Genomic DNA, 108,168 nt, shown 5'->3' with positions numbered 1-108,168 from the left:
CACTGGACCTGATGAACGCGGCCCCCTGACCGCCCGGAAGCCGGAACTCGCGTGATCGGAACCGGATCTCGCGTGATCGAGGCCGGAACTGGCGAGTTCCGGCCTCGATCACGCGAGTCACGGGCTCGATCACGCGAGTCCCGGATTCCGTCACGGGTCAGAGGGTCTTCTCCAGCCGGCCGGCCAGCAGCTTGATGAACCGCGCCGGGTCGGCCAGCTCGCCGCCCTCGGCGAGCAGCGCCATGCCGTAGAGCAGCTCGGCGGTCTCGGCCAGCCCGGCGTCGTCCGGGCGCGCCGTGTGCGCCTCGCGCAGGCCCGTCACCAGGCCGTGGTCCGGGTTCAGCTCCAGGATCCGCTTGATCGGCGGCAGCTCCTGCCCCATCGCGCGGTACATCTTCTCGAGCGTCGGCGTGAGGTCGTGGGTGTCCCCGACGATGCACGCCGGCGACGTCGTGAGCCGCGACGAGAGCCGGACCTCCTTGACGTCCTCGCCCAGCGCCGTGCCCATCCACGACAGCAGGCCTTCGAAGTCCTTCTTCTGCTGCTCGCGGGCGACCTCGGTGGACTTCTTGTCCTCCTCCGACTCCAGGTCGACCTGGCCCTTGGCGATCGACTGGAACTGCTTGCCGTCGAAGCCGCCGACGCCGTCGACCCACATCTCGTCGATCGGGTCGGTCAGCACCAGCACCTCGAAGCCCTTGGCGCGGAAGGCCTCCATGTGCGGCGAGTTCTCGATGGCCGAGCGCGACTCGCCGGTCATGAAGTAGATGTGCTCCTGGCCTTCCTTCATCCGCGAGACGTAGTCACGCAGCGAAGTCGGCTTCTCCGCGTCGTTCGTCGACGCGAACGACGAGATCTCGAGGATGGCCTCGCGGTTCTCGAAGTCGTCGAGCAGGCCCTCCTTGACCGCGCGCCCGAACTCGCGCCAGAACGTGGCGTACTTTTCGGCGTCGGCGGTCATCATCGTCTTGACCGTCGAGAGGACCTTCTTCACCAGGCGGCGGCGGATCAGCTGGATCTGCCGGTCCTGCTGCAGGATCTCCCGCGACACGTTGAGCGAGAGGTCCTGCGCGTCGACGACGCCCTTGACGAACCGCAGGTACTCCGGCACCAGCGATTCGCAGTCGTCCATGATGAAGACGCGCTTCACGTACAGCTGCACGCCGCGCTTGCGCTCCCGCAGGAACAGGTCCATCGGCGCGTGCGAGGGCAGGAACAGCAGCGCCTGGTACTCGAACGTGCCTTCGGCCTGGAGCCGGATCGTTTCCAGCGGGTCCTGCCAGTCGTGGCTGACGTGCTTGTAGAACTCGTGGTACTCGTCTTCGGAGACCTCGCTCGACGAACGCGCCCACAGCGCCTTCATCGAGTTGACGGTCTCGGGGGCCGCGTCCTCGCCCTCGCCGGCCATCCGGATCGGCCAGGTGATGAAGTCGGAGTACTTCTTCACGATCTCCCGGATCTTCGCCGGCGACGTGTAGTCGTACAGGTGGTCCTCGGCGTCCTCGGGCTTGAGGTGCAGCGTCACCGCGGTGCCCTGCGGCGCGTCCTCGACCTCCTGGATCGTGTACGTGCCCTCGCCGTCCGACTCCCAGCGGACGCCCTCGGCGCTGCCGGCCTTGCGGGTCACGAGGGTGACCTTGTCCGCGACCATGAAGCTCGCGTAGAAGCCGACGCCGAACTGGCCGATGAGGTCCTGCGACGCCGCCGCGTCCTTCGCCTCCTTCAGCTTAGTCAGGAAGTCGGCGGTGCCGGACTTGGCGATCGTGCCGATGAGCGCGACGACCTCCTCGCGCGTCATGCCGATGCCGTTGTCCCGCACCGTGAGGGTCCGCTCGGCCGGATCCGATTCGAGCGTGATGTGCAGGTCCGTCGTGTCCGCTTCGAGGTCTTTGTCGCGGTAGGCCTCCAGGCGCAGCTTGTCCAGCGCGTCGGAGGCGTTCGACACGAGCTCGCGCAGGAACGTGTCCTTGTTCGAGTAGATCGAATGGATCATCAGCTGGAGCAGCTGACGCGCTTCCGACTGGAACTCGAGCGTCTCGATCGGGGTGGTCACTTCCGGTCCTTTCCGGGGCGGGTGCCGAGGTGGGCCGATCCTACCGAGCACGTCCGACATTCCCGGTGGTCACCCGGTCGCGCACTTTATGAACGCAATGTAGGTGGGCCCGGGCCGCCGGGGTGATGCTGGCCACGCCCCGCTGCCGATCAAGGAGGATCGAGTGCCCGGACGACTGCCCAGATGGGCCGCCGCGTTCGCCGCGGCCAGTGCCCTGACCACCGCCTTCGCCGCGCCCGCCGCCGCGTCGACCGTCGTGGACCACCCCGTCCGCACCACCGGCTGCGGGCACGCCGCCCCGGTGCCCGCCGGGGTGACGACCACGCAGCACGTCGTCTCCGGCGGGCTCGACCGCGAGTACACCGTGCACCTGCCCGCGCACTACAACCCGCGGCGGGCGTACCCGCTGCTGCTGTCGTTCCACGGGCACAAGCGCACGTCCCAGTACCAGGAGGAGCTGTCCGGCTTCTCGGCGCTCGACGCGATCTCGGTCTACCCGCAGGGCCTGATCGGGACCGACGGCGAGTCGGCCTGGACCGGCGCGCCCTATTCGGCCGCGGCCGACGACGTCCTGTTCACCAGCGACCTGCTGAACTCGCTGCAGCGCACGCTGTGCGTCGACAACGACCGGATCTTCGCCGCCGGCAAGTCCAACGGCGGCGGGTTCGTCGGGCTGCTGGCGTGCCGCCTGCCCGGCCGGATCGCGGCGTTCGCCCCGGTGTCGGGCGCGTTCTACCCGCAAGGCGGCGCGTGCAACCCGAGCCGGCCGGCGCCGATCCTCGACTTCCACGGCACCGCCGACACGACCATCCCCTACACCGGCAACCCGGCCAAGGGCCTGCCGTCGATCCCGGACTGGCTGGCCGGCTGGTCCACAAGGGACGGTTGTTTCCCGAAGCCCGTGCAGTGGACGCCGGTCAAGGGCGTCGTCGCGCAGAAGTGGCTCGGCTGCGACCGGCACAGCACGCTCGAGCACTACCGCGTCGAGGGCGCGGGCCACGTCTGGCCGAGCACGAAGCCGAACAACGACTCGGCCACGCCGACGGTCATCGACGCGACCCCGGTCATCTGGCGGTTCTTCCGGGCGCATCCCCTGCGCTGAAACACGATTGACGCAGCTCACGCCGCTCGGCGACGATGCTCGCACCAGGTGAGAAGCCGCCCGTCGGACCCTCCGACGGGCGGCTTTCGCGTATCCACGAAAGGAGCCCACCGTGAAGGTGCTCGTCCTCAACGCCGGCTACGAGCCGCTGCAGACGGTTTCGGTGCCGCACGCCATCCGCATGCTCGTGCGGCACGTCGCCGAGATCCACGAGGCCGAAGACGGTCTCGCCTACGGGCTGTTCCCGCGCCCGAAGATCGTCCGGTTGCTGCGGTACGTCGTCATGAAGTGGCGATATACGCAGCCGCCGCGCTGGTCCCGGCGCGGGGTGCTGACCCGCGACGGCCACCGCTGCGCGTACTGCGGCGCCCGCGCGACGACGATCGACCACGTGACGCCCCTGAGCCGCGGCGGCGCACGCACCGACTGGCTCAACACCGTCGCCGCGTGCGGCGGCGCGTCCCGCAGCTGCAACGCGCGCAAGGCCGACAAGACCCCGGCCGAGGCCGGGATGAAGCTGCGCTTCGCGCCGTACGTGCCGCGCTGGGAGCAGCTGAACTCGCTGAGCGCGTGACGACCGGCGGGCCGTGGCGGTGCCCACGGCCCGCCTCGCCGTTAGGCTCGAACCGTTCGCCGCTCGCATCCGTGTGTTCCGGGGAAGGCCGGGAGGTCGTCGTGACCGACGCAGGAGAGCTGATCGCCGGGCGCTACCGGTTGGCCGACCGGATCGGCCAGGGGGCGATGGGCGTCGTCTGGCGTGCGCGCGACGAGCGGCTCGACCGGGTCGTCGCGGTCAAGCAGCTGGGGTACGACCCGGCGATCGGGCAGGCCGCCGGTGAGCAGGCGGCCCAGCGTGCCCTGCGGGAGGCCCGGCTGACGGCGCGGCTGCGGCACCCGCACGCGATCACGGTGCACGACGTCGTCGAGCACGGCGGCGAGCCGTACCTGGTCATGGAGTACCTGCCCTCGCGCAGCCTGGCGGACGTGCTCCTCGACCGCGAGACGCTGCCCGCCGACCAGGTCACCCGCATCGGCCTGCAGGTCGCTTCGGCGCTGGCGACGGCGCACGCCGAAGGCATCGTGCACCGCGACGTCACGCCCGGCAACGTGCTGCTCGGCGAGTCCGGCGTCGCCAAGATCGCCGACTTCGGCATCTCCCGGGCCACCGGCGAAGGCACGGTGACGGGCGGCGGCTTCATCGCGGGCACGCCGGCCTACCTGTCCCCGGAGGTGGCGGGCGGCGGCGACGCGGGCTTCCCGGCCGACGTGTTTTCCCTCGGCGCGACGCTCTACCGCGCGCTGGAGGGCACCCCGCCGTTCGGGAACGACGACAACGCGATCGCGTTGCTGCTGCGGGTCGCCCGCGAGGAGCCGATCCCGCCGAAGCACCGCGGGCCGCTGACCGAGGTGCTCGGCCGGATGCTGCAGCGCGATCCCGGGCAACGCCCGGCGATGACCGAGGTCCAGGAGCTGTTCGAGGCGGTGTCGGACGGCCGTCCGCTGCCGCCGCCCCGGCCACGCGCACACACGGGAACTCGCCTGCTGCGGGTCGGCCGCCCGCGACGCCGGCTGGTCCTGGCCGGCACGGGCGGTGCGCTGCTGCTGGCGCTGGGCGTGGCGATCGGGACGGTGCTGGTGCCCTCGGGAAGCACTCCGGTGGCGGCGCCGATCTCCGCTGTCCCGTCTCCGTCTCCCCCGACCTCGACCACGCCGGCGGACTTGGGCTGCGCGGCTCGCTACGACGTGACGAACTCCTGGCCGGGCGGCTACCAGGTCCAGGTGACGGTCCGCAACGACCGCGCGGAAGACCTGTCGGGCTGGCGGGTGCACTGGTCCCTGCCGGCGGGCCACCGGATCACGGGCCTGTGGAACGGGAACCTCGCGGTGGCGGGCAACGCGGTGACGGTGGACAACGCGGCGTGGAACGCGAACCTGAACGCGGGCGCGTCGACGACGTTCGGCTTCATCGGCCTGACCGGCGACGGCGACGCCAGTGGACGGCCGCAGCTAACCTGCCGGACGGTCTAGCAGCGCCGCCGCGCGCTCCAGCCCGTCGAGCACCGCCCGGACGTCCGGCCGCCGCGCCACGCCGGGGCGGGTCACCGCGAACACCCGGCGGGTCACCGGTTCTTCGAGCCGGTGCAAGTACACCCCCGGAGGCCCCGTCGGCAACGCCATCGCGGGCACCAGCGCCACCCCGGCACCCGCCGCCGCCAAGGCCACCAGCACCGCGAAATCCGGCGACTCCGCCACCACCGACGGCACGAACCCCGCCGCGCCGCACGCGCGCTGGATCATTTCGTAGCACGACAGCTCCGCCGTCGGCACCAGCCACGGACGCTCCGCGAAGTCGGCCAGCCGCGCCGGTGACCGCTCGCGGACCGCCGAAGCCAGCAGCACCGGTTCCTCGAGCAGCAGCCGTTCTTCGCAACGTGGCGGCATGTCTCGGGGCAGCAGCGAATAACTGTGCACCACCGCGACGTCGACGTCCTGACGGCGCAACGACTCCAGCGCGGCACCAGGCTCCTCGACGGCCAGCCGCAGAGACACCGGCCCGGCCCACACCCGCGGCATCAACTGCCGGGCCGCCGACGCGAACGCGGCCACCCGGACCGTCCCCGAGCCGTTCTCGGCCACCTCCGCCAGGGCCGACTCCGCCGCGGCCAGGTCGTCGAGGATGACCTCCGCGTGTGAGACCAGCAGGCGGCCCGCCGGCGTGAACACCAGCACCCGCCCCCGCTTCTCCAGCAGCGGCACCCCGGCCTCCCGTTCGAGCGCGGCGAGGTGCTGCGAGACGGCCGGCCCGGTGAGATGCAGTGCCGCCGCCGTCGCGGCCACCGTGCCGTGCTGGGCGAGGCTGTGCAGGATGCGCAGCCGGCGGAGCTCCAACATGAAGTCGGGCTTTCTCATCGACGAAGAAACCGTAACTGGTACTTAACGAGTATAACTCCGACGATGGACCGGTGAACCTCGCTCTCACCGTCGTCCTCTGGGCGGCCGCGTTCCCCGCCATCAAGGTCGGCCTCGACGGCTACGGCGTCGCCGGGCTGTCGTTCGCCCGGCTCGCCGTCGCCTCCGCCGTCCTGCTGCTCGCCGCGCCGCTCCTCGGCGTCCGGCTGCCGAACCGCCGGGACCTGCCCCTGATCGCGGTGTGCGGGCTCGCCGGGATGAGCGCCTACCAGCTGCTGCTCAACTGGGGCGAGGTCCACGTGCCCGCCGGCACCGCGAGCCTGCTCGTCTCGGTCGCCCCGGTGTTCAGCGTCCTGCTCGCCACCGCCTTCCTCGGCGAGCGCCTCACAACCACCCGCATCCTCGGCAGCGCCGTGGCGCTCGGCGGCAGCACGCTCATCGCGGCCGGCAGCGGCCTGGCGTACTCGGACGCGGCGTGGGTCGTCCTCGCCGCCGCGGCCGTCCAGGGCGTCTACCACTTCGGCAGCAAGCCCCTGCTCAAGCGCTACACCGGCCTCGAGGTCGCCTGCTACGCCATGTGGGCCGGGACGTTCTTCCTGCTGCCGCTCGCCCCGCAAGCCTTGCCCGGCCTCGAAAACACGCAGGCGACGATCGCCGTGGTCTTCCTCGGCGTGTTCCCCTCGGCCGCCGGGTTCGTCGCCTGGGGCTACGCGGTCGCGCGGCACTCGATCGCCGTCGCGACCGGTGCCCTCTACCTCGTGCCCGCGATCGCGCTCGGCATCGCTTACGTCTGGCTGGGCGAGGTCCCCACCTGGGTGGACGCCGCCGGCGGTGCGCTGAGCATCGCCGGCGTCGTCCTCCTCTCGCTCAGGCGTGGAGCCGGTCGAACGGCAGGCGCAGCACCTGGCCCGCCGGCACCGGCGCGTTCCCCGTCCGGATCGCGTCGAGCTCCGGCGTCGTGAGCGCCCGGCGGTAGAACCGGACCTCGTCGAACGAGCCGTTCCAGCGGAACTGGTTGTCCAGCCGCTGCCCCAGCTGCAGCTGGAACGACACGGTCTGGCTGACCGACCCGGCCGCCGCCGCGCCGGAGGCGACCTGGACGCCGTCCACCCACAGCAGGAGCTTGCCGCCCGTGCGTTCCAGCGCCACGTGGTGCCAGGCCTGGTCGTCATACGCCTGCGTGGACGTGATCGACGCGCTCCCGGCCGCCGTCGTCATCATCGCGATCAGCCGGTGGTTGGCCGGCTCGCCGCGCAACCACAGCTGCGGCGCGGTCGTGCCCATGCCGCCCAGCCAGAACAGGACCTGATTGCCCTTAGTGGCGCCGTACCGGAACCAGCCGGTCCAGGTGAGGTCGCCGTCGCCCGGGGGCTGGGCCGGGTCGTACGGCACGCGCACGTAGTCGTCGGCGCCGTCCAAGGTCAACGCACCGCCGAAGCGGCCGGCCGCGAGGGAGGCACCGCCGAGCACCCGGGCGTCCGCGTGCCGGGAAGCGTCCGGTGTGGACGGTCCGGCGGAGTTGTGCCACCCCAGGTACGACTCGTCGAAGCGGGCGAAGCGGATCTCGTCGCGGGCGTCGACCGCGCCGCCTTCGTACATCAGCCCGATCTTCGAGCCGCTGATCCGCACCAGGTCCGAGTAGCCCGACCAGTCCGTGGTGAGCTGCGTGCCCTGCTCGGCGTTCTCCCACGTGCGCCCGTTGTCGTAGGACGAGCGGATCATCATCCAGCGCCGCCGGTCGGTGTCGGACGGCGAGGAGAACAGCAGGCGGTTGCCCACGCGCAGGCTCGAGCCCTGCACCATCGGCGTCACCAGGTCGGGGATGGTGGTGAAGGACCTGGTGAACGTCTCGCCGCCGTCGCGGCTGAGGGCGTAGTCGCGGTTGCCGATGTCGGTGCCGCCCTGCTCGCGGCCGCCCGCGTAGATCGAGCCGTCGGGCAGCTCGACGACCGTGACCTCGGACGGCTTCTGCGTGTACGTCCCGCCGACGGGGTGCGGATAGCTGTTCACCGCGCCGACGTGCCAGCTGCGCCCGCCGTCGTCGCTGTAGACCAGCCCGGCGTGGTTCTCGATCGAATGCGTGCCGTCGCTGGTTTCCGCGTTGACGCCGAACACCAGCCGGCCCGCGTGCCGGCCGCGCGTCAGCTGGATCCCGTGCACCGGCCCGGACGCGTACCAGGAATCCCAGTTCGGCAGCTTCGCCTGCGAGCTGATGTCGACCGGGGCCGACCAGGTCAGGCCGTCGTCGTCGCTGTACTGCGAATGCGGCGAGCGCGGGCACGGGACGTCGCACGCCTTGTCGTCGGTGCGGCCCTTGTTGTACGTCGTGATCAGCACGATCCGGCCGGTGCGGCTGTCCACTATGGGCACCGGGTTGCCGTGGGTGTCCCCGCCGCCGCGGTTGACCACCTGCAGCGGCGACCACGTCTTGCCGCCGTCGGTGGAGCGCTTGAGCACGAGGTCGATGTCACCGGTGTCGCCGCAGTTGTCGATGCGGCCCTCGGCGAAGGCCAGCAGCGTGCCGTGGGTGGACTTGACGACCGCCGGGATCCGGAAGCAGCTGTAGCCCGGATCTTGCGCGGCTTTGAACAGGACCTGCTGGTCGAGCTGCGGCGCGGCCTGCGCCGGGCTCACGGCGAGCAGCGTGCCCGCCACCAGGGCCACCAGCGCGGCCCAGCTCCCCAGTGTTCGCATTCTCATCCCTTCAGGACGGCGACACCTCGCGGTTCGAGCCGCACCGCACCGACGGCCCGCGACGGGTCGGTCAGCAGGTCCGGCATCGGCTGCGGCAGGTCGACGGTGACCGGCTCGGTGCCGTGGTTGAGCAACAGGAGGTAAGCGCTTTCTTCGCCGTGCCGGACGATCGCCTGCACACCCGGCGGGGCCTCGAGCACCGGCCTCACCCCGGCTTCCGCGCACACACGGCCGAGCAGCGGAGCCAGCTCCGGCCGTGTCCCGACGTACCAGGCGACACCGTCGCCGAACGCATGACGCGTGATCGCCGGCCGCCCGGCCAGCTCACCCGAGGCGAACGTCGCGATCGTCGAGGCGCCTTCGGTTTCGATCCACTCGGCCCAGCTGGTCCCGGTATCCGTCGAGCCATCGGCGAAATCGAGCGGAACGGAACCGTCGAGTGGCCAGAACTCGTCCACCCGCAAGCCGAGGATCTCCCGCAGAGGCGCGGGATGCCCGCCGAGGTACGCGCGGTCGCAGCCGTCGACGATGCCGCTGAAGTACGACACGACCAGGTGCCCGCCACCGGCGACGTAGGCACGCAAGTTGTCCGCCGAAGCCTGCTCCAGGAGATACAGGTTGGGCACGACCACCAGCTTGTACCGCGAGAGATCCCTCGAAGGATGCACGACATCGCAGGTGATGTTGGCGTCGAACAACGGCCCGTAGTGCGCGAGGTGCGTCTCGAGCTGGTCGAGCTGAGCCGGGTGCGAGTCCAGCTCCAGTCCCCACCAGCTCGGCCAGTCGTGCAGCAGCGCGACGTCGGCCCGCACGGTTGTCCCGGCCAGCTCGGGCACCCGCGCCAGCTCCTGGCCCAGCGCGGAAGTCTCCCGGAACGTCCGGGTGTCGCGGCCGCCGTGCGGGACCATCGCGGAGTGGAACTTCTCCGCGCCGCCGCTGGTCTGCCGCCACTGGAAGAACAAGACGGCGTCGGCGCCCTGGGCGATCGCCTGCCAGCTGCCGAGGCGCATCGCGCCCGGGGGTTTGGGGCTGTTGCGCGGCCGCCAGTTCACCGCGCTCGGCGCCTGCTCCAGCAGCAGCCACGGCTGGTCCTTCGTGGACCGGACGAGGTCGTAGGCGAACGCGGCTTCGACGTGGGCCCGCGGGTCGAACGGGTCCGGGTAGGAGTCGAGGCTGACGACGTCCTCGTGCGGCGTCCAGGTGTGCCAGTCGAGGGCTTTCTGCACCAGCCCGACGAAGTTCGTGGTCACCGGGATGTCCGGCGTGACGCGGCGCAGCACCCGCTGCTCGGTCAGGTAGCAGCCGAGCGCGGCGTCGGAGGAGAACCGGTGGAAGTCCAGCTGCTGCGCGGGGTTCGGGAACGTCGGCGCCACGCGCGGCGGCAGGATCTCCTCCCACGACGAGTAGTGCTGGGACCAGAACGTCGTGGTCCACGCGGTGTTCAACGCTTCCAGCGTGCCGTAGCGCTCGCGTAGCCACCGGCGGAAGTCGTCGGCCGAGACGTCGCAGTAGCAGGCGCGGATGTGGCAGCCGAACTCGTTGCCGATGTGCCACATCGCCAGGGCCGGGTGCCCCGCGTACCGCGTGGCGAGCTCCGTGACCAGCCGTTCGGCGTGGGCCCGGTAGACCGGGCTCGACGGGCAGAACTGCTGGCGCGCCCCGGGTGAGAGCCGGACGCCGTCGGCGCGCACCGGCAGGATCTCCGGGTGCGCGTGGGACAGCCAGGCCGGCGGTGACGCGGTCATCGTCGCCAGGCACACCTGGACACCGGCCCCCGCGAGGCCGTTCATGACGTCGTCGAACCACCCGAAGTCGTACTCCCCCGGCCGCGGTTCGACGGCCGCCCACGAGTAGATCCCGGCCGTCACCATCGTGACGCCCGCTTCGGCCATCAGCTTCAGGTCCTCGCGGCGGACCTCTTCGGACCAGTGCTCGGGGTTGTAGTCGGCGCCGTAGCGGATCATCAGAGCAGGCCCGCTTCGGCGAGCTTTTCCTTGATCCGCAGCAGCTCCTCGTCGTCCAGCGGCAGCTGCGGGGGCGCCATGACAGCGTTGTCGATGAACCCGCGCATCTTCATCGCGGCCTTGAAGGCGCCGAGCCCGGCCGAGCCGCGGCCCATCCGGCTCGGCGGCGCGACGGCCGTGATCGAGAACAGCTTCATCAGGCGTTCCTGCTCCCGGCGGGCCGCGGCCAGGTTGCCGGACTTGAAGTGGTCGTGGATGAGCACGTACCCGACCGGGTCGACGTTGCCGAGGCCCGGCACCGCGCCGTCGGCGCCCATCGCCAGCGCGGCGTCGACCACCAGCTCCGAGCCGGTGAACACGGCGAAGTCGTCGAGGCCGCGGTCGCGCTTGCCCAGCAGCACCGCGCGGAAGGACGCCTCGTCGCCGCTGGAGTCCTTCAGTGCGGCGAGGACGCCGTCGGCGGCCAGGTCGAGGACCATGCCGCCGTCGAGCTTCGTGTGCACCGCGACCGGGATGTCGTAGGCCACGATCGGCAGCGACGTGCGGTCACGCAACAGCCGGAAGTGCCGGTCGATCTCGGCCACGTGCGTCCGCGTGTAGTACGGCGCGGTGACGACGACGGCGTCGGCCCCGGCGGCTTCGGCGGCCTTGATGTGCTCGGCGACCCGCAGAGTCGTCATGTCGATACAGCCGACGAGCACCGGGACGCGCCCGGCGACCTGGTCGACGGTCGTTTCGACGACCACGCGCCGCTGCGCGTCGGGCAGGAACGCGACCTCGCTGGAGGAGCCGAGGACGAAGACGCCGTGCACGCCGGCGTCGAGCTGGACTTCGACGTGCCGCCGCAGCGAGTCGGTGTCCACGCTGAAGTCGTCGTTGAACGGCGTGCACAGCGGGGGGACGATTCCGGCGAACTTCGGCATCAGGCGCTCACTTCGGTGGGGATCTCGGGGTGGATGCAGCGGTAGGTGTGCCCGCCCTCGGCCGCGGCGAGGGGCGGCAGCTCGGCCGCGCACTCGTCGGTGGCCTTCGGACAGCGGGTGCGGAACGGGCAGCCGCTCGGCGGGTTGGTCGCCGAGGGCACCGGGCCGGTGAGCACGATCGGCTCGACCGGGTGCAGCAGGCTCGGTGTCGCGGAGAACAGCGCCCGCGTGTAGGGGTGGCGGGCCCGCGCCCCCACCGGAGCCTCTTCGACGATCCGGCCCAGGTACATCGTGATGATCCGGTCGCTCATCTTCGACACGGTCTGGATGTCGTGGGAGACGAACACCATCGCCAGTTCCAGCTGTTCGCGCAGGTCGAGCAGCAGGTTGAGGATCTGGGCGCGGACCGAGACGTCCAGGGCGGACGTCGGTTCGTCGGCGACCAGCAGCGCGGGCCGCAGGGCCAGTGCCCGCGCGATGGCGACGCGCTGGCGCTGACCGCCGGAGAGCTGGCCCGGCACCGCGTCGGCGACGCTGGTCGGCAGCCCGACCAGCGACATCAGCTCGCGGACGCGGTCGTCGCGCTCGGCCGGCGTCCCGACGTGGTGGACGTCCAGGGGGTCGCGGATGATCTTGGCGACGGCGAGCCGCCGGTTCAGCGCGGTCGACGGGTCCTGGAAGACCATGCCGACCTCGCGTCCCGACGCCAAGGGTTCGCCGCGGAACCGCACGGACCCGGCGGTCGGGCGCTGCAGCCCGACGATCACCTTGGCCAGGGTGGACTTCCCGCAGCCGGACTCGCCGACGACGCCGATCGTCTCGCCCGGGTTCACGACCAGGTGGGCGTCGGTCAGGGCGTACACCTGCTGGTGCCCGAACAGGCCGCGGCCGCGGATCTTGTGGACGACGTGGACGCCGTCGACCTCGAGGAGGTTCACGCCGTCGCCTCCTTCTCACGCGCGATGTCGACCGCCGGGAAGTGGCAGGCGACCAGGTGGTCGACCGGTTCGCCGAAGCGGACCGGGGTTTCGTCGTGGCACTTGGCGCGTGCGGCGGGGCAGCGGTCGGCGAACCGGCAGCCCGCCGGGAACTCGGCCGGTGCCGGGACGACGCCCTTGATCTGCGTCAGGCGGGCTTCGTTCTCTTCCAGCGACAGCACCGCACTGAGGAGCCCGCGGGTGTAGTGGTGCCGCGGCGAGCCGACGACCTCGGCGGTGGTGCCCAGCTCCGCGACCTGGCCGCCGTACATCACGACGACGCGGTCGGCGATCTCGGACACCAGCGCGAGGTCGTGCGAGACGAGGATGAGCGCGAAACCCAGCTCCTCCTGCAGCCGCAGCAACAGCGCCATGATCTGGGCCTGCACGGTGACGTCGAGGGCGGTTGTCGGCTCGTCGGCGACGATCAGCTTCGGGTCCCGCGAGAGCGCCATCGCGATCAGCACGCGCTGGCGCTGCCCGCCGGACAGCTCGTGCGGGTAGGACCGCAGCATGCGTTCCGGGTCGAGGTTGACCAGCTCGAGCAGCTCCGCCGGGGTGCGGGTGCCGCCGCGGCGGGTGAACTGCTTGAGCTGGGCGTTGATGGTCATCGCCGGGTTGAGCGAGCTGAGCGCGTCCTGGTAGATCATCGCGATGTCGTGGCCGAGGTGCCGCCGCCGCTCACTCGCGCGCAACGCGAGCAGGTCGCGCTGGGCGAACCGGATCTGGCCGGACACCTGGGCGCCCGCCGGCTCCAGACCGAGGATGGCCAACGCGGTGAGCGTCTTGCCGCAGCCGGATTCGCCGATCAGGCCGAGCACTTCACCGGCGCGGACGCTGAACGAGACGCCGTCGACGACGTCGACGCCCTCGTGGCGGCCGGGGAAGGCGATCCTCAGCCGGTCGACCTCCAGGACCGTCTCGCGGTGGTCGAGGGACCGGGCGGTGCGGGCCAGCCGCTCCCCCGCCTCCCGCAGGCCGGCGATCGGCAGGACCGGCGCGGTGTCGGCGTCGTCGCGGGCTTCGACGGCCTTCGCGACTTCGGCCGCCTTGACCGCGCGGGCCGAGGGCGCCGCCCAGGCATCGGAGATGCGCTCCGACAGGATGTTCAGCGCCAGCACGGTGATCAGGATGAGCAGGCCGGGGAACAACGTCGCCCACCAGCCGCCGGTGAGCACCATGTCCTTGCCGTCGGAGAGCACCGAGCCCCACGACGGGTCCGGGGGCTGGATGCCGGCGCCGATGAACGACAGCGACGCCTCGAAGACGATCGCGTCGGCCACCGTCACCGTGCAGTAGACCAGGATCGGGGCGGCGCAGTTGATCGCGACGTGGCGGGTCAGCACGAAGAACCGCCGTGCGCCGATGACCCGTTCCGCGGCGACGTAGTCCTCGCCGTACTGCGCGAGCACGTTCGCCCGGATCACCCGGGCCACCGGCGGCATGTTCAGGAACCCGATGGCGAGGATCAGCACCAGGATCCCGTGCCCGAACACCGCCACCAGCACCGCGGCCAGCGCGATACCGGGGAAGGCCATGATGACGTCGAGCACGCGCATGATCACCGCGTCCACCCGGCGGTGCGAGGTCGCGGCGAACGACCCGATCACCGCCCCCGACACGAGCGCGAGCGCCACCGCCCCCAGGCCGATGGCCAGCGACCAGCGCGTGCCGGCGACGAGCCGGGAGAAGATGTCGCGTCCGGAGGTGTCGGTGCCGAACCAGTGCTCGCCGCTCGGGCCGCCGGTGTCGGTGCTCAGCGCGTCCGGGTTGTGCGTGGCCACGAGCGTGCCGACGATGGCGACCAGCACCAGCACGCCGAGGATCGCGAGAGCGGGCCACGACCCGCGCAGGCGCCTCACGCGTGGCTCCGCAGGCGCGGGTTGGCGATCAGGTACAGGACGTCGACGATCAGGTTGACCAGGACGAACCCGATCGCGATGGTGATCACGAAGCCCTGCACCTTGGCCGTGTCGCCGTCCTTGACGGCCTGGATCATGTTCTGCCCCATCCCCGGCAGCGCGAACATCGTCTCGATGACGACGGCGCCGCCCAGCAGGTAGCCGACCCGCAGGCCGAGCACGGTCAGCGGGGTGACGAGCGCGTTGCGCAGCACGTTGCGCCCGACCACGACCACCGGCGGCAGGCCGCCGCCGCGCGCGGTGCGGACGTAGTCCTTGTCCAGCTCTTCGACCATCGACGTCCGGATCACCCGGGTCAGCTGCGCGGCCACCGGCAGCGCCAGGGCGACCGCGGGCAGCGTCAGCGAGTTCAGCCAGCCGCCGAAGGAGTCGGCCGGGCTGACGTACCCGCTGGTCGGGAACAGGCCCTGGCCGACGGCCAGCCACTGCACCAGCAGCAGCGCGACCCAGAACGCCGGCGCGGCGACCCCGGCCAGGGTGACGATCCGGATCGCCTTGTCCGGCCAGCGGTCGCGGAACAGCGCCGACGTCACGCCGAGGACCAGGGACGTCACCAGCGCGATGACCAGCCCGAGCAGGGTCAGCTGCACGGTCAGCGGCAACGCGGTGGCGATGGTCTCGCCGACCGGCTGCTTGGTGATCACGCTGGTGCCCCAGTCACCCTGGACCAGGTGCCAGACGAAGTGGACGTACTGCAGCGGCAACGGGTCCAGCAGCCCGTTCTCGAGCCGGAACTGCTGCAGCTGCTCGGCGGTGGCGTTCGCGCCGTCGAACGCGGCGAGCGCCGGGTCGGTCGGCGCGAACCGCATCACGATGAACACGAACAGGATCACGCCGAGCAGCAGCGGGATCAGGGCGAGGATGCGGCTCAGCAGCATCCGCACGACGACGGCCACGGGTTCTCCTCTTAGACCGGCTTCGCCTGGTTCAGGTAGATGCCCGGGTAACCCTGGGCACGCACGCCGGAAATCGCCTTCGGGTCCCACGCCGTGCCGAGCTGGGTGAACACGACCGGGTAGATCACGGCCTGCTCGGAGATCCGGTCGAGCAGCTGCTTGTTCAACGCGGTCCGCTTGCCCTCGTCGGTTTCGGCCGCGGCCTGGTCCTGCAGCGCGAGCAGCGCCTGCGCGTCCGGGCCGGTGAAGCGGGCGTACTTGCTCGTGAGGAGCGACTTCGCGTCGTAGTAGTAGCGGATGAGCAGGTCGGGGTCGTTGCCGAACTGCATGGGGTTGTTGGTCGTGGCGACGACCTGGAAGTCGGTGCCCGCGTCCAGCTTGGAAAACAGCGCCTTGGTGTCCTGGGAGTCCAAAGTGGTCTGGACGCCGATCGCGTCCCAGCCCTCCTTGATCACCTTGACGCAGTCGGCGACCAGCGAGGTGTTCGTCGTGGACAGCGTGACTTTGAGGCCGCTGACGCCGGCCTGCTGCAGCAGCTGTTTCGCCTTTTCGGGGTTGTAGGCGAAGTCCTGCGACGCGGGCTGCGACGACGGGAGCTTCGGGTTGATGAACGACGTCCCGGGCGAGCCGGCGCCCTTCAGGCCGATCTCGATCATCTTGTTCTTGTCGATGGCGTAGTGCAGTGCCTGGCGCACGAGGTTCTTGTCGAACGGCGCGTGCGCGGTGTTGAAGAGCAGGAAGAGGTTGTTGCCGCCGTCGGCGAACTCGACCGTGCGGCCGGCCTTGCGCAGCTGCTCGGCGTTGGCCGCCGGGATGTTCTCGGCGATCTGCGCGTCGGGCTTGGCGCCGGAGATGGCGGCGACGCGCGGGGCGGAGTCCACGATGGACTTCCACAGCATCTTGTCGTAGGCGGCCGGGCGCGGGCCGTTGTAGTCCGCGAACTTCTCGAAGCCGGTGTGGCTCAGCGGCGCCTGCTCGACGACCTTGTACGGGCCGGACCCGACGACCTTGCCCGCCGCGGCGTCGGCCCACTTGCCCTCGTAGACGTGCTTCGGGAGGATCTTGCAGCACTGGATCCGCTGCAGCGCGTACGGGAAGGGGAACTTGAGCACGAACTCGACCGAACGCTCGCCGGTCTTGCGGACTTCCTTCAGCCAGGTGGAGAAGAAGCTGTGGATGAGGACGTTTTCCTTCTCGTCCAGCGCCCGCGCGTAGGTGAAGACGACGTCGTCGGCGACCACCGGCTGACCGTCGTGCCACTTCGCGCCGTCGCGGAGGTCGAACTTCAGGCTGGTGCCGCTCGCGTCGGGTAGCGCTTTCGCCAGGCCCGGGAACGGCGCGCGGGTGACCGGGTCACCCTCCACGAGGGACTCGTAGCAGTGCAGGATCGCGGCCATCGAGAACGCGGACGCGGTCTGCAGCGGGTCCCACGACTGGTTGTTGCCGTAGCCGATCACGGCGGTCAGCGAGCCCGCCGAGCTGCCGGTCTTGTTGGTGGACGACGGCCCGCCGCACGCGGCGAGCACGGTCGGGAACGCCATGGCCGCCCCGGCGAAGGTGGTGTAGCGCAGCAACTGGCGGCGGCTGAGCGACGGGCTCTGGGACATCGGTGTCTCCGGCTGGCTCCGAACGGTAGGACATGGGACGTCCTATGACCGGCGTGAGCCTAGGATGGCTTCGCGTGCTGGTCAACCCTTCTGGACGTATGACGTAGGATGTCCTCTCACGACGCATCCGGGGAGGACAGCAGTGGCCCGTCCGCAGCGCAGCGAAGAGATCACCAAGCGCATCATCGACCTGATCGTCGAGCGGGAGCTCCCGCCGGGCGCGCCCATGCCCACCGAGCTGAGCCTGATGGACGACATCGGCGTCAGCCGCAACTCCATCCGCGAAGCCATCAAGGCGCTGCAGGCGCTGGGCATCGTCGAGATCCGCCACGGCTACGGCACGTTCGTCGGCTCGGCCGGCTCGGAGTCGCTGCAGACGTGGCTGCTCTTCCGCACCCGCGCCCGCGGCGCGACCGACGTCGGCCGGCTGCGCGACCTCCTGGAGGTGCGGGAGATGCTCGAGACCGAGCTGACCCGGCGCGTCGCCACCGACCACCGGCCCGGCCTCATCGAAGACCTGCAGGCGTGCGTCGCGCGGATGAAGCGCAAGGGGCCCGACGCGGCGGAGGCCGACCGCGAGTTCCACGACCTCATCTGCGCCGAGGCCGGGTTCGACCTCGCGCGCGAGCTCACCGGCCTGTTCTGGGACGTCTACCGGATCGCCGAGAGCGAGCTCGGCGGGCCGGCCGGCTCACCGACGGCCACCGCGAAGCGGCACCAGGCCATCGTCGACGCACTCCTGACGCGGGACGCCGACGCCGCCGCGGAAGCCGTGCATCGGCACTTCGACGAGGTCCGCAAGCGCGCGAAAGCCGGGCCGTACGGCGGTTTCGGTGTCGCGCGCCCGGTTCCGGTCGCGCACTCCTGACTGTCCGTTGTTGAGCCGATCAGGGTAATTACCCAAAGATCGCGCGCCGGGCTCAACGACTCCGGCGCCTGGCCCGTCGGTAGTGGTGATCAACCACCACACGGAGGTGCCAGTGCGAAGAAGACTTTCGGTGTTCGCGGTGCTGCTCGCGGGAGCCGCGGTGCTGACTCCCCCGGCCGCGGCCGCCGCGGCCGCGCCAGAGGGCGTCACGCTGCCCACGGGCGAACGGATCGCCGTCCGGACCACGGCCGACGGCCGGTTCCTCTACGACGTCCGGCCGGCCGCGGAGAAGGGCATGGCGCGGGCGCTGGTGCACCTGCGCCTCGGCGACCGCGACTACGAGGTACCCGCCACCGCGCTCCCCTACCTGGGGCGCGGGCTGGACCTGGGCCTGTTCGACGTCAAGGCGCTCCTGGCCGGCGCGGCCGCCCCGGTCGACCCGGCGAGGTTCGGCGCCGCCCTGGCGAAGCAGTTCAAGGAAGACAACGCGAAGGGCCGCTTCGGGGGTCAGGGGCTCTTCGCCGGGGGGAAGACTTTCGCGCTCTCGGGGACACCGGCGCGGCGGGCCGCGCAGCCCCGCTCGGTGATGCGCACCGTGTCGGTCGACGCCACCGACATCGCCGGCCGGCCGGCCGACACCGGCGTCGCGTTCCTGTACAACACCGACGACGGGAACCTGCTGGACCCCAACGAAAGCCTGAACTACTTCGCCGGCGGCACGGCGAAGTTCAGCGCGCCGGACGGGAACTACAGCGCGCTCGGCCTGTTCTGGACGGCCGACGCCGACGGCAACCCGACCGAGGTGCGCTTCAGCGCGCAGCCCGAGTTCGCGGTCAAGGCGGACAAGACCGTCCGCGTCGACGCGTCCCGCGCGTCGAGCAAGCTGACCTGGGTGACCCCGCGGCCGGCGCTGCTCGACGACACCGGGTTCCTGTTCCGCCGCGCGGCGAAGACCGGCCCGGCGCTGCTCGTCGACTTCGACGCCGGGCCCGGCGTGCCGATCGCGGTGTCGCCGACGGCCGTCCCGGTGCGGACGGGCGCGCTGCAGACCTACCCGTACAGCCGGCTCGTGTCCCCGCCGGGGCCGGGCACGCCGTACGAGTACGTGCTGCAGAAGGCGAGCACCGGCACGATCCCCCGCCAGCGGTACGTGATCACGGCGAACGACGTCGCCGCGGTGGACTCGACGTACTTCAGCGAGTACGCGTCGCTGGGGTTGCGGCAGCGCAGCGGGATGTTCTCCTTCGAGGACAGCGGCGGTCGCGTGTCGCACCCGATCCAGCTGCCGCGCCGGCAGGTGGAGTACGTCTCGGCCGCGCCGGACCTGCGGTGGTTCGGCGGGTTCTCGAAGTACCTCCCGTCCTCGCAGTTCCCCGGCTGGGCCGGCGGGCAGTACGAGGCCTTCCACGTCTACCGCGGCGGGTCGGCGGTCACCGAGGACTGGAACAAGTTCCCGCTCCACCCGGTCGGCGGCGTGGCGCTGCTGCCGCTCGACGACGGCACCGCGCCCATGCAGCCGGCCGCCACGCGGGCCGGTGACCTGCTGCGGGTGTCGATCACGCCGTTCAGCGACAACGAGCCGGGGCACACCGGCTTCGGTCTCTACGGTGAGGCCCGCGACACCATCACCGGGCACTACACGCTGACCCAGGACGGCACCACGATCGCCGAAGAGAGCCCGGCCGGGGTCACGGAGCTCACGCTGGAGCAGGCGGTGGCACCCGGGCCGTCGACGCTGGGGCTGACCGTCGATGCCGGGCGCACCGGGCCGATGTACCACCAGAGCACCGCGACCCACACCGAGTGGACGTGGCCGTCGCAGCACGTCGAGGGCAGCACGCTCCCGGCGGCGCTGGTGTGCGTGCGCCAGCGCGAAGGGGTAGACCGGTCCTGCGGGGCCGAGCCGATGCTGACTCTCGGGTACGCCGTCGGCGGGCTGCGTCCGGACGGGTCCACGGTGGCCGGGCCGCAGGGCTTCGACCTCACGGTCGGGCACCTGCAGCAGAGCGCGGCCTCGCCCGTCACCGGCGCGACGGCCCAGTACTCGCTCGACGGCACGACCTGGCACGACGCGACGGTGACCCCGCGCGGCGACGGCGTCTTCCACGCGGAGTTCACCGCGGTGCCCGAATCGTTCCGCGGTGGGGACGTCTCGCTGCGCGTCACGGCTGCCGACGCCGCGGGGGCGACCGTCTCCGAGACGATCACCGCCGCCTACCACGTCTACCCGTCCTGAGGGGAAGGTCCACTGTGCACAGATCGATCATCGGCGTGCTGAGCGCCGTCCTCGTCGTCGCGCTGGCGCCTGCCGCGTCCGCGGACCCCGGTCCCCGCGCGGCGTGTCCCGAGCGGGCCGGCGTGGCGCACTGCCTCACCACGTACACCCCGGTGCGCGCGTTGGCCGACGGCCCGGACGGCTGGGGTGCCGACGACCTGGCGTCGGCGTACCGGCTGCCCGCCGACGCGGGTCCCGGCACCGTCGTCGGCATCTCGATCGCCTACGACGCCCCGAACCTGGAAGCCGACCTCGCGGCGTACCGGACGCAGTACGGCCTGCCGCCGTGCACCACCGCGAACGGCTGTTTCACGAAGGTGAACCAGCAGGGTCTCGCCGGTCCGCTGCCCGCCGCGAGCTTCGGCTGGGCGATGGAGTCCACTTTGGACGTCTCGATGGTGTCGGCGGCGTGTCCGTCGTGCTCGATCGTGGTGGTCGAGGGCAACACACCCGGATTCGCCGACCTGGCGGAGACGGAGGACACGGCGGTCCGGCTGGGCGCCAAGGTGGTGTCGAACAGCTACGGCGCCCGGGAAGGCGGCGCGCCGCTGGCGTACGCGAGCCACTACCAGCACGCGGGCGTGACAGTGGTGGCTTCGTCGGGCGACGCGGGCTTCACGGCGGCGAACTACCCGGCGGTGCTGGCGTCCACGATCGCGGTGGGCGGGACGACACTGGCCCGGGACCCGGCGTCGGCCCGGGGCTGGACGGAGTCGGCGTGGCAGTACGGCGGCAGCGGCTGCTCGGCCTACATCGCGAAGCCGGCCTGGCAGCACGACACCCACTGCGGCAAGCGCACGGTGGCCGACATCGCGTCGGCGGCCGAGAACATCGCGATCCACTACGCGGACGCGGGCGGCTGGCTCCCGGCGAACGGCACGAGCGCGTCGGCGCCATTCGTCGCGGGGCTGGTCGGCCGGTCGGGCCACGCCGGCACGACGCAGCCGGCGGGTTTGTACGCGAGTGCGTTCACCGATGTCACGACGGGCACCAACGACGCGGCGGGAGCGGGCAAGAAGTGCGGGGGTGACTACTTGTGTGTTGCCGGGGCCGGCTATGACGCCCCGACCGGGGTGGGCACGCCTCTCGGCCTGACCGGCTTCTGAGGGTCCTGTGGTGGATGGCTCAGTCCCGTCGCCGGGCGACAGGACTGAGTCATCCACCACGTTCCGGCGCTCAGCCTGGCCGGCACAGGCCTCGCTCGTAGGCCAGCAGCCCGGCGTCGGTCCGGTGCGTGCACTCCAGCTTGCGGACCACCTGCGCCACCAAGGTCCGGACCACCGGCTCCGCCAGCTCCAGCCGCGCCGCGATTTCCGCGTTGGTCAACGCCTGGCCGACGAGCACCAGCACCTCGCGCTCCCGGGTCGAGAGCCGGTCGACCCGGGCCAGCCGCTCGTCGCGGGGGCCGGAGAGCACCGTCGCCGCCGAGACCAGGCGGCGGGAGGCGTCCGGGGAGAGGACCACGTGCCCGTCGGCGGCCAGGCGGACCACCTTGATCAGCTCGTTGCGGCGGGCCGAGCGCAGCACGAACCCCGCCGCCCCGTCACGCAGGGCGCGGAGGATCCCGGCCTCCGAATCGAACGTCGCCAGCACGAGCACCGCCGGCCGGCGGAAGACCGGGCCCAGCGGGGCCAGGCGCGGGTCCAGCAGCACGACGTCCGGCAGCCGGCGGCGGAGGGTGGTGCGGGCCGCCGCGGCGTCGCCGGCCGAGCCGACCACCTCGATGCCGTCCGCCTCACCGAGCAGGTCCGCCAGGCGCGTCCGGACAGCCGGGTCGCGTTCGGCCACCAGAACGCGGACCGGCAGGGCGAGCTCCACGTCAGTCCTTGGGCCGCAGGCGGATCAACGGCAGGTCGGTGCGGGAGGCGCCCACCAGGTCACGCCCGCCGGGGCCCTTGAGCCGCAGCTCGCGGAACCGGACGGACGACAGCTGCGCCGCTTCGATCGGGTAGACGTCGCCGTAGCGCTTGATCTTGTCGACCAGCTCCTTGCCCAGCAGCTCGACCAGGCCGGCGTGCCGGGTCGCCCCGCCGCCCAGCGGCACGTCCAGCTGCTTGCGCACCTCGGGGAACCGCTGGTCCAGCTCGACGGCGAGCTGGTGGATCGTCACGTAGGCCGGGCCGAACTCCGGCGCGTCGGGCCCGGGCGGGATTTCCTTGAGCACCTTGACGAGCTTGTCGTCCATCCCGAGCCTGTCCCACAGGGTCACGTTTTCCTCCCGTCGCGGCCGCTCACGTCTACCAGAGGACGGGCACGCGGTCCACTCCCCCGGTGACACGGTTCGTCCGGACCTCCAGTTCATCGACGCCGACGGCCAGCCGCAGCCCCGGGAACCGCCGGAACAGCGAGCCGAACACGACGCGCAGCTCGGTGCGGGCGAGGCTCGCGCCGATGCAGAACCAGCCGCCGAAGGCGAACGACAAGTGTGAGTTCGGCTTGCGGTCGGGGTCGAACTCCCCGGCGTGCGGGAACACGGCGGAGTCCCGGTTCGCGGCGGCCAGCGACAGCACGACGGCGTCCCCGCGAGCGACGCTCACCCCGCCCAGCTCGACGTCGTCGTGGGCGTACCGCAGGATCCCGAGCCCACCCGGCGCGGACAGCCGCAGGATCTCCTCGACGACACCGTGGGTCCGCCCCTCGGGGTCGGCCACCAGCGCGTCGCGCCGGGCGAGGTCGGTGAGCAGGTAGAGGACGCCGAGGTCGATCCGGTTGGAGGTGGTCTCGTGCCCGGCGAACAGCAGGCCGGCGGCCAGGCGCGCGAGGTCGTCGTCGGTGAAGGCCGGGTCGTCGGCCTGCGCCCGCACCAGGTCCGACACGACGTCCTGGCCGGGCGCCCGCCGCTTGGCCGCGGCGAGCCGGCCCATGTACGCGGCGAACTCGTCGAGCGCGGCGTCGGCGCCGCTGCCGATGTCCATCCGGCCCATCCGCTCGGACAGCACGCGGAAGGTGTCGCGGTCTTCGTAGGGCACGCCCAGTAGCTCGCAGATGACGAGCACGGGCAGCGGGAACGAGAGCAGCTCGTGCAGGTCGACGGGCTCTCCGGCGCGCCGCGCGTGTTCCATCTCGGCGTAGCAGCCGTCGGCCAGCTCCTGGACGTGCCCGGCGAGCCGCCGGATCCGGTTGGCGGAGAAGGCGGGCACGAGCATCTTCCGCATCCGGGCGTGCTCGAGGTGCTCGGTTTCGTGGTCCCCCTGCGGCCGGCTCAGCACGGCGGCGTCCGAGAGCGTCGAGGCTTCCTCGGGCGCGGGGTGCGAGCGCCCGAACCGCGGATCGGTGAAGACGGCGCGGACTTCGTCGAACCCGGTGACGAGCCAAGCCGGATCCCCGGCCGGGGTGGTCACCGGAACGACCGGCCCTTGCCGGCGCAGCACGTCGAACAGCGGAGCGATCTCGAGGACGTTCGGCCGCTCGAACGGCAGGCGCGGAGTGTCCGTGATCATCGGGTCTCCTCCCGGACGCGACCGGTCGGCACGACACGGCGGGCCGGTCACCGGCCGCTCCCCCCGGTCCCCCTGCGCTCAACGGTACTCAGAAACCCGGGCGGCGGCGGGGAACGGGAAGTTCCCCGCCCTTTCGGGCCACAACACCAACCCGATCCACCGCGGCGACACCCGAACTGTCCGGCATCCGTGGTTCCCGGCCCCATGCGCCCCAATGTGGCCTTGGTTGCGTCTGACGCACCCAATGTGGCCTTCGGTGCGTCTGACGCACCGAAGGCCACATTGGGGCGCTTGAGAGCCGGCCACGAACGAACCGGAACTGTCGGTCCCCTCCGCTAAGCTGGATTTCGGGGGGCCGAGGGCCGCGCTACAGCATCTTCCATGCCTGGGTCAGCGTGTCGCGGAGGATCTGCTCCATCTCGTCGAACTCGCGCTGGTCGCAGATCAACGGCGGTGACAGCTGCACCACCGGCTCGGCGCGGTCGTCGGCCCGGCAGTACAGCCCCGCCTCGAACAGCGCGTCCGACAGGAAGCCCCGCAGCACCCGCTCCGATTCGGCTGCGCTGAAGGTCTCCTTGGTCACCTTGTCCTTCACCAGCTCGATCCCGTAGAAGAACCCGGCCCCGCGGACGTCCCCGACGATCGGGAGGTCCGTCAGCTTGTCCAAAGTGGACCGGAACGCGTCCTCTCGGGACAGCACGTGGTCGTAGAGGCCTTCACGCTCCATCAGGTCCAGGTTCGCCAGCGCGACCGCGCACGAAACCGGGTGCCCGCCGTAGGTCGACCCGTGCATGAACGTCGTGGCGCCACGCGTGAACGGCTCCATCAGCCGCTCCGAAGCCAGCACCGCGCCCAGTGGCGCGTACCCGGACGTCAGCCCCTTCGCCGTCGTGATGATGTCCGGCTGGTAGCCGTACCGCTTGGCCGCGAAGTCGTGGCCGACCCGGCCGAACGCGCAGATCACCTCGTCCGACACCAGCAGTACGTCGTGACGGTCGCAAATCTCCCGCACCCGAGCGAAGTACCCCGGCGGCGGCACGAAGCAGCCGCCCGTGTTCTGCACCGGCTCGAGGAACACCGCCGCGACCGTGTCCGCGCCCTCGAACTCGATGGCCTGCTCGATCTGGTCGGCGGCCCAGCGCCCGTAGGCCTCGTAGTCGTCGGCGTGCTCGGGCGCGCGGTAGAAGTTCGTGTTCGGGACGCGCAGCGTGCTCGGCACCAGCGGCTCGAAGTCCGCCTTCGCGCCGGGAATGCCGGTGATCGACAGCGCGCCCTGCGACGTGCCGTGGTAGGCCAGCGCGCGGCTGATCACCTTGTGCTTCGTCGGTTTCCCGACGAGCTTGAAGTACTGCTTGGCCAGTTTCCACGCCGTTTCGACGGACTCGCCGCCGCTGACGGTGAAGAACACCCGGTTCAGGTCGCCCGGCGACGCGGCCGCGAGCCGCGACGCCAGCTCGATCGCCGTCGGGTGCGCGTGCCCCCACAGCGGGAAGTACGCGAGCTGCTTCGTCTGCCGCGCCGCGGCCTCGGCGAGCTCCTCGCGGCCGTGACCGACCTGGACCGCGAACAGGCCGGCGAGCCCGTCCAGGTAGCGCTTTCCGCGGGCGTCCCAGATGTAGGGGCCTTCGCCGCGGACGATCACCGGCACGTCGGTCTCGTCGTAGGCGGAGTGGCGGGTGAAGTGCATCCAGAGGTTGCTGCGAGCGGACTGCGCGAGGCCGGCGGCGGTGTTGGTCATGCCTCGGTTATCGCACGCCTCGACCACACAAGGCAAGCGATTCAGTCGTACAGCCGAACTTGGACGACTAATCCATGGTCAACCTAGCGGCGACAGCTTCGGATTTAGTCGTCACCCTCAGCGAGTCCCCCACTGGTAGGTCTGCTTCCGCAGCTTGAGGTAGACCATCGCCTCGGCGTGCCGGACGCCGGGCAGTGCGCGGATCCGCGTCGAGATCAGCTCCAGCAGCGCCTCGTCGTCCGCGCAGACCGCCTCGCACAGCAGGTCGTAGCGCCCGGCGCAGAGGATCACGTACGCGATTTCGTCCATTTCGGCCAGTGCGTCGCCGACCGGCTCGAGCGGCCCCTCGACGGTGATCGCGATCATCGCCTGCCGGAACAGCCCGACCTGCAACGGATCCGAGACGGCGACGATCTGGATGACGCCGGAGTCCGACAGCCGCTGGACCCGCTGCCGGACCGCGGCCTCCGACAGGCCGACCGCCTTGCCGATCGTCGCGTACGCGCGCCGGCCGTCCTCCTGCAGCTGCGCGATGATCTGCCGCGAGATGTCGTCGAGCACCGGCGGCGCGGGCCGGCTGGGGGTGTCCTGGCTGCTCACTCCCGGATCATCCCGGACGCGGGCGACACAGGGCAAACCCGGCGCAGACGTCACGGAATGTCACTAAATACGAAGACGCTGGCCAACACAAACGACGGATTTAGTCGTCTTCAGCGCGTTGACAACACCGAATCGGTGCTGTTCCATCCGTCGCACCTTGCCCCCGGCCGGAGGGAACGCCCGTGTCCCGCACTCCCGCCCCGCCCGTCACCCCTGCCGCCGCTCCGGCGACGACACGCACCCTCACGCGCTCCATCGGCGTCGGCGGCGGCACGCTGCTCACGCTCAGCTGCGTGACGCCGGCGTCGTCGCTGTTCGTCCTCGTGCCCCCGCTGTTCGCCGACCTCGGCACCGGCACCGCGCTCGCCATCGCGCTCGCGGTGCTGCTCTGCGTCGGGATCGCCTTCTGCTACTCCGAACTCGGCACGCTCGTGCCCAGCGCCGGCGGCGAGTACGCCATGGTGACGACGGTGGCGAACCGGTTCGCCGGCTGGCTGACGTTCATGCTGTCGTTCATCGTCATCCTCGTCGTGCCGCCGATCATCGCGATCGGCGTCGCCGACTACCTGGCCGCCGTCGTCGACATCAGCCCATCGGTCGCCGGGGCGCTGGTGATGCTGGCCTCCACCGTGATGGGCCTGCTCAACCTGCGGTCCAACGCCTGGATCACCGGGATCTTCCTGGTCATCGAGATCGTCGCGATCTTCGTCGTGTCACTGCTCGGCTTCACGCACACGACGCAGAGCCCGGCCGTGCTGCTGAAGCCGAGCCTCGGCACGAGCTCGATCGGGCTGATCGCCGTCGTGGCCGGGCTCGCCGTCGCGTTGTTCGTGGTGCAGGGCTTCAGCACGGCCGTCTACCTCGCCGAGGAAATGCGCGAACCCCGCAAAACCGTGGCCAGGACGGTGTTCTGGACGCTCGGGATCAGCGCGCTGGTCATCCTGGTGCCGGTCGTCGCGATCACCCTCGCGGTGCCGGACGCCGCCGCGCTCGCCGGCGTCGACCTCACCGCGCTGGTCACCGGCTGGAGCAGCTCCGCGCTCGGCGCCGCGATCAGCTTGTGCATCGCCGCGGCGATCGTGAACGCGGTGATCGTCATGGTCATCCAGAACTCGCGGGTGCTCTACGCCTCCGCCCGCGACCAGGCGTGGCCGGCGCCGGTGAACCGCGCGATGAGCGTGGTCAGCGCCCGGTTCGGCGCGCCGTGGGTGGCGACGCTGGTGGTCGGGCTGTCCGAAGCCGTTCTCTGCTTCGTGCCGGTGGACACGCTCAGCGGCGTCACCGGGGTCGCCGTCGTCGCGCTGTACCTCAGCGTCGCGGCCGCGGCGCTGCGGGCGCGCCGGGCCGCGCACCGGAAACCGCACGTGTGGCGGATGCCGGCGTGGCCGGTCGTGCCGGTGCTCGCCGTCGCGGCGCTGGCCTACGTCCTGGTCGAGCAGAGCGCGCTCGACCTCGGCATCACGGCCGGGGTGCTGGTGGTGTCGGCGCTGTACTGGTGGGGTTACCTGCGGCGCCGCCCCGAACGGTGGGTCGTCACTGTCCCGCAGGACTAGGCGGTGTCCTGCAAGTCAAGCTCGCGGTCTTCGCGCCCAGGCGGCCCCTGGCGGCACGGGCGGATCACCCGAGTACGGCCCAGTACGAGGGTGCTCCGCCCGCACCGCCAGGAACCACCTGGATCACGAAGCCCATCGAGCAGACTCACAGGACACCGCCTAGCGCCGTCCCCGGAGCTGACGGATGCCGACGACGATCACCGCGAGCAGGCCGGCGACCGCGACCAGGACCCAGATCCAGGTGGGAATGCCCACCGCGTCGACGCCGGCGGGCGCCGGGGTGCTGGGGGCGGTGGTCTGCGCCACCGCGGACGTCTCCGGCGCGGCCGCGGCCACCGCGGCCGTGAGGGTGAAGTGGACGGTGCCGGCGACGTTGTCACCGTCCTTCGCGACCACCTTCCAGGACACCGTGTAGTCCTGCGCCGGGCCGGCCGGGGTCACCGGCACGGTCACGACCGTGCCGTCCACCGTCGCGGGGCCGGCCTTCCAGGTGCTGCCGTCGCGGCCGGTGACCTCGACCGGCTCCGGCGGCAGCTTCACGGGCTCGCCGAAGGTCAGCCGGATCTGCGTCGGGGCCGTCGCGACGGACGCCCCTTCGGCGGGTGAGCTGGACTCGAGCTCGGTGTGGGCCGAGGCGGGCCCGGCGAGCACGAGGAGCCCGGTGAGGGCGGCGAGCACGGCTCCGGAAGCGCGGCGGAGGATCATTCGGACATCCTGCCCTATCCGCCCGTGCAGTCTTCGTGTCCACCCGTGCAGCCGGGTGGGTCTCCCTTCTCATCGCGGCGCGCATTGGCCAGGATGGACGCCTGGGTGGCGAGGGAAGGACCTCAATGGCGACAGTGCGCGACGAAGCCGACGCACGGCGGCAGCTGCGGGTGGAGCACCGGCGCGAGCAGCAGGAACAGCACGGACCGAAGGAGAACACCTCGGAAGTCGGGCGACCGGGCGGCACCGGCGCGGCGGCGCTCGTCGCCGACGGCTCCGACGTGATCGCGCTGGACTACGCCGAAATCGACGCCGCCAAGAAGGCGCTCGACGAGCGCCAGCAGGAGCTGGCGGGTTACCTCGAAAGCGCCGGCGACCTCGGCACGCCGCTGGCCGACGGCAAGGGACCGGTTTCGCACTGGATGCGCCGCTCGTTCGGCCTGCGCGGGGGCGCGGAGGCCGGCGGTGTGCAGTCGGCGCTGCGGTCGTACCTCGCCGAACTGGCTTCGCTGCGCCAGGCGCTCGACACCGTCGCCGCGTCGCACCGCAGCAACGACGAGGAGGCCGCGGCGGCCCTGCGGGCGGGTGAGCCGGATGCCTGAGTTCCATTCGACGCACCACCGGCCGACCGCGCGGGAGCGGGCCAAGGCCAAGCGCGTCCGCCGGGAGAAGGCGGCCAACAGCCGCGAGGCCGCGTTCGGCCGGATCCACTGGGACAGCTACGACCACCGCGAGCTGTGGGACATGATCCACTCGGCCGAGACGCGGAAGCTCGGCGCGCAGGCGCACCAGTGGGGTGAGCTGGCCCAGGGCGTCGACACCGCCACCGGGGACGTGCACGCGCTGGTGCAGAAGCTGCTGCTGTCGTGGCGCGGGCCGTCGGCGGCGCAGGCGGCGGATTCGGTGCAGCGGCTGACCGGCTGGGCGAGCACCGCGGGCGAGAACGCGTGGCACATCGGCGACGGCCTGCACACCTACACCTCGGCGATCGACGAGGCCCAGAAGCGGATGCCGGAGCCGGTGCACTACTGGGCCGAGCGGTGGTTCCAGGAGGGGTACGCCGTCAAGCGGCTCGACGGCCCCGAAGGCACGTACATGCTGGACGAGCTGCTCGACGACAAGCTGCCGACCAAGAAGCAGGCGGACCAGGCGAAGGCGGCAGCGGTCCGCGTGATGGAGCAGTACGAGAGCGCGAGCCACGACGTCCGGCACCGGCTGCCCCCGGCGTTCGACGCGGCGCCGCAGGTCAGCGCGCCGAACTCCGACGTCGTCGTGCCGCGGGAGCCACGTCCGCCGGTCACGCCGGTGGTTCCGCACGACCCGGAGCCGCCGGTCGGGAACGAGCCGGGCCAGGGGCCGGACGACTCGACGTCGACCGCCTCCGCGCTGCTTCCCACGTTCACCGGGGCCGGCCTGCCGGGCGGGCTCGACGGGGTGATCGGCGCGGGCACTTCGTCCGGGCCGGGCGGCGGCTTCGGGGGCGTCGCGGGAGTTCCGGGCGCCGCGGCGTCGGGGTCGGGGACGCTCGGCGAAGGTGGCCGGGCCGGCACCGGCCGGTTCGGGACGAGCGCGGCGGGCTTCGGGCCGGGCGCGTCCGCGGGCCGCGGTTCGGGCGCCGGGTACGGGATGTACCCGCCCGGCCAGGGCGCGCGCCGCGAAGAGGACACCGAGCACCGCGACAAGTACGCGAACGGCTACGACCTGCTCGACGACCTGCCGCCCGCCTACCCGCCGGTGTTCGGCGAATGAGCGGGTTCCACGCCGACCCGGCCGCGCTCGACGCGCTCGCGTTGCGGCTGGAGGACGCGGCCGCGGAGTACGCCGCCGTCGACCTCGCGCCTGCGGGGGACCTCGGCCCGCCGTCGGTGTCGAGTGCGCTCACCGCGCTGACGGCCGAGTGGTCCGGCAGGATACGGGCGGTGGAAACGGACTTCACGGCGGCCGCGACGAGCGTCCGGGCGGCCGCGAAGGTCTACCGGGGCGCGGACACCGCCGCGGCCGAGGACCTGGGCCGCGCCGATGGCTGAGTTCCGCGGCCTCGGCTTCGACCCGGTGCCGGGCCACCCCGGCGCCGTCGCCGAAACCGCACGCCAGTACGCCGACGCGGCCACCCGGCTCGGCGAAACCCCGGCCCCTGGCGAGATCCCGGAGTGGGCGGGCCGGTCCGCCCAGGCCCTCGCCGGCCGCGCGGCCCGGGCCGCCGCGGGGCTCGCCGATCTGCCCGACACCCTTCGCACGGCCGCGGCGATCCTCGGCGGCTGGGCCAGCACCCTCCACGACCACCACCGCCGGGCCGAAGACCTCGACCGCCGCGCCACCGCCGCCCGGCGAGCCGTCACCGATGCCGAAGACGCCGTCGAACGCGCCGAAACCGAAGCGCAGTTCTCCCCCGGCACCGAAGCCCAGCTCGCCGCCGCCCGCGCGCGGCTCGAACAACGCCGCCAAGACCTCGAGCGCGTCCTCGCCGAAGCCCGCGAGCTGGCACGCGCCCACGCGACCGAAGCAAACCGCGTCGCCGACCGGCTCCGGGCGCTCGGCGACGGCGGGCCGCTGCCCAGCGCGCCGGATTTCCGTTACGTGACAACGCATCTCGAGACGTTCTCGGCCGCCGGGCGCGACCTCGGCGCCACCGTCGCGAAAACGCCCGTCGCGCCCGTGACGCCGCCGCCGGGTGCCGTGGGCGCGTTCGCCGCCGCGCTGGGTGGCCGGTGAAACTGCCCGCCGTCCCGGGGATCACCCCGGTCACCCTGGCCTCCGTCGAGGCCACCACCGCCGAGCTGCACGCGCTGATGGCGCGCCTGCGTGGCCCCGACGCCGCCCGCGACCTCGGCCTGGAGGCGGCCGCGGTGCAGTCCGCGGAAATCGCGCACGAGCACCGCGCCGGCCTGCTCGCCCTCGTCGAACACCGCGACGCCGACCCGGCGCTGCTCATCGCCGGGGTCGTCCCGGTCGAGGGCACGATCGAGGACGCCGCCGACCTCGGGCACTTCGTCGCCGACACGACGCCCGGCATCCGCGAGGTCAGCCACGCACGGACCGGCCGCGGCTACCCGGTGGTGATCGTCGAGCGGATCGGGCTGTCCGGCGCGCAGCTGCAGGCCGTCGTGCTCGACCCGGACCGGCCGCGCGCGGCCGTGTTCACGCTGCACTCCCCCGGCGGCCGGGGCTGGCTGGAGGTCGCCGGCCTGGCCGGGACGCTCGTCGCCGGCGTCGACCTCACCCCCGCAGCGCCTGCTCCCGGAACTCGCGCGGAGTCCGGCCGGTCGCGCGGCGGAACGTCCGCGAGAAGTGCGGGGCGCTGGTGAACCCGCAGTCCCGCGCGATCTCCGCGATCCCGCGGCCCGCTTTCGCCGGATCCGCGAGCAACGCCTTGGCGCGCTCGACGCGCAACCCCTTCAGCCGCTCCGAAACGCCCTGTCCGTCGTCGAACAGCTGGTACAGCCGCCGACGCGAGATGTACAGCGCTTCGGCGATCTTGTCCGCGCTGAGCGACTGCTCACCGAGGTGCGCGCGCATGTACTCCAGCGCCTCGCGCCGTCGCGACGCCAAGGCGTCGACCCGGTCGAGCTCGACGCGCAGCGCGCTGCGCAGCACCAGCTCGGCCAGGCCCAGCAGGTGGTGCGCCAGGCCGTGCGGGTCGAGGCGCGGCCCGGCCGACAGGACGTGCGCGACCGCGCTCGCGAACAGCGACCGCAGCGGCGCGTCGACTTCGACCGGCCGGAACATCAGCGGCCGCAGCTCGGCGAAGGAGATCGACAGCTTCGCCGCGGCGACGGTCAGCAGCACCACGCCGGCGGGCAGCAGGTGCAGCGTCGCGTCGGCGAACGTCAGCCGCGCGCCGGACTCGGCGACCGCCCGCGGCACCGGGCAGCGCAGCAGCAGCTGGATGCCTTCGGGGTCACCACCGCCCCCGAGGATCGCCGCGCGCGCCGCCGCCGCACCCGAAGCACGCACGACCAGGTACCCGCTCGCGGGTACGTCAGCAGACTGCGGCTCGGCCATCGGCACCATCGTGCCCGACGGCGGCCGGGCCGCACGGGAAGGGGGACCATGGCGCGGCGCACCGCGACGGCGGCGGGTGTGATCCTGTCGCATCTGGAATTCGATCTCCTCTGGGAGGACCTGGGGCCGGGCGGGCCACCGCCGTACCCGTTCGACGTGCCGGCGCACGGCGCCACCCACGCCGAGCGCGACGACCTGGGTGTCCGGGTCTTCGCCGGGCTGACCGAGGCCGGTCTCACCGACGGCGACGACGTCGACCCGGGACTGGCGGACCTGGTCGAGCTGCTGGGTTCGCCGGCGCTGAGCGTCGACGCGCTGGTGCTCGGCGAAGCACCCTGGCGGCTGCTCGCGGCCGTGCGGGACACCGCCGGGGTGCTCGCCGTCCTGGACGAGCGCGACCTCGTGCTGGAGCCGCTGCGCCCGGCCGAGCTGGTGCCCGCGGTGGCCCGCATGCTCGGCGACGTCGCGGCGGGCCCGGGCGACCAGCTCCGGCTCCCGCGCGCGGCGTACACGTCCGCGATGGACGCCTACGCGCGCAACGGGTACGACGCGTTCGAGCGGGCCTTGAGCGCGGCCGGGGTGTCCGGCCGCGCGGTCCGGCCGCTCGCGACACTGGTCACGGCGGAGCGCTACGCGGCGGGCCAGCTCGCGGCGACCGGCCCGGCGGGCCGCACCCCGGTCCTGGCCTGGTTCGACACGGCGGCCGGCCGCTACGCCGTGACCCCGGAGGACGCGGGCGGCGAACCCTGGGTGATGGTGACGCCCGCCGACGGCGCCTGGCTGGCCGACCGCCTGGCGCGCATGGTCGACGCCGCCCGCTGACTCCGCGCCGTCAGGTGGCCCAGGTGGCTGGGGTGAACTCGTCGGGCTCGGGGTCCCGTCGCGGCCGGATCTTCGGCCCGGCGTCGGTCACGCTCACGGGCCGCTCGCCGATCCTCGGGCCTTCCGACGGCAGCAGGGCGCCCAGCAGCTCCCGCCCCTGCCGCAGCGTTTCCGCGCCGGCCTCCGAAGCCAGCCGCCGGATCAGGTCCGCCAGCTCGCGCGGGGGCCGGTTCAGCGCCCACCGCTCGAACCGCAGGTCCACCAGCGCCCCGTGCAGGTCGACGACGACCGAAACGCCGTCGTCCGACGCGGGCGCCCGGATCGCCGCCAGCTGGGCGCCAAAACCGGGGTCAGGCGCGGCGAAGGCGTCGTCGGCCAGCTCGACGGCCGTGCGTTCGGCGGTCACTGGGCCCGCCAGCTGTCCGGTGTGGTCGCTTCCGCGGCCTCACCCGCCTCGGGGAGGCCGAGACCGTCCACGTCGTGCCACAGCGACGCCGTGGCCCGCGCCGACGCGGCCGCCGACAGCAGCAGGATCCGGCGCGCCAGCTCGGCCGGCTCCAGCCGCAACGCCGACGCCTCCAGCGTCAGCTCCTGCAGCGCCCCGCCCGGGGCGACCTCGACGGCGACCGTGCGGTCGGCGGCTTTTCCGGTGATCACGGGTGGACCCCTCCGTAGAACGTCGACGCCGAGAGCGTGTGCGTGTTCCGGCGGACGGCGTCCCCGGAGTTGCCCTCGATCATCGTGACCTGGTCGCCGTCGACCTTCTCGACGATGCCGATGTGCGTGCTCGTCGACGTGTTCTGCGGCCCGCTGCCGAAGATCAGCACGTCGCCCGGGCGCGCCTCGTGCAGCGCGTGCTTGCCGTAGGCGTGCCCGTTCTCCTGGCCCCAGTGGTAGACGTCGCCGCTGAAGGGCAGGATCGGGATCTTCACACCGGCCTTGCGCCACATCGCCGTGGCGAACGACGAGCACCACGCCGCGGTCGGCCCGTACGGGTTCCGGTTGCTGCCCGGCGGGTTCTCGCGGACACCCAGCTGCGTGCGTGCCGCGTGGACGACGTCCTTGCCGCGGCCCTTGTCCTTGCTCGGCTGCGTCTTGCTCGGGTGTGTCTTGCTCGGGTGCGTCGCCTTGGTGTGCGCGGTTTTGTCCATGACGCCGTCGTGCGTCAGGTCCTTCCGCAGCTCGTGCAGCTTCTTCGCCGCCGCCTTGAGTTCGGCGTCGACGCGCCGCAGCGTCGAAGCCGACTGCCGCGTGTACTGCGGCGCCAGGTCCGCGACGTGCCCGACGGCCCGCAGCAACGCCCCTTGGGTCCCGGTGGCCACGCCGGCGTCGAGGACCTGCTTCGCCTTCGTGGTGTACTCGTCGACCAGCCGCTGCACGGCCGCGTGTCCGCCGTCCACAGTGGACGCCACGTGCGCGACGATCTGCTCCGCCGCGGCGCCGGCCGCGCCGGTCACCTTCAGCTCCTTGGTGAGCTTCGCGCTGGTGTGGCGGAAACCGTCGGCGCCGTGACCGTGCCACTGGCCGAGCACCGTGGTGGCTTCCTTGTGGTAGCTGTCGTGCTGGCCGTCCAGCGCGGTGGCCACCTGGTGCAGGGCGAACTCGGCGCGGACGGCGTCCTCGGCCTTGCCGGCGAGCTTGTTGCGGTGCGCGACGAGGTCCTTCGCGAAGGAATGCGCGAGTGCGGTGGTGTCCATGTCAGTCCAGTCCGTTCAACGCCGCGACCGTCGCCGTCTCGTGGTCGCGGTAGGTCTTGGCGGCCTCGTGCGCGGCCGAGGCCAGCCCGTCCGCGTGCGCGCCGACGCCCTTGACCTGCCGCTGCAGCGCCAGCCCGAAACCGGCGAGCGCGTCGGCGAACCCCGACTCCTCGCCGATCTTGCCGAAGCTTTCGTGGCCGATCTCCCGGACGTCGCGCAGCTGCCCGGTCGTGGTGCCCAGCGCGTCGGCGACGTGCCGGGTCCGCTGCACGTAGGAGTGCAGGACGGTGTCGTCCACCCGCAGGGGCTGCCCGGACACCGACTGGGCGTGGGAAGGCTTCCCGTGGTGCTTCGTGACGTCCTGGGCGGCCTTGCGCGCGGCCGTCAGGTGGTCCTTGTACGCCCCGTTCGTGTAAGTCGACCAGGGCGTGAAGTCGTGGCCGTCGCTCGAGATGCTGTTCGCGACGCGGGCGTTCGTGTCGGCGTCGAACAGCTGGTCGTTCGACTTCAGGTGGTACTGGTGGCGCCGGTCGGGGCCGAGCGCGCCCAGCATGTTGATCTGCCACAACCCGTAGGAGTCGTCCGGCGGGGTGGCGTTGTGCGCGGTCGTCCGGCCGCCGGACTCGGCCAGCGCGACGGCGACCGCGGTGGTCAGGCCCTGGCCGCGGAACCCGGCGTCGTAGGCGTGCCGGGCGATCTGCTCGGCGCTCAGCTTGCTCATGGTTCGACCTTGACCGGGCGGGTACCCGCCGCGGTAGTGGCGCTGCACGCAGGGACAACCCGGCTGCACGCCCGGCTCAACCTTCGAGGCCGCTCACCCGTACTGATCCCCGGAGGCCTTCGGCGAGGGGATGGCACGGATGCGTGGAGCCAGGGTGGCAGCCCTGCTGGGGTTGACGCTGGTCACGGCGGCGTGCGCGGCACCGCGCGCGACGACGCCGAGCCCCATCGCGGAGCCGGCACCGCTGGTGAAGACCACCCCGCCGACGACCACGACGACACCGCCGCCACCCGCGCCGCCGTGCTCGGTCACCACGGGCGCGTGCGTGAGCCTGGCGCAGCGCCTGGCCTGGCTGCTGCGCGACGGCCGGGTCGTCCGCGGCCCGGTCCCGGCCGGCTTCGGCCCACCGGACCAGATGACGCCGGCCGGCTCGTTCCGCGTCGCGTGGAAGGACCGCGAGCACACCAGCAGTGAGTACGGCACGAACATGCCCAACTCGGTGTTCTTCGCCGCCGGCGGCATCGCCTTCCACGCCGGCCCGCTGGACGCGCCCTCGCACGGCTGCGTCCACCTCACCGACGCGGATTCGGCGGCGTTCTTCGACGGCCTGAACGTGGGTGACGCGGTCGAGGTCAGGTAGGCGCGAGGCGTTCGCCGCCACCGTCGTCTCGCGGCTGCGTGCCGCCCTCGCGTGCGCGCAGGTCAACTTCCCCACCGCCGAGGGTCGGCGAAGGCGACCTCTACGGCGCTTCGACGTCCTGCCGGCGAACGTGCCCCATCTGTCGTCCGCCGGGGGCGCGCGGAATTCTCGTTCACGGAACCGAGTGACCGGCAAGCCTCGGCAGCGCGGGAGATCTTCACTTCGGCCGGGTTGACGGCTCGGGTGCACGAGTCCGGGGACCGGGCCGCGACAACCGGCGCCGGGACCGCGCCGGCGTCGTGATTTGCCCGATGGGGCAACGACTTTCGTTCACTCCTTCGTCGGAGTGACCGCCCGGATCGGGCTGCGCTAGCGTGGCAGGCCTTGTCGATTTCCCGGCAGAAATGGGGAGTAATGCCGAATCGAAGACGGGTTCTTTGCGCCCTGGCCACTCTTGTCGCCTGGTTCTCGATCGTCCCGGCGACCGCGCACGCCGCGCCGGACCGCTCGGTGGGAGTCTTTCGCGAAGTGCCCGCGGGGGTGCCGCTCACGAAGTCGCTCGACCTCCGCCGCCTGCCCGCCGCGGCGCGGGCACCGCAAGCCCGGTTGTCCGGGCTCGACCAGAACACCCCGACCCCGGTGACGTTCGACGAGTGCCACAAGGACATCAAGAACGGCTACTGGACGAAGAACCGGTTCGCCAGCTGCACCATCACTGACATGGCCTACCAGCGTTACGCCTGTCCCGAAGCGGGCTGCGCGGTCACCGGCACGGTGTGGGCGCGGGTCATCTCGACCAGCAACCTGCTGCCGGCGCAGCGGAAGCTCGAGGTCGCCACCCGGATGGTCGGCTGGTCGCTGTCCGGCGTGGTCACCGACGCGATGCAGTTCGGCATCTCGATGAGCTGCGGCCCGCGCTACACCACCGGCACCGCCCACTGCGACACGCCGGCCGCGCAGGTCGTCAAGAGCATCGCCGACTGGCGCGCGCAGTCCGACGTCACCCAGGTCTTCACGATGGCGGGCACCGACCTGCCGGTGTCCACCGACTCGCCGGCGGTGCAGGCCGAACAACGCACCTGGTACGTCGGTGAGCGGCACCTGGTCGCGCAGGACACCGGCGACCGCACGACGCTGGTCACCGGCGCCCACAGCGCGTCCCTGCGCTGCGACATCGCCCGGCAGCTGAACCCGGCGTACGCGGCGGGCAGCGACTGCGCGTTCGGCTTCCAGCCGCTGTACGTCCTGGACAACTCGGCGACGTCCGGCTTCCCGGCGTCGGCGGCGCTGGTCCGGGCCGCGCTGGTCAACTTCCCCACCACCTACCCCGGCCTCGCCCAAGGCCACCTGGCCCCGGGCAACCCCGGGTACCAGGGCGGCAGCGCGGGCCGGTCGTACCCGATCACGCGGCTGTTCTACGACACCGCGCGCCAGGCCACCCACCGCGCGACCGCGGAGTTGGCCTGCACGCAGCACTGGGGCCCGGGCTACGCGACCCGGCCGGACGGGCAGGTCAACACCTGCGCGGTCTACCCGTTCGACGCCACCTACGACGGCGCGACGCTGCCCACCCCGGGTGTCGACCGGGGTCCGTCGTACGCCGTCCAGCCGGTGCTGGACAGCGACTACCAGGCGCTGCTCGCGAGCGTCGGGCAGTTCGTCGTGAACAACCACATCCTCGACGGGGACGGTTTCTGGGTCTACCCGTACGCGTGACAAACTCGGGTCTCACGTTCCGGCATCCGCGGACGTCTACAGGATGTGATCGTGAAACCGTTCGAGCAGATCGTGGCCGAGCACGGGCCGATGGTCCTGCGCGTCTGCCGGGCCGTGCTCGGCCCGGCAGACGCCGAAGACGCCTGGTCGGAAACCTTCCTCGCGGCCCTCAAGGCGTATCCGGGGCTGCCGGAGGACGCGAACGTCCAGGCGTGGCTCGTCACGATCGCGCACCGCAAGGCCATCGACGTCACCCGCGCGCAGGCGCGCAACCCGGTGCCGGTCGAGCAGGTCCCGGACCGGCCGGGCCGCGAAGGCGAGTGGGCCGGCGACCTGTGGGACGCGCTCGCGCGCCTGCCCGACAAGCAGCGCACCGTGGTCGCGTACCGCTACCTGGCCGGGCTGCCCTACCGCGAGATCGCGGAGATCACCGGCGGCAGCGTCGAGGCCGCACGCCGCGCGGCCGCCGACGGCGTCAAGGCCCTGCGGGCCGCATATCCGCTGGAAGGAGCGCACTCATGATGGACATCATCTTCCCGCCGTTCCCCGTCGACGTCCTGCCGGACCGGCTCCACGAGCGCCTCGCCGCCGCTGCCGAGGAAGAGGACCTGCTGGACGTCGCCTACCGGGTGTACGACTCGCCGGTCGGTCCGCTGCTGCTCGCCGCGACCGCCGAGGGCCTGGTCAAGGTGGCCTTCGCCCGTCAGGACCACGAAGCGGTGCTGGCCGCGCTGGCTCAGGCCATCAGCCCGCGGATCCTGCGGGCCCCCGGCCGCCTGGACGAAGTGGCCCGCCAGCTCGACGAGTACTTCGCCGGCGAGCGGCGCACGTTCGACGTCGCACTGGACTTCCGGCTGGCGCGCGGGTTCCGCCTGTCGGTGCTGGAGCACCTGCCGGAGATCGCGTACGGCCACACGGAGAGCTACGCCCAGGTGGCCACGGCCGCGGGCAGCCCGAAGGCGGTCCGCGCGGTCGGCACGGCCTGCGCGCTCAACCCGCTGCCGGTGGTGGTGCCGTGCCACCGGGTGGTCCGCTCGGACGGCTCGTACGGCCAATACGCGGGCGGCGAGGAAGCCAAGCGCGTCCTGCTGACGATGGAAGCGGCCTGAGCTTCCGGTTCGACCAGCTCGAACAGCCTCGGCCGGGGCCGAACAACAGCCACGCGAGCACCGCCGCCCACGGCGACAGGTCGTGGAACAGCCGCCACAGCCGGACACCAAGGCTCACCGCGGTGCCCGTCTGCCGGGAGTCGGCGTCCGCCCCGCCGGCGAACGTCGCCATGGCCGGCAGCCAACCCCGGTTTCGCGAGTTCGCCCGGCCGATCTCACGTTTCGCCCCCGCGGCGCGTCTACCGGGTATGAGCACTTTCGAGAAACGCGTCGCGGCGGCCGACTGGGGCGCGGTGGCCGCCGAGGTCGACGACTTCGGCTGCGCGCTGCTACCACAGCTGCTCACCCCGGCCGAATGCGCGAAGCTCGTCGCCCTCTGGGATGAGCCCGCGCACTTCCGGGCGACGGTCAACCTGCGACGGCACCGCTTCGGCGACCACGGCGACTACCACTACTTCAAGTCCCCGTTCCCCGAACCGGTGCACCGCCTCCGCCAGGCGCTCTACCCGCGGCTGCTGCCGATCGCCCGGGACTGGTCGGCCCGGCTCGGCCGGGAGCCCGAGTGGCCGTCCACTTTGGACGAGTGGCTGGCCGTCTGCCACGACGCCGGCCAGCGGCGGCCGACCCCCATCCTGCTGCGGTACGAGACCGGCGGCTGGAACGCCCTGCACCGCGACCTCTACGGCGACAAGGTGTTCCCGCTGCAGGTGGTGATCAACCTCAACGAGCCGGGCGTCGACCACACCGGCGGCGAGTTCCTGCTCGTCGAGCAGCGCCCGCGGGCCCAGTCCCGCGGCACCGCGACCCTCATCCCGCAGGGTCACGGCCTGGTGTTCACCACGCGCGACCGCCCGGTCCGCTCGGCCCGCGGCTGGTCGGCGGCGCCGGTGCGGCACGGCGTGTCGGCCGTGCGGTCGGGCCGGCGGCACACCCTCGGCCTCGTCTTCCACGACGCGGCATGACCGACGCCGAGCTCGAGGCTCTCGTGCGGTTGATCGGGCCGGCCCGGCACATCGTGCTCGGCACCGCGGCGGACCCGGCGTCCCGGGCCGACGGCGAGCGGATCGCCGTGGCGTGGGGCGGTCTGGTCCTGGCCACGGTCACGTGGCCGGAAGCCGCGGCGTCGTGGCTGCGTCCGGCCCGGCGGTTCGCCGCGCCCGACCCGGACGTCTGGGTCGTGGCCGCCACCCCCGCCGGCTGGGCGGGTATGACGAAACGGCTGCTGGTCTCGACGGGGTGGCGTCCTCATCGGACGGTCGTCACCGCGGCCTTGGCCACCAGCCCTCTGCCCGGCGTACGAGGCGCCCGGGCGGACGGAACCACTTGGGAGGACTGATGAAACACACTGTGGTCGATTCCCCGATCGGCGACCTGACCGTGGTCGGCACCGGCGCCGGCACCAAGGACGTCGTGACCGGCCTGTACTTCCCGCACCACTGGACCCGCCCGGACCGCTCGACGTTCGGCGACCGGGACGACACGGCGTTCCCGGAAGCGAGAGAACAGCTGAAGGAGTACTTCGCCGGTCAGCGCAGGGAATTCGACGTGCCCACGCGGGCCGGCGGCTCGGACTTCCAGCACGCGGTGTGGGCCGGGATCGCGCGCATTCCGTACGGTTCGACGGCGACGTACGGTGACCTCGCGCGGGCCGTCGGCGCGTTGCCGCACGAAGTCGGGGCGGCCGTCGGGCAGAACCCGCTGAGCATCCTGGTGGCGTGCCACCGCGTAGTCGGGAAGAACGGGAAGCTCACGGGGTATGCGGGCGGGCTGAAGCGCAAGCAGTTCCTGCTGGAGCTCGAACGCCCACCCGCGGCGGAGCTCGGGCAGCTGTGGTGATCAGACGCGGCTGAGCAGCATCGTCGCGCCGAGGCCGGCCATGGTGACCGCGATGAGCACGTCGAGAACGCGCCACGCGACCGGCTTCGCGAACACCCCGGCCAGCCGCCGCGCGCCGAAGCCCAGCGCGCTGAACCAGACGGCGCTGGCGAACCCGGCGCCGAGCCCGAAGAGCCAGCGCCCGTCGCCGTGGGCGACCGCGACCGAGCCGAGCAGCAGGACCGTGTCGAGGTAGACGTGCGGGTTGAGCCAGGTGAACGCGAGACAGGCGAGCACCGCCTTGCGCAACGGCGTCCGCTCGGCGCCGACGGTGAGCACGGACGGCCGCCACGCCCGCCGCGCGGCGATCACCGCGTAGCCGAGCAGGAACACCCCACCGCCGACCGCGATGACCCCGATCGCGGTCGGCCACTGCTTCAGCACCGCCCCGATCCCGCTGACGCCCAGCCCGATCAGCACGAGGTCGGACACCGCGCAGATGACGACGAGCGGAGCCACGACGCCACCACGCAGGCCCTGCTGCAGGAGGAAAGCGTTCTGCGAACCGATGGCGACGATGAGGGAGAGGCCGGTGCCGAACCCGGCGACGAGCAGAGGAAGCACCTCACCACGGTACGAGCGTTCGGCTGGATTACCCCAGCTAAAGATTCTTACGTAAGATTAGCGCTCGTGATGTCCGATCTCCCACTGGACCAGGTCAGAACGTTGCTGGCCGTAGTGGACGAGCAAAGCTTCGACGCCGCGGCAGCGGTCCTGCACGTGACGCCGTCGGCGGTCAGCCAGCGCATCAAGGCCCTGGAGCAGCGCACCGGGCGGGTCCTGCTCCTGCGCACGAAGCCGGTGACGCTGACCCCGTCCGGCCAGGTCCTGATCCGCTTCGCCCGCACCCTGACGCACCTGGAGCAGGACGCCCTCACCGAGCTGGGCCTGGGTTCGGCCACGCGCACCCTCTCGATCGCGGTGAACGCGGACTCCCTGGCGACGTGGTTCCTCCCGGCGCTGGCCACGCTCCCGCCCTCGGCCGACCTCAGCTTCGACCTGCAACGGGAGGACCAGGACCACACGGCGGCCCTGCTGCGCGAGGGCTTGGTGATGGCGGCGGTGACGGCGTCGCCCCAGCCGGTCCAGGGCTGCACGTCCCACCGCCTGGGCCGCATGCGCTACCGGGCCATGGCCTCCCCAGCGTTCGTGGCGCGCTGGCTGACCACTCCCCTGGCGTCGTCGCTCCCGGCGGCCCCGGTGATCGTGTTCGACCGCAAGGACGACCTCCAGGACCGCTTCCTCCGCGCGCTGACCCGCCGCCGCACCTTCACGATGGTCCGCCACCACATCCCGGCATCGGAGTCCTTCGCCGACGCGGTGGCGGCGGGCCTGGGCTGGGGCATGGTCCCGGAGATCCAGGCAGCCCCGCGCGGGGACGCCCTGGTGGACCTGGCACCGGACCGGCCACTGGACGTGCCACTGCACTGGCAGCAGTGGAAACTGGACTCCCCGGCGCTGGCGGCGGTGGCCAAGGCGGTGGCCGAAGGCGCGAAGGAAGCACTCCGGTGAGCCTTCAAGACGAGGTTGTGCCCTCGCCGACACCCGACTCGCGGAAGAACATCGAGAGCTGCCTCGTCGCCAGCTCGAACGACTCCGGACCGTGCAGGCGGCCGTCGGCATGCGGGTGCAAACCGACCACGCTGATCTGCCGGCGATCTCCGGACCAGGGTTCCACGTCCACGTCGTCCGGAGCCGGAATCCCGTCTTCCTCCGCGATTTCGAGGAACAGCTCGAACCACGAACCACCGTCCGCCAGTGCGACCTGACGAGTGGCCGGGTCGTACTCCACGAGCAGGCAGGTCCGCCCCCGGCGCACGAGCAGGATCTCCATCCCGCCTTCCCACTCCGAGCGTTCCAGCTCCTGCCAGCCCACGCGGGACAGCAGTGTCTCCGCGCAGTCGAGAACCGTCTCCGCCTCGTCGACGAACACGCTGCCGGTGCCGTACCGACGCCGGTACTCGTCCCAGATCCGGCCGGAGTCACCGATCGCGAGATCGGCGGCCTGGCCGGCCGTGACCACCGGCAGCAAGTCCCCGTCGAGGTCCGTCGGCGCCAGTTCGCCGCAGCCGCCACGACGGCACCAGTGCTCACCAGGGCAGGCGAAGCCGAGCCGGTGCACCACGCCGATCCCGTCGTCGGACGCCGACGACCGGGTGATGCACAACAGGTAGCTGTGCAGCGGCAACGGGGTACCGCTCAACCCGTCCAGGGCATTCAAGCCACCGCCGTAGACGTACACCAGGAGACCGCTTTCGCCCCCGTCCGCCCAGCCGGCCACCGCCGCTTGAGCGGTCGCCAAGAACGGGATCGGTTCGCCGGGTTCCCACCCGTCGAGCCGCCAACGCCGGCTGTATCGCCAGTCGCCCGTCGCGGCCAAGGCCCGTGCCGCGAGGTCCAGCCCGGCCGAGGCGTTGTCCGCGACCGCGACGCCGCCGATGGTCGCGACCGTCGCGAGCAGCTCGGCGGCCACACCGGGATCCTGCGAGGCTCGCAGGCTCCGCTCGGGATCGCGAGGCCACCAGCAGACGGCGTCCGGGACCAGCGCTTCGATCGCCACGTCGTCGAGCAGCACGTCACCGTCCGGCGCTTCGCCGCCGCCAACGCCGAGCAACGCGTGCAGGACGATTTCCAGTTCACCGACGCCGCCGGACATCAGCTTGCGCTCCGGGCGGCCCTCGTAGCTCTCGAGGACCTCGACGGTGATTTCATCGAACTCCGGGAAGCTCGTCACCGTTTCGGCCTGAAGCGGCCAGCCATCCTGCGGCGCACCCGGAGCGAGCGCCGCCGGAGCCGCGGATCCGTCCGGAAGCTGTCGAGGGACCCAGCTCGGCCGGTTCTCCTGCCGCCGCTTGACCGCGTCCAGGTGCGACAGCAACTCGCTCTTGGACGGCCGCGCCCGGGAGAACACGACCTCCGCCTCCCGCATCAGCGTCTCCAGCTCGCCCCGGGTGAGCAGCTCGGGCTCCGCGGGGATGTCGATGAAGATCTCGGGCCTGACCAGCGGTTTGATCAACGACTCGACGGCCGCGGAGAACCTGGCCTTGAAGTCACCTCGGGTGGTCTCGAAGGCGGTCTTGGCCGACTCGATGTCCGCCTCGGCACCGACGAGTGCCTCGAGCGCCGCCAGCCAGGCCTCGTTTTCGGCTACCGGTCCGGACATCACCGCGAGGCCAGGAGCCTGCGTCTCCACGAAGTTGACCGTGTTGTGGTCACCGATGACCACGCCTCTGCTGCGGTGAACGTCGACGTACCAAACCGCGCTTGACTCGTCGGGCGGCTCGACTCCACTCACCGGCCCCTGCACACCGCCAGTATAAGGACCACGTTTCCCCTCCGTGCGAAGGCGAGGTCTGCGTCGATCGTCCGGCTCAGCGGGTGACGCCCGGGAAATCGCCGACGCCGTGCTCGGCCAGGTCGAAAGCCTGGTCGATCACGCCGACCTGTTCCCGCCGCACCACCTCGGCGTCGTCGCCGGCCACGATGCGGCCCATCGCGTGCGAAAAGATCGACGTGATCGCCGTCGTCAGCAACCCCGCCACCATCCGGGAGCGGAACGCGTCGCCCGTCTCCTCGACGAACACCTCGGCGAAGGCCGAGGCGATCTCCCGCTCCTGCTCGTACCAGCGAGCCATCAACGCCGGGCTCGAAGTCAGCACCCACCAGAACCCCGGGCCGCCGGCGATGGCGCCCGACAGCGGGTGGCCGGCCGCCAGCAGTGCGTGCTGGTGCGCACGCAACGCACTCGCGGGCGAAACCCCGGCGGGCCGGGACCGGACCACCGCGGTCAGCTCGGCCAGGCGATCGGCGTGCCGATCCAGGAAGAGGTCCTCCTTGCGCGGGAAGTAGTTGAACACCGTCATCTTCGAGACGCCCGCCGCCTCCGCGATCTCCGCCACCGTCACCTCCTCGAAGCCTCGCTGGATGAACAGGCCCGTGGCCACGTTCGAGATCAGCAGCCTCGTCGCCTGCTTCTTCCGTTCGCGCAGTCCGTGATCCGCCATGAGCAAGGAGTATAGACCGGGCACAAAGTTTGACTCGGTAAAAGTTTTGCGGCATGCTCGAACCCATGAACAGGGATGTGGTGATCTCCGGGGGCGGACCGGTCGGGTTGATGCTGGCCTGCGAACTCCGGCTGAAGAACGTGGACGTGCTCGTCGTCGAGCGCCTGACCGAACCGGATCAGACGATCAAGGCCGGGGGCGTCAACCTGACGACCGCCGAGGCCTTCTACCGGCGGGGGCTGCTACCCGCCGTCGAGGAGGTGGTGCGGCAGAACGCCGAAATGATCAAGAAGTTCATGGAGTCCCGCGGTGCGGGTGGGCCGAAGCCCGCGCTGCCCGTCGGGCACTTCGCCGGGATCATGGTCGCCTCCAGCGGCGTCCACTTCGACGATCCCGCCTTCCGCGAGGTGGGCCCGGCCTCACGGGTCGTCGTGATCCAGCAGCAGTCCGTCGAGGCCATCCTCGCCGCGCGGGCCCTCGAACTGGGGGTCGAGATCCGGCGGGGCGTCGAGGTGACCGGGTTCGACGCCGACGACGACGGCGTGACCGTGGACCTCGGTGGCGAAACCGTCCGGACGAGCTGGCTCGTCGGCTGCGACGGGGGCCGCAGCTTCGTCCGCAAGCACGCCGGGTTCGAGTTCCCCGGCACCGATCCGGCCATCACCGGCCGGCAGGCGCTCGCCGAGCTCACCGGCGCCGAAGCACTGCCCGCCGGCTGGCAGCACGGCAACGGCGGCCTCTACGTCCACGGGCCGATGCCCGGCCGGATGCTCACCGTCGAGTTCGACGGGCCGCCGGAGGACCGCCAGTCCCCGGTCACCGCGCAGGAGCTCGAGGACAGCTTCCGGCGTGTGTCCGGCGCCGACATCCGGGTCACCGCCGTCCACAGCGCGACGCGCTTCACCGACAACGCGCGCCAGGCGACCACCTACCGCCGGGGCCGCGTGCTCCTGGCCGGCGACGCGGCGCACGTCCACTCCCCCTTCGGCGGGCAGGGACTCAACCTCGGCATCGGCGACGCCGTCAACCTCGGCTGGAAGCTCGCCGCGACCCTCCACGGCTGGGCGCCCGAAGGCCTGCTCGACAGCTACACCACCGAGCGGCACCCGATCGGCGAGTGGGTCCTCGAGTGGACGCGGGCGCAGGTCGCGTTGATGCGCAGCGACGTCCGGACCAAGGCGCTGCGCCAGGTCGTCACCGACCTGCTGCTCACCGACGACGGCGCGACCTACCTGGCCAAGAAGCTCTCCGGCGTGCTGCACCGCTACCCGATCGACGGCGAGCACGACCTCACCGGCCGTGGCGCGCCCGACTTCGAGTTCGCCGACGGCACCCGGCTCGGCGAGCACCTCCAGGACGGCCGGGCGCTCCTGCTCGACCTCGCCGAGAACGCCGAGCTGCGGGAGACGGCCGGCGGCTGGGCGGACCGCGTGGGCGTGCTGACCGCGAAGTGCGTCAGCGACCCGGCGCTGTCGGCCGTGCTGATCCGGCCGGACGGGTACATCGCCTGGGCGCGTGAGGACGGCACGGGCACGGGTCTGGACGACACGCTGCGCCGGTGGTTCGGCGAGCCCGCCTGACACCGAACGGGGCGCGCCGGCGAACCGGCGCGCCCCTCGGACGGGTTTTACCCTTGTTACGCCTGGCTTTCCGCGGCCAACCGCACCGCGACGTCGATGATCATGTCCTCCTGGCCGCCCACCAGCGCCAGCTCCCCGCACCGGCGGAGGATCGCCTGCGCCGGCACCCCGTACCGCTCCGCCGCGCGCTCGGCGTGCAGCAGGAAGCTCGAGTACACCCCGGCCCAGCCCTGCACGACCGCGTTGCGGTCCATCTTCGGCCAGCGGTTCAGGTACGGGCGCACGACCTCCTCGGCCGCGTCGAGCAGGCCGCCGACGTCGAGGCCGGTCGAAATCGCCAAGCGATCGAACACCGCCGCCAGGACCTCGGTCGGCGAGTTGCCCGCGCCCGCGCCGAGCGCGCACAGCGACCCGTCGATGTAGCGGACGCCGGCTTCGTGGGCCAGCACCGAGTTCGCGACGCCGAGGCTCAGATTTTGGTGCCCGTGGTAGCCGACCCAGGCCGTGTCGCCGACTTCGGCGACCAGTGCTTCGAAGCGCGCGCGGGCTTCGTGCATCAGCAACGCGCCCGCGGAGTCGGTGACGTACGCCGTCTGGCAGCCCGCGTCCACCATGATCCGCGCCTGCTTCGCCAGGTCCTCCGGCGGTGTCCGGTGCGCCATCATGAGGAACCCGGCCGTCTCCATGCCCAGCTCGCGCGCCAGCCCGAAGTGCTGCGGCGAGACGTCGGCTTCCGTGCAGTGCGTTGCCACCCGCACCATCTCCGCGCCCGCGTCGAACGCGCGCTGCAAGTCCTCCGCCGTGCCGATGCCGGGCACGAGCAGCACGGCGATCTTCGCCTGCTTCGCCTCTTCGCGGGCCGCGGCGATCAGCTTGAGCTCGTCGACGGCGGAGAAGCCGTAGGTGAACGACGAGCCGCCGAGGCCGTCGCCGTGGGTCACCTCGATCACCTCGACGCCGGCGCCGTCCAGCGCGCGCACCGTGTCGCGCACCTGCTGTTCGGTGAAGTGGTGGGCCATCGCGTGACTGCCGTCGCGCAACGTCGTGTCGACGATCCGGACGTCGTGCTTCAGTTCCGGGCGGGCGGCAGCCATCGATTCGTTCGCAAGCTCACTCATGCCGGGACCTCCTGCTTCGCGCGCGCCATCAGTTCGCCGACCCGGGCGGCCGCGGCGGTCATGATGTCGAGGTTCCCGGCGTAGTCCGGCAGGTAGTCGCCGTTGCCGCGGACCTCGAGGAAGATCCCGACCCGGGCATGGCCGTCCCAGTCCTCGCGCGCGTCGTCGAACTGGGGATCGGCGCGCAGGGTGTAGCCGGGGACGTACTTCTGGACTTCGGCGACCATTTCGTGGATCGACGCCGTGATCGCGTCGCGGTCGGCGTCGAGGCCGATCGCGCAGAACACCGTGTCACGCATGATCATCGGCGGCTCGACCGGGTTGAGGATGATGATCGCCTTGCCGCGCCCGGCGCCGCCGATCTCGGCGACCGCCTGGGACGTGGTGCGGGTGAACTCGTCGATGTTGGCCCGCGTGCCCGGGCCCGCGCCGCGCGAGGCGACCGACGCGACGATCTCCGCGTAGGGCACCGGCGTCACCCGGGACACCGCGTGCACCATGGGGATCGTCGCCTGGCCGCCGCAGGTGATCATCGAGACGTTCGGGGCGTCGAGGTGCGCGCCGAGGTTCACCGGCGGGCACACCATCGGGCCGAGGTGCGCCGGGGTGAGGTCGACCGCCTGGATGCCCGCCTCCTCGTAGCGGGGCGCGTTCGCGGCGTGGGCTTTCGCCGACGTCGCCTCGAACACCAAGTCCGGCAACGGATCCTGGCGCAGCAGCCAGTCGACGCCCTCGGCGGACGCCGCGATCCCTTGCGCACGGGCGCGTTCGAGCCCGTCGGACTCGACGACACCGACCACGTAACCGACTTCGAGAACTTCGCTGCGTCGCAGCTTCGCCAGCAAATCGGTGCCGATGTTGCCGGGGCCGACGATCGCCGCCATCACGGGAGCCATGACTCCGACGGTCGCACCGACGGCGACGGCTGGGACAGTGTTGTGTTCCGGCCAGTGGAACGTGCCGCCACCAGCGCCCCGACGACGGCGACCACTCCCCCACACGTCATGACGGCCGGCGCCGAGACCGCGTCGACCACGAAGCCGCCGGTCAGCGCCCCGGCCGACAGCGTCGCCTGGAAGGAGGCGGTGAACAGGACGGTCGCCGCCTCGGGCGCGTCCGGCGCCGCGCGGGCGAACCACGCCTGGGAGCACCGCGGGACCGCGCCGTAGGCGACGCCCCAGACGACGAGCACGGCGAGGGCGCCGATCGGGCCGACATGCGGCAGGACGATCGTCGCCGCGGCGATCAGGGTCGCCGCCACCGCGAAGTTCAGCCGGCGCAGGAAGGTGCCGGCGATGCCGGCCGCGCCGTAGACCAGCAGGTAGAGACTGATGACGTCCGGCGCGACGACGTCCCGCAGGAGCGGGGTGAGGTAGGTGTAGGCGCCGAAGTGGGCCAGGACGACGAGGAAGGTCACGAGCAGTCCACTTCGGACACCCCGGCGGCGCAGCAGTCCACTGAGGACTCGGAGGTTCGTGGCCTCGTTCGCGGGCAGGGGCGGTGTGCAGACGAGGAGGGCGACGGCGGCGCCGAGGCTCAGGACGCCGAGGAGGGCGAACGCCGTCCGCCAACCCGCGAGGTGTCCGATGAAGGTGCCGAGCGGCACGCCGAGCACCGAGCCGAGCGGCACCGCGGAGAAGATGACGGCGGTGGCCTTCGCGGCGGCCGCGGGCCCGACGAGCCGGGGCGCGAGGCCGGAGCCGATCGACCAGAACCCGCCGATGACGAGACCGACGAGGAACCGGGCGGCGAGCAGGATGGTGAAGGAGGGCGCGGCCGCGGCGAGGAACCCGGCGGCCGCGAGCAGGCCCATGAGGACGACGAGCATGAGCCGCCGATCGAGCCGCCGGGTCACGACGGTGACGACGGGCGCGGCGACGGCGGCGACGAACCCGGGCACGGTCATGGTCCACCCGGCGGTGCCGGAGGGCACCCCGAAGCCGGCGGCGATCGGGTTCAGCAGGCCGATGGGCAGGATTTCGGTGGTGACGATGGCGAAGATCCCGACGGTCACAGCCGCGACGGCGGGCCAGCGTGCGTTCATGATCCCCAGTAGACCGGCGGTCGGCAGGCGGGCGCTGGCAGGTTCGCGACGACTCCGTGGCGCCGGTTTGATCGACTCCGGTTCGGGGCAGCTTCGGGAAAGGAGCCGACCGAGGAGGTCCGATGGCTGAGCAGAACCGTTGGCACGTCATCCCCCGCACGGCCCCGCTGTGCTGGCTCAGCCTGGCGGCGGGGGTGCTGCTGGTGGTGTCGAGCATCATCACGTTGACCACAGCGGCGGCGCGGGTGCCGGTGCTGGAGGTGATCGTGGCGGTGGCCGGGGTGGCTTTGGTCGTGCTGGCGGGTGTCGGCTTGGCACGACCTGAGCTGCGGGGGCGCTGAGGTCAGCGCGGGCGCCGCCGCGTTGTCGTACGGCGGTGCGTTGTCGTCGACTTCTTCGTCGTGGTCGCCGTCGGCGTATGGGCCCTCGTCTGGGTTGACGTCGGTGTCGTGGTCGTCGTCACCGGGGAGTCCGATGTGGAGGGCGCCGGTGCGGTCGTCGCCGGCGTCGGCGGCACCACCCGTCCGCTGCCCGACCCGCCGCCGGCGCACGAGGCGAGCACCACCGCTCCGACCGCCACCAGACCGACCCACCACATCCGCACGAGCCGGACGTTAACAGCCCCGCCCCGCCGGAACCGGCGAAACGGAGAAACCGGCCGGGTCCCGCGGCGGCGGCGGGGCCCGGCCGGCAAGCTCTACAGCTCCTGGTGGTCCGCGTGCGCCACCGCCGCCTCGCGGACCGGGCGGCCGTCGGTCACCCGGAAGTCGTCCACCGCGTCCAGGACGAACGTCGGGGTCTCCGCCGCCTTGTCCGCGCGACAGTGGTGCACGTCGAGGTCGGCGACGTCGCGGACCACGTACGCCGGGCGGGTGTCCGTCGCGCCGAACTTGACGTCCACGTTGTCCAAGCTGATTCCGCGGGCGTGCCTGATGAAGAAGCCGTACGCCGGCAGCGTGCCGAACATCGACGGCTCCGGGTACGCCGTCTCCAGCTCCGGTGGGTTCTGGACCGCGTCGGCCGGGGTCAGGCCGCCCGCCAGGTGGTGGCGGATGTTGCTCAGCTTGACGTCTTCGATCGGGTGGCCGGGGATGCCCGCCAGGCACGACGGGTAGCGCGGGTCCGCGTTGTACGCCGTCACGTCGCTGATGCTCACCCGGCGCAGGAACCCGACCGGGAGGCCCGCCGGCCCGCGCATCCGGGCGCCCAACCGCAGGAACAACGGCATCTGGACCTCGCGCATCGTCAGGTTGCTGATCGTGACGTCCTCGAGCCACCCGCCGTCCACCGTCTCCAGCGCCAGGCCGCGGCAGTGTTCGAAGATCACGTTGGAGATCGCGATGTTGCGGAAGCCGCCGTTGGCCTCCGTGCCGAACTTGACGCGCCCGGTGCGCCCGTAGGCCGCCGTCTTGAACGTGCCGTCCACCAGGGTGCCGAGGTCGTAGCCGCTGACGAAACAGTTGTCGATGGTCACGTTCTCGGTGTCGCGCACGCGGTTCAGCGCGTACGAGCTCTTCAGCACGATGGCGTCGTCGTTGGGCGAGTTCACCGTGGTGTTGGCGATCCGGACGTTCTTGCAGCAGTCGATGTTGATGCCGTCGCGGTTGGTGTCGATCACCAGTCCGTCGATGCGGAAGTTGTCGACGCCGGTCGGGAGGATGCCGAAGTGCCCGCCGTTGACGATCGTGATGTCGCGGATCGCCACGTTGCGGCACAGCTTGAGCGCGATCGCCTTGTTCCCGTTCAGCGGCGCCGACTCCGCGCTGCCCCCGGCGACGAGGCCCTTGCCGTCGATCTTGCCCGGCCCCTCGATGGTGACGTTCTCCAGGTTCTCGCCCCAGATCAGGCTGTTGTGCCAGTGGCTGTGCCCGAAGTCCTGGTACGGGTTGCCCGCGCCGGGCTCGGCCGGGTCGTACCCCTTGCCGCCGGCCGGGGCCGCCGCGAGGATCGTCGCGTTGGCCGCCAGGTACAGCGCGACGTTGCTCTTGAGGTGGATCGAATAGCTCGCGTAGGTCCCCGCCGGGAAGTACACGGTCCCGCCGCGGTTCGCGGCCGCGTCGATCGCGTGGTTGATCGCGGCGGTGTCGATCGTGCGCCCGTCGCCCTTCGCGCCGAACTTCGTGACGTCGAAGAAGCGGCCTGGCACGCCGTCCTCCGCCGCACCGGCGGCCGGAGGTCCGATGAATGGCAGCGCGGCACCTGCCGCAGCTCCCCAGGTGACCGCCCGGCGGCGGCTCATCGCTTCACCCATCGATGCTCCCTTTCCTGGCCACGACGAAAGCACCGCGCGGTGCTTCCGACGGCGGATCGGGAATGCGCGAATTCAGGCTAGGAGCAAGTGATCGGATGAGTCAAGCGCGGCCCCTGCCGGAGCAGGGGCCGCGCTCTTCAGTCCAGCACCTCGCGGACGGTGCCCGCGGCCACCGTCAGGCGGCCCTCGCGCATCGCGAACCCGAGGCCCGGGCTCATCGCGACCGGCTGGCCGAGCTCCACCGTCAGCGAAGCCGCCGCACCCGGCCGGACCTGCGTGACGCCCTCGTCGAGGGTGACCACGCCGACGACGTCGCTGGTGCGGAAGTGGAACTGCGGCCGGTAGTTCGCCGCGAACGGCGTCCGGCGGCCACCCTCGGCGGCCGACAACACGTGGACGTCCGCCCGGAACCGCGTGTGCGGCCGGACGCTGCCCGGCAGGCAGACGACCTGGCCGCGCCGGACCTCGCCGCGCTTCACCCCGCGCAGCAGCACCGCCGCGTTGTCACCCGCCTCGGCGCGCGCCATCGGCTTGCCGAACGTCTCGAGCCCGGTGGCCACAGTGGACACCGCCGGGCCGAGCCCGATCACCTCGACCGCGTCGCCGACCTCGAGGGTGCCCCGCTCCACCGCGCCGGTCACGACGGTGCCGCGGCCGGTGATGGTCAGGACGTTCTCGATCGGCATGAGGAACGGCAGGTCGAGCCGCCGCGGCGGGATCGGCACGTGCTCGTCGACGGCGGCGAGCAGGTCGAGGACACGCTGCGTCCACACCGGGTCACCCTCGAGCGCGCGCAGCCCGGACACCCGGACCACGGGCACGCGCTCGCCGTCGAACCCGTAGCGGGTGAGCAGCTCGCGCACCTCGAGCTCGACCAGGTCGAGCAGGTCCTCGTCCTCGGCGAGGTCGGCCTTGTTGAGCGCGACGACCACGTGCTCGACGCCGATCCGGCGCGCCAGCACGACGTGCTCACGCGTCTGCGGCATCGCGCCGTCCTGCGCCGAGACCACGAGCACCGCGCCGTCCAGCTGGGCCGCGCCGGTGATCATGTTCTTGACGTAGTCGGCGTGCCCCGGCATGTCGACGTGCGCGTAGTGGCGCGTCGGCGTCTCGTACTCGACGTGCGCGATCGTGATGGTGATGCCGCGCTCGACCTCCTCCGGCGCGCGGTCGATGCGGTCGAAGGCGACGTAGTGGTTGGCGCCACCGGGCTCCTGCTCGGCGAGCACCTTGGTGATGGCGGCGGTGAGCGTCGTCTTGCCGTGGTCGACGTGCCCCATCGTGCCGATGTTCAGGTGCGGCTTCGTCCGCACGTACTGCTGCTTGGTCATGAGATTTCCCTGTGCTGGAAAGGAATGCGCGAAACCGGGCGAGCGCGTCGACCCTCCCCCGGCGGTTCCGCGGCAGGACAGGGGAATCGGGGAAGGGTCAGCTTCGAGCGCCGGTCAGCCGTGCCGAACGGGCGCTCGGCAGGGACAGGCCTGCGAGCGTCGCGCGATCGGACACGGGGAACATGAGCGGAAGGGTGTCACGCCCGCCGGGGCGGTGTCATCCGGTTTTCCGCGGCCGCATGATCAGCGCCGCGACGTGGTACACGCACGGGTCGGCACCGCGATTGGCGTAGGAATGCGGTGCGTCGGCGGGAAAGTAGACCGAGTCGCCCGCCCCCAGCACGTACTCCGCCGCGCCGACGCCGAGGTGCAGCGTGCCCGCCTCGACCGCGACGAACTCGTGCGATCCCGGTGCGTAGGCGGGAAAAGTGCCCGCGTCGCACCGCGGCGGCAGCGTCGTGCGGATCCACTCGAAGTTGACGCCGGGCACCACCGGGGTCAGCACCGTGCGGTGCCAGCCACCCGGCTCGGCGACGTGGTCCTGCTCGGCGGCGCGGCGGACGATCACCCGGTCCGTCTCGAGGTCCGCGAGCAGCCGCGACAGGGACAGCCCGAGGCCGTCGGCGATCCGCGACAGCACCACGACGGTCGGCGTCTTCTCGCCGCGTTCGATGGCCGACAGCATGCTGACGCTGACGCCGGCTTCCTTCGCCAGTGCGGTCAGGGCCAGGCCGCGATCGGCGCGGAGGTCGTGCAGCCGGCGGCCGAGGAGCACGGGATCAAGCATTCCACTATAATACTGGTCATGTCCACTATAGAGGAAGCGGCGGAGGCGCACGCCGAGGGCATCGCGGCTGTCTTCGCGCCGTACGTCACCGGCTCGGTCGTCACGTTCGAGACGACGCCGCCGACCGCGGCGCAGTGGCGGGCGAAGATCCGCGAGAGCGAGCTGCCCTTCCTCGTGCTGACCGAGGCGGACGTGGTGCTCGGCTACGCGTTCGCGGCGCCGTGGCGGCCGAAGCCGGCGTACCGGTTTTCGGTGGAGACGACGATCTACCTCGCGCCCGAAGCGGCCGGGCAGGGCCACGGCCGGCGGTTGCTGGACGAGCTGCTGAAGCGCTGCGGCGAAGCCGGAGCCAGGCAGGCGATCGCGGTCGTCGTCGACTCGGGCAACCCGGCGTCGCGGAAGCTGCACCACGCGGCGGGGTTCGCCGAAGCGGGAGTGCTGCGCCGCGTCGGGTTCAAGGAGAACCGCTGGCTCGACACGGTCCTGATGCAGCGCGAACTCGCCTAGCGGGACTTCGCCCGCAGGTGCAGCCGCTCCCCCTGCTTCCCGAACAGGCTCAGGATCTCCGCCGGCCGCCCGACCGCGCCGAACCAGTGGGGCAGCCTCGTGTCGAACTCCGCCGCCTCGCCCGGGCCCAGGGTCAGGTCGCGGTCCGCCAGGATCAGGCGCAGCCGGCCCGACAGGACGTACAGCCACTCGTAACCCTCGTGGACCTGCGGATCCGGCTCGCCCGTCTCCGGCTCGAGGATCATCTTGAACGCCTGGGGCGCGCCCGGCTGGCGGGTCAGCGGCAGGACCGTCATCGTCGCGCCGTTCGCCCTCGGCAGCCGGCGGGCGGTCAGCCGGACGCGCGGGTCACCGACTTCCGGCGCGCCGACCAGCTCGTCCAGCGGCACCTGGTGGGCCTGGGCGATCGGCAGCAGCAGCTCGAGGCTCGGCTTGCGCTGGCCGGACTCCAGCCGCGACAGCGTGCTCTTCGAAATGCCCGTCGCCGCCGAGAGGTCGGCCAGGGTGACCCGGCGCTGGGTGCGGACCCGCTTGAGCCGCGGGCCGACCTCCGAGAGGGCCTGGGTGATGGCGTCCGTCATGCCTCCAGGAAACGCGCTCGTCCCGGAAACGGCAACATTTGTTGTCGAAATCGCGAAGGCGGGCTCATGGTGGCGGCATGACCGAAAACAGCTATGACGTCCTGGTGGTGGGAGGTGGCGCCGCGGGCCTGAGCGCCGCCCTGATGCTCGGCCGCGCGCGTCGGCGCGTCGTGGTCGTCGACGGCGGCTCGCCCCGCAACGCACCTGCCCAGCACATGCACGGTTTCCTGTCCCGCGACGGCCTGCCGCCGTCCGAACTCCTGAAGATCGGCCGGGAGGAGCTCGCCGGCTACGGCGTCGAGATGCTCGAAGACCAGGTGAGCGCGCTCGAACCCGGCTTCACCGCGCGGCTCGCGAGCGGCCGCGAGCTGACCGCCCGGCGCGTCCTGTTCGCCACCGGCGTCCACGACGACCTGCCGGACATCCCCGGCCTCCGCGAAAGCTGGGGCACCGACGCGGTGACCTGCCCGTACTGCCACGGCTACGAGGTCCGCGACCAGCCGCTCGGTGTGCTCGGCACCGAGCCCGCGAGCGTCGAGCACGCGCTGCTCGTGCGCCAGTGGTCGCCGGACGTCGTGTACTTCGCGCACACCGCACCACCGTCCGAAGCGGACCGCGAACGCCTTGACGCGCGCGGGATCCGTGTCGTCGACGGGACGGTGACGGCGGTGCGGCGGGAAGCCGGCCACCTCACCGGGGTCGAGGTCGGGACGCGGTTCGTGCCGCGGACCGCGTTGTTCCTCCGCACCGAGACCGTCCCGCACGACGACCTGATGCGCGGGCTCGGCTACGAAGAGACCGACGCGATGGGCAAGACGAATGTGCCCGGGCTCTGGGCGGCCGGGAACGTCGTCGACGCGCGGGCGACCGTCATCATCGCCGCGGCCCAGGGCGCGGCCGCCGGCGGCGCGCTCAACCACGACCTCGTGGGCGAAGACGTCCAGCGGGCGGTGGACGCGCACAGCGGCTTCACGCCGACGGCGGAGCGCGCGGCCGCGGCGGCACGCTGACGTCCTGGCGTTCGGCCGCCGCGCGTGCCAGGCTCGGCGGGGTGCGTCCCACGTTGTACGAATTCGCCGGCGGCGAGCCCGCGTTCCTCGCGCTGGCCGCCGCCCACCACGAGCGGTGCCTGGCCGATCCGGAGCTGAACCACCCGTTCTCGCACCCGGGGCAGCACCCGCGGCACGTCGAGCGGCTGGCCCGGTACTGGGCGGAGGTGCTGGGCGGCCCGCCATTGTTCTCGAAGGAGTGCAGCGACCACTCGGCGATGCTGCGGATGCACGCCGGCAACGGCGACATGAGCGACCTCGGCCGCCGGTTCGTCGAGTGCTTCGTGCGGGCCGCGGACGACGCCGGGCTGCCCGCCGATCCCGAGTTCCGCGCCGCGCTGCGGTCCTACATGGAATGGGCCGTCGCCGAGGTGCTCACCTACCCGGGGCCCGCCGAAGACGTCCCGCGCGGGCTCGCGATGCCGCGCTGGTCCTGGGATGGGCCGCTGTACCAATCCGACCAAAAGTAGGCCGACCTGACGCGGCACGTAACCGTTGCCGCAAAAGTGATTCGGCCGTGGCTGTGGTCGGATTGGTACCGATCGGCACTGTAACGCCTGGGGCACCCGCCGCGTCTTGTGAGCAACGACCGGCTGTGGAGGTCCGTCGCAGAGCCGGTCCGGGCGCGTTTCCCCCCAACCCGCCCGGGCCGGCTCGTCCACGACGGCCGATTCCCGCGAGCGCCGAGACCACGGCCCGGGCCAAGCTGGACGCCATGCTCCTCGACCGCTTCCTGCGCGCGAGCGCCGGCTTCGAACACCACCTGCGTGCCGTGCGGCCCGCGGGCTGGGCCGCACCCACCCCGTGCGCCGATTGGGACGTGCGAGCGCTGGTCAACCACATGACCCGCGGCAACCTCAACTACATCGGGCTCCTCGCCGGCGCCACTCGCGAAGAGTTCCTGGCCCGGCGCGACGCCGACGCGCTCGGCGACGACCCGGTCGGCGCGTACACCGAGTCGGTGCGGGCCTGCGCCCGGGCGTTCGCCGAGGCCGGCGCGCTGGACCGGGTCGTGGACTACCCGCTGGGCGAGCTGACCGGACGGCGCGCGCTGGCCGTCCGGACCGCCGACAGCGTCGTGCACACCTGGGACCTCGCCCGCGCCCTCGGCGCCGACGACACGCTCGACCCGGCACTCGTCGCGTGGCTCGACGAAAACCACGGCGGCGTCTTCGCGGGGCTGGCGCTGACCGACCGGGTCTTCGCCGCACCACCGCCCGGCGCACGCGGCGACTCCCGCCAAGACCGGCTGCTCAGGCGGTTCGGCCGCAACCCAGCCGCGCCGCCAGCTCGGTCAGCGCCCGCCCCAGCGGCAGGTCGACCCGCACCGACGCGAAGCGGTCGCCGCGGGTCTGGCCGTGGTTGACGATCACCACCGGCTTGCCCGCGTTCGCCGCGTGGCGGACGAACCGCAGGCCCGACATCACGGTCAGGGACGAGCCGAGCACGAGCAGCGCGCCGGCGGCGTCGACCAGCCGGTAGCACTGCTCGACGCGGGGCCGCGGCACGTTCTCGCCGAAGAACACGACGTCCGGCTTGAGCACGCCCTCGCACGCCGTGCAGGGCACCAGGCGGAACCCGCGGACCACGTCTTCGGCCAGCTCGACGTCGCCGTCCGGGTTGATCCGGGTCGCTTCGCCCTCGAAGTCCGGGTTGGCCGCCCGCAGCCGCCGGTCCAGCTCCGCGCGCGGGCTGGTGCGGCGGCAGTCCAGGCAGATCACGCGGTCGAGGCTGCCGTGCAGCTCGACCGCGTCGGCGGTGCCCGCGGCCTGGTGCAGGCCGTCGACGTTCTGGGTGATGACGCCTTCGAGGTAGCCGCCCTCGCGCAGGGCGGTGACCGCGCGGTGGCCGTCGTTGGGGTCGGCGCGGGCGATGGTGCGCCAGCCGAGGTGGCTGCGTGCCCAGTACCGCTGCCGCCCTTCGGCGCTGGTGACGAACTCGTCGTAGGTCATCGGCGTGTGCCGGCGCAGGCTGCCGGTCGCGCCGCGGTAGTCGGGGATCCCGGACTCGGTGGACAGCCCGGCGCCGCTGAGCACCGCGACGCGGCGCCGCGCGACGACGTCGGCGAGCTCGTCGAGGCTGGACGTCCGCGGCAGCGGCGCGTCCGCCGAGGTCCAGGTCAGGGTCGGGCGGGTCCGCACTCGTCCAGCGTACGTGGGCCGGGCAGGTGCTTTTCGAACCAGTGATCGGCGTAGTGCTCGTCGTTGAACGCGGTGACCTCCCGGTAGCCCGCCGCGCGGTAGAGCCCGATCGCCTCGCCGAGGGAGCGGTTCGTCTCCAGCCGCAGCGTGCGGACGCCGCGGGCCGCCGCGTGCGCCTCCAGTTCGCCGAGCAGCCGCCGGCCGAGGCCGAGACCGCGGGCCGAGGGCGCCACCCACATCCGCTTGATCTCGGCGGGCGCGTCGCCGTGGAACTTCAGGGCCCCGCACCCGATCGGCTCGGCGTGCAGCGTCGCCACGAGCAGGACGCCGGCGGGCGGGGTCATCTCGGCGTCCGCGGCGGAGATGCTGAGCTCGGGGTCGAAGCCGTCGTCGAAGCGCCGGGCGAGCTCGGCGAAGTAGGCACGCAGGCAGAACCGGGCCGCGGCGTCGCCGGGCGGGCACGGCGCGACGTCGACCGCCGAGGCCGTCAGGAGCCGCTCGACCTCGGCCATCGCGGTGACGAGCCGGGTGCGCTGCTTGCCGGAAAGCGGGGTCAGCAACGCGGCCGCGGCGTCGTCGGAGAGCTGGTCGAGGGTGGCGCGTTCGGCTCGCCCTTCCTCGGTGAGCCGCGCGGTGCGGACGCGGCCGTCGGCGCCACTGCGCTCGACGCGCACCAGCCCGGCCTCCGCCAGCGCCCGCAGGAGCCGGCTCAGGTAGCCGGAGTCGAAGTCGAGCTTTTCCCGCAGCTACCCAGCGGGCGAAGGCGTCCTCGAGGAGAACCCGCGGCAACGCCCCGCCCATGCGGCGGAGCTCGCCGCCGACCACGAGTTCCAACGGCGGTTCGGCCGTGTGCGTCCTCGCGACATCCGGTCCGGGCGCCGCTGGGGCGCGTGGGTCAGCCGCCGAGCCCGTCGCCGTCCACAAAGGACTCAAGCAGGCCGGTCAGGCGGGTGTCGCCGCGGCCGTTGAGCTCGTCGGAGGCGATCCGGCGGGCCACTCCGGCGAGGAAGTCGGCGACCTGGACGCGGGCGTCGGAGCGCGAGTCGACGAAGCGCACGCCGGCCAGGCGGTGGCCGAGGACGACCTTGAGCTGCAGCACGCGTTCGGCGGTCAGGGCGAGCTGCTCGTCGTGGACGAGCGCGACCGGAGTTCCGTCCGCGCTCCAGTGCCGCACGGTGTGGATCACGGCGGGCACCAGCGGGTCGAGCACCGGGACCAGCCCGGGATCGGCCGCCAGCCGGGCCCGGTAGGCGGCCACCCGCTCACCGCCGTCGCGCAGCAGCCCCAGGATTTCCCCGGCCTCGCCCGGGGTCCGGGCGAGCTCGCCGGCCAGAGCGAAGAACTCGGCCGCCGACGTCGTCACGCCGCGTCGCGGGTTCAGCCGGACGACGCTGGTGAACGCGGCCAGGAAGTAGGCCCAGCGGTCGGCGCCGAACGCGGCCGGGCCCGCCCGGTGGAGGGTGCGGGCCATGGCGTCGGTGCCGTTCTCGGCCAGCAGCACGACCGCGGCCCGGACGGCGAAGAACGTCTTGCCGGTGAGGTGGACGTGCCCGTGGCCGGCGAGCGGGCCGCCGGGGTCGAGCAGCCACTCGAGGATGGGCCGGTGCTTGGCGCGCAGGAGGTGGTTGGCCTTGTACTCCTCGGCGGGCGAACCGATCCGGGCGCGGATCTCGCGGACGCAGGCTTCGGCGGCCTCGGGCGTCAGCCGGATCCCGGCGTGGGCGAAGACGTCGGTCTCGCCCCCGACGAGGTTCTCGCCTTCGGAACCCGACTCGTCGCAGGCGATCTCGACCGGGTTCACCCACCCGATGGTGCCAGACCGCCCGCCCCGCGGCGACCGATTAGCCGGCCGTCCTCGGTGAACTGACGCAGCAGGGAGAACGCCCGCGGCGAAGGTCCGTGGTCCTGCAGGAAGCGCAGCCGGGCCAGGGCCTGCTCGACGTCGGGCCGCACACCACGGCGCACCCACCACAGGGCGGTGGCGGGCTGCCGCGTGGACGCGAACCACTCGCGGCGCCGAAGCAGGGCGTGCCCGTGCGCGCTGCGGTAGACGAACTGGTGCAGGCTGCGGTAGTCCCGCCAGACGGAGACGTTCACGACGACTTCGACCCCGGCGGCGGTGGCCAGGACGGCGTGCCCGGACGCGGCCCCCAGCCGCCAGCGGAACCCGGGCGAGGCCTCGGCGAGCTTGGCGACGGCGTCGAAGGCGTTCGCGAAGCCGGCCATCGCCGGGTCGTCGAGGGGCGCGCGCGGGACCGCGATGTTCACCTGCGCGAGCTCGGCCACCGCACCACCGTAGGCGCAGCGCGGTCACAGTTGGGCCACAGCGGCTAACGACCAGGCCGGCTCCGGTGACTCGCGAAGAGCAAGTGTTCCAGGGAGGCGCCGATGGCCACCGACAACCGGCGGGCCCGGCTCGCGCTCACCGCGGCCGTGGTCGTCCTGCTCCTCGGTGCCGTGGGAGTCCTTGTGCAGCAACGGTTCTCCCCACCGGACAGTCCGGGTGGAACACTCACCGCCGGCGGGATCGAGGTCGACGCGCCCGCCGGGGCCGGGGTGCGGCCGGTGCCGGCGATCGCGGTGCCGATGACGCGCGGCGTCGGCGACGGTGTCGAACTCGGCTTCGGCAGCGGGCGGCCGCGGGTGCGGATCCCGGTCGCCGCGGCGCCGTCGCCGGGGTTCGTGCCCGTGCTCGTCACCGCGGGTGGGACCCGGCTCGCGCCCGCCCGGTTCGACGGCCGGCGTGTCGTCGCGGACGTCGACCGGCCCGGCGCCTACTGGGGCGGGCTGCTCGACCTCGCCGCGCTCGCCCGCGCTGTCGTGCCGGATCCCGGGCCACGACCGGAGTGCGCGGGACGCGCCTCGAGTGCCGGCGGGGTGACCGTCGAGCCGGGTCCGGCGAGACCGGTGTGGACCTGCGTGAGTGCCGGCGACGGCCGCGCGAGCATCACGCTGATCTCGCACGCGCGCGTGCCCTACCGGCTCACCCTGCCGCCGGGCTGGCCCGAACCGGCCGCCCGGACCACGGCCGCGGCCACCTCCCCCGTGCAGCTGTTCGGCCGCCCGCGTCAGCGGGACCTCCTCTGGCCCGGGTCCACCGAGACCTTCGACGTCCCCTTCGCGCGGCTGCCGGCGAGCATCCGCGGGGACGCCGAACCCGGCCCCGCGCTCGGCGTGGCGCTGGCTTCGGTGGCCCACCGCGCGGCCGCGCTGTTCGGGCTGACGACCGCCCCCGAGCCGGCCCCGGACGTGCTGACCTGCGCCGCGGACGCCGGTGCCGGCGCGGCCGACGCCTGGGCGGCCCTGCGGCCGTGCCACCTCGACGGCGGCGACGTCGTGCGCGGCCTCCTCACCGCCGGGATCGGTCCGGTGACCGGCGCCTTGGCCCTGACCGGCCCCGCTTTCACGGTGGCGGTGACGATCAGCCGCGCGCAGCGGTTCACGCAGACCGTCGAGTACCGGCCGGGCGCCGGGCGGCCGACCGCCCGCGTGACGGGCCGCTGCGACGCCGTGTCCGCGGTGACCGGCCGCCACGACGCCTACCGCTGCTCGGCCGCTGGTGTCACGTACGATCCGTGCTTCGCCGAGACGGGCCCGCGGGTCGTCTGCCCGACGTCGGCGACGAAGGCCGTGCTCCTGACCCACCCCGGCGCCCTGCCGGCGCCTCCGGACCAGGGCGGGACGGCCGATCCCTTCCTGCTGACCCTGGAGAACGGCCAGCAGTGCCTCGCGGTCGGCGCGGCGCCGGACGTCCGGTACGCCTGCGCGGACGGGCGGACCGTCCTGCGTGGCGCACCGGACACGTCGAATCCACTGTGGACGATCGAGGCACGGACGATCGCGAAGGCCTACACCTAGGTGAGGACGATCTTGCCGCCGGTGACCTTGACCGTCTTCTTCTCCAGGGGCTGCGCCGCCGGACCGTTGGCCACCAAGCCGTCGGCGATCTTGAACTTGCTGCCGTGGCAGGGGCAGTTGATCGTGCCGCCGGTGACCGCGTCGACCGTGCAGCCCTGGTGCGTGCAGATCGCCGAGAAGGCGGCGAACGTGCCCGCCTCGGGCTGGGTCACCACCACTTGCTGGTCCGCGAACACCTTGCCGCCGCCCACCGGGACGTCGGCGGCCGCGCCGAGCTCGGTCCCGCCCGCCGCCTTGGGTGGCTGAGCGGCCGGCGGCGGGCTCGCGGCGCCGCCGTAGGTGCTGCAGCCGGCGACCAGGCCCAGGCCCGCCGCCGCGATCGCCGTCCGCCTGGCCACCGTCGGCTCCAGGTCGTCGTTCCGCGTCATCGTCCGTCCCCCCTCAGAACGTCAAACCCGACTGGGTGAAGAACCACAGCGACGCGCTCAGCCACAGCCCGACCAGGGCGGTGAAGACCAGCCCGCCGACGACCGGGAGCGACCAGCCGGGCGCGCCGTTCTTGCGCAGCAGCAGCATCTTCGCGACGAACACGCCGTAGAAGAAGCAGCCCAGCAGCGAATGCAGCAGCACCCGCGTGTCGAACGACTGGAACCCGAGCGCGTAGAGGCAGTGCAGCGCGACCGGGATCGAGACGAGGAACGCCAGCCGGCCCGACCAGCGGTGCACCGGCGCGACCCACGCGGGCGCGGCGCCACCGAGCTTGCCGTACATCTTCAGCGCCGAGAGCAGCTGCACGATCGCGAGCACGACGACGACCGTCGCGAGCCACGCCTTCACCGACTGCGTGCTGGAGAAGCCCGCGAGGTTCACCGCGACGCCGGTCGGGGTGTGCAGGCTGCCGTAGACGCCCAGCACCACCGCGACGACGGCGCCGACCACGAGCGGGACCAGGAGCGCGACCGCGGTCCGGTTGCTCGCCGTGGTCATCAGAAGTCACCGGTCCCGGCCAGGCCGCTGATCGGCTCGGCGGTCACCGGGGCGCCGTCGACACTCGCCCGGCCCGCCGCCGCGTCGAGCACCGGAGCGGCGACGGAGTCCTCGTCGGTGGTGAGGATGCCGACCTGGCTGCCGTCGGGCTGGACGATCCAGCCGACCTTCGCGGTCTTGCCCTTCACCTTCGGCGTCGCGCGGTAGAGCCCGGCGGGCTTCTTCGCCGTCGGGGCGGTGAACTGCCACGTCCGGCCGGCCGCGGTCACCGACCCGGTGACCGCGGTGGTGTCGAAGCTGCCGGTCAGGCTGGCGTTCTTTGCGCCCTTGAGATTCAGCTTCCCGCCGGTCGTCACGCCTTGGAGCCACGCCTCGACCTTCTTGCCGTCGCACAGGTACGCGATGGCGTACCCGTCGCGCACCGACACCGCGACGGACGCGCCGCCGCCGACGACCCGGCCGGCGTAGTCCGCGCGGGCGGGCGCCGCCGGCGCTTCCGGGGGTGCTGCTTTCGGCGCTTCCGCCGGTTTGGTCGTCGCGGGTGGCGCGCCGGCGGCGCCCACCGCGCTCGCGGCCCCGGCGACCGGCGGCACGCCGGTCCCCGTCACCGCCGTGACGATGCCGATCCCGCCGGCGAGCACGACGCCCGCCAGCAATGTGACCAACGGCCCTGGATGTTCCATGGTCTTCCCCGCATTCCCCTGACCCACCACCGTGCCCATAACACGGGCGTCGAGCCGAAGCGGCTCAACGCTACGCGTGGAAAAGAGGTATCGCTTAGCTCCTGCAACCGGTTCGGCGTGGTTGACTGGCGGCATGCTGCCCTGGGACGGCGACTTCGCCGGCCGGCTCGACCGGCACACCGTCGAATCCACGCTGCTGCGCGGGAACCCGCTCGGCGACCCGCACGAGCGTCCGCTGTGGGTGTACGTCCCCCCGGGTTACGACGACGGCGACGAGCGGTACCCGGCGGTGTACGTCATCCAGGGCTACACCGGGCACCTGGCGATGTGGGCCAACCGGACGCCGTTCCGCCGGCCGTTCGTGGAAACGGCGGACGCGGTGTTCGCGAACGGCGCACCGGGCTGCGTCGTGGTGTACGTCGACGCGTGGACGGCGTACGGCGGCTCACAGTTCGTCGACTCGCCGGGCACCGGTCGCTACCACTCGTACCTGTGCGACGAGATCGTGCCGTGGGTCGACGAGCACTACCGCACGATCCCGGACCGCGAGTCCCGCGCGATCACGGGCAAGTCCTCGGGCGGCTTCGGCGCGATGATCACGCCGATGCTGCGCCCGGACCTGTTCGGCGCACTGGCCACCCACGCGGGCGACTCGCTGTACGAGCTGTGCTACGTCCCGGACTTCGGCGCGGCGGTCCGCGCCCTGCGCAAGTACGACCAGGACATCCAGGCGTGGTGGGCGGACTTCCACACCCGCCCGGCGTTCACGAAACCCGAGGACCCGACGCTGCTCCAGCTGATCGGCGTCTCGGCGTGCTTCTCACCGGCCCCGGACGGCACCCCGGAGCTCCCGTTCGACCCGGCGACGGGCGTGCTGAGGCCGGAGGTGTGGCAACGCTGGCTGGCCTGGGACCCGGTCCGGATGGCACCGGACCACGCCGAGGCGATCGCGTCGTTCCGCGCCGTGTGGATCGACGCGGGAACGAGCGACGAGTACTACCTCGACGTCGGGGCGGAGGCGTTCCGGGCGGAGGTCCTGAAGGCCGGGTTGCCGGCGGAGCGGTTGTACTTCGAGCTTTTCGACGCCGGCCACGGGGCGATCGACTACCGTTATCCGCTTTCGTTGGCCTGGCTGGCGGAGAGGTTGGCTCGCTGAAGCTCGTCGAAGGTCAGCACCGCGACTTCGGCCGGGTTGGTGATCGCCTCGAGCTTGCTTTTGGTGACCGGTTTCGGGGTGACGAGGTATGCCTCGGCCGCCTCCCCGGTTTCGACGGCCTTCGCCAGCTTGTCGATCCTCGCCTGCAGCGCCGCGGCCGTCGGCTGGCGCAACCAGTGCGCCGTTTCCAGCGCGATCCGGTGCCCGTCCCCGAAGTCGGCCAGGTAGTCGACGTCCGGCCGGTCGTCGACCATCTGCGCACCCTCGTCGGCGACCCGGGCCCGAACCTCCTGGTCGAACCGCTTGCCCGCCACCCGGCGCAAGATCTTCACCAGCCGGTCGGTGGACGTCGCGATGGTCGCCTTGCCGAGCTGATCCTGCTCGACCACCGCGTCGGGCGGGGCGTAGAGGATCACTTCGCCGCGAGGGTTCAGCTCGGCGAATTCCTTCACGACCGCCGGGGCCGTACCCGCGATGACAACGGCGTCGAACGCGCCGCTGCGCCACAGCTGTCGCGCGACCCGCTTGTCGTCTTCGGCGACGACGGTGAAGAGCCGGGCCACGGCGTCCCGTTCGTAGGCGGGTGCCTTGGGGCCGGCGTCCAGCCAGAGCACCTGAGCGAGTGACGGGCCATCCGCAGCCGGTACGCCACTGGACCGGACGACGCAGGTCGCTTCGTCCTCCCCTTCCTGGCCGGCGGCGTTCAGGGTTTTCTCCTGGACGAGCCGGGTGACCGCGCCGTCGACCTTCGTCAGCGCCTCCACCAGGCCACGCAAGGTCTCGGCGGCCGGGACGGCGAACTCGGCCTTCGCGCCGCCGAACTCCAGGATCTTCAGCTGGTGGATGAACGGCGTGAACAGCAGCACGGCCAGCAGCAGTGCCGTGGTCTCGTCGGCGTGGAGACCACCGGACTCGAAGAAGGTGAGTACGACGACGGCGGCCCCGGCGAGCACGAAGACCGCGACGATGGCCGCGGCGACCAGCACCCGCGCCGACCGGCGCTTGGTTTCCACGCCCTCGAGCTTGCCGACCGCGACCTGGACCTCGCGCAGCGTCTTCGCGACCGTGTCGAGTTCTTCGTTCATCGGGTCACCTCGTCACGGCCGGCAGTTACGTCCGGGATGTCTCGATTCGCCTACGGGCTACGCTCGGCCGCATGGTCACCGAGCGCGATCTGGTTCTCCCCGACGGCCGCACCCTGCACCTCTACGACACCGGTGGCCCCGCGCGGCTCACCGTGCTCTGGCACCACGGCACCCCCAACCTCGGCACGCCGCCCCCGTTCCCCGCGGCCGGGATCCGCTGGATCTCCTACGACCGCCCGGGTTACGGCACCTCCACCCCGACGCCGCGCCGGACCGTCGGTGACGCCGCCGGGTGGGCGACCGCCGCCGCCGACGCGCTCGGCGTCGGGCGCTTTGCCGTCATGGGGCACTCCGGTGGCAGCTCCCACGCCCTCGCCACCGCCGCCCTCCTGCCGGACCGGGTGGTCGCCGTCGCGAGCCTGGCCGCCGTCGCGCCCTTTCACGACGATGGGTGGTTCGACGGGATGGCCAGTCCCGGGGCGTTGAAGGCCGCCACCGCCGGGCGGGCGGCCAAGGAGGAGTACGAAGCCGGCGCCGAGTTCGATCCGGCCGTCTTCACCGAGCGGGACTTCGCCGCCCTCAAGGGTTCCCAGTCGTGGCTGGACGACGTCGTCCAGGGGGCGCTCGCCGGGGGGATCGGCGGGCTCGTCGACGACGACCTCGCCTACGTCTCGCCGTGGGGCGCCGATCCCGCGCGGATCGCCGCGCCCGTGCTGCTCCTGCACGGCGACGACGACCGGATGGTCCCCGCCCACCACAGCGCCTGGCTCGCCGGCCGGTGCCCGCGTGCCGAATTGCGGCACGCACCCGGCGACGGGCACCTCTCCGTGCTCGGCCACGCCGCCGACGCCCTCGCCTGGCTGTCCGATCAGGACACCAGCGCCAGCGAAGCCACCGCAGGTGCCATGTAGATCAGCGGGAACGCCAGGTGCCCGTACGACCGCGCGCGGGCCACCGTGACCATCGCCCCCAGGAAGTACAGGACCAGCCCGATCGCCGCCGCCACGCCGATCGGGCGGACGACCAGGCCCGCGAGCAGCCCCACCGCGCCGGCCGCCTTGGCCGCGCCCAGCCACGGCCACCACGCCTGCGGCACGCCGTAGGAGGTGATCGGCTCGACGACCCACTTCGCCCGGGTGAAGACCGAAACGGCCGAGAACCCGGCCAGTGCGGCGCCGACGAGCGTGACGATCAGGTATGCGGTGGACATCGGAGCTCCTCCGGGACAGCGCGGACGCCGGGGTTCCGGGTCCGTCACCGCCTCGACTCCGGGTTCGGGGACGATGTGACAAGCCGTGACGACGGTCACACCACGATCGGAACCCACAGCTCGATGTGCCCGTGGCGCCGGTAGTACTCGACGAGTGGCCGCTCCTTCGCCACCGCGGCCACCCGCCGGAGCTCGGCCATGCCGTCGGCGATGCGCCCGTAGATCACTGCCGGGTCGCCGAGCAACGCGCCGCGCAGGTACCAGCCGCCGGGCAGCACGCCGGTGGCCAAGCCCAGGTCTTCGTCGCCGGGCTTGACCGGCGTGCAGACGGTGTAGGTGCCGGCTCGTTCGTCGACGCGCGCGAACATCCGGCGCCCGCGCAACCCCACCACCCGTTCGAACGCCGGCCAGAGCGCCTGGATCGCCGGCAGTTCGTCGGCCGCCGTCTGTTCCACCACGGCGACGTTCGCCCGCCGGATGCGGGTGGGTGGCGCGTGCAGGACCGAAGTCGTCATCGGCCGAGCCAAGCACACGCCACCGACAGTTTTCAGGGCGCGCGCACCTCGTCCGGCGTCCGGTCCGGGCGCAGCCCGCGCCACGCCGTGTGGCGCAGCCGCCGGTCCGGGGTCACCCGGCGGTAGACGACTTCGCCGACGAGGGCCGGCTCGATCCAGTGGGCGCCGCGGGCTCGCTCGCGCGGCACTTCCGTGGCGAACGGGCTCGCCGCGCGCGCCAACGGCGTCAGCACGTCCCGGAGGTGGTCGAGCGCGTCGTCGGTGAAGCCGGTGCCGACGTCGCCGAGGTAGACCAGCGAGCCGTCGTCGTCGTAACCGCCCAGCAGCAGCGCGCCGAGCGTGCCCGCGCGACGCCCGGCGCCGGTCCGCCAGCCGCCCAGGACCACCTCGCGCGTCTGCGTCAGCGCGCGTTTGGTCCACAACGGCGAACGCGCGCCGGGCAGGTACGGCGCGTCCAGCCGCTTCGCGACGACGCCCTCGATGCCGTGCTCGCGCGCCGTCGCCAGCAGCTGGTCCGGCGACAGGTCGGCGCGGGTGTAGAAGGGCGGCACGACGAGCCGGCCGTCCGCGGGCCGCAGCAGTTCCGCCAGCAGCTCCCGCCGCTGCTCGTAGGGCCGGTCCAGCAGCGGCTCGCTCCCGATCCGCAGCAGGTCGAACGCGAAGTAGACGACCGGCACCTCGGCCCGCAGCTTCGCGGTCGGCTCGTGCATCGCGCGCCGCTGCATCAGCTCGAACTCCGGGCGGCCGGCCGCGTTCAGCGCGACGACCTCGCCGTCGAGCACCGCCGCGTGGCCGCCGAGCGCCGCGCCGAAGACGTCGCGCAGCTCGGGATAGCGGTGGGTGTGGTCGCTGCCGCTTCGGCTGGTGATCCGGGCTTCGCCGGTGTCCGCGACCCGGGCACACCCGCGGAAGCCGTCCCACTTCCACTCGTAGCCGTGCCCGTCGTCGTCCGGGAGAGGTCCGTCGACGGCCAGCATCGGCGCCACGGCGTCCGGAATCGTCACCCGTCCAGTGTGGAGCACGGGCCGCGGCGCGTCACCCCGCCGGCAGCAGCGGCAGAAGCTCCTGGTGGCTGCCGGCGCGGCGCAGCACCGGCGATCCCGGTCCGTCCGGCTCCAGGTCACCGGCCCGCAACGCGGCCAGGAACCGCACGATCACCCGCGGCGGCGGCAGGATGTCGGCGCCGCCGAGGTAGGCCAGCACGATCATCTCCTCCCCGCACGCGGCCTCGACGGCGACCGCCCAGCCGTGCACCTCGTCCCACAGCAGCGCGACGTCGCGCTCGGGGAAGCGCCGCAGCCGCCAGTCCACCGCGACGTAGGCCGAGACGGGCACGTCGACGTCCACGGTGCAGGACTCGAAGCCGAAGCCGAGCGCTCTGGCCACCTCGCCGAGGTACGCGCGCAGGCCGCGCTGGAACCAGAACTCGAGGTCGGTGTCGATCAGGCCGGACACCCGTTTCCTTTCTTCCGCGGAACACGGCCGGGCACCCTGCCCGGCCGGAAAGCCGGGGATCAGCCGACGGCGGCGAGCGCGCCGACCCGATCCCGGTGGCAGGAGAAGCCGGCGACGCCGGTCCCCCGCAGCAAGCGCGTCAACCGGGGCGTGCGCACGACCCAGGCGAGCGGGACGGCGGCTTCGTCGGCGCGCCGCTGCACCCGGTGCAGTCCGCGCAGGCCGACCCCGGAGCAGAACGTCACCGCACCGAGGTCGACGACGACCGCGCCGCCCGCGAGGATGGCGGTTTCCGCGCATTCGACAAGAATGGTGATGGTCGCGAGATCGATGTCGCCCACCACCGCGACGACCGTGCACCGGTCACCGGCGAACGTCGTGGTGACCGAGAACGGCTCGCACAACGCACCCGGCGAACTGCGGCCGAAGGCTCGTGAAAGCCGCGGCGGTTTCTGGATCTTCATGACCGGCTCCGGCGGCTCATGTGAAGGTTTACGCGTAGACCGTACCCACTCCGTCCAGTTTGCCGCACAACGGAAAGATCCCGATCGTCGGGCCGTGCACCGACACGGCCGGATGCACGTGCAACAGTCCACAGGGGACGATCAAGTGCCCTGGTCCCGACCGTCTTTCGACAATTTCCCCGCGCGCGGGAGACGCCACTGTCAGAACCGGACGGGATTCGACGCGGAATTGCGGTTTCCGGAAATTCAGCCGAACGCGGGAATCGGCACCCGGGTGTGTTCGAGATCGGCGAAGAGGTCCCCGAGGTCCTCGACGCGCTCGAGGACCTCGTCGGCGGTGAACCGCAGGTGCGTGACGTGCCGACAGGCGCGGACCTCGGCCCAGGTCACCGGGGTCGACACGGTCGGCTCGTCGCGCCCGCGCAGCGAGTACGGCGCCACGGTGGTCTTGAACGGGTTGTTCTGGCTCCAGTCGATGAAGACCTTGCCCGGGCGCAGCGTCTTCGTCATCCGCGCCACGACCAGCTCCGGCGTCTCGGTGGCGAGCCGCTCGGCCAGGGCTTTCGCGTACTGGGACGGTTCGCCGCCGTCGGTGGTCACGACACCGGCGTAGAGCTGCATGCCCTTGGAGCCGCTGGTCTTGGCCACCGGCGTGAAGCCGTCAGCGGTGAGCACGTCGTGCAGCCGCTCGGCGACGCGGCAGCAGTCGACGACGGTCGCGCCCGGGCCGGGGTCGAGGTCGAACACCAGCCGGTCCGGGGTGCTCCGCTCGCCGTCGGCGTCGACGGTCCACTGGTGGACGTGCAGCTCGAGCGCGGCGAGGTTGGCCGCCCACACGAGCTCGGGCAAGTCGTTGATCAGCGGGTAGGCCACGATCTCGGGGTCCTTGCCCCGGCCGCCGACGGCCAGGCGGGCGGTGCGGACCCAGTCGGGCGCGTGGCGCGAGACGTCCTTCTCGAAGAACGAGCCCCCGGCGACGCCGTCGGGGAACCGCACGAACGTCATCGCCCGGTCGCGGATGTGCGGCAGGAGCAGCGGGGCGATCCGCGTGTAGTAGTCGAGCACCTCGCCCTTGGTGAAGCCGTGGCGCGGGTAGAGCACCTTCTCGAGGTTCGAGAGCGTCAGCTGCCGCTCACCGACCTGCACCGTGACCCGGCTCCCCACCACGCCGACACGCTAGCACCGCCTTCGTGATACGTTCGTACCACCAACGGAGGGGGACGACGTGAAGTTCGACGTGCTGCAGATCCTGGGCGCGGTGCTGACGGTGGCCGGCGCGCAGGGCGCGATCCGGCTGCTGCTCGACCACACGCACTACGGCCTGCTCGGCTGGCTGGACGCGGGGTTCGCGGGCACGCTGGTGTGCTACCTGGTCGCGACGGCGATCGGCGTGGTGCTCGCCGGCTGGGCGCACGACCGGGCGAAGGCGCTCGGGCGCCGGAAGTGACCTGAGAACCGCGCCCGGCGGGATGCCGCAGAATGACCCGGTGGGCAAGCTGGGGATCGATCTGCACATCGACGTCGACGGCGCCGAGCCGCGGGCGCGGTCGATCGAAACCGCGCTGCGCGAGGCCGTCGCCACCGGTCGGCTGGCCGCCGGGAGCCGGCTGCCCAGCACCCGGGGGCTCGCCGATGACTTGGGGATCGCGCGGGGCACCGTCGTCGCGGCCTACGCCCAGCTCGTCGCCGAAGGATGGCTGGTCAGCGCGACCGGGTCCGGGACCCGCGTCGCCGACGTCACGCTCCCCCACACCGGCGCGCCGCGGGCCGTCCCGGTGCGGCAGGTCGTCGACCTGCGGCCCGGACGGCCGGACCTCAGCCTGTTCCCGCATTCCCTGTGGTCGGCGGCCGTCCGGCGCGCGCTGGCCGCGGCGGACACCGGCAGCATGGACTACGGCGACCCAGCGGGCTCACGGCTGTTGCGCGAGGCCGTCGCGACGTACGTCTCGCGGGCTCGTGGCGTGCGCGCCGAAGCCGAGGCGGTGGTGATCACGAGCGGCTTCACGCACGCGCTCGCGGTGTTGTCGCGGGCCTTGCGCGACGCCGGGACGATCGCGACGGAGGACCCCGGGCTCGCGCACCACCGGCGGCTGATCCACGGCGCCGGCCTGGCCACCGCGCCACTGCGCGTCGGACCGGACGGCGCCGACCCGGCCGACATCCCGGCGCGGGCGGGGGCGGTGCTGCTGACGCCCGCCCACCAGCACCCGCGGGGTGTCGTGCTGAGCCGGTCGGCGCGCGGTGCGTTCCTGGCCTGGGCGCGGGACCGCGACGGGTACGTCATCGAAGACGACTACGACGGCGAGTTCCGCTACGACAAGCAGCCCGTCGGGGCCATGCAGGCCGCGGACCCGGACCGGGTGGTCTTCGCGGGGAGCACGAGCAAGGCGCTGGCGCCGGGCCTGCGGCTCGGCTGGCTGGTGGTGCCGCGGCGGCTGCGCATCCCGGTGCTGGACGCCCTCGCGGCGACGGGCGCCACGGTCGGCGCACCCGACCAGCTGGCGCTCGCGGAGGTGCTGACCCGCGGCGACTACGACCGGCACATCCGCCGCACCCGCCAGGTGTACCGCAGGCGGCGCGCCGAGCTGGCCGAGCGCCTGGCCACGCTGACGGACGTGCCGCTGGACGGCGTGGCGGCCGGGCTGCACGCGCTCCTCCCGCTGGAGTCGGCGCACGAGGAGCGGCGGCTGGTGGACGCCGGCCTCGCGGCGGGTGTCCGGCTGGCGGGTTTGCACGCGGCGGGGTACTGGCACGCGGCGGGCGGGAAGGCGGGGTTGATCATCGGGTACGGGACGCCACCGCAGCACGCTTGGCGGGCGGCGCTGGACACGCTCGAAGAGGTGCTTCGCGGGGCGGCGATCACGCACTGGTGAGATCGCCGGGGGCGGGACGGCGCTCGGGCTCGGGCGCGGACGCCTCGCCGCAGGGGCGGCTGCGAAGCAACAACACGCGCGCCATCCGGCGAGAGTGCCTCCCCGCCGCCGGTTCCGCGCCCCCCGCGCCACCAGCCGCGAGCGGCTCCCCGCCGCCGGTTCCGCACCACCACGCACGCCATCCGCCGCGAGCGCCTCCCCGCCGCCGGACCCACACCGCCCGCGCGCCGCCCTCCGCGAGTGCCTCGCCACCACCGGCTCCGCACCACCACGCGCGCCATCAGCCGCGAGCGGCTCCCCGCCGCCGGCTCCGCACCACCACGCACGCCATCAGCCGCGAGCGCCTCCCCACCACCGCACCCGCACCCACGCCCGCCACCCGACCAGCGCCTGCTTCCCCCGCCGCACCGTGATCACCCCTCCGCAAACCCCTCCCGCCACGACACGCGGCCCGGCACCCAGCCGAACTCCTTCCGCGCCCGCGTGTTGTCCGCCCCGCGCGCCCACCCCGTCCGCTCGGCCTCGACCCGCTCCGGCGACGGCGCCCCCACCGCCGCGCAGAACGCCGGGACCCACTCGTGCCCGGCCGCCGGCTCGTCGTCGCAGATGTTCACCGGGCCCGATGGCCACTCCAATGCCGCCACCGCCGCCGAAGCCGCGTCCTCCACCTCGACGAAGCTCGACACGTCCGCGTTCGCCGGCAGCTTGCCCGCCGACGCCAGCTGCGCCATCAGGGCACCGCGCTCGTACCACGTTCCCGGGCCGTACAGCGTGCCGTACCGCAGCACCACCCACTCCGGCAGCTCCGCGACCGCCGCCTCCAGCGCCGAAACCCCGCCCACCGTCGCGACCCGGTCCGGAGCGCCGTGCAGGTCCAGCGGCGTGTCCTCGGCCGCCGGCGCCGCGCCCGGCTCGTACGCCCACGAGATGCTCTGCGCCACCATCCGCCGCACGCCCGCCGCCTTCGCCGCGTCGACCAGGTTGCGCGTGCCCACCACCCGGATCTTCGCGTTCGCGGCCCGGTCACCCGCGCCCAGGTCGGTGAGCTGGTGCAGCACGACGTCCGGGCGCGCGGTCCGGACGGCCGCCGCGAGCCCGGCCGCGTCGTACACGTCGCCGAGCACCGCCGTCGCGCCCAGCGCCGAGATCGTGGCCGCCGATGCCGGGTTCCGGGTCAGCCCGGCCACCTCGTGGCCCTGCCCCACCAGTGCGGGCACCAGCCGGCGGCCGATGGCGCCCGACGCGCCCGCGACGAAGACGCGCATCAGACCCGCCCCGGGCGCGGCGCGCGGCGGCCGGCGCGCTCAGCCAGCTCGTCCGGGCCGACGAAGGTCAGCATCTCCTCGCCGGGCGCGCAGAGCATCACCACGACGAACCGGCTCCACGCCCCGGCCAGGTTGTTCGCCGCCTGGTAGTGGATCACGTCGCCGCCGGGCTCCCAGAACGCCTCGCCCGCCTTGATCACCCGCTCGGGTTCACCTTCGAGCTCGAAGATCATCTCGCCTTCGAGCATGTACCCGAACACGGGACCCGAGTGCCGATGCGGCGGCGTGCCCGCGTCACCGGGCGGCAGTTCGATCGTCGCCGTCATCACGTGCGCGCCGTCCGGGATGGCCGGCGTCTGCGAGGCCAGCATGGTGAGGACCGAGTTCGTCCTCGGTCGTGCGTCTGTCATGCCTCCACGCTAGGCACCCCCCGCCCCGGCCCGCTGGTCCACTTCGGGTCCGCCGCAGTGGACCGGTTCGACCCGTAACATGTACATCGAATGTCCAGGATTCGAGCCGGGGAGCGCGACGCGATGACGGGAGACCTCGCCGAGGCGGTCGAAGCCTTCGAAGCGGCGCGCCCCAAGCTGTTCGGCATCGCCTACCGCCTGCTCGGGACGGCGGCCGACGCCGAAGACGTCGTCCAGGACACCTGGATCCGCTGGCAGGGCGCCGACCGCGCCGACGTCCGCAACGCCGAGGCGTTCCTGGTCACGACGGTGAGCCGGCTGGCGCTGACCGCGGCCGGCTCCGCGCGGGCGCGGCGCGAGCTGTACGTCGGCCCGTGGCTGCCGGAGCCGGTCCCGACCGGCGCGGGCACCCAGGTCGCCGTCGAGCGGGGCGAGGCCCTCGAGCTGGCGATCCTGCTGCTGCTCGAACGGCTCGGCCCGGAGGAGCGTGCCGTCTACGTGCTGCGGGAGGCGTTCGGCTACCCGTACCGCGAAATCGCCGGGTTCCTCGGCATCAGCGAGGAGCTCGCCCGCCGGAAGGGGCACCGGGCACGCGGGCGCGTCGGCCGCGAGCGGGACGGCCGCGTCACCCCGGCGGAGCGGGACCGGCTGCTCACGGCGTTCCTCGCCGCCGCGCGGCAAGGTGATCTCGCCGGACTGCAGGCGATGCTGGCCGAGCACGTGGTGTCCTGCTCGGACGGTGGCGGGGTCGTGACGGCGGCGCGCAAGCCCGTCGTGGGCCGGGAACGCGTGGCGCGGTACCTCGCGCGGACGGTCCAGATCCACGGCCGCGACGCCGAGGTCGAGGTCGTCGAGGCGAACGGGCAGGCCGTCGCGCTGGTCTTCCGCGGGGAGACACCGCTCGCGGCCTGCTGGGTCGACGCCACGGCCGCGGGCATCGACCGGATCTGCCTGGTCGTCAACCCCGCGAAGCTGGCCACGCTCCGGGCGGCGACCGAGCGCTGATCGTGTTCTGCGCACGGGAAACTCCTCAGGGCAGAACGCGCCGGTACACGTGGAGCTGGGCGGCCGGGTTCCGCCGGTGGTGCGGAACCCACCGCCCCAGCCCGATTTCCGCGCAGACGTGGTCACCTGGCACCCGGGCCAGCTGCGCCGGGGCGTCCTCGGCCAGCGCGCGGACTTCTTCGGCGGCGAGTTCGAAGGCGAGCCGGCTGCCGATGACGAACAGGGTGTCCGCGGCGAAGGCGTAGTTGAGGTGGTCCCGGAAGTCCCGGTGGAAGAACCGCTCGTGTTCGGCGCGCTCGACGGGGCGGAACGGGGTGGGCGGCAGGGTGACGGTGGTCATCGCGGGTGGCGACAGCCGCGACCGCAGCTGCTTCCAGCCCGACACGCGGAACCCGAGGCTGTGGTGCAGCAGCACGAGGTCGAGCGGCCCGGTCGAGCGCAGGGGCAGGTGGACGAGGCTGTGCGGGGACCGTGCGGCCAGCCACCACGCGACGGCGAGGTCGAGCGCCGCGGCCTGGTCCACCGCCAGCTCCGCGCCGAACCGGTCCTCCACCAGCTCGGCGTGCCGGATCGGCCGGCCGGGACGCAGCACGCGGTAGCCGACGCCGGCCAGCCGTGCGGTGCTGACCGTCGCCCGCCACTTCAGCCCGGCGAGCCGCATTCCGTGTCCTCCCTGGTTTCGTCCTCCGCCGAAACCATAGGCAACGGGCACCACCGCGGCCACCGAATTGGCACGGGACGCCGCCGTCCGCGTCGTAGCCTGGCGGAAGATCTTCGGGAGGGAGTCCGGTGGTGGCAGGGGAAAACGGTGGCTGGCGCGTGGTGTCCGAACCGACGCCGGGAGTGACGCCGCCACCGCCGTCGCCGGGCGACCACGACGCGAAACCCACGCCGGAGCCCACGCCGTCCCCCTCCCCCGGGCCACCGCCGAAGCGCGTGCCGCCGTGGGGTCCGGACATCGGGGTGACGCCGTCCTGGCTGCGGCAGCGCGCCGACGCCTGCGACGAGACCGCCGTCGCCGTGAACGCCCTGCGCGGCGCGGCCGACGACACCTTCGCGCCGCTGGGACGGTCCGCGCCGGGCTGGGCGTTCGCCGGCAGCGTCGACGAGCTGCGGTCGCGCTGGGACGGGCTCAACGACCTCCTGCACCAGCGGCTCGCCGAGGCCGCGGAGAACTTCCGGCTCAGCGCCGACGCGTACACGAAGACGGACTCGGCCGGCGCCGACGCCGTGGGCGGGGGACGGAACCTTGGTTGATTTCCGGCAGCTGACGGAGCTGGACGTCGCCGGGCTGGAGACGTTCGCCGAGCAGTGGGCGATGGTCCACCGGAAGCTCGAGCGGATGCGCGACGCCTACGAGGCCGCGGTCGTGACTCCGCTCGAAGACGGCGAGTGGGCGGGCAAGGGCGGCGAGGCCGCGACGAAGTACTGCGCGCGGATCCGCTGGGACTTCGACGCGGTCGACGCCGAGGTCAAGGCGCTGCGGAAGTACATCGACGTCGAAGCCGACGGCAGCGAGGGCACGTCGGGGCTCAAGGGCCTCGAAGGGCACCAGCGGGCCGTGCTCGACCTGCAGCGCCAGGCCCGCGAACAGGGCATGACGGTCACCGCGGCGGGCCAGGTCACCTGGGACGACACCCCGGGCGTGTCACCCGGGTACTTCGACGCGCTCGGCGAGCAGCGGCACATCGCCGACGGCCTCGAGAAGCAGATCCGAGCGCACCTGAAGCAGGCCACCGAGATCGACGAGGAGCTGGCCCGCAACCTCAAGGTCGTCTTCGGCACGAAGGACAACTTCGAGACCGAGGACCGCCGCTACGGGGTGCTCCCGCCCACCGAGCACGACCGGCGGGTCTGGAACCAGCTGCACAACGTCGTCCTGCTGGGGCTGGTGAAGCAGGGCAACGACCACGCCGCGTGGCTGCTGCAGCACTACCTCGACGGCGACGGCAAGACGGTCGAGGCGCCGGTGCAGGACATGCTCGACGACCTGCCGTCGTTCCAGGAGCGGGTCGACAAGGACGCGGCGGACCTCGGCAAGCGCCCCGACGGCCCGTTCACGACCGAGTGGCAGACCACCGCCCCCGACCTCGAGCGGGACGGCAAGGGCGGCCAGGACTGGTACTACTCGTTCAACCACTTCCAGTACCGCCTGGTCGGCGAGAAGCACGGCGACCAGATCGACTACCACGTCGAGATCCAGAAGCGCTACGACTGGGGCATTCCCAGCGAGCACCGGCGCGACCTGGAGAAGTCCACGCCGGTCATGGACGTCGACTTCGAGCAGGCCGACATCGCCCACCTCAACACGACCGGCAAGGCCCGCGACTTCGACGTCGTCGGCAGCTCGGGGCGGAAGACCGCGCACGTCTGACCGGGTGCTGCGAGACTGTCCCGCATGGACGCCCGGCAGCTGCGGTACTTCCTCGCGGTGGTCGACCACGGCAGCGTGAACAAGGCCGCCGCGGCGCTGTACGTCGCGCAGCCGTCGCTGTCGCAGGCGGTGCGGGCGCTCGAGCGGGACCTCGGGAGCGAGCTGTTCCACCGGATCGGGCGGCGGCTGGTGCTGACCGACGCGGGCCGGGCGCTGATCGAGCCCGCGCGGCAGGTCGTGCGCGGGCTGGCCCACGCGCGCTCGAGCGTCGAATCGGTGGCCGGCCTGCAGGTCGGCCGGGTCGAGATCGCGGCCATGCCGTCGCAGGCCGTCGACCCGCTGGCGCGGATGATCAAGGCCGTCACCGAGCGGCACCCCGGGCTGTCGGTGTCCGTGCGGGCCGCGTTCACCGCCGACGACGTCCTCCGGCAGGTCCGAAGTGGACAGACCGAGCTGGGGCTGCTCGGCGCCGACGAGTCACCGGCCGCCGCGGGCGTCGAGCTGCGGCCGTGGGGGAAGCAGCGGTTCGTGCTCGTGTGCCCGGCCGGCGGGCCGTTCGCGCCGGGCGACGTCGTGCGGGACGAGGACCTCGCCGGGCAGCGGCTGATCGTCGGCCAGCCCGGCACCGGGATGCGCCGGCTCGTCGACGAAATCCGGGCGAGCGGGGTGGCACTGTCCGAAGTGGTCGAGACCGAGCACCGGGAAGCCATCCTGCCGCTGGTGCTCGGCGGCGTCGGCGTCGCGGTGCTCACCGACTCCTGGGCCACGCTGGCCCGGCAGGCGGGCGCGCTGGTCCTCGACCTCGAACCGGCGCGGCACCTGCACATCGCCCTGGTCAGCCGCGCGGGCGACCTCACCCCGGCCGCGAGCGCGTTCCTCGAAGTCGCTCATAGCCTGAGCCGATAACGCGCAGTGGAGTCAGGTCTTGGACGCGACCCCCGCGCGGGTGATGCCATCAGCGGCATGGTCACGCATCGCATCGCCCTCATCCCCGGCGACGGCATCGGCCGGGAGGTCACCCCGGCCGCCCGTCAGGTGCTCGACGTCGTCGGCAAGCGCCACGGCGTCGGCTTCGCCTACGACGAGTTCGACTGGTCCTGCCGCCGTTACGCCGAGCTCGGCGCGATGATGCCCGAGGACGGCCTCGACCGGATCCGCCACCACGACGCGATCTTCCTCGGCGCGGTCGGCGACCCGTCGGTGCCCGACCACGTTTCCCTGTGGGGCCTGCTCATCCCGATCCGCCGCGGCTTCCGGCAGTACGTCAACCTGCGCCCGGTCAAGGTCTTCGCCGGCGTCGAAAGCCCGGTGCGGGCGGCCCGGGCGGGTGAGGTCGACCTCGTCGTCGTCCGCGAAAACGTCGAGGGCGAGTACAGCGAGATCGGCGGCCGGCTCGGCCACGACCTGGCCGTCCAGGAAGCCGTCTTCACCCGGGCGGGCACCAGCCGCGTCGCCGCCTTCGCGTTCCGGCTCGCGGCTGCGCGCCGCGGCCGGCTGACCTCGGCGACGAAGTCGAACGGCATCGTCCACACCATGCCGTTCTGGGACGAGATCGTCGCGGAGACCGCGACGGACCACCCGGGTGTCACGTGGGACGCCGAGCACATCGACGCCTTGTGCGCCAAGGTGGTCCTCGATCCCGCGCGCTTCGACGTGGTCGTCGCGTCGAACCTCTTCGGGGACATCCTGTCCGACCTCGCGGCCGCGGTCGCCGGCAGCATCGGCATCGCCCCGGCGGCGAACCTCAACCCCGAGGGCGAGTTCCCGTCGATGTTCGAGCCGGTGCACGGCTCCGCCCCGGACATCGCCGGGCGCGGCATCGCCAACCCGCTCGGCGCGATCGGGACGGCGGCGATGCTGCTCGACCACCTCGGCCACGCCGAGGCCGCGGCCGAAGTCGAGCAGGCCATCGGCGACGTCCTCGCGCACACCCGCGTCCGCACCCCCGATCTCGGTGGCACCGCCACCACCGAGACGTTCACGAAGGCGGTCCTGGAGGCACTGCGGTGAGCGTTCCCCTGCCCGGTTCCTTCACCTACCACGCGATCGACGCCGACGGCGTGACGATCCACTGCGCCGTGGGCGGCGACGGACCGCCGGTGCTGCTGCTGCACGGCTATCCGCAGACCCACCTGATCTGGCACCACGTCGCGCCGGTGCTGGCCGCGCGGCACACCGTCGTGCTCGCCGACCTGCGCGGGTACGGCGACAGCGCCAAGCCCGCGCCGGGTGCCGGCCAGCCCGAGTACGCGAAACGCGCGATGGCCCGCGACCAGCTGCTCGTGATGCGCGCGCTCGGCTTCGACCGGTTCGGCGTCGCGGGCCACGACCGCGGCGGGCGGGTCGGTCACCGGCTCGCCCTCGACGCGCCCGGAGCCGTGTCGGCGCTGGCGGTGCTCGACATCGTCCCGACCCGGCACGCGTTCGAGCACGCCGGCAAGGAGTTCGGGCTCGGCTACTTCCACTGGTTCTTCCTGGCGGCCGGCAACGGGATCCCGGAACACCTCATCGGCGCCGACCCGGAGTTCTGGATCACGGCGCGGATGAACGCCCGCCACCACGGCGGCACCCCCTTCGACCCGGCCGCCGTCGCCGAGTACGTCCGGTGCTTCTCGGACCCGGCGGCGGTCGCGGCGTCCTGCGCGGGCTACCGCGCGGCGGCGGGCGTCGACCTGGAGCACGACGAGGCCGACGCCGGCCGGCTGATCGCGGCGCCGCTGCTCGCGTTGTGGGGTGAGCACAGCTTCGTCGGCCGGAGCTACGACGTCCTCGACGTCTGGCGCGGGTACGCGAGCGATGTGCGAGGACGCGCCCTGCCGGGTGATCACTACCTGCCGGAGGAACGGCCCGAGCTGGTGGCCGCCGCACTCGGGGAGTTCTTCGCCGGGCGCCGGTGAGCGCGTCCCACCGGCTGGACGCGCGGGCCAACCGCCTTGCCGGGCCTTAAAGTCCTGCGGTCATGAGCCCCGATTCGGATCCGAAGCCGGCGCGCCGGATCAGCGCCGACTGGGCCGCGGTGACCGTCGCGGCCGTGCTCGTCCTCCTGGCCGCGTTCGGCTTGCTGCCGACCGTCACCTTCCTCGTCAAATGACCGGCACCGCCACGCGCCGCGAGCTGACGGCGCTCCCCGTGCTCCGCTACGTTCCCGGCCTGCTGCTGCTCGTCGCGGTCGGGATCGTCGGCACCCTGGCGCAGAACGGGGTGCGCGGCATCGGCAAGGCGACCGGCACCGCGTTGCCCGACGTCGAATACGTGCTGTGGGCGATCATCCTGGGCCTGCTCATCCGCAACACGATCGGCGTCCCGGCGCCGTTCCGGCCCGGCGTGGCCACCTACGAGTTCTGGCTGAAGATCGGCATCGTGCTGCTCGGCGCCCGGTTCGTGCTGGGCGACCTGGCCAAGCTCGGCGGGCTCAGCCTCGGCCTGATCCTCGTCGACATGGCGGTCGCGACGACGGTGATCCTCCTGGTGGGCAAGGCGTTCAAGCTCGGCGGGCGGTTGTCGTCGCTGCTGGCCATCGGGACGTCGATCTGCGGTGTCTCGGCGATCATCGCGGGCAAGGGCTCGATCAACGCCGACGACGAGGACTCCGGCTACGCGATCGCCGCGATCCTCGCCCTCGGCGCGGTCGCGCTGTTCACCTTCCCGCTGATCGGGCACGCGCTGAACCTGTCCGACACGCAGTTCGGGCTGTGGGCGGGCCTGGCGGTGGACAACACCGCGGAGACGACGGCGACCGGCGCGGCGTACTCGCCGCACGCCCAGGACGTCGCGGTGGCGGTGAAGAGCACCCGGAACGCGTTGATCGGTCTGGTGGTGCTGGGGTACGCGGCGTACTGGTCCACCCGGGGCGGCACGGCTGTCGCGAGTGGACCGAAGCAACGCGCGGCGTTCGTGTGGCGCACGTTCCCGAAGTTCGTGCTGGGCTTCATCGCGGTGTCGGCGCTGGCCACGGCGCACGTGTTCACGAAGGCCGAGGTGACCAGCCTCGGCAACCTGTCGAAGTGGGCGTTCTTGCTGTGCTTCGCCGGGGTGGGCCTGAACTTCGACCTCCGCCAGATGGCCCGCAGCGGCTTCCGCCCGTTGGTGGTGGCGGCGCTGGGGCTGGTCGTGGTGGCGGCGTGCTCACTCGGCCTGGTGCTGCTGACGTCGCAGTGGTTCACGTTCGGCTGACGGCTGCGGTCCGGGCCCGGGTGGGGCAGAGTGGGCGCCATGGGCAGCGAACCCCGCGTCATCACCGCGACCCGGCTGGTCCAGGCGCCCGCGGCGCGCGTGTTCGCCCACCTCGCCGACCCGGGTCACCACCGGGCCCTGGACACCAGCGGCATGATCCGCGGCGCCGCCGCGCCCGGCCCGATCACCCACGCCGGGCAGGTCTTCGTGATGAACATGCACAACGCGCTGAAGGGTGCGCACCAGGTCGCCAACCACGTCGTCACCTTCGAGCCGGACCGCGCGCTCGGCTGGGCGCCGGCCGAACCGGGGCACCCGCCCGCGGGCCACACGTGGACGTGGCGCCTCGAACCGGCCGGCGACCACTGCACGGCGGTCAGCCTGACCTACGACTGGTCGGCCTTCACCCACACCAGCATGCTCGCCCACCTGCCGGTCGTGGACCGCGAGGGGCTGCACGCGTCGGTGGCCAAGCTGGCCGAAGCCCTGGTTCCGCCCGGCTGAGCTCACGGTTCCCGCAGCGCCGGCCCGATCCACCGCCGGAGGTGTGCCCGCAGGTCGTCGTCCGATCGCGGCGCGGTCGACGGGTGCTGCAGGAACGACATGAACAGCCGCATCAGGACTTCCGCCAGGCCCTGGAGGTCTTCGTCCGTTTCGACGCCGGCCGCGGCCCAGTCCACCGGGACATTGCGCAGGATCCCCGCGCCGAACGAGAACGCGAGCGGGGAAAGCACGCCGTCGGTGAAGAAGTCGGCCTCGCCCGCCTGCAGCAGCAACCCGAGGTACGGCTCGCCGGGGACCGTCCGGACCGCGAACACCACCGACTCCACCGCCGCTTCGGCCGGGGTGCCGAAGGCGGCCAGGTGACGTTCCATCCGGCCGGCGAACTCCTCGACGCCGGCCAGCGCGACCGCGCGCAGGATGTCCTTGAGCTTCGGGAAGTAGCGGTAGACGGTCTGCCGCGTCACGCCGGCTTCCGCCGCGACGTCGGAAAGGCTGGTCTTGGCCAGCCCGGCCCGGTCGAGGCACGCCGTCGCCGCTTCGACGATCCGGCGGCGGGCCTCGTCCTGGGTGCCGGGCGGGTTGCCCTGCCATCCGTGGTACCCCATGCGGCCCATCTTCCCCGAGCGCGTCGGCTCAGCTCGGCGCAGGTGCCCGCACCTTCCGGTACAGCGTCGCCAGCACCGCCGCGGCCCCGGCGAAACAGGCGAGCGCGTACGGCAGGCTCCCGGCCGGGCCGGTGCCGTCCGCCACGACCCAGAACACCGCCAGCACGCCAAGGTAGACAGCCGGGTAGACGCGGGCGAAGGCGGACGGCGGCGGGCGGTCGGCGGTGTCCCGGAAGACGATCCAGGCGCCGGCCACCCAGAGCGCGGCCAGCTCGACCCCGAGGATCCAGGCCTGCGCCTCGACGTGCCCGTCGAAGAAGCTGGACGGGATACCGGCGATCGCCATCGCCAGTGGCGTGAGCACCCCGGCGGCCACGGTGCGCAGGGTCAGCGACCAGCCGCGGCGCGGACCACCGGTCAGCCGCACGACCAGGTACGTCAGCGCGCCGAAGGACGCGGAGGCGAACAGCAGCATGCTGGTCATCGGCACCGACGCCAGCGCCGGGTGGTTGACGACGTCGTTGCCCGGGTTCCAGGCCCACCACTTCAGCCGTGGGCCGAGCTGGTCGAAGACCTCGTAGAACACCTGGCACACGAACGCCACGGCGACCGACCCGGCGAACGGGCCGCGCTGCCGGAAGATCCCGAGCGAGCGCACCAGCTCGTAGGCGAGCTGGCTGATCGCCGGGTAGAACGCCACGATGTAGAGCGGGAGCCGGTCCCCCATGAACTGCACGGTGAACAGGTTGTGGGCGAAGATGAAGCCGTACAGCTCGTCGAGGCCGAACCACTCCGGGAAGTACAGCGGCGGCTCGGTGACGAACAGGTAGACCAGCGAAGCCCACCACAGCGCCAGGTTCACCGGGTCGCCCGCGTGGTGGCGGCGGACGGCGTGCGCCAGCGCGAAGACGGCGCCGCCGACGATCAGCACCTCCAGTAGCGGCATGGTCCAGTGCGCCAGGTCCCACGGCGGGCGGACCGAGACCACCGGCGCGACGTCGTGGCAGTCGAAGCCGAGGCCGCGGGTCACGGCTTCGGCGTCCGCCCCGCACGCCAAGCTCATCGCGCGACGGCCGGCGAGTAGTCCGTCGCCGGCGGTTCGGCCTGGGCGTCGAACCCGGACGGCACCCGGTGGCGGCCGAGCGCCGCGCGGACGCGGTAGCGCACGAGTCCCGCCAGCACCCGCGGGTTCCGCAGCATCTCCCCCAGCGACTCGTCGAGGTTGAACACCTTCGCGAAGTGCTCGTCGACGACGTCGTCCTCCCGCGCGGCGCCGACGATGAGACCGAACGCCGGCGCGGACGCCGCCGCGAGGAGGCGCCGCCGCCATTCCGGGGCCTTCTCGGTCCCCACCGCGCAGGCGTACCCCTGGTCCCGGGCCATCGCCAGGCTCCACGGCACGCCGAGCAGCTTGCGTTGCGCGACGAGGAACCGGGCGGTGAACTTCGCGTCGAGCCGCCCGGCGCGGGCGAGGTGCTCGCGCAGCAGCAACGCCGAACCGGCCGCGGAGCTGATGCCCTGGGCGTAGAACGGGTTGAACGCGCAGATCGAGTCGCCGACGAAGGCCAGGCCTTCCGGCGGCGTGCGCAGGCGGTCGTAGCGCCGCCACTTGTTGCCGGTCGAGCGGGTCAGGTGGACTTCCGACGTCGGTTCGCACCGGTCCATCGCCGCGGCGAACAGCGGGGTCCGCACCCGGCGCGCCGTCCCGACGAAGGCGTCGGTGGTGCGCGGCATGTCCAGGCCCCACGAGCCCATGCACGCGATGACGCGGTTGCCCTCGATCGGGAAGAAGTTGACCAGGTACTCGTGCTCGGCGGGGTGCTCGCCCTTGTCCGGCGTCGGCATGATCACCAGGTGCCGCCACCACCACGAGTCGGGCCGCCGCGCCGGGAGGTCGTACCAGCGTGAGGTGTAGGTGACCTTGGCGTCGAGCGTGCGCACCTCCGGTTCCGGCCAGCCCGCCGCCACCAGCCAGCCGCTCACCGCGGAGCCGCGGCCCATCGCGTCCACCACGAAGTCGGCGTCGACGTGCTCTTCCCCGGCCGGTGTGCGGATCCCGGCCCCGGTGACCCGGCCGTCCCGCGTGCTCAGGCCGGTCACCGCCGTGCTTTCGCGGATCTCCACGTTCGCCAGCTCCCGGACCTTGTCGCGCAGCACCCGCTCGATGAGGATCCGCGAGCTGTAGACCATGGTCATCGCGCTGCGCTTGCGGGCCGACCAGCCCTCGCCGCCGAGGTAGGCGGCGTCCATCGACGGCATCAGGTGCAGCCCGCCCGCGGCGACGAGGTCGTCCTCGAAGGCGGGAAACAGCTCCCCGATCGCGCGCCGGCCGGAGTTCAGCAGGAAGTGCGGGTGCTTGCTCTGCGGGACGCCGCGGCGGTGCTCCGCCCCGGCGGGCAGCACGTCGCGTTCCAGCACCAGCACCCGGTCGAAGTGCGGGGCGAGCGCGCCGGCGGCGCACAGGCCGGCGGCACTGCCACCGAGGACGACGGCCGTCGTGCCGAGCCGCATGCGGACCAACTCCCCACGTCGATCATACAAAGTGACGTCGAATGTATGAATGAGGTCGGAGCCTGTCAACCCCGCTCCCCCGGCCGGCGGCGGCGCGGGACCCGCTCACCGCGTCGCCGGAAAAAGGGTGATACACCAACGCCGAAGTGCTTTCGCCGCCACATTTTCGCCCCCTTTCCGGCCGCCGATCCGGTCGCACACTGACCGGCGGAGGACAATTCCTCCCCGGATCGCGGCGGTGCGGCGCACCGAAGCACCGGCCGGCGGCCGGTGCAACTTCGACTGGGCCGGCGGAAGCCGGTTCACCTGGCGAAAAGCGGCCTCGGTGGAGATCTCCGGGACGAGGTTCCCGGCCCGGACGGCGTTCGGCGAAGTGGGGATCAAGAAGAAGTCGTTCTGCGGGTCGTTCAGCAACGACAAGCCGTGCCTGCACATCGACTTCGCCAAGTTCCGCGACGCGAACAAAGCGGCCGCGCAAAGCCTGCTCGGCTCGCGGTACCTGACGCTCGACAACTCCGTGCAGGATCCGTCCTACCTCCGGCAGCTGCTGGGGTACGCGCTGTTCGAGCTCGCCGGGCTGCCCTTCTCACGGGGTAATTTCGCCCGGGTGCTCGTGAACGGCACGCCGATCGGGCAGGGCGTCGCGGGGGTCGACAGCCCCGGGGTGTTCGTCAACGTCGAACCGGTCATGCCGCGCTACATCGAACGCAACTTCCGGCACTCGAAGGGGAACCTGTACGAGCTCGAGCACCAGGACGACTTCGTCGGCGCGCGGTTCCCGATGATCGCAGTGGAGTCGCTGTCGCGGTTCGAGGACAAGGCCGACCTGAAGTTCGCGATCGACCACGTCGCCGCGCACGGGCTGGCCGGCGCGAGCGAAGTCTTCGACCTCGACCAGTTCGTCAAGCTCTACGCGATGGAGTTCTTCCTCAAGCACTGGGACGGCTACTCCCGCAACACCAACAACACCTACGTCTACAACGACGTCGACGCCGTCGCGGTGCCCGGCTTGGCCGACGTCGAGTTCAAGCTGATCCCGTGGGGCCTCGACCAGACGCTGCAGCCCGCCCGCCACTTCCGGCTCGACACCGCCGGCGTGCTCGCCAAGCTCGTGCGCGGGGACGCGGGCCGCCGCGCGCAGCTGGCCGGCCAGATCCGCGCGTACCGCGAAACCGTGTTCGGCGCCAAGATCCAGCAGGAGGTGCTGCGGCCGTCGCTGGAGCGGATGGCGGCGCTGCTGACCGAGCTCGGCGTGCCCGGCATGCCCACGAGGGTCACGGAACTGCGCAAGCAGCTCCGGCTCGCCACCTCCGCCGGCTACCTCTTCGCCGGCCTGCCGGGCGCCGATGGCGCGTACGTGCGCGAGCACGACGAAGTTCGAGGTCGTCCACCGGCCCCGGCCGGCCGGCACCGACGACACGGATCTCTGGTCCTTCGGCGAGCTCGGCACCGGGAAGTCGGTCACCAGCAAGGCGTCCGGGCAGTTCCTGCACGCCAGCGCGACGACGTCGGACCTCGGGCACCAGCTGCTCCGCACCTGCCCGGCGGACAACACCGGCCACGCCGAGGAGTTCGCGGTCACCCCGATCGACCCGGCCGGCGACGAATTCACGTTCAGCGGCTGTTTCACGCTGACGAGCGTCCGGACCGGCGCGGCCGCGGTGTTCGGCCCGGACCCGACCGCGGGCGGGAAACCGCGGGTGTACCAAGACGTCACGCCGTCGAGGCTGTACTTCTCCTGATCGCCGGAGCGCGCGGCCGCCAGCGCGACCCGGGTCAGGCCCGATTTCCCAGGGTGCGGCCGAGCAAGGCCAGCAGGCGATCCCAGTGCCGCGCCAGCCCGGCGGGGTCGAAGGCGTCGGTGTCGGACATCGTGAAGCCGTGCACGGTGCCCGGATAGGTTTCGATCGTGTGCACGACTCCCGCTTCGTCGAGCGCCTTGCCGAGCTCCTCGGCCGCTTCGGCGGACATGTCGTTCTCGGAGAGGCCGAGGTGGACTTCCGCGGTGAGCCCCGAGAGCAGGCGGTGCGGGCTGTCGGGCTCGTCGGTGACCAGGAAACCGGGGTGGAAGCCGGCCACCGCCGCCACCCGGCCGGGGTACGCCGCGGCCGTGCGCAGGGCCAGCGCGCCGCCGATGCAGTACCCGACCACCGCCACCGGGCCGTCGGTGACCTCGGGCCGGTCGCCGAGGAAGCGCAGGTAGGCGTCGGCGTCTCGCCGGATGCGGTCCGGCGTGTGCTCCTGGACCAGTGGCATCAGCCGGGCGATGACCTCGGGCCGGGCGTCCTCCCCGATGTGCTCGGGCAGGTCCACCACCGGCGCGGGGCCGCGCCGGTAGTAGAGGTTGGGGACGAGCACGGCATACCCGTGCCCGGCCAGTTCGCGGGCCCGCGCGGCCAGTTCGGGGCGCGGGCCGAACGCGTCCGGGTAGAGCAGCACCCCCGGCCCGCCGCGGTCGGGGAACGCGGCGAAGGCGTCGGCTTCGCCGTCGGGAGTGGGAACGTGCAGGGTGGGCATGGGTCCTCCGGTCGGGGTTGATCTTGCGAAGCTGTGATCAACCCGACCGGGCGGAGCCCGCGCGGCGCTCAGCAGAGCACCGGGTCACCGATCCGTGTGTGGCGCGAGGCCGTCCCGGTAGTCATCGAGGAAAGCTTAGCCCGCGACGGAAGTCGATTACGCGTTGCGCGCCATCGCGCCCGCGATCAGCAACCCGAGCCCCTGTTCCAGCGCCGGGGCGAGGTCGAGGTGCAACGCGGCCAGCGCCGGATCCACGGCGTAGGCGGCGAGCGCGCTGGGCGAGGGACGGCAGTGCGTCCACAGCCCGCCGGTGAGGATCATCGCCAGCAAGCACACCGACGTCGCTTCGGCGCCGACCTCCGGCACGTGGCGGCGGACCAGCTCGGCCATCGACTCCAGGCCGGCCAGCGCCGAGCGCTTGAAGCCCACGACGGCGTCGACGGAGACGTTGTGCTCCAGGACGCCGGCCTGCGCGCCGATGAGGTCGCACAGCACCGTGCGGGCGGCCAGCGAGTGCGCGACGACGGCCGCGAACTTCTCGGCCCGCTCCTTCGCTGGCAGGCCGGGCTCGACGCCGGTGGCGAGTTCGCCGGCCACTTCGGCCAGCCAGCCGCGCAGCGCCCGGTCGAGCAGTTCGAGCAGCACGGCCTCGCGGGATTCGAAGTAGCGCAGCACGTTCGACTTGGCCAGCCCGACCCGGCGGCTGAGCTCGTTGAGGCTCACTTCGGCCACCGGCATCTCGTCGAGCATGGCCAGCGCCGTGTCGAGGATCGTGCGGCGGCGCTCCTCCCGCTGCTCCGCGCTGCGCGCTCGCTGGAACGTCATGCGCCCAGCGTATCGCCCCGCGCCGGAATTTACAGACCGCCAGTCTCTTGACAACAGACCGCAGGTTCCTTAGCGTCGGAGTTAACAGACCGCCGGTCCGCAAGGGCCACGACCGAGGAGCCGACCATGAGCAGGAACTGGACCGACCACGACGTCCCGAGCCAGCAGGGCCGCGTGGCCGTGATCACCGGGGCCAACACGGGCCTCGGGTTCGACACCGCGAAGGTGCTGGCCGACCACGGCGCGCAGGTCGTGCTGGCCGTCCGCGACGTCGAGAAAGGCAAGCAGGCGGCGGCCCGCCTCGGCGCGGACGTCACCGTGCAGGAGCTGGACCTGGCGTCGCTGACGTCGGTCCGCGCTGCCGCGGCCGAGCTGCACGACCGGCTGCCGAAGATCGACCTGCTGATCAACAACGCGGGCGTGATGTACCCGCCGCGCCAGACCACCCGCGACGGTTTCGAGCTGCAGTTCGGCACGAACCACCTGGGGCACTTCGCGTTCACGGGCCTGCTGCTGGACATGCTGCTGCCGGTGGCGGGGTCCCGGGTGGTGACGGTGGCGAGCATCGCCCACCGCATCCGCGCCTCGATCCACTTCGACGACCTGCAGTGGGAGAAGTCCTACGACCGCGTCGCGGCGTACGGGCAGGCGAAGCTGGCCAACCTGATGTTCAGCTACGAGCTGCAGCGCCGCCTGGCGTCGCACGGCACGACGGCGGCGATCGCCGCCCACCCGGGCGTGGCCCGCACGGAGCTGATGCGCAACTCCCCCGCGATCGCCCGGGCACTGTTCCCCGTGGTGGCGCCGCTGTTCACGCAGAGCTCGGAGCGCGGCGCCCTCCCGACCCTGCGCGCGGCGACCGACCCGGCGGCACTGGGTGGCCAGTACTACGGGCCGGCCGGGGCCGGCGGGTACCGGGGCCGACCGGAGGTGGTGGCCTCCTCGCCGCAGTCGTACGACGTGGCGGTGCAGCAGCGGTTGTGGGCGGTTTCGGAGGAGCTGACGGCGGTGAAGTTCCCGGTCGGCTGAGCCGGCGGACCCGTCATCAGGGAAGATCACCACGGTCCGGTGAACACACGAGACAGAACTTGACCCATTCCAGTTAACGGCCTAGGGTCCCCGGTGATGTCCGACTTCGAGGCACAGCTGCGGGACGCCTCGCTGCGCGTGACGCGGCCACGGCTGGCCGTGCTCGCCGCGCTGCGGGACCACCCGCACATCGACACCGAGACGGTGATCGAACTGGTGCGCGCCGACCTGGAAACGGTGTCGCACCAGGCGATCTACGACGTCCTGCGCGCGCTCACCGACGCCGGCCTGATCCGGCGGATCCAGCCCGCCGGAGCGCTCGCGCGGTACGAGTCGCGGGTGGGTGACAACCACCACCACGTCGTGTGCCGCTCCTGCGGAGCGATCGCGGACGTCGACTGCGCCGTCGGCCACACCCCCTGTCTCACCGCCTCGGACGACCACGGTTTCGTGATCGACCAGGCGGAGGTCGTCTACTGGGGCACGTGCCCCGCCTGCGCGGCCGAACGAACCCCCTGATGATCCGCCAGTTCGGAAGGAAGTAAATGAGCGACACCCAGGACTCCAGCGCGCAAGGCGTCGGGAAGAAGGCGGCGGCCGGCTGTCCGGTGGCCCACGACTCGGTGACCTCGCACGGCAGCGAGAGCGAAAACCCGGCGATCGGTTCCCCGACGCCGAAGACGGGGGGCCGGCCGCGGACCAACCGCGACTGGTGGCCCAACCAGCTCGACCTCACGGTGCTGCACGCCCACTCGTCGAAGAGCAACCCGCTGGGCCCGGACTTCAGCTACGCCAAGGAGTTCGCGAAGCTCGACGTCGAGGCGCTCAAGCGGGACATCGCCGAGACGCTGACCAGCTCGCAGGACTGGTGGCCGGCCGACTTCGGCAACTACGGCGGCCTGATGATCCGCATGAGCTGGCACGCCGCGGGCACGTACCGCATCTACGACGGCCGCGGCGGCGCCGGGGACGGCGCGCAGCGCTTCGCGCCGCTCAACAGCTGGCCGGACAACGCGAACCTCGACAAGGCGCGCCGCCTGCTGTGGCCGGTCAAGGAGAAGTACGGCCAGAAGGTCTCGTGGGCCGACCTGCTCGTGCTGGCCGGCAACGTCGCGCTGGAGTCGATGGGCTTCAAGACCTTCGGCTTCGGCTTCGGCCGCGTCGACACCTGGGAGCCGGAGCAGATCTACTGGGGCCCGGAGGACGACTGGCTGGGCGACGAGCGCTACGCCAGCAACACCGAGATGGTCGAGGACCTCGGCGCGACCGAGATGGGCCTCATCTACGTCAACCCCGAAGGCCCCCGCGGCAGCGCGGACTTCGAGGCGGCCGCACACTTCATCCGGGAGACCTTCGCCCGGATGGCGATGAACGACGAAGAGACCGTCGCCCTCATCGCCGGTGGGCACACCTTCGGCAAGACGCACGGCGCCGGTGTCGCCGACGACCACGTCGGCCCGGAGCCGGAGGGTTCCCCGCTGGAGTCGCAGGGCCTGGGCTGGCTGTCCACCCTCGGCAGCGGCAAGGGCCCCGACCAGATCACCAGCGGGCTCGAGGTGACCTGGACCGACAAGCCGACCGAGTGGAGCAACCGCTTCTTCGAGATCCTCTTCGGCTACGAATGGGAGCTCACGACCAGCCCGGGTGGCGGCAAGCAGTACGTCGCCAAGGACGCGCCGGAGATCATCCCGGACCCGTTCGACCCGAACAAGAAGCACAAGCCGACGATGCTCACGACGGACCTGTCGCTGCGCTTCGACCCGGTCTACGGCCCGATCTCGCGCCGCTTCCTGGAGAACCCGGACGAGTTCGCGCTGGCGTTCGCCAAGGCCTGGTACAAGCTGCTGCACCGTGACATGGGCCCGGTCGACCGCTTCCTGGGCCCGTGGATCGCCGAGCCGCAGCTGTGGCAGGACCCGGTGCCGGCCGTCGAGGGCGACCTCGTTGGCGACGCCGACATCGCCGCCCTCAAGGCGAAGGTGCTGGAGTCCGGGCTTTCGGTGGCGCAGCTGGTTTCGACCGCGTGGGCGTCGGCCGCGAGCTTCCGCTCCACCGACAAGCGCGGTGGCGCCAACGGCGCGCGGATCCGCCTCGAGCCGCAGCGGAGCTGGGAGGTCAACCAGCCCGAGCAGCTCGCGACGGTCCTCTCGGCGCTGGAAGGCATCCAGCGTGAGTTCAACGAGGCCGGTGGCGCGAAGATCTCGCTGGCGGACCTGATCGTGCTGGCCGGCTCGGCCGCCGTCGAGAAGGCGGCGCGCGACGCCGGCGTCGAGACGACCGTGCCGTTCCACCCGGGCCGCACCGACGCCACCCAGGAGCAGACGGACGTCGACTCGTTCAAGGTGCTCGAGCCGCGCGCCGACGGGTTCCGCAACCACCTGCGGGCCGGCGAGAAGCTCCAGCCGGAGGTGCTGCTGGTCGACCGCGCCTACATGCTCGGCCTGACCGCGCCGGAGATGACTGTGCTCCTCGGCGGTCTGCGGGCGCTCGGGACGAACGCCGGTGGCAGCACGCACGGCGTGCTCACCGACCGGCCGGGTGTGCTCTCCACGGACTTCTTCCGCAACCTTCTCGCGCCGGGCACGCGGTGGAAGGGCTCGGAGACCGAGGAGCACGTGTACGAGATCCTCGACGCGAGCACCGACAAGCTGAAGTGGACCGCCACGGCGGTCGACCTCGTCTTCGGCTCCAACTCGCAGCTGCGGGCCATGGCCGAGGTCTACGCGAGCGCCGACGCCGGCGAGCGGTTCGTCGCCGACTTCGTCGCCGCGTGGACGAAGGTCATGGAGCTCGACCGCTTCGACCTCGCCTGATCGTTGTTCCCCGGGCCCGGCCGATCCGCTGTGATCGGCCGGGCCCGGCTTCGTCAGCGGACACGCCTGGCAAGCTGGGGTGCGTGCAGCTCACCGAAGACGACTACCTCTGGTTCGCCGACCGCGCGCTCGACGGGATGGCCACGATCCTGACCGATCTCGGCGATGACCGGGCCAACCGGCGGCCGCCGCTGCCGGGAGCGAACACGCCGTTCGCGATCGTCACCCACTGCCTCGGGGTGCTCGAATTCTGGGTCGGCGCGCTGGTCGCCGGGCGGGTGGTCGAGCGCGACCGGGCGGCCGAGTTCACGGCGTCGGGGCCGGTGGCCGGGCTGGTCGAGCGGGTCGTGGCGGCGAAGGCGCGGTTGCGCGCCGATCTGGCGGTGGCGGATCCCGCGGCGCCGCCGCGGGGCGAGGTGCCGGAGAAGTACCGCGGCACTCCGGCGGCGCGCACGCAGGGCGGCGTGCTGCAGCACGTCTACGAGGAGCTGGCCCAGCACCACGGGCAGCTCGAGCTGACCCGGGACGTCCTCATGTGACACTGAGTGCCACTCTCAGCGTGCCGAAGACCCTTCCCCGGCACTCAGCACCGCGCTGACCTGCGCCACGACCTCGTGCAGCGGCGTCGCCGTGCTCATCACCGCGACGACCGTCCCTTCACCGGTGCCGGCGGGCTTGAACGCGTCGATCACCAGCGCGAACGCCTCGGCCGCGGTGGCCGTGATGTCGTCGTGGCCGCCACTGCGCAGCCAGCGCCGGAGCACATGGTTGTTGGCCGCCGCGATCGCCGCGGCCGCGATCGCCGCACGCAGGCTCGCCATCTCGTCGCCGCGGGCCTCGAACCGCGCCTGCAGGTACCGCGCGAGCACGCGCTGGTAGCGGTCGACCGTCGCGACCTCCTTGTCGCGCAACGAAGGCACCGTGCGGGTCAGGGTGAACCGCTTGAGGGAGACGTCGAGCTCGGCGGCGTAGGAGTCGAGCACCAGGCCGACGGTCGCGCAGGCCACCTCCACCGGGTCGCGCCCCGGGTCCGCGGCGGCGAAGGCCTCTTCCATCTCCGCGACGATCTCGTCGTGGTTGGCGAAGAGCACGTCGTCCTTGGCGTCGAAGTACCGGAAGAACGTCCGGCGGCCGACCCCCGCCGCAGCGGCGATCTCGTCGACCGTGGTCGCCTCGTAGCCGTTGGCCACGAACAGGTCCACGGCCGCGGAGGCGAGTTCGCGGCGCAGCCGCCGCCGGCCGGCGGGGGTCGCCCCGGCCCTGGTGACCGGCGTGCGGCGCGGCGAATCCGTCATGGACGGAAGGTAGCAGCCGGGTTGCTAACGGCACTGAGTGCCGTTAGCATGCTCACACGAGCCCCGAGCGGAAGGCGCCGACGATGTCGCTCGACCAGCAAGTGCACCCGATCTCCTCCGCCGCTCCCTCGGCCGACACCCACTACAGCCGGCTGTTCGGCTGGTCGGTCCAGTGGCGCGGGAACCACCCGTTCCTGGTGCTGCAGAACGGGATCTGCGCGGTGACGTTGCCCAAGCTGGGCGCGGCGCCGGTGCTGGCCCGCCTGGCCGCGACGGGGTGCGAGGGCCCGGCGATGATCCTGCCGACGAGGCAGGGCCGCCGGGTGGCGGTCCTCGCGGAGACCGACGGCCTGCTGCCCTCGCGCGCGTCGCTGCCGCGGGACATCGACGTGCTCGCGTGGGGAACGCTGCTGCCGCTGCCGGCCTCCCGCCGCACGGACGTGGCGACGGAGTGGCTCACGGCCCCGGATCCCCACCGCCGCTGGCTCCCCAGCCTGGACGCGGTGCTCGCGGCGCTCCCGGCCCGGGAGCGCTGAGCGGAGCAGGCCCGTCACCCGGCCGTCACGGCTGGAACGTGCACAGCGCCGCGACGCCGTTGGCGTTCTCCGCGACCGTCTTCCCGTCGACCGTGATCTTGCACGTGTTCGCCTTGCTGCCCAGCTTGTAGTCCACCGGCGTCACCGTCACCGTCGTGAACGCCAGGTCGTCCATCGTCAGGCTCTGGCTCCACGTCTTGCCCTTGTCCAGCACCGCCTGGGAGTTCGCGGTGAACCCGCTGCTCCACTGGACGTTCGACTTCGCCGCCGTGGTGACTTCCAGCAGCACCGTGTGCCGGCCCGCCGCCGCGGTCGGGGCCGCGTTCGCCGGGGCCGCGCCCGCGTCCGCCACCGCTGCCGGGGCAGCCGGCGTGGGGAGGCCGTTCGCCGTGTCGCTGACCGCCGCGCCCAGCGCCACCGTCCAGATGAAACAGATGACCAGGCCGATCGCCGAGAGCACCGTGCCCGTGATCGCCATGCCCTTGTTGTTCGCCTGGCCGCGGCCGGCTCGCAGGGTGCCGATGATGCCGAAGATCAGCCCGAGGATCGTCAGCGGCCACGCGACCACCCCGATGATCGGGATGAACGCGAAGATCAGGCCGACCAGGCCGAGGACGAACCCGGCGGTGCCGAGGCCGTTCTTGTACTGCGAAACGGGCATCGCCGACGACGGCGGCATGGGGGCGTACGACACGGTTGCCTCTTTCAGCGGATCCGGGACGCGACCGAACGCGGTCACGCTCTGCGCCATCCGTCGTCGCGCGCGCCGGGCGCGTAACAGCCCCGAACGCCCACATCCGGTTACGAACCAGACTCAGGCGCCCGGCGAGCCCCGTGAAACCGCAGGTAGAACCAGTCAGCGACTGACCCACCGCCGTTACCCAGGGTGAGAAATTGAAGTTTCAAGTTCACTCGCTCGGAGTACCGACTGTGACCGTTCGGAAACCTCAGCCACGCAGCCGGGCGAAGAACTCGTCCAGCTGGGCGAGCTGCCGTTCCGGCGTCGCCTCCTTCGGCGAGAGCACGCCGAGGACCTGCAGCCCCATCAGCATCGAGATCAGCTCGTCCACGACGGCGCCGACGCTCGGCAGCTCCCCGATCTCGCCGCCTTCGACCGCTTCGGTGAGCCGGGCACCCATCTCCACCCGCCAGCGGTTCATGAAGCCCGCGTGCATCTCGGCCTTCTCCGGCGAGTTCAGCGCCTGCTGCCAGAAGGTGATCGCCAGCCGCGCCTCGGTGAGGCGGTCGTCGTCCAGCGGCATGATCTCCAGGCACAGCGTCCGCAGCCCGGCCAGGCCCCGGCGGTCGCCCTCCGCCTTGTCGGCGCGGGTGTTCGTCGAGTCGAAGATGTGCTGGAACGCGGCGATGAGGACCGCGTCCTTGTTCGGGAAGTAGTAGAGCAGCGCGCCGTTCGCGAAGCCCGCCGCCTCGGCGATCCGGCGGGTCGTCACCGACTGGATGCCCTCCTCGGCGACGAGCCGCCACACCACACCGATGATCTCCCGACGACGTGCGTCGTGATCGACAACCTTGGGCACGGGTGCTCTCTTTCCGCCGACGGCTCGTTCGCCCAGGGTAAGGCCGTGACCCAGCCGTGACATTCACCCCTCTTTATTTTGTACAGGTGTTCAGTATAGTTGCCGCCACGCGCTCAAGGAGGACGCCGATGCTCCAGCATCCGCTCGCCCCGGTGACGGCCGACGAGATCCGGACCGTCCGTGACACCGCCGAAAAGGCCGGTCTCGTCGCCGAAAGCACCCGGTTCGTCTACATCGGACTCGACGAGCCGCCGAAGGCGGACGTGCTCGCCGGGCGCGCGGGCCGCCGGTTCCGCGCGCTGCTGCTGGACCTCGACTCGCAGGTCTCGCGCGACGTCGTCGTCGACGTCGACGCGGCCGAAGTCGTGGCCAGCCAAGAGCTCGACACCCGCACGACCGGTCAGCTGCCCGTGCTCGACGAAGAGTTCGAGCTGGTCGAGCGGGTGCTCGCCACCGACGAACGCTGGCTCGCCGCACTCGAAGCCCGCGGGCTCGCCGTCGAGAACGTCCGGGTGGCCCCGCTTTCGGCGGGCGTCTACGCCGACGAATACCCGGAGGAGTCCGGCCGGCGGATCCTGCGCGGGCTGGCTTTCCTGCAGGAGAAGGCAACCGACTCCGCGTGGGCCCACCCGATCGACGGGCTGGTCGCCTACGTCGACACGATGAACGAGGTCGTCGACCGGGTCATCGACAGCGGCCCGGTGCCCGTGCCGCGCGAATCCGGCAACTACGACGACCCGGCCGTGAGCGGACCGCCGCGCACCACGCAGAAACCGATCGAGATCACCCAGCCCGAGGGGTCCAGCCTGCACCTCGACGGCAACGTCCTCACGTGGGAGAAGTGGTCGCTGCGCGTGGGCTTCGACGCCCGCGAAGGCCTGGTCCTGCACCAGATCGGCTTCGACGGACGCCCGATCGTCTACCGCGCCTCCATCGCCGAAATGGTCGTGCCCTACGCCGACCCGGCGCCCGTGCGCTCCTGGCAGAACTACTTCGACACCGGTGAGTACCTCGTCGGCCGGTACGCGAACGCGCTCGAGCTCGGCTGCGACTGCCTCGGCGAGATCACCTACCTCGACGCGGTGATCGCCGACGAACGCGGCGAGCCGAAGACCCTCCCGAACGCCGTCTGCATCCACGAAGAGGACTTCGGGATCCTGTGGAAGCACACGGACATCTGGTCCGGCTCGGCGCAGACGCGGCGCCAGCGCCGGCTGGTCGTCTCGTTCTTCACCACGGTCGGCAACTACGACTACGGCTTCTACTGGTACTTCTCCCTCGACGGCACGATCGCCTTCGAAGCCAAGGCGACCGGCGTCGTGTTCACTTCGGCGCACGAGGGCGGCGACTACCCGTACGCCTCCCAGATCGCGCCCGGCCTCGGCGCGCCGCTGCACCAGCACCTGTTCAGCGCGCGGCTCGACATGACCGTCGACGGCGTGCGCAACCAGGTCGAGGAGATCGACGTCGAGCGGGTGCCGATCGGGCCGGGCAACCCGCGGGGCAACGCTTTCACCACCCGCCGGACCGTGCTGGCCACGGAGTCCGAAGCTCAGCGCGACGCCGATCCGGCGCGCAACCGGGTGTGGCACATCGTCAACCCCGAACGGGAGAACCGGCTCGGCCGCCCGGTCGGGTACGCGCTGCTCCCCGAGGGCCTGCCGACCTTGCTCGCCGACCCGCGCTCCTCGATCGCGAGCCGCGCCGGGTTCGCCACGAAACACCTGTGGGTCACGCGGTACGACCCGGCCGAGCGGTATTCGGCGGGCGACTTCGTGAACCAGCACGCGGGCGGCGCCGGCCTGCCGGCCTACGCGGCCCAGGACCGGCCGCTGGCGGGCGAGGACGTCGTCGTCTGGCACACCTTCGGCCTCACACACGTGCCGCGGCCCGAGGACTGGCCGATCATGCCGGTCGACTACACGGGATTCACCTTGAAGCCGGTCGGGTTCTTCGACCGCAACCCGACGCTGGACGTGCCGCCGTCGGCGAACGCGCACTGCCACCACCCGGGCCCGGCATGACCCCCGGGCGGCTCGTCCACGACCGCGAGCCGTCGAACCCCTGACGCACCACCGTGCGCCGGCCGCTCTCCGCCCTCCTCCCCCGGAGCCGACATGGCCGAACCGAGCACCACACCCGTCCCCGCCACCGACACCGGTCACACCCTGCGCGGATCCATCGGGATCGCCGGAATAGTCTTCCTCGTCGTGGCCGCCGCCGCGCCGCTGACCGCGATCGGCGGCGCGCTGCCGGTCATGCTCGCGATCAGCAACGGCCCCGGCGTCCCGCTCGCCTACGTCGTCGTCGCGGTCGTGCTGCTGCTCTTCAGCGTCGGTTACGCGACCATGAGCCACCACGTCGTCGACGCCGGCGCGTTCTACGCCTACGTCACCCGCGGGCTGGGCCGCGGCACCGGGCTCGGCGCGGCCGGGCTGGCCCTGCTGACCTACACCGCCATCCAGGCCGGGATCTACGGCCTGGCCGCGACCACCCTCCAGGGCCTGATCACGCACTACGGCGGCCCGCGGATCCCGTGGTGGGTCCTGGCCGCGGTGCTGCTGCTCGTCGTCGCCCCGCTCGGCTACCGCAGCATCGACCTCGGCGCCCGGGTGCTCGGCGTGATGCTGGTGCTCGAGATGAGCGTGCTGGCCGTCCTCGCCGTCACGATCCTGGTCAAGGGCGGCCCGGAGGGCTACTCGGCGGGCTCGTTCAGCCCGTCGTCGTTCTTCCACGGCGCGCCGGGGATCGCGATCATGTTCGCGGTCGCGTCGTTCATCGGGTTCGAGGCGACCGCGATCTACGGCGAGGAAGCACGCGAGCCCAAGCGCACCATCCCGGCGGCGACCTACATCGCCGTGCTGCTGATCGGCGTGTTCTACGCGGTCTGCAGCTGGAGCATGGTCATCGCGTACGGCCCGTCGAAGGTCGAAGCGGCGGCGGGCAGCGACACGGCCGGGCTCGTCTTCAGCGCGGCCGGCCAGTACCTCGGCGCGGCCTACGCCGACATCATGAACGTCCTGCTCCTGACGAGCTTGTTCGCCGCGCTGCTGGCGTTCCACAACGCGATCGCGCGGTACCTCTACGCCCTCGGCCGCCAGGGCGTCGCCCCGGAGGCGCTGGCCCGGACGCACCCCAGACACGGCTCGCCGCACGTCGGCTCGCTGGCGCAGTCGGTGTCGGCCGCGGTCATCCTCGCCGTGTTCGTGCTGGTGGGCGCCGATCCGGTGCTGAACCTGTTCACCTGGATGTCCGGCCTGGCCACGGTCAGCATCCTGGTCCTGATGGTGCTGACCGGCGTCGCGATCATCGTGTTCTTCGCCCGGAACCGGGTCGACACGCGCGTCTGGCACACGCGGGTCGCCCCGGCGCTCGGGCTGGCCGGCGTCGTCGGCGTGACCGTGCTGGTGCTGGCCAACTTCACGACGTTGATCAGCGGCTCGGCGACACTGGCGGCCATCCTGCTGGCACTGGTCGTGCTCTTCTTCGCCGCCGGGCTCGTGGTCGCCCGGCTCCGCCGGCCCTCACCAGGAGTGGAAGCCGCGTCCTGACTTGCGGCCCAGTTCGCCCGCCGCGACCTTCTCCCGCAGGAGCCGCGGCGGCGCGAACCGCTCCCCGAGCGTCTTGTGCAGGTATTCGGCGATGGCCAGGCGCACGTCCAGGCCGACGAGGTCGGTCGAGCGCAACGGCCCCATCGGGTGCCGGTAGCCCAGCTCCATGGCGTGGTCGATCGCTTCGGCGTCCGCGACGCCCTCCTCGAGCATCCGGATCGCCTCCAGCCCGAGCAGCACGCCGAGCCGGCTGGTGGCGAACCCCGGCGAGTCACGCACGACGACGTCGGTCTTGCCCAGGTCCCGGACCCACTCGCGGACGCGCCGCAGGACGTCGTCGGCGGTCTCGGGCGCGTGCACCACCTCGACCAGCTTCGACGCCGGCACCGGGTTGAAGAAGTGCATGCCGACGAACCGCGCCGGCACCCGCAAGGCCGCGCCGAGTTCGGCGATCGAGAGCGAGCTCGTGTTGCTGGCCAGCACCGCGTGCTCGCCGACCACGGCCTCGGCCTCGGTCAGCACGTCGATCTTGAGATCCGCGCGCTCGGGCACGGCCTCGACGACGAGATCCGACTCGGCCGGCAGCCGGTCGACCCCCTCGACGACGACCACCCGCGCGAGCACGACGGCCGGATCTTCCGGCAGCTTCCCGCGTTCGGCGGCCTTGGCGAGCCCGTCGGCCACCCGTGCGCGAGCGGCTTCGACGGCGTCCGGCCCGCTTTCGACGACCGAGACCCGCGCGCCCCGCGTGGCGAAGACCTGCGCGATGCCCGCGCCCATCCGGCCGCCGCCGAGCACGCCGACCTGCCGCGGCGCGCTCACACCCGCTCCACGAGCAGCGCGACACCCTGACCGACACCCACGCACAACGTCACGAGCCCGCGGCGAGCGTCTTCGCGTTCGAGACGCCCCAGCAGCGTGACGACCAGGCGCGCGCCGGAGCAGCCGAGCGGGTGGCCGAGGGCGATCGCGCCACCGTCGGCGTTGACCTTCGCCTCGTCCAGCTTCAGCCGCCGGATCACCGCGAGGCTCTGCGCGGCGAACGCCTCGTTCAGCTCGACGGCGTCGAGGTCGTCGACCGAAAGCCCGGTGCGGCCGAGCAGCTTCTCGGTCGCCGGGACCGGCCCGAGTCCCATTACCTGCGGCGCGACCCCCGCGCTCGCCCCGCCGACCACTCGCGCCCGCGGAGTCAGACCATGGCGGCGCACGGCGTCTTCACTGGCCAGCACCAAAGCCGCGGCGCCGTCCGACAGCGGCGACGACGAACCCGCCGTGACGATGCCGTTCCTGCGGAAGGCCGGCCGCAGCTTGGCCAGCTTCTCCAGCGTCGTGCCGCGGCGCGGGCCTTCGTCCACCGCGAACTCGCCGTCCCGCACCGGCACCGGCACGATCTCGCGCTCGAACCGGCCCGCGTCGATCGCCGCGATCGCGCGTTCGTGGCTGCGCAACGCGAACTCGTCACACTCTTCGCGGGTCAACCCGTCCAGGAGCGCGACCTCCTCGGCGGTCTCGCCCATCGGGAGGGTCACCTTGCGGCCGTCGGAGCCGGCGTCGTGCGCGGTGAACGCGGGGTTGGTGAAGCGCCAGCCCAGCGACGTGTCGGCGACCTCGCCCGGCCGCGCCCACGGCGTGCCCGGCTTGGCCAGCACCCACGGCGCCCGGGTCATCGACTCGACCCCGCCGGCGACCACGACGTCGGCCTCGCCCGCGCGGATGGCCTGCGCGGCGTTGGCGACCGCGGTCAACCCGCTGGCGCACAGGCGGTTCACCGTGTAGCCGGGGACCTCGTCGGGCAGCCCGGCCAGCAGCGCGGCCATCCGCGCGACGTTGCGGTTGTCCTCACCGGCCTGGTTCGCGGCGCCGAGGACCACCTCGTCGACGGCGTCGCCGGGAACCCCCGCCCTGGCCAGCACCTGCCGCACGACGAGACCGGCGAGGTCGTCGGGCCGGACCCCGGCCAGCGCGCCGCCGTAGCGGCCCTGCGCCGTGCGGACTCCGTCGACCACGAACACCTCGGGCATGCGCACTCCTCTTGACATCCGAACGGGTCCCGCCTTTACTGGCCTCACATTATTTACCGTCCATTCGGTCAGTAAGCAAGGGCCGCCGTCACATCCGCCGAGGAAGCCGGAGAGAGATGACCACCACGCAGCCCACCCGGCGCTTCGGTGCCGCGCCCGCCGTCGACGACCTGTCCCCCGACGAGCGCGTGAGCATCGACGAGCTGCGCGCCCGCCAGCTGGCGCGGCTGCAGTGGACGCTGCGTCACGCCTACCAGAACGTGCCGTTCTACCGGGCCAAGTTCGACGCCGCGGGCGTGCACCCGGACGACTGCGAAGACCTCGCCGACCTGGCGAAGTTCCCGTGCACCACCAAGCAGGACCTGCGGGACACCTACCCGTTCGGCATGTTCGCCGTGCCGGAGAAGGACATCCGGCGCCTGCACGCCTCTTCCGGCACCACCGGCAAGCCGACCGTCGTCGGCTACACCGAGCGCGACATCGACACCTGGTCCGGCGTGCTCGCGCGCTCGATCTTCGCCGCGGGCGGGCGCCCGGGCCACAAGCTGCACAACGCCTACGGCTACGGCCTGTTCACCGGCGGGCTCGGCGTGCACTACGGCGCGGAAAAGCTCGGCTGCACCGTCATTCCCGCGTCCGGCGGCATGACCGCGCGGCAGGTGCAGCTCATCACCGACTTCGAGCCCGAGATCATCATGGTCACGCCGTCGTACATGCTGACGCTGCTCGACGAGTTCGAGCGCCAGGGCGTCGACCCGCGCGCCAGCTCGCTGAAGATCGGCATCTTCGGCGCCGAGCCGTGGACCGAGCAGATGCGCCGCGAGATCGAGGACCGGATGGACCTCGACGCCGTCGACATCTACGGCCTGTCCGAGGTCATGGGCCCCGGCGTGGCGCAGGAGTGCGTGGAAACCAAGGACGGCCTGCACATCTGGGAAGACCACTTCTACCCCGAGGTCGTCGACCCGGTCGACGGCGGCGTCCTGCCGGACGGGGAGACCGGCGAACTGCTGTTCACCTCGCTCACCAAGCAGGCGCTGCCGATCATCCGCTACCGCACGCGGGACCTCACCGCGCTGCGCCCCGGCACCGCGCGCCCGGCGTTCCGCCGGATGGACAAGGTCACCGGCCGCAGCGACGACATGATCATCCTGCGCGGGGTCAACGTCTTCCCCACCCAGATCGAGGAAATCGTCCTCGACGTCGACGGGCTGGCCCCGCACTTCCAGCTCGAGCTGACCAAGCACGACCGGATGGACCACCTGACCGTCCTGGTCGAATGCGAGGCGGGCACCGGCGACGACCGGCGCCGGGCCGCCGCACACGAGATCGCGAGCCGGGTCAAGGACGGCGTCGGCGTGTCGGTGGGCGTGGACGTCCTCGACCCCGAGACGCTGGAGCGTTCGGTCGGGAAGCTGCGCCGGGTGCTCGACCGCCGGTAGCGGCTTGCGAGAATGCCGGCATGGACGGCACGACGAACCCGGCCGCCAGGCGCGGCCGGCCCGGGTACGACCTGGAGTCCCTGCTGCGCGTGGCGGTGTCCGCGTTCACCGAGCGCGGCTTCGACGGCACGAGCATGGAGGACCTCTCCCGCAAGCTCGGCATCTCGAAGTCGGCCATCTACCACCACGTGCCGAGCAAGGACGAGCTGCTGCGGCTGGCCGTCGACCGCGCGCTCGACGGGCTGTTCGCCGAAGTGGACACAGTGGACACGATGGCCGGCCGGGCCGTCGACAAGCTCGAGCACCTCGTGCGCGCGAGCGTGGTCGTGCTCATCGAGCAGCTGCCGTTCGTGACGCTGCTGCTGCGCATCCGCGGCAACACCAAGGTGGAGCGCGCCGCGCTGGCGCGCCGCAAGGAGTTCGACCGGATCGTCGGCGACCTGGTGAGCAAGGCGGCCGCGGACGGCGACCTGCGTCCGGACATCGACCCGAACGTCTCCGCGCGCCTGCTGTTCGGCATGGTCAACTCGATCGCCGAGTGGTACCGGCCCCGCGGTGGCATCGCGGCCGAAGCGCTCGCGGACGCCGTCGTGGCGGTGGCCTTCGACGGCCTGCGGCTGCCCCGCGCCCGCTGACGCGGGGCAGCGCGCGGCTCGTCAGCTCAGCGGGTAGTTCATGATCTCCACGCCACCGCTGGCGTAGTTCGGCACGTCCGCGGAGACCGCCTTGCCGGCCTCGGAGGCGCGTGCGGCCGTCATCGCCTCGGCGGACTCGAAGTCGGCGTGGAAGACGGCGAAGTACTTCCGTTCGCCGACCTCCGAAGTCACGTCGAGCGAGTACTGCATCCGCACCAGGCCGGGCAGCTTCGCGGCCAGCGGCAGGTGCGTCTCGACGTAGTACGCGCGGAAGTGGGCTTCGTCGGCGGGCGGCGGGTAGAGCACGGTGAGCCGGTGCATGGGTTCCTCTCGTCGGCGGGTCAGCCGAGGATCAGCTCCGCGGCTTTCTCCCCGACCATGATGGACGGCGCGTTCGTGTTGCCCGAAGGCACCACCGGCATGATCGACGCGTCCGCCACGCGCAGGCCCTCGACGCCGCGGACGCGTAGCCGCGGGTCGACGACGGCGAGCTCGTCCACGCCCATCCGGCAGGTGCCGGCCTGGTGGTGGTAGGTCCCGACCGAGCGGCGGGCGAACGCGCGGATGTCGTCCCGCGACGTCGCGTCCGGACCCGGCGCGACCTCGCGCTCGCGCCACTCGTCGAACGCTCGCTGGGCGCCGACCTCGCGGCTCATCTCGATGGCGTCGCACAGCGCCTCGAGGTCGTAGGGGTCGGTGAGGATCCGTGGGTCGACCAGCGCCGGGACCGTCGGATCGGCCGACGCGAGCCGCAGCGTGCCGCGGGACTTCGGGGCGACGATCCCGGCCGCGATCGTGTAGCCGTGCTCGGGCATCTCGTAGCCCTCGGCCGGGTAGACCAGGTGCAGGAACAGCGGCTGCAGGTCCGGCGCGGCCCCCGTCCAGCCGGCGCTGTCGGCGTAGAACTGGGCCTCCAGGAGGTTGTTCGTGCCGGCGGGCAGCGGCTTCTTCGCTTCGTAGACCACGCTGATCAGCGGGTGGTCGTGCAGGTTCTCCCCCACCCCGGCCACGTCGGCGACGACGTCGATGCCCAGGTCCCGCAGGTGGGCGGCCGGGCCGACGCCGCTGCGCAGCAGGATCGCGGGCGAGCCGATCGTGCCGCCGGCCAGGACGACCTCGGCCTCGGCGCGGGCGACCTGCCGCTCGCCGTCGACCAGGTACTCCACCCCGACCGCGCGGCCGTTTTCGACGACGACCCGGTCGATGAGCGCCGACGTGGTGACGGTCAGCGCGGGGTGGCCGAGGATCGGGGCGACGAAGCTCTGCCACGCGCTCATCCGGCGGCCGTCGCGCACCGTCATCTCGGTGAAGCCGACCCCGCGCATGGTTTCGCCGTTGAAGTCCTCGGTGCGCTTGTGCCCCGCGGCGACGGCGGCGTCGACGAACGCCTGCGCGGTCGGTGCGGCGCGTCGATCCGGCTCACCGGCAGCGGGCCGCCGGTCGCGTGGTGCTCGTTCGCACCGGCCAGGTGGTCTTCGGAGCGCAGGAAGAGCGGCCGGACGTCGGCCCAGCCCCAGCCGTCGCAGCCCTGGGCGGCCCAGCCGTCGTAGTCGCCGCGGTGACCGCGCATGTAGATCATGCCGTTGAGCGAGCTGCTGCCACCGAGCACGCGGCCGCGCGGCCAGAACAGCTGCCGGCCGTTCGCGTGCTCCTGCGGGATGGTCGTGACGGCCCAGTCCTGCGGCCCGGCCAGCAACGTGGGCCAGCCCTGCGGGCTGTGGATCGCCTCGTCGGTGTCGGCCGGCCCGGCTTCCAGGACGTGCACGGTCCGGCCCGCGTCGACCAGCCGGCGGGCCAGTGCGCTGCCGGCCGAACCGGCGCCGACGATGACGTAGTCACTCATGGAGAACCTTCTTCGCTTCGACGCTGAACCTCCCCCGAGTGTGTGTCGGCGGTCACCGGCGGAGTTGACCCGAGACGAACCGGAGTTGACTCGCGACGCACGGACCGGTCCGGTTGACCGACCGACCGTTCAGAAAGTACCGTCGCCCGGACCAGCGCCTATTCGACGAGGAGCCCGCATGGCAGCCACCGGCTTCGAGGACTGGGAGCACCGGATCTGCCGCACGTTCGTGCCCCTGCGGGCCCGCTGCGTCGACGACGCGGCGGACTTCACCGGCGGCGTCGACTCGGCCGACCTCGGCTCGGTCGTGCTGGCCTCGGTGACGGCGTCGCACGCGATCGTCGAGCGCACCCGGCGCCTGATCCGCCAGGACGACCCCGAGCTGTACAAGTTCGGGCTGCAGGTCAGCGGCACCAGCGTCATCGAGCAGGACGAGCGGCAGGCGTTCCTGCGGCCGGGCGACCTGGCCGTCTACGACACCTCGCGGCCGTACCGGATCTCCTTCAGCGACGACTTCCGGATGACCGTGGCGATGTTCCCGCGCAAGCTCGTCCGGCTGCCCGAGGACCACCTGGCCGGGCTGACCGCGGTCCGCCTCGCCGGCGACTCGGGGCTGGGCGCGCTGATCGCCCCGCTGATGAAGGGCCTCAGCGGCGACCTCGGCGGCGCGACGACGGTGATCGCCGCACACCTCGGCGACGCCGTGGTGGACCTGGTGACCGCGGCCTTCGCGCAGCAGCTGCGGCAGCCGCTCGACGAGGAGGGCTCGGCGTCGCGGCGGGCGCTGCGCGCGCGGGTCGGGAAGTTCATCGACGACAACCTGCACGACCCCGGCCTGACGTCGAAGGCCGTGGCCGACGCGCACTTCGTGTCGGTGCGGTACCTGCAGAAGGCCTTCGAGGCCGAGGGCGTGTCGGTGTCGGCCATGATCCGCGAGCGGCGGCTCGAACGCTGCCGCCGCGACCTCGCCGCGCCGGCCAGCCGCGAGGTGCCGATCGTCGCCGTCGCGCAGCGGTGGGGGTTCACCGACGCCGCGCACTTCTCGCGGCTGTTCCGCGGCGCGTTCGGCCAGTCGCCGCGGGAGTACCGCAAGAGCGTCGCCTGAGGGGCGCGGGAAACCCGCGCCCCTGCACCGTCCTCAAAGGACGATCGTGACGACCTTCTCCTCGGTGTTGGCGAGGATCCCGCTCCAGCCGAGCTCGCGCCCGATGCCGCTGGTCTTCATGCCGCCCCACGGCAGCGCCGGGTCGATCGCCGCCCAGCCGTTGACCCACACCGCGCCCGCGCGGATCTTCGCCGCCAGCGTGTGCGCGTTCGAGACGTCGCGGGTCCAGATGGTCGCGGCGAGGCCGTACGGCGTGTCGTTGGCGATCGCGATGGCCTCGTCGAGGGTGTCGAACGGGATGACCGCGCCCACGGGGCCGAAGATCTCCTCCTGGGCGATCTTCGAGGAGTTGTCGACGTCGGCGAAGATCGTCGGCCGGACGAAGAAGCCCGGGCCGTCGTGGTCGCCACCCGCGACCAGCCGGGCGCCGGACGCCTTGCCCGCCTCGATGTAGTCGCGCACGCGCCGCTGCTGCTCGGCGTTGATGAGCGCGCCCATGGTCGTCTCCTCGGCGAACGGGTCGCCGAGCACCTGCGCCTGCGCCGCCCCGGCCAGCGCCTCGACCACGGTGTCGTAGTGCGAACGGTGCACGAGCACGCGCGTGCCGGCCGCGCACACTTCGCCCTGGTTGAAGAACAGGCCCATGGCGATGCCGTTGATCGCGGCCTCGACGTCGGCGTCCTCGGCGACGATCTGCGGGCTCTTGCCGCCCAGTTCGAGCGTGACGCGCTTGAAGGTGTCGGCGGCGGACTTCTGGATCAGCCGGCCCACCTCGGGCGAGCCGGTGAAGCTGATCTTGTCGACGCCCGGGTGCGCGACGAGCGCGGCGCCGGCGGTCTCGCCGAGGCCGGGCACGATGTTCACGACGCCGGCGGGGAAGCCCGCTTCTTCGACGAGCTTCCCGAGGTGCAGGATCGACAGCGGCGCGTCCTCGGCCGGCTTGACCACGACGGTGTTCCCGGCGGCGAGCGCGGGCCCGAGCTTCCACGCGGCGATCATCAGCGGCGTGTTCCACGGGACGATCGCACCGATCACGCCGACCGGCTCGCGCACGGTGTAGGAGTGCGTCTTGGCCAGGCCCAGGTACCCGGCGGTGGGAATGGTGGCGCCCTGGATCTTGTCGGCCCAGCCGGCGAAGTGCCGGAAGGTGGCCACGGCGTTGGGCACGTCCAGCATCGCGGGCTGCCCGGCGGGCTTGCCGATGTCGAGCGCTTCCAGGCGGGCGAGCTCCGGCGCGTCCCGCTCGACGAGGTCGGCGAGCTTGTTCAGCAGCCGCCCCCGCGCCACACCGGGGGTGTCGCCCCAGGCGCCCTCGAGCGCGGCGCGCGCGGCCCCGACCGCCCGGTCGACGTCCTCGGCACTGGCGTCGGCGACCCGGGTGAGGAGCTCGCCGGTGGCGGGGTTGAGGTCGTCGAAGGTCGCTGCCGCGTCGGTCCAGGCGCCGTCGATGAACAGCCCGGTGGTGAACCCGGTCCCCGGGTCGGCGGTCAGCGTCATGGTTCCTCCTGTGTGTCGGGCGGTGTCGCCCCGTCACACTGGCAAGGCGGCGGTGGCCGGAGTTGCCCGTAGCCGCACGCACCTTGTCGAAAGACGCCCCGTCAAGCCGTTCCACCCGCCGGGCGCATTTCGTGCCGCGGCGGTGGTGGCCCGACAATCGCGGACATGACGCGGCCCAGGGACTCC

The 108,168-nt window shown here is 72.3% G+C and carries 115 protein-coding genes and 2 pseudogenes (2 of these 117 cut by a window edge); 55 read left to right on the top strand and 62 right to left on the bottom strand.

What is annotated here, in order from left to right; genetic code table 11:
* On the top strand, positions 1 to 29 hold the end of the coding sequence (locus M8542_RS13200) for a glycoside hydrolase family 76 protein (RefSeq protein ID WP_257920405.1). Its footprint begins 1,411 nt before the window's first position; 29 of the gene's 1,440 nt are visible here — the last part of the coding sequence; its start codon lies off the left edge, out of view; its stop codon occupies positions 27 to 29.
* 128 nt (positions 30 to 157) lie between these two features.
* Here M8542_RS13200 and htpG read toward each other — a convergent pair whose 3' ends face one another.
* Positions 158 to 2,053, bottom strand: a complete 1,896-nt coding sequence (gene htpG / locus M8542_RS13195; RefSeq protein ID WP_257920404.1) for a molecular chaperone HtpG — start codon at positions 2,051 to 2,053, stop codon at positions 158 to 160.
* A gap of 163 nt (positions 2,054 to 2,216) precedes the next feature.
* On the opposite strand from htpG, the gene M8542_RS13190 reads away from it, so the two are divergent.
* From M8542_RS13190 to M8542_RS13180, 3 genes are all read left to right on the top strand, one after another.
* Positions 2,217 to 3,155 (top strand): CE1 family esterase, encoded by a 939-nt coding sequence (locus M8542_RS13190; protein ID WP_257920403.1) that lies wholly within the window; start codon positions 2,217 to 2,219, stop codon positions 3,153 to 3,155.
* A 112-nt stretch (positions 3,156 to 3,267) separates the two neighbouring features.
* The gene (locus tag M8542_RS13185; RefSeq protein ID WP_257920402.1) at positions 3,268 to 3,729 is read left to right on the top strand and encodes an HNH endonuclease; all 462 of its coding nucleotides are present in this window, start codon (positions 3,268 to 3,270) and stop codon (positions 3,727 to 3,729) included.
* A gap of 101 nt (positions 3,730 to 3,830) precedes the next feature.
* Positions 3,831 to 5,183: a protein kinase domain-containing protein gene (locus M8542_RS13180; RefSeq protein WP_257920401.1), complete on the top strand. Its 1,353-nt coding sequence runs from the start codon at positions 3,831 to 3,833 to the stop codon at positions 5,181 to 5,183.
* Here M8542_RS13180 and M8542_RS13175 read toward each other — a convergent pair.
* A complete protein-coding gene (locus M8542_RS13175) occupies positions 5,163 to 6,065 on the bottom strand; it encodes a LysR family transcriptional regulator (protein WP_257920400.1) in 903 nt (300 codons plus the stop codon). The two genes, M8542_RS13180 and M8542_RS13175, sit on opposite strands and share 21 nt — an antisense overlap.
* A gap of 53 nt (positions 6,066 to 6,118) precedes the next feature.
* Here M8542_RS13175 and M8542_RS13170 point away from each other — a divergent pair, with 53 nt between their 5' ends.
* Positions 6,119 to 7,027, top strand: a complete 909-nt coding sequence (locus tag M8542_RS13170) for a DMT family transporter (RefSeq protein WP_257920399.1) — start codon at positions 6,119 to 6,121, stop codon at positions 7,025 to 7,027.
* On the opposite strand, the gene M8542_RS13165 is transcribed toward M8542_RS13170, so the two are convergent.
* Genes M8542_RS13165 through M8542_RS13135 form a run of 7 tightly spaced genes read right to left on the bottom strand, consistent with a single transcriptional unit; the run spans position 6,933 to position 17,048 of the window.
* Entirely contained in the window at positions 6,933 to 8,759 is a 1,827-nt protein-coding gene (locus tag M8542_RS13165) for a sialidase family protein (protein WP_257920398.1), read from the bottom strand. The two genes, M8542_RS13170 and M8542_RS13165, sit on opposite strands and share 95 nt — an antisense overlap.
* 2 nt (positions 8,760 to 8,761) lie before the next feature.
* Positions 8,762 to 10,723: a beta-galactosidase gene (locus tag M8542_RS13160; protein ID WP_257920397.1), complete on the bottom strand. Its 1,962-nt coding sequence runs from the start codon at positions 10,721 to 10,723 to the stop codon at positions 8,762 to 8,764.
* Positions 10,723 to 11,646, bottom strand: coding sequence for a dihydrodipicolinate synthase family protein (locus tag M8542_RS13155; RefSeq protein WP_257920396.1), 924 nt, complete (start codon positions 11,644 to 11,646; stop codon positions 10,723 to 10,725). Before M8542_RS13155 ends, M8542_RS13160 begins: the two co-directional genes overlap by 1 nt.
* Positions 11,646 to 12,584 (bottom strand): oligopeptide/dipeptide ABC transporter ATP-binding protein, encoded by a 939-nt coding sequence (locus tag M8542_RS13150; protein ID WP_257920395.1) that lies wholly within the window; start codon positions 12,582 to 12,584, stop codon positions 11,646 to 11,648. The genes M8542_RS13155 and M8542_RS13150 overlap by 1 nt, the downstream gene beginning before the upstream one ends.
* Complete coding sequence (locus tag M8542_RS13145) at positions 12,581 to 14,485, bottom strand: dipeptide/oligopeptide/nickel ABC transporter permease/ATP-binding protein (protein WP_257920394.1); 1,905 nt, start codon at positions 14,483 to 14,485, stop codon at positions 12,581 to 12,583. The genes M8542_RS13150 and M8542_RS13145 overlap by 4 nt, the downstream gene beginning before the upstream one ends.
* Positions 14,482 to 15,441 (bottom strand): ABC transporter permease, encoded by a 960-nt coding sequence (locus M8542_RS13140; RefSeq protein ID WP_257920393.1) that lies wholly within the window; start codon positions 15,439 to 15,441, stop codon positions 14,482 to 14,484. Before M8542_RS13140 ends, M8542_RS13145 begins: the two co-directional genes overlap by 4 nt.
* 11 nt (positions 15,442 to 15,452) lie before the next feature.
* Positions 15,453 to 17,048: an ABC transporter substrate-binding protein gene (locus M8542_RS13135; protein ID WP_257920392.1), complete on the bottom strand. Its 1,596-nt coding sequence runs from the start codon at positions 17,046 to 17,048 to the stop codon at positions 15,453 to 15,455.
* Positions 17,049 to 17,190: 142 nt separating this feature from the next.
* Here M8542_RS13135 and M8542_RS13130 point away from each other — a divergent pair, with 142 nt between their 5' ends.
* From M8542_RS13130 to M8542_RS13120, 3 genes are all read left to right on the top strand, one after another.
* Entirely contained in the window at positions 17,191 to 17,916 is a 726-nt protein-coding gene (locus tag M8542_RS13130; RefSeq protein ID WP_257920391.1) for a FadR/GntR family transcriptional regulator, read from the top strand.
* Between the two features lie 112 nt (positions 17,917 to 18,028).
* Positions 18,029 to 20,152, top strand: coding sequence for a hypothetical protein (locus M8542_RS13125; RefSeq protein ID WP_257920390.1), 2,124 nt, complete (start codon positions 18,029 to 18,031; stop codon positions 20,150 to 20,152).
* A gap of 14 nt (positions 20,153 to 20,166) precedes the next feature.
* Entirely contained in the window at positions 20,167 to 21,297 is a 1,131-nt protein-coding gene (locus M8542_RS13120; RefSeq protein WP_257920389.1) for a S53 family peptidase, read from the top strand.
* Positions 21,298 to 21,367: 70 nt separating this feature from the next.
* On the opposite strand, the gene M8542_RS13115 is transcribed toward M8542_RS13120, so the two are convergent.
* The 5 genes from M8542_RS13115 to M8542_RS13095 all read right to left on the bottom strand — a co-directional run bounded on the left by M8542_RS13115 (position 21,368) and on the right by M8542_RS13095 (position 25,969).
* Positions 21,368 to 22,009: a response regulator transcription factor gene (locus M8542_RS13115; RefSeq protein WP_257920388.1), complete on the bottom strand. Its 642-nt coding sequence runs from the start codon at positions 22,007 to 22,009 to the stop codon at positions 21,368 to 21,370.
* A gap of 1 nt (position 22,010) precedes the next feature.
* Complete coding sequence (locus tag M8542_RS13110) at positions 22,011 to 22,400, bottom strand: hypothetical protein (RefSeq protein WP_257920387.1); 390 nt, start codon at positions 22,398 to 22,400, stop codon at positions 22,011 to 22,013.
* Positions 22,401 to 22,428: 28 nt separating this feature from the next.
* Positions 22,429 to 23,631, bottom strand: coding sequence for a cytochrome P450 (locus M8542_RS13105; RefSeq protein WP_257920386.1), 1,203 nt, complete (start codon positions 23,629 to 23,631; stop codon positions 22,429 to 22,431).
* Positions 23,632 to 23,998: 367 nt separating this feature from the next.
* Positions 23,999 to 25,369, bottom strand: coding sequence for an aspartate aminotransferase family protein (locus M8542_RS13100; RefSeq protein WP_257920385.1), 1,371 nt, complete (start codon positions 25,367 to 25,369; stop codon positions 23,999 to 24,001).
* A gap of 117 nt (positions 25,370 to 25,486) precedes the next feature.
* The gene (locus tag M8542_RS13095; protein ID WP_257920384.1) at positions 25,487 to 25,969 is read right to left on the bottom strand and encodes an Lrp/AsnC family transcriptional regulator; all 483 of its coding nucleotides are present in this window, start codon (positions 25,967 to 25,969) and stop codon (positions 25,487 to 25,489) included.
* A 182-nt stretch (positions 25,970 to 26,151) separates the two neighbouring features.
* On the opposite strand from M8542_RS13095, the gene M8542_RS13090 reads away from it, so the two are divergent.
* The gene (locus tag M8542_RS13090; protein ID WP_257920383.1) at positions 26,152 to 27,522 is read left to right on the top strand and encodes an APC family permease; all 1,371 of its coding nucleotides are present in this window, start codon (positions 26,152 to 26,154) and stop codon (positions 27,520 to 27,522) included.
* Between the two features lie 159 nt (positions 27,523 to 27,681).
* On the opposite strand, the gene M8542_RS13085 is transcribed toward M8542_RS13090, so the two are convergent.
* On the bottom strand, positions 27,682 to 28,227 hold the full coding sequence (locus tag M8542_RS13085) for a copper resistance CopC family protein (protein WP_257920382.1): 546 nt from the start codon (positions 28,225 to 28,227) through the stop codon (positions 27,682 to 27,684).
* A 125-nt stretch (positions 28,228 to 28,352) separates the two neighbouring features.
* On the opposite strand from M8542_RS13085, the gene M8542_RS13080 reads away from it, so the two are divergent.
* Genes M8542_RS13080 through M8542_RS13060 form a run of 5 tightly spaced genes read left to right on the top strand, consistent with a single transcriptional unit; the run spans position 28,353 to position 31,532 of the window.
* Entirely contained in the window at positions 28,353 to 28,829 is a 477-nt protein-coding gene (locus M8542_RS13080) for a hypothetical protein (protein ID WP_257920381.1), read from the top strand.
* Entirely contained in the window at positions 28,822 to 29,976 is a 1,155-nt protein-coding gene (locus M8542_RS13075; protein ID WP_257920380.1) for a PPE domain-containing protein, read from the top strand. The genes M8542_RS13080 and M8542_RS13075 overlap by 8 nt, the downstream gene beginning before the upstream one ends.
* Positions 29,973 to 30,254 (top strand): hypothetical protein, encoded by a 282-nt coding sequence (locus M8542_RS13070; RefSeq protein WP_257920379.1) that lies wholly within the window; start codon positions 29,973 to 29,975, stop codon positions 30,252 to 30,254. The genes M8542_RS13075 and M8542_RS13070 overlap by 4 nt, the downstream gene beginning before the upstream one ends.
* Positions 30,247 to 30,939, top strand: coding sequence for a hypothetical protein (locus M8542_RS13065; RefSeq protein ID WP_257920378.1), 693 nt, complete (start codon positions 30,247 to 30,249; stop codon positions 30,937 to 30,939). Before M8542_RS13070 ends, M8542_RS13065 begins: the two co-directional genes overlap by 8 nt.
* The gene (locus M8542_RS13060; protein ID WP_257920377.1) at positions 30,936 to 31,532 is read left to right on the top strand and encodes a hypothetical protein; all 597 of its coding nucleotides are present in this window, start codon (positions 30,936 to 30,938) and stop codon (positions 31,530 to 31,532) included. Before M8542_RS13065 ends, M8542_RS13060 begins: the two co-directional genes overlap by 4 nt.
* Here the strand turns inward: M8542_RS13060 and M8542_RS13055 are convergent.
* Positions 31,444 to 32,229: a helix-turn-helix transcriptional regulator gene (locus M8542_RS13055; protein WP_257920376.1), complete on the bottom strand. Its 786-nt coding sequence runs from the start codon at positions 32,227 to 32,229 to the stop codon at positions 31,444 to 31,446. The two genes, M8542_RS13060 and M8542_RS13055, sit on opposite strands and share 89 nt — an antisense overlap.
* 48 nt (positions 32,230 to 32,277) lie before the next feature.
* Here M8542_RS13055 and M8542_RS13050 point away from each other — a divergent pair, with 48 nt between their 5' ends.
* Positions 32,278 to 33,051 carry an ESX secretion-associated protein EspG gene (locus tag M8542_RS13050; RefSeq protein ID WP_257920375.1) on the top strand — a complete coding sequence of 258 codons (774 nt, stop codon included), beginning with the start codon at positions 32,278 to 32,280 and terminating at the stop codon, positions 33,049 to 33,051.
* A gap of 10 nt (positions 33,052 to 33,061) precedes the next feature.
* On the opposite strand, the gene M8542_RS13045 is transcribed toward M8542_RS13050, so the two are convergent.
* The 4 genes from M8542_RS13045 to M8542_RS13030 are packed head-to-tail and all read right to left on the bottom strand — an operon-like array spanning position 33,062 to position 35,469.
* Positions 33,062 to 33,457 carry a hypothetical protein gene (locus M8542_RS13045; RefSeq protein WP_257920374.1) on the bottom strand — a complete coding sequence of 132 codons (396 nt, stop codon included), beginning with the start codon at positions 33,455 to 33,457 and terminating at the stop codon, positions 33,062 to 33,064.
* Positions 33,454 to 33,708, bottom strand: coding sequence for a YbaB/EbfC family DNA-binding protein (locus M8542_RS13040; RefSeq protein WP_257920373.1), 255 nt, complete (start codon positions 33,706 to 33,708; stop codon positions 33,454 to 33,456). The genes M8542_RS13045 and M8542_RS13040 overlap by 4 nt, the downstream gene beginning before the upstream one ends.
* Positions 33,705 to 34,748, bottom strand: a complete 1,044-nt coding sequence (locus tag M8542_RS13035) for a CHAP domain-containing protein (RefSeq protein ID WP_257920372.1) — start codon at positions 34,746 to 34,748, stop codon at positions 33,705 to 33,707. Before M8542_RS13035 ends, M8542_RS13040 begins: the two co-directional genes overlap by 4 nt.
* 1 nt (position 34,749) lies before the next feature.
* Positions 34,750 to 35,469 (bottom strand): transglycosylase SLT domain-containing protein, encoded by a 720-nt coding sequence (locus M8542_RS13030; RefSeq protein ID WP_257920371.1) that lies wholly within the window; start codon positions 35,467 to 35,469, stop codon positions 34,750 to 34,752.
* 154 nt (positions 35,470 to 35,623) lie between these two features.
* Between M8542_RS13030 and M8542_RS13025 the strand changes: the two genes are divergently transcribed.
* From M8542_RS13025 to M8542_RS12995, 7 genes are all read left to right on the top strand, one after another.
* Positions 35,624 to 36,109: a L,D-transpeptidase gene (locus M8542_RS13025; protein ID WP_257920370.1), complete on the top strand. Its 486-nt coding sequence runs from the start codon at positions 35,624 to 35,626 to the stop codon at positions 36,107 to 36,109.
* A 414-nt stretch (positions 36,110 to 36,523) separates the two neighbouring features.
* Entirely contained in the window at positions 36,524 to 37,825 is a 1,302-nt protein-coding gene (locus tag M8542_RS13020) for a hypothetical protein (RefSeq protein ID WP_257920369.1), read from the top strand.
* 45 nt (positions 37,826 to 37,870) lie between these two features.
* Positions 37,871 to 38,347, top strand: coding sequence for an RNA polymerase sigma factor (locus M8542_RS13015; protein WP_257920368.1), 477 nt, complete (start codon positions 37,871 to 37,873; stop codon positions 38,345 to 38,347).
* The gene (locus M8542_RS13010; RefSeq protein ID WP_372508521.1) at positions 38,344 to 38,934 is read left to right on the top strand and encodes a methylated-DNA--[protein]-cysteine S-methyltransferase; all 591 of its coding nucleotides are present in this window, start codon (positions 38,344 to 38,346) and stop codon (positions 38,932 to 38,934) included. Before M8542_RS13015 ends, M8542_RS13010 begins: the two co-directional genes overlap by 4 nt.
* Positions 38,935 to 39,182: 248 nt before the next feature.
* The gene (locus tag M8542_RS13005) at positions 39,183 to 39,896 is read left to right on the top strand and encodes a 2OG-Fe(II) oxygenase (RefSeq protein WP_257920367.1); all 714 of its coding nucleotides are present in this window, start codon (positions 39,183 to 39,185) and stop codon (positions 39,894 to 39,896) included.
* The gene (locus tag M8542_RS13000) at positions 39,893 to 40,270 is read left to right on the top strand and encodes a type 1 periplasmic-binding domain-containing protein (RefSeq protein ID WP_257920366.1); all 378 of its coding nucleotides are present in this window, start codon (positions 39,893 to 39,895) and stop codon (positions 40,268 to 40,270) included. The genes M8542_RS13005 and M8542_RS13000 overlap by 4 nt, the downstream gene beginning before the upstream one ends.
* The gene (locus tag M8542_RS12995) at positions 40,270 to 40,770 is read left to right on the top strand and encodes a methylated-DNA--[protein]-cysteine S-methyltransferase (protein ID WP_257920365.1); all 501 of its coding nucleotides are present in this window, start codon (positions 40,270 to 40,272) and stop codon (positions 40,768 to 40,770) included. Before M8542_RS13000 ends, M8542_RS12995 begins: the two co-directional genes overlap by 1 nt.
* On the opposite strand, the gene M8542_RS12990 is transcribed toward M8542_RS12995, so the two are convergent.
* Complete coding sequence (locus M8542_RS12990; RefSeq protein ID WP_257920364.1) at positions 40,771 to 41,373, bottom strand: LysE/ArgO family amino acid transporter; 603 nt, start codon at positions 41,371 to 41,373, stop codon at positions 40,771 to 40,773.
* A gap of 69 nt (positions 41,374 to 41,442) precedes the next feature.
* Here M8542_RS12990 and M8542_RS12985 point away from each other — a divergent pair, with 69 nt between their 5' ends.
* Positions 41,443 to 42,321, top strand: a complete 879-nt coding sequence (locus tag M8542_RS12985; RefSeq protein WP_276586404.1) for a LysR family transcriptional regulator ArgP — start codon at positions 41,443 to 41,445, stop codon at positions 42,319 to 42,321.
* Positions 42,322 to 42,325: 4 nt separating this feature from the next.
* Here M8542_RS12985 and M8542_RS12980 read toward each other — a convergent pair whose 3' ends face one another.
* Together M8542_RS12980 and M8542_RS12975 are read right to left on the bottom strand one after the other, a co-directional pair.
* Entirely contained in the window at positions 42,326 to 43,972 is a 1,647-nt protein-coding gene (locus M8542_RS12980; RefSeq protein WP_257920362.1) for a hypothetical protein, read from the bottom strand.
* A gap of 208 nt (positions 43,973 to 44,180) precedes the next feature.
* Positions 44,181 to 44,813 carry a TetR/AcrR family transcriptional regulator gene (locus M8542_RS12975; protein WP_257920361.1) on the bottom strand — a complete coding sequence of 211 codons (633 nt, stop codon included), beginning with the start codon at positions 44,811 to 44,813 and terminating at the stop codon, positions 44,181 to 44,183.
* A 65-nt stretch (positions 44,814 to 44,878) separates the two neighbouring features.
* Here M8542_RS12975 and M8542_RS12970 point away from each other — a divergent pair, with 65 nt between their 5' ends.
* Positions 44,879 to 46,393 carry an FAD-dependent monooxygenase gene (locus tag M8542_RS12970; RefSeq protein WP_257920360.1) on the top strand — a complete coding sequence of 505 codons (1,515 nt, stop codon included), beginning with the start codon at positions 44,879 to 44,881 and terminating at the stop codon, positions 46,391 to 46,393.
* A gap of 56 nt (positions 46,394 to 46,449) precedes the next feature.
* Here the strand turns inward: M8542_RS12970 and dmpG are convergent, their stop codons facing one another.
* The 3 genes from dmpG to M8542_RS12955 are packed head-to-tail and all read right to left on the bottom strand — an operon-like array spanning position 46,450 to position 49,555.
* Positions 46,450 to 47,511, bottom strand: coding sequence for a 4-hydroxy-2-oxovalerate aldolase (gene dmpG, locus M8542_RS12965; protein WP_257920359.1), 1,062 nt, complete (start codon positions 47,509 to 47,511; stop codon positions 46,450 to 46,452).
* Positions 47,508 to 48,407 carry an acetaldehyde dehydrogenase (acetylating) gene (locus tag M8542_RS12960; RefSeq protein ID WP_257920358.1) on the bottom strand — a complete coding sequence of 300 codons (900 nt, stop codon included), beginning with the start codon at positions 48,405 to 48,407 and terminating at the stop codon, positions 47,508 to 47,510. The genes dmpG and M8542_RS12960 overlap by 4 nt, the downstream gene beginning before the upstream one ends.
* Positions 48,395 to 49,555: an MFS transporter gene (locus M8542_RS12955; protein WP_257920357.1), complete on the bottom strand. Its 1,161-nt coding sequence runs from the start codon at positions 49,553 to 49,555 to the stop codon at positions 48,395 to 48,397. Before M8542_RS12955 ends, M8542_RS12960 begins: the two co-directional genes overlap by 13 nt.
* 122 nt (positions 49,556 to 49,677) lie before the next feature.
* Between M8542_RS12955 and M8542_RS12950 the strand changes: the two genes are divergently transcribed.
* Positions 49,678 to 49,896, top strand: coding sequence for a hypothetical protein (locus M8542_RS12950; RefSeq protein WP_257920356.1), 219 nt, complete (start codon positions 49,678 to 49,680; stop codon positions 49,894 to 49,896).
* Positions 49,897 to 50,252: 356 nt separating this feature from the next.
* Here M8542_RS12950 and M8542_RS12945 read toward each other — a convergent pair whose 3' ends face one another.
* The 3 genes from M8542_RS12945 to M8542_RS12935 all read right to left on the bottom strand — a co-directional run bounded on the left by M8542_RS12945 (position 50,253) and on the right by M8542_RS12935 (position 53,924).
* Complete coding sequence (locus M8542_RS12945; RefSeq protein ID WP_257920355.1) at positions 50,253 to 51,806, bottom strand: rhamnogalacturonidase; 1,554 nt, start codon at positions 51,804 to 51,806, stop codon at positions 50,253 to 50,255.
* A 137-nt stretch (positions 51,807 to 51,943) separates the two neighbouring features.
* Positions 51,944 to 53,137 carry an elongation factor Tu gene (gene tuf / locus M8542_RS12940; RefSeq protein WP_257920354.1) on the bottom strand — a complete coding sequence of 398 codons (1,194 nt, stop codon included), beginning with the start codon at positions 53,135 to 53,137 and terminating at the stop codon, positions 51,944 to 51,946.
* A 217-nt stretch (positions 53,138 to 53,354) separates the two neighbouring features.
* The gene (locus tag M8542_RS12935) at positions 53,355 to 53,924 is read right to left on the bottom strand and encodes a helix-turn-helix domain-containing protein (RefSeq protein WP_257920353.1); all 570 of its coding nucleotides are present in this window, start codon (positions 53,922 to 53,924) and stop codon (positions 53,355 to 53,357) included.
* A gap of 18 nt (positions 53,925 to 53,942) precedes the next feature.
* On the opposite strand from M8542_RS12935, the gene M8542_RS12930 reads away from it, so the two are divergent.
* Positions 53,943 to 54,431 carry a GNAT family N-acetyltransferase gene (locus M8542_RS12930; protein ID WP_257920352.1) on the top strand — a complete coding sequence of 163 codons (489 nt, stop codon included), beginning with the start codon at positions 53,943 to 53,945 and terminating at the stop codon, positions 54,429 to 54,431.
* Here M8542_RS12930 and M8542_RS12925 read toward each other — a convergent pair.
* Positions 54,428 to 55,012 (bottom strand): helix-turn-helix domain-containing protein, encoded by a 585-nt coding sequence (locus tag M8542_RS12925; RefSeq protein WP_091388678.1) that lies wholly within the window; start codon positions 55,010 to 55,012, stop codon positions 54,428 to 54,430. The genes M8542_RS12930 and M8542_RS12925 overlap by 4 nt on opposite strands.
* A 77-nt stretch (positions 55,013 to 55,089) precedes the next feature.
* Between M8542_RS12925 and M8542_RS12920 the strand changes: the two genes are divergently transcribed.
* The 3 genes from M8542_RS12920 (at position 55,090) to M8542_RS12910 (ending at position 57,427) form a co-directional block, all read left to right on the top strand.
* Positions 55,090 to 56,022 carry an NAD(P)/FAD-dependent oxidoreductase gene (locus tag M8542_RS12920; protein WP_257920351.1) on the top strand — a complete coding sequence of 311 codons (933 nt, stop codon included), beginning with the start codon at positions 55,090 to 55,092 and terminating at the stop codon, positions 56,020 to 56,022.
* A 41-nt stretch (positions 56,023 to 56,063) separates the two neighbouring features.
* Complete coding sequence (locus M8542_RS12915) at positions 56,064 to 56,531, top strand: group II truncated hemoglobin (protein ID WP_257920350.1); 468 nt, start codon at positions 56,064 to 56,066, stop codon at positions 56,529 to 56,531.
* 245 nt (positions 56,532 to 56,776) lie between these two features.
* Positions 56,777 to 57,427 carry a TIGR03086 family metal-binding protein gene (locus tag M8542_RS12910; RefSeq protein ID WP_257920349.1) on the top strand — a complete coding sequence of 217 codons (651 nt, stop codon included), beginning with the start codon at positions 56,777 to 56,779 and terminating at the stop codon, positions 57,425 to 57,427.
* Here the strand turns inward: M8542_RS12910 and M8542_RS12905 are convergent.
* The 4 genes from M8542_RS12905 to M8542_RS12890 all read right to left on the bottom strand — a co-directional run bounded on the left by M8542_RS12905 (position 57,315) and on the right by M8542_RS12890 (position 60,488).
* Entirely contained in the window at positions 57,315 to 58,202 is an 888-nt protein-coding gene (locus tag M8542_RS12905) for an NAD-dependent protein deacetylase (RefSeq protein WP_257920348.1), read from the bottom strand. The genes M8542_RS12910 and M8542_RS12905 overlap by 113 nt on opposite strands.
* The gene (locus M8542_RS12900) at positions 58,181 to 58,948 is read right to left on the bottom strand and encodes a MarR family winged helix-turn-helix transcriptional regulator (protein ID WP_257920622.1); all 768 of its coding nucleotides are present in this window, start codon (positions 58,946 to 58,948) and stop codon (positions 58,181 to 58,183) included. Before M8542_RS12900 ends, M8542_RS12905 begins: the two co-directional genes overlap by 22 nt.
* 149 nt (positions 58,949 to 59,097) lie before the next feature.
* On the bottom strand, positions 59,098 to 60,003 hold the full coding sequence (locus tag M8542_RS12895; protein ID WP_257920347.1) for a DUF3800 domain-containing protein: 906 nt from the start codon (positions 60,001 to 60,003) through the stop codon (positions 59,098 to 59,100).
* Positions 60,000 to 60,488, bottom strand: coding sequence for a DUF3291 domain-containing protein (locus tag M8542_RS12890; protein WP_257920346.1), 489 nt, complete (start codon positions 60,486 to 60,488; stop codon positions 60,000 to 60,002). Before M8542_RS12890 ends, M8542_RS12895 begins: the two co-directional genes overlap by 4 nt.
* Positions 60,489 to 60,590: 102 nt before the next feature.
* On the opposite strand from M8542_RS12890, the gene M8542_RS12885 reads away from it, so the two are divergent.
* Positions 60,591 to 62,060, top strand: coding sequence for a hypothetical protein (locus M8542_RS12885; protein ID WP_257920345.1), 1,470 nt, complete (start codon positions 60,591 to 60,593; stop codon positions 62,058 to 62,060).
* On the opposite strand, the gene M8542_RS12880 is transcribed toward M8542_RS12885, so the two are convergent.
* The 3 genes from M8542_RS12880 to M8542_RS12870 are packed head-to-tail and all read right to left on the bottom strand — an operon-like array spanning position 62,057 to position 63,712.
* Positions 62,057 to 62,488, bottom strand: a complete 432-nt coding sequence (locus M8542_RS12880) for a Rieske (2Fe-2S) protein (RefSeq protein ID WP_257920344.1) — start codon at positions 62,486 to 62,488, stop codon at positions 62,057 to 62,059. The genes M8542_RS12885 and M8542_RS12880 overlap by 4 nt on opposite strands.
* Positions 62,489 to 62,501: 13 nt before the next feature.
* Positions 62,502 to 63,047 carry a DUF6529 family protein gene (locus M8542_RS12875; protein WP_257920343.1) on the bottom strand — a complete coding sequence of 182 codons (546 nt, stop codon included), beginning with the start codon at positions 63,045 to 63,047 and terminating at the stop codon, positions 62,502 to 62,504.
* A complete protein-coding gene (locus tag M8542_RS12870) occupies positions 63,047 to 63,712 on the bottom strand; it encodes a hypothetical protein (protein WP_257920342.1) in 666 nt (221 codons plus the stop codon). The genes M8542_RS12875 and M8542_RS12870 overlap by 1 nt, the downstream gene beginning before the upstream one ends.
* Positions 63,713 to 63,863: 151 nt before the next feature.
* Here M8542_RS12870 and M8542_RS12865 point away from each other — a divergent pair, with 151 nt between their 5' ends.
* Positions 63,864 to 64,886 carry an alpha/beta hydrolase gene (locus M8542_RS12865; RefSeq protein ID WP_257920341.1) on the top strand — a complete coding sequence of 341 codons (1,023 nt, stop codon included), beginning with the start codon at positions 63,864 to 63,866 and terminating at the stop codon, positions 64,884 to 64,886.
* Here the strand turns inward: M8542_RS12865 and M8542_RS12860 are convergent.
* Complete coding sequence (locus M8542_RS12860; RefSeq protein WP_257920340.1) at positions 64,841 to 65,971, bottom strand: hypothetical protein; 1,131 nt, start codon at positions 65,969 to 65,971, stop codon at positions 64,841 to 64,843. The two genes, M8542_RS12865 and M8542_RS12860, sit on opposite strands and share 46 nt — an antisense overlap.
* A gap of 71 nt (positions 65,972 to 66,042) precedes the next feature.
* Between M8542_RS12860 and M8542_RS12855 the strand changes: the two genes are divergently transcribed.
* Positions 66,043 to 66,882: an alpha/beta fold hydrolase gene (locus M8542_RS12855; RefSeq protein ID WP_257920339.1), complete on the top strand. Its 840-nt coding sequence runs from the start codon at positions 66,043 to 66,045 to the stop codon at positions 66,880 to 66,882.
* Here M8542_RS12855 and M8542_RS12850 read toward each other — a convergent pair.
* The 6 genes from M8542_RS12850 to ligD (M8542_RS12825) form a co-directional block, all read right to left on the bottom strand.
* Entirely contained in the window at positions 66,840 to 67,181 is a 342-nt protein-coding gene (locus M8542_RS12850) for a DoxX family protein (RefSeq protein WP_257920338.1), read from the bottom strand. The two genes, M8542_RS12855 and M8542_RS12850, sit on opposite strands and share 43 nt — an antisense overlap.
* Positions 67,182 to 67,276: 95 nt before the next feature.
* Positions 67,277 to 67,696: a hypothetical protein gene (locus M8542_RS12845; protein WP_257920337.1), complete on the bottom strand. Its 420-nt coding sequence runs from the start codon at positions 67,694 to 67,696 to the stop codon at positions 67,277 to 67,279.
* Positions 67,697 to 67,728: 32 nt separating this feature from the next.
* A complete protein-coding gene (gene ligD, locus M8542_RS12840; RefSeq protein WP_308210259.1) occupies positions 67,729 to 68,700 on the bottom strand; it encodes a non-homologous end-joining DNA ligase in 972 nt (323 codons plus the stop codon).
* A gap of 31 nt (positions 68,701 to 68,731) precedes the next feature.
* A complete protein-coding gene (locus M8542_RS12835; protein ID WP_257920336.1) occupies positions 68,732 to 69,151 on the bottom strand; it encodes a DUF6292 family protein in 420 nt (139 codons plus the stop codon).
* 59 nt (positions 69,152 to 69,210) lie between these two features.
* Entirely contained in the window at positions 69,211 to 69,615 is a 405-nt protein-coding gene (locus tag M8542_RS12830) for an STAS domain-containing protein (protein WP_257920335.1), read from the bottom strand.
* Positions 69,616 to 69,861: 246 nt separating this feature from the next.
* A complete protein-coding gene (ligD, locus tag M8542_RS12825) occupies positions 69,862 to 70,782 on the bottom strand; it encodes a non-homologous end-joining DNA ligase (protein WP_257920334.1) in 921 nt (306 codons plus the stop codon).
* Between the two features lie 58 nt (positions 70,783 to 70,840).
* Between ligD (M8542_RS12825) and M8542_RS12820 the strand changes: the two genes are divergently transcribed.
* Positions 70,841 to 71,062 carry a hypothetical protein gene (locus tag M8542_RS12820; protein WP_257920333.1) on the top strand — a complete coding sequence of 74 codons (222 nt, stop codon included), beginning with the start codon at positions 70,841 to 70,843 and terminating at the stop codon, positions 71,060 to 71,062.
* A gap of 40 nt (positions 71,063 to 71,102) precedes the next feature.
* Positions 71,103 to 72,488 carry a MocR-like pyridoxine biosynthesis transcription factor PdxR gene (gene pdxR / locus M8542_RS12815; RefSeq protein WP_257920332.1) on the top strand — a complete coding sequence of 462 codons (1,386 nt, stop codon included), beginning with the start codon at positions 71,103 to 71,105 and terminating at the stop codon, positions 72,486 to 72,488.
* Between the two features lie 413 nt (positions 72,489 to 72,901).
* Here pdxR and M8542_RS12810 read toward each other — a convergent pair whose 3' ends face one another.
* Together M8542_RS12810 and M8542_RS12805 are read right to left on the bottom strand one after the other, a co-directional pair.
* The gene (locus M8542_RS12810) at positions 72,902 to 73,753 is read right to left on the bottom strand and encodes an NAD-dependent epimerase/dehydratase family protein (RefSeq protein ID WP_257920331.1); all 852 of its coding nucleotides are present in this window, start codon (positions 73,751 to 73,753) and stop codon (positions 72,902 to 72,904) included.
* Entirely contained in the window at positions 73,753 to 74,163 is a 411-nt protein-coding gene (locus tag M8542_RS12805) for a cupin domain-containing protein (protein ID WP_257920330.1), read from the bottom strand. Before M8542_RS12805 ends, M8542_RS12810 begins: the two co-directional genes overlap by 1 nt.
* A gap of 90 nt (positions 74,164 to 74,253) precedes the next feature.
* On the opposite strand from M8542_RS12805, the gene M8542_RS12800 reads away from it, so the two are divergent.
* On the top strand, positions 74,254 to 75,168 hold the full coding sequence (locus M8542_RS12800; RefSeq protein WP_257920329.1) for a sigma-70 family RNA polymerase sigma factor: 915 nt from the start codon (positions 74,254 to 74,256) through the stop codon (positions 75,166 to 75,168).
* 25 nt (positions 75,169 to 75,193) lie between these two features.
* Here M8542_RS12800 and M8542_RS12795 read toward each other — a convergent pair whose 3' ends face one another.
* Positions 75,194 to 75,829 (bottom strand): hypothetical protein, encoded by a 636-nt coding sequence (locus tag M8542_RS12795; protein ID WP_257920328.1) that lies wholly within the window; start codon positions 75,827 to 75,829, stop codon positions 75,194 to 75,196.
* Between the two features lie 131 nt (positions 75,830 to 75,960).
* Between M8542_RS12795 and M8542_RS50340 the strand changes: the two genes are divergently transcribed.
* The 8 genes from M8542_RS50340 (at position 75,961) to M8542_RS12755 (ending at position 82,219) form a co-directional block, all read left to right on the top strand.
* Positions 75,961 to 76,425 (top strand): type VII secretion target, encoded by a 465-nt coding sequence (locus M8542_RS50340; RefSeq protein ID WP_257920327.1) that lies wholly within the window; start codon positions 75,961 to 75,963, stop codon positions 76,423 to 76,425.
* On the top strand, positions 76,418 to 77,542 hold the full coding sequence (locus M8542_RS12785) for a hypothetical protein (RefSeq protein ID WP_257920326.1): 1,125 nt from the start codon (positions 76,418 to 76,420) through the stop codon (positions 77,540 to 77,542). The genes M8542_RS50340 and M8542_RS12785 overlap by 8 nt, the downstream gene beginning before the upstream one ends.
* A gap of 24 nt (positions 77,543 to 77,566) precedes the next feature.
* Positions 77,567 to 78,448, top strand: coding sequence for a LysR family transcriptional regulator (locus tag M8542_RS12780; protein ID WP_257920325.1), 882 nt, complete (start codon positions 77,567 to 77,569; stop codon positions 78,446 to 78,448).
* 57 nt (positions 78,449 to 78,505) lie between these two features.
* Positions 78,506 to 79,552, top strand: coding sequence for a tartrate dehydrogenase (locus M8542_RS12775; protein ID WP_257920324.1), 1,047 nt, complete (start codon positions 78,506 to 78,508; stop codon positions 79,550 to 79,552).
* Entirely contained in the window at positions 79,549 to 80,439 is an 891-nt protein-coding gene (locus M8542_RS12770; RefSeq protein ID WP_257920323.1) for an alpha/beta fold hydrolase, read from the top strand. Before M8542_RS12775 ends, M8542_RS12770 begins: the two co-directional genes overlap by 4 nt.
* Before the next feature lie 62 nt (positions 80,440 to 80,501).
* Complete coding sequence (locus tag M8542_RS12765) at positions 80,502 to 80,633, top strand: hypothetical protein (protein ID WP_257920322.1); 132 nt, start codon at positions 80,502 to 80,504, stop codon at positions 80,631 to 80,633.
* Positions 80,630 to 81,715 (top strand): YeiH family protein, encoded by a 1,086-nt coding sequence (locus M8542_RS12760; protein ID WP_257920321.1) that lies wholly within the window; start codon positions 80,630 to 80,632, stop codon positions 81,713 to 81,715. The genes M8542_RS12765 and M8542_RS12760 overlap by 4 nt, the downstream gene beginning before the upstream one ends.
* A 39-nt stretch (positions 81,716 to 81,754) precedes the next feature.
* The gene (locus M8542_RS12755; protein ID WP_257920320.1) at positions 81,755 to 82,219 is read left to right on the top strand and encodes an SRPBCC family protein; all 465 of its coding nucleotides are present in this window, start codon (positions 81,755 to 81,757) and stop codon (positions 82,217 to 82,219) included.
* A gap of 2 nt (positions 82,220 to 82,221) precedes the next feature.
* On the opposite strand, the gene M8542_RS12750 is transcribed toward M8542_RS12755, so the two are convergent.
* From M8542_RS12750 to M8542_RS12740, 3 genes are read right to left on the bottom strand one after another with little or no spacing between them, the layout of a single operon-like run.
* Positions 82,222 to 82,824 (bottom strand): TetR/AcrR family transcriptional regulator, encoded by a 603-nt coding sequence (locus M8542_RS12750; RefSeq protein WP_257920319.1) that lies wholly within the window; start codon positions 82,822 to 82,824, stop codon positions 82,222 to 82,224.
* Between the two features lie 28 nt (positions 82,825 to 82,852).
* Positions 82,853 to 83,887, bottom strand: a complete 1,035-nt coding sequence (locus M8542_RS12745; RefSeq protein WP_257920318.1) for a hypothetical protein — start codon at positions 83,885 to 83,887, stop codon at positions 82,853 to 82,855.
* Positions 83,884 to 85,335, bottom strand: coding sequence for an NAD(P)/FAD-dependent oxidoreductase (locus M8542_RS12740; protein WP_257920317.1), 1,452 nt, complete (start codon positions 85,333 to 85,335; stop codon positions 83,884 to 83,886). The genes M8542_RS12745 and M8542_RS12740 overlap by 4 nt, the downstream gene beginning before the upstream one ends.
* A gap of 49 nt (positions 85,336 to 85,384) precedes the next feature.
* Here M8542_RS12740 and M8542_RS12735 point away from each other — a divergent pair.
* A pseudogene (locus tag M8542_RS12735) lies at positions 85,385 to 86,377 on the top strand (CotH kinase family protein); the annotation flags it as partial.
* A gap of 734 nt (positions 86,378 to 87,111) precedes the next feature.
* Here the strand turns inward: M8542_RS12735 and M8542_RS12730 are convergent.
* Together M8542_RS12730 and M8542_RS12725 are read right to left on the bottom strand one after the other, a co-directional pair.
* Positions 87,112 to 87,852, bottom strand: a complete 741-nt coding sequence (locus tag M8542_RS12730) for a dienelactone hydrolase family protein (protein WP_257920316.1) — start codon at positions 87,850 to 87,852, stop codon at positions 87,112 to 87,114.
* A 156-nt stretch (positions 87,853 to 88,008) separates the two neighbouring features.
* Positions 88,009 to 88,677, bottom strand: coding sequence for a TetR/AcrR family transcriptional regulator (locus M8542_RS12725; protein ID WP_257920315.1), 669 nt, complete (start codon positions 88,675 to 88,677; stop codon positions 88,009 to 88,011).
* Between the two features lie 126 nt (positions 88,678 to 88,803).
* Here M8542_RS12725 and M8542_RS12720 point away from each other — a divergent pair, with 126 nt between their 5' ends.
* The 4 genes from M8542_RS12720 to M8542_RS12705 all read left to right on the top strand — a co-directional run bounded on the left by M8542_RS12720 (position 88,804) and on the right by M8542_RS12705 (position 93,058).
* Positions 88,804 to 89,706, top strand: coding sequence for an SDR family NAD(P)-dependent oxidoreductase (locus M8542_RS12720; RefSeq protein WP_257920314.1), 903 nt, complete (start codon positions 88,804 to 88,806; stop codon positions 89,704 to 89,706).
* 96 nt (positions 89,707 to 89,802) lie between these two features.
* The gene (locus M8542_RS12715; protein ID WP_257920313.1) at positions 89,803 to 90,225 is read left to right on the top strand and encodes a Fur family transcriptional regulator; all 423 of its coding nucleotides are present in this window, start codon (positions 89,803 to 89,805) and stop codon (positions 90,223 to 90,225) included.
* Between the two features lie 26 nt (positions 90,226 to 90,251).
* The gene (katG, locus tag M8542_RS12710) at positions 90,252 to 92,519 is read left to right on the top strand and encodes a catalase/peroxidase HPI (protein WP_257920312.1); all 2,268 of its coding nucleotides are present in this window, start codon (positions 90,252 to 90,254) and stop codon (positions 92,517 to 92,519) included.
* An 83-nt stretch (positions 92,520 to 92,602) separates the two neighbouring features.
* Positions 92,603 to 93,058, top strand: a complete 456-nt coding sequence (locus tag M8542_RS12705) for a mycothiol transferase (RefSeq protein WP_257920311.1) — start codon at positions 92,603 to 92,605, stop codon at positions 93,056 to 93,058.
* 15 nt (positions 93,059 to 93,073) lie between these two features.
* Here M8542_RS12705 and M8542_RS12700 read toward each other — a convergent pair whose 3' ends face one another.
* Complete coding sequence (locus tag M8542_RS12700) at positions 93,074 to 93,814, bottom strand: TetR family transcriptional regulator (RefSeq protein WP_257920310.1); 741 nt, start codon at positions 93,812 to 93,814, stop codon at positions 93,074 to 93,076.
* Between the two features lie 83 nt (positions 93,815 to 93,897).
* On the opposite strand from M8542_RS12700, the gene M8542_RS12695 reads away from it, so the two are divergent.
* Positions 93,898 to 94,350, top strand: a complete 453-nt coding sequence (locus M8542_RS12695) for a glycogen operon protein GlgX (protein ID WP_257920309.1) — start codon at positions 93,898 to 93,900, stop codon at positions 94,348 to 94,350.
* Positions 94,351 to 94,375: 25 nt separating this feature from the next.
* On the opposite strand, the gene M8542_RS12690 is transcribed toward M8542_RS12695, so the two are convergent.
* Entirely contained in the window at positions 94,376 to 95,044 is a 669-nt protein-coding gene (locus M8542_RS12690; RefSeq protein WP_257920308.1) for a DUF4190 domain-containing protein, read from the bottom strand.
* A 253-nt stretch (positions 95,045 to 95,297) separates the two neighbouring features.
* On the bottom strand, positions 95,298 to 95,888 hold the full coding sequence (locus M8542_RS12685) for a TetR/AcrR family transcriptional regulator (protein WP_257920307.1): 591 nt from the start codon (positions 95,886 to 95,888) through the stop codon (positions 95,298 to 95,300).
* Positions 95,889 to 95,974: 86 nt separating this feature from the next.
* Here M8542_RS12685 and M8542_RS12680 point away from each other — a divergent pair, with 86 nt between their 5' ends.
* Together M8542_RS12680 and M8542_RS12675 are read left to right on the top strand one after the other, a co-directional pair.
* Positions 95,975 to 97,912: a primary-amine oxidase gene (locus M8542_RS12680; protein ID WP_257920306.1), complete on the top strand. Its 1,938-nt coding sequence runs from the start codon at positions 95,975 to 95,977 to the stop codon at positions 97,910 to 97,912.
* A 93-nt stretch (positions 97,913 to 98,005) separates the two neighbouring features.
* On the top strand, positions 98,006 to 99,439 hold the full coding sequence (locus M8542_RS12675; RefSeq protein WP_257920305.1) for an APC family permease: 1,434 nt from the start codon (positions 98,006 to 98,008) through the stop codon (positions 99,437 to 99,439).
* Here M8542_RS12675 and M8542_RS12670 read toward each other — a convergent pair.
* Both M8542_RS12670 and M8542_RS12665 read right to left on the bottom strand, forming a co-directional pair.
* On the bottom strand, positions 99,413 to 100,261 hold the full coding sequence (locus M8542_RS12670; protein WP_257920304.1) for a 3-hydroxyacyl-CoA dehydrogenase family protein: 849 nt from the start codon (positions 100,259 to 100,261) through the stop codon (positions 99,413 to 99,415). The genes M8542_RS12675 and M8542_RS12670 overlap by 27 nt on opposite strands.
* Positions 100,258 to 101,460: a thiolase family protein gene (locus tag M8542_RS12665; protein ID WP_257920303.1), complete on the bottom strand. Its 1,203-nt coding sequence runs from the start codon at positions 101,458 to 101,460 to the stop codon at positions 100,258 to 100,260. The genes M8542_RS12670 and M8542_RS12665 overlap by 4 nt, the downstream gene beginning before the upstream one ends.
* A 116-nt stretch (positions 101,461 to 101,576) precedes the next feature.
* Between M8542_RS12665 and paaK the strand changes: the two genes are divergently transcribed.
* Entirely contained in the window at positions 101,577 to 102,902 is a 1,326-nt protein-coding gene (gene paaK / locus M8542_RS12660; protein ID WP_257920302.1) for a phenylacetate--CoA ligase PaaK, read from the top strand.
* A gap of 20 nt (positions 102,903 to 102,922) precedes the next feature.
* Positions 102,923 to 103,537: a TetR/AcrR family transcriptional regulator gene (locus tag M8542_RS12655; RefSeq protein ID WP_257920301.1), complete on the top strand. Its 615-nt coding sequence runs from the start codon at positions 102,923 to 102,925 to the stop codon at positions 103,535 to 103,537.
* A gap of 21 nt (positions 103,538 to 103,558) precedes the next feature.
* Here the strand turns inward: M8542_RS12655 and M8542_RS12650 are convergent, their stop codons facing one another.
* From M8542_RS12650 to M8542_RS12635, 4 genes and pseudogenes are all read right to left on the bottom strand, one after another.
* Complete coding sequence (locus M8542_RS12650; protein WP_257920300.1) at positions 103,559 to 103,858, bottom strand: EthD family reductase; 300 nt, start codon at positions 103,856 to 103,858, stop codon at positions 103,559 to 103,561.
* Positions 103,859 to 103,878: 20 nt separating this feature from the next.
* Positions 103,879 to 104,352, bottom strand: a complete 474-nt coding sequence (locus M8542_RS12645; protein WP_257920620.1) for a GMC family oxidoreductase — start codon at positions 104,350 to 104,352, stop codon at positions 103,879 to 103,881.
* 219 nt (positions 104,353 to 104,571) lie between these two features.
* Positions 104,572 to 104,883, bottom strand: a pseudogene (locus tag M8542_RS12640) (GMC family oxidoreductase N-terminal domain-containing protein); the annotation flags it as partial.
* On the bottom strand, positions 104,835 to 105,380 hold the full coding sequence (locus M8542_RS12635) for a GMC family oxidoreductase (RefSeq protein ID WP_257920299.1): 546 nt from the start codon (positions 105,378 to 105,380) through the stop codon (positions 104,835 to 104,837). The pseudogene M8542_RS12640 and the gene M8542_RS12635, both read right to left, overlap by 49 nt.
* A 178-nt stretch (positions 105,381 to 105,558) precedes the next feature.
* Here M8542_RS12635 and M8542_RS12630 point away from each other — a divergent pair, with 178 nt between their 5' ends.
* Positions 105,559 to 106,485, top strand: coding sequence for an AraC-like ligand-binding domain-containing protein (locus tag M8542_RS12630; protein ID WP_257920298.1), 927 nt, complete (start codon positions 105,559 to 105,561; stop codon positions 106,483 to 106,485).
* Between the two features lie 33 nt (positions 106,486 to 106,518).
* Here the strand turns inward: M8542_RS12630 and styD are convergent, their stop codons facing one another.
* Positions 106,519 to 107,982 carry a phenylacetaldehyde dehydrogenase StyD gene (gene styD, locus M8542_RS12625; RefSeq protein WP_257920297.1) on the bottom strand — a complete coding sequence of 488 codons (1,464 nt, stop codon included), beginning with the start codon at positions 107,980 to 107,982 and terminating at the stop codon, positions 106,519 to 106,521.
* A 165-nt stretch (positions 107,983 to 108,147) separates the two neighbouring features.
* Between styD and M8542_RS12620 the strand changes: the two genes are divergently transcribed.
* Positions 108,148 to 108,168 carry the beginning of a winged helix-turn-helix domain-containing protein gene (locus tag M8542_RS12620; protein ID WP_257920296.1) on the top strand. 444 nt of this gene lie beyond the right edge of the window, so 21 of the gene's 465 nt are visible here — the first part of the coding sequence; the start codon lies at positions 108,148 to 108,150; its stop codon lies beyond the right edge, outside the window.

It is taken from the genome of Amycolatopsis iheyensis (genome assembly GCF_024703995.1).
Lineage (GTDB): Bacteria > Actinomycetota > Actinomycetes > Mycobacteriales > Pseudonocardiaceae > Amycolatopsis > Amycolatopsis iheyensis.
This window is presented reverse-complemented; position numbering and strand designations above follow the sequence as displayed.

What these genes read in the sequence shown, in the direction of transcription:
- M8542_RS12955 (WP_257920357.1), bottom strand. Translation starts at nt 49,555, where the DNA reads ATGAACGCACGCTGGCCCGCCGTCGCGGCTGTGACCGTCGGGATCTTC.
- M8542_RS13160 (WP_257920397.1), bottom strand. Translation starts at nt 10,723, where the DNA reads ATGATCCGCTACGGCGCCGACTACAACCCCGAGCACTGGTCCGAAGAG.
- M8542_RS13155 (WP_257920396.1), bottom strand. Translation starts at nt 11,646, where the DNA reads ATGCCGAAGTTCGCCGGAATCGTCCCCCCGCTGTGCACGCCGTTCAAC.
- M8542_RS12665 (WP_257920303.1), bottom strand. Translation starts at nt 101,460, where the DNA reads ATGCCCGAGGTGTTCGTGGTCGACGGAGTCCGCACGGCGCAGGGCCGC.
- styD (WP_257920297.1), bottom strand. Translation starts at nt 107,982, where the DNA reads ATGACGCTGACCGCCGACCCGGGGACCGGGTTCACCACCGGGCTGTTC.
- M8542_RS12830 (WP_257920335.1), bottom strand. Translation starts at nt 69,615, where the DNA reads ATGAAGATCCAGAAACCGCCGCGGCTTTCACGAGCCTTCGGCCGCAGT.
- M8542_RS13070 (WP_257920379.1), top strand. Translation starts at nt 29,973, where the DNA reads ATGAGCGGGTTCCACGCCGACCCGGCCGCGCTCGACGCGCTCGCGTTG.
- M8542_RS12635 (WP_257920299.1), bottom strand. Translation starts at nt 105,380, where the DNA reads ATGAGTGACTACGTCATCGTCGGCGCCGGTTCGGCCGGCAGCGCACTG.
- M8542_RS12755 (WP_257920320.1), top strand. Translation starts at nt 81,755, where the DNA reads ATGGGCAGCGAACCCCGCGTCATCACCGCGACCCGGCTGGTCCAGGCG.
- M8542_RS13010 (WP_372508521.1), top strand. Translation starts at nt 38,344, where the DNA reads ATGATGGACATCATCTTCCCGCCGTTCCCCGTCGACGTCCTGCCGGAC.
- M8542_RS13080 (WP_257920381.1), top strand. Translation starts at nt 28,353, where the DNA reads ATGGCGACAGTGCGCGACGAAGCCGACGCACGGCGGCAGCTGCGGGTG.
- M8542_RS12745 (WP_257920318.1), bottom strand. Translation starts at nt 83,887, where the DNA reads ATGAGCTTGGCGTGCGGGGCGGACGCCGAAGCCGTGACCCGCGGCCTC.
- M8542_RS13020 (WP_257920369.1), top strand. Translation starts at nt 36,524, where the DNA reads ATGCCGAATCGAAGACGGGTTCTTTGCGCCCTGGCCACTCTTGTCGCC.
- M8542_RS12930 (WP_257920352.1), top strand. Translation starts at nt 53,943, where the DNA reads ATGTCCACTATAGAGGAAGCGGCGGAGGCGCACGCCGAGGGCATCGCG.
- M8542_RS12810 (WP_257920331.1), bottom strand. Translation starts at nt 73,753, where the DNA reads ATGCGCGTCTTCGTCGCGGGCGCGTCGGGCGCCATCGGCCGCCGGCTG.
- M8542_RS13030 (WP_257920371.1), bottom strand. Translation starts at nt 35,469, where the DNA reads ATGAGCAAGCTGAGCGCCGAGCAGATCGCCCGGCACGCCTACGACGCC.
- M8542_RS12935 (WP_257920353.1), bottom strand. Translation starts at nt 53,924, where the DNA reads ATGCTTGATCCCGTGCTCCTCGGCCGCCGGCTGCACGACCTCCGCGCC.
- M8542_RS12740 (WP_257920317.1), bottom strand. Translation starts at nt 85,335, where the DNA reads ATGCGGCTCGGCACGACGGCCGTCGTCCTCGGTGGCAGTGCCGCCGGC.
- M8542_RS13035 (WP_257920372.1), bottom strand. Translation starts at nt 34,748, where the DNA reads ATGGACACCACCGCACTCGCGCATTCCTTCGCGAAGGACCTCGTCGCG.
- M8542_RS13165 (WP_257920398.1), bottom strand. Translation starts at nt 8,759, where the DNA reads ATGCGAACACTGGGGAGCTGGGCCGCGCTGGTGGCCCTGGTGGCGGGC.
- M8542_RS12675 (WP_257920305.1), top strand. Translation starts at nt 98,006, where the DNA reads ATGGCCGAACCGAGCACCACACCCGTCCCCGCCACCGACACCGGTCAC.
- M8542_RS12650 (WP_257920300.1), bottom strand. Translation starts at nt 103,858, where the DNA reads ATGCACCGGCTCACCGTGCTCTACCCGCCGCCCGCCGACGAAGCCCAC.
- tuf (WP_257920354.1), bottom strand. Translation starts at nt 53,137, where the DNA reads ATGACCAAGCAGCAGTACGTGCGGACGAAGCCGCACCTGAACATCGGC.
- M8542_RS12700 (WP_257920310.1), bottom strand. Translation starts at nt 93,814, where the DNA reads ATGACGGATTCGCCGCGCCGCACGCCGGTCACCAGGGCCGGGGCGACC.
- M8542_RS12725 (WP_257920315.1), bottom strand. Translation starts at nt 88,677, where the DNA reads ATGACGTTCCAGCGAGCGCGCAGCGCGGAGCAGCGGGAGGAGCGCCGC.
- M8542_RS13000 (WP_257920366.1), top strand. Translation starts at nt 39,893, where the DNA reads ATGACCGACGCCGAGCTCGAGGCTCTCGTGCGGTTGATCGGGCCGGCC.
- M8542_RS12860 (WP_257920340.1), bottom strand. Translation starts at nt 65,971, where the DNA reads ATGAACGAAGAACTCGACACGGTCGCGAAGACGCTGCGCGAGGTCCAG.
- M8542_RS13005 (WP_257920367.1), top strand. Translation starts at nt 39,183, where the DNA reads ATGAGCACTTTCGAGAAACGCGTCGCGGCGGCCGACTGGGGCGCGGTG.
- M8542_RS12850 (WP_257920338.1), bottom strand. Translation starts at nt 67,181, where the DNA reads ATGTCCACCGCATACCTGATCGTCACGCTCGTCGGCGCCGCACTGGCC.
- M8542_RS12875 (WP_257920343.1), bottom strand. Translation starts at nt 63,047, where the DNA reads ATGACCACGGCGAGCAACCGGACCGCGGTCGCGCTCCTGGTCCCGCTC.
- M8542_RS12985 (WP_276586404.1), top strand. Translation starts at nt 41,443, where the DNA reads ATGTCCGATCTCCCACTGGACCAGGTCAGAACGTTGCTGGCCGTAGTG.
- M8542_RS12925 (WP_091388678.1), bottom strand. Translation starts at nt 55,012, where the DNA reads ATGACGGACGCCATCACCCAGGCCCTCTCGGAGGTCGGCCCGCGGCTC.
- M8542_RS12980 (WP_257920362.1), bottom strand. Translation starts at nt 43,972, where the DNA reads ATGTCCGGACCGGTAGCCGAAAACGAGGCCTGGCTGGCGGCGCTCGAG.
- M8542_RS13055 (WP_257920376.1), bottom strand. Translation starts at nt 32,229, where the DNA reads ATGGCCGAGCCGCAGTCTGCTGACGTACCCGCGAGCGGGTACCTGGTC.
- M8542_RS12645 (WP_257920620.1), bottom strand. Translation starts at nt 104,352, where the DNA reads ATGCCCGAGCACGGCTACACGATCGCGGCCGGGATCGTCGCCCCGAAG.
- M8542_RS12800 (WP_257920329.1), top strand. Translation starts at nt 74,254, where the DNA reads ATGTCCAGGATTCGAGCCGGGGAGCGCGACGCGATGACGGGAGACCTC.
- M8542_RS13100 (WP_257920385.1), bottom strand. Translation starts at nt 25,369, where the DNA reads ATGACCAACACCGCCGCCGGCCTCGCGCAGTCCGCTCGCAGCAACCTC.
- M8542_RS12805 (WP_257920330.1), bottom strand. Translation starts at nt 74,163, where the DNA reads ATGACAGACGCACGACCGAGGACGAACTCGGTCCTCACCATGCTGGCC.
- M8542_RS12910 (WP_257920349.1), top strand. Translation starts at nt 56,777, where the DNA reads ATGCTCCTCGACCGCTTCCTGCGCGCGAGCGCCGGCTTCGAACACCAC.
- M8542_RS12760 (WP_257920321.1), top strand. Translation starts at nt 80,630, where the DNA reads ATGACCGGCACCGCCACGCGCCGCGAGCTGACGGCGCTCCCCGTGCTC.
- paaK (WP_257920302.1), top strand. Translation starts at nt 101,577, where the DNA reads ATGACCACCACGCAGCCCACCCGGCGCTTCGGTGCCGCGCCCGCCGTC.
- M8542_RS12795 (WP_257920328.1), bottom strand. Translation starts at nt 75,829, where the DNA reads ATGCGGCTCGCCGGGCTGAAGTGGCGGGCGACGGTCAGCACCGCACGG.
- M8542_RS12775 (WP_257920324.1), top strand. Translation starts at nt 78,506, where the DNA reads ATGGTCACGCATCGCATCGCCCTCATCCCCGGCGACGGCATCGGCCGG.
- M8542_RS12945 (WP_257920355.1), bottom strand. Translation starts at nt 51,806, where the DNA reads ATGGGTGAAGCGATGAGCCGCCGCCGGGCGGTCACCTGGGGAGCTGCG.
- M8542_RS13175 (WP_257920400.1), bottom strand. Translation starts at nt 6,065, where the DNA reads ATGAGAAAGCCCGACTTCATGTTGGAGCTCCGCCGGCTGCGCATCCTG.
- M8542_RS12695 (WP_257920309.1), top strand. Translation starts at nt 93,898, where the DNA reads ATGTCGCTCGACCAGCAAGTGCACCCGATCTCCTCCGCCGCTCCCTCG.
- M8542_RS13050 (WP_257920375.1), top strand. Translation starts at nt 32,278, where the DNA reads ATGGCGCGGCGCACCGCGACGGCGGCGGGTGTGATCCTGTCGCATCTG.
- M8542_RS12715 (WP_257920313.1), top strand. Translation starts at nt 89,803, where the DNA reads ATGTCCGACTTCGAGGCACAGCTGCGGGACGCCTCGCTGCGCGTGACG.
- M8542_RS12995 (WP_257920365.1), top strand. Translation starts at nt 40,270, where the DNA reads ATGAAACACACTGTGGTCGATTCCCCGATCGGCGACCTGACCGTGGTC.
- M8542_RS12880 (WP_257920344.1), bottom strand. Translation starts at nt 62,488, where the DNA reads ATGACGCGGAACGACGACCTGGAGCCGACGGTGGCCAGGCGGACGGCG.
- M8542_RS12750 (WP_257920319.1), bottom strand. Translation starts at nt 82,824, where the DNA reads ATGGGGTACCACGGATGGCAGGGCAACCCGCCCGGCACCCAGGACGAG.
- M8542_RS12720 (WP_257920314.1), top strand. Translation starts at nt 88,804, where the DNA reads ATGAGCAGGAACTGGACCGACCACGACGTCCCGAGCCAGCAGGGCCGC.
- katG (WP_257920312.1), top strand. Translation starts at nt 90,252, where the DNA reads ATGAGCGACACCCAGGACTCCAGCGCGCAAGGCGTCGGGAAGAAGGCG.
- M8542_RS12630 (WP_257920298.1), top strand. Translation starts at nt 105,559, where the DNA reads ATGGCAGCCACCGGCTTCGAGGACTGGGAGCACCGGATCTGCCGCACG.
- M8542_RS12655 (WP_257920301.1), top strand. Translation starts at nt 102,923, where the DNA reads ATGGACGGCACGACGAACCCGGCCGCCAGGCGCGGCCGGCCCGGGTAC.
- M8542_RS12730 (WP_257920316.1), bottom strand. Translation starts at nt 87,852, where the DNA reads ATGCCCACCCTGCACGTTCCCACTCCCGACGGCGAAGCCGACGCCTTC.
- M8542_RS12885 (WP_257920345.1), top strand. Translation starts at nt 60,591, where the DNA reads ATGGCCACCGACAACCGGCGGGCCCGGCTCGCGCTCACCGCGGCCGTG.
- M8542_RS12950 (WP_257920356.1), top strand. Translation starts at nt 49,678, where the DNA reads ATGGCTGAGCAGAACCGTTGGCACGTCATCCCCCGCACGGCCCCGCTG.
- M8542_RS13135 (WP_257920392.1), bottom strand. Translation starts at nt 17,048, where the DNA reads ATGTCCCAGAGCCCGTCGCTCAGCCGCCGCCAGTTGCTGCGCTACACC.
- M8542_RS12960 (WP_257920358.1), bottom strand. Translation starts at nt 48,407, where the DNA reads ATGGCTCCCGTGATGGCGGCGATCGTCGGCCCCGGCAACATCGGCACC.
- M8542_RS13065 (WP_257920378.1), top strand. Translation starts at nt 30,247, where the DNA reads ATGGCTGAGTTCCGCGGCCTCGGCTTCGACCCGGTGCCGGGCCACCCC.
- M8542_RS13075 (WP_257920380.1), top strand. Translation starts at nt 28,822, where the DNA reads ATGCCTGAGTTCCATTCGACGCACCACCGGCCGACCGCGCGGGAGCGG.
- M8542_RS12920 (WP_257920351.1), top strand. Translation starts at nt 55,090, where the DNA reads ATGACCGAAAACAGCTATGACGTCCTGGTGGTGGGAGGTGGCGCCGCG.
- M8542_RS12855 (WP_257920339.1), top strand. Translation starts at nt 66,043, where the DNA reads ATGGTCACCGAGCGCGATCTGGTTCTCCCCGACGGCCGCACCCTGCAC.
- M8542_RS12845 (WP_257920337.1), bottom strand. Translation starts at nt 67,696, where the DNA reads ATGACGACTTCGGTCCTGCACGCGCCACCCACCCGCATCCGGCGGGCG.
- M8542_RS13105 (WP_257920386.1), bottom strand. Translation starts at nt 23,631, where the DNA reads ATGATCACGGACACTCCGCGCCTGCCGTTCGAGCGGCCGAACGTCCTC.
- M8542_RS12970 (WP_257920360.1), top strand. Translation starts at nt 44,879, where the DNA reads ATGAACAGGGATGTGGTGATCTCCGGGGGCGGACCGGTCGGGTTGATG.
- M8542_RS12975 (WP_257920361.1), bottom strand. Translation starts at nt 44,813, where the DNA reads ATGGCGGATCACGGACTGCGCGAACGGAAGAAGCAGGCGACGAGGCTG.
- M8542_RS13085 (WP_257920382.1), bottom strand. Translation starts at nt 28,227, where the DNA reads ATGATCCTCCGCCGCGCTTCCGGAGCCGTGCTCGCCGCCCTCACCGGG.
- M8542_RS12765 (WP_257920322.1), top strand. Translation starts at nt 80,502, where the DNA reads ATGAGCCCCGATTCGGATCCGAAGCCGGCGCGCCGGATCAGCGCCGAC.
- M8542_RS12865 (WP_257920341.1), top strand. Translation starts at nt 63,864, where the DNA reads ATGCTGCCCTGGGACGGCGACTTCGCCGGCCGGCTCGACCGGCACACC.
- M8542_RS12780 (WP_257920325.1), top strand. Translation starts at nt 77,567, where the DNA reads ATGGACGCCCGGCAGCTGCGGTACTTCCTCGCGGTGGTCGACCACGGC.
- dmpG (WP_257920359.1), bottom strand. Translation starts at nt 47,511, where the DNA reads ATGAGTGAGCTTGCGAACGAATCGATGGCTGCCGCCCGCCCGGAACTG.